The organism is Reyranella sp. GW821-FHT14A01 (genome assembly GCF_058803965.1).
Genome location: NZ_JBXAPM010000006.1, coordinates 166,057 through 279,611, shown reverse-complemented (window position 1 = coordinate 279,611; position 113,555 = coordinate 166,057). Strand labels below are relative to the sequence as shown.

The window sequence follows — 113,555 nt, the reverse complement described above, 5'->3', positions numbered from 1 at the left end:
TGCCTTGCGCTGGACCGACGTCTTCCAGGGCCATCGCGAGATGGTGACGCCGGTCTGGATCGAGGTGGCATTGCTGCTTCTCTGCCTGCTGCATCTCGCCTCTGCTTCCCTCGTGTTGAAGCTCGCCATCCGCTCGGCAGCGATGGACGAGATCAATTTCGCCCATTCGGTGGCGTTGCCGGTCCGGGTCGCCGACGGCCTGCTTCCCGGACCATGGCTGCTGACCCGGTCGATCTCGATCGACGGCGCGACGACGACCGCCCTGACGGCGCATGCCGGGGAGGTCCGGCAGGTCGAGTTGCTGCTTCCCGATGGGGTGCTCCACCTGGAGGCGCGATGCATTGCCGATACATCGGGTGCTCTTCGCCTCGACTTTCAGTGGCCCGATGCGGCGGCGCGCGACCGGCTCGACCAGGCCTTGCATGCCGGGCGATGGCATCGCGGGCTGGCGGGGCGGAGCGAAGTCGGCAGGACCTTCCTGGAATGGCTGGGTCTGCTGCGCGCTCCCGTCGAGCACATGCCGATGGCGCGGCGCCCTTGGCAGCCCGTCGTCCTGCGGGAGCGTGACGGCACGCCCTGCCTCGGCTACCTGCGCGTCCAGCCGGGCAGGGATCGAGCTGAACTGATCCATTTCGCCGGCAATCTCCCGATCCACGCAGGGATCGAAGCCTGGTCCTTCATCGAAGGAAGCATGCGCCTCGCCATGAGCGGACTGTCGACGGCGCCGATGCTGGACGAGGGCGCACTCGATCCGCTCGGCGCGATGCGAGTTGGGGTGCGCATCGAGCGGCCCGTCACGGACTCCGTCCGTCCACCGGCGATGGCGCCCGCAGCCATCGCCGCCGGGTAGGGCGCAATGTCGGTTCGAAGGAGAGCGGTGATGATGAACAGGACACTCGTCTTGGCGACGATCTGCCTTCTGGCCGGCCTGCGGCCCGCCGGCGCCGCGGACCCAGTACTCGACACCTTCGCCGGTGTCTCCGCGCAGCCCTATTCGGTCTACGGCTACGCGGGCGGCGTTGCCGCGATGAACGGCAATCTCGCGGTCGACGGGGTCCTCGCGCGACTGGCCGGCGGGGTCGGCGGCTATTCCTACCAGATCGTCCCCGGCATCCGTCAGAGCGTCAGCCAGCAACAGGCCGACGCGCTGATCGGCTACCAATTCTACGTCGATGGAGCACGTCTCTCGGCCTATGCCGGACTGGAGATGCAGAACCACGAGAATGCCGATCCCGCCGCCGTCGTCCGTGGCGCGCAGCTCGGTGCCAAGGGACAGGTCGAGATCTACGCGCCGATCGGCCAGAAGATGTTCGGTTTCGCGCTCGGCACGCTGTCGAGCAACTACACGAGCTTCTTCACCATGGCGAAGGTGGGCTATCGCATCACCGACTGGCTCTCGTTCGGCCCGGAAGGAATGGCGCAGGGCAATTCGCAATACAATCAGGCAAGCGTCGGCGGCGCGTTCGGCTTCGCCCTCGGCACGACCGAGTTCTACCTGTCCGGGGGCTATCTGTGGGACCTGCGCTCCCAGGGCGGCGGCGGTCCGAGCGGACCGGGCAGCAGTGGCCTCTACGGCCGCGCAGGATTGAGCAAGCGCTTCTGACGCCGGAGTTCGATAGCGATCTACTTGAGGCCGGCGAGGAAACTCTCGATCAGCGGTCCCCAGACGGAATTGCCGTTGCCTGCGCTCGCAAGACCATGTCCGTCGCGGCCGTTGGGCCCGACCGGACGGAAGGTCGCCTTGCCGCCGGCCTTGTCGTAGGCCTCGGCCATCCGCTTGGCGAGTGCAGGCTCGAAGAAGCTGTCGTTCTCGGCGTAGATCCAGAGCATGGGCACGCGGGCCGTCGCGCCATACTTGGTGGCTGCCTCGACAAGCGCTGACGGCATGCAGTTGCCGATACCGCCGCCGGAGAGCTTCTGGTGTCCGCCGCGGCCGCCGGCGAAATTGATCATGCCTGCCACGCCGGCCGGATTGCGGCTCGATAGCGCGACCGTCGCCCAGCCGCCGGCGGACTGGCCGACGACGATGGTGCGGTCGGCGGCGACGTAAGCCTGCGTGCGCATGAAGTCGATGGTGGCCTGGATATCGGCGGCGCCCTGCAGACCGGCGTTGAGATAGTCCGGCGCATCGCAGCGACCGTAATTCTCGGCCCAGCTGCCGGCCGTCTCGCCGTAGCCGCGACGCAACGGCAGGACGACGACATAGCCGTGCGACAGGAACCACGACGACAGTGCGGTGTAGCGCGGCCGTTCCATCTTGGGACGCTGCGAGCTGTCGGCGGGCGAGCCGTGATTGATGACGACGAGCGGCTGGCGCGTCTCCCCGGGCGGACGCATCACCGTGGCGACCAAGGTCGACCCTCCGGGGCCGGGGATTCGCACGACCTCCTCACGGCCCTGTGCCGCCAGCGGTCCGTTCCAGATAAAAAAGAGGAGAAGAAAGGCGAGTGGGCGGAAATGGATCACTCGCCTCATGTTAGCGACCGCTGCGCCGCGCCGGCTTGCCGCGTCCGCCCGAACCGGTGCGCACGCCGCGGAAGACTCGCGAATGCTGCATCTTGCCGAGATGGACGCCGACATTGGCGCTCGCGGCCTGGCCCGGCAGTTCGAGCTCGTGCGCCTCGAGGCGGCGGATCTCGTCGCGCAGGCGGCCTGCTTCCTCGAATTCGAGGTCGGCGGCCGCGGCGCGCATGCGCTTCTCGAGCTCGGCGATATGGGTGCGCAGATTGTGCCCGACGAGATGCACGTCGCCCGACACGCCGGTGTCGACCGTGTAATGGTCGCGCTCGGCGGTCGATTGCAGGATCTCGGCGATGTTGCGCTTCACCGAGGCCGGCGTGATGCCGTGCTCCTCGTTGTAGGCGGTCTGCTTGGCGCGGCGGCGGTCGGTCTCGGCCATGGCGTACTTGATCGAGTCCGTCATCTTGTCGGCATAGAGGATGACGCGGCCCTCGACGTTGCGCGCGGCGCGGCCGATCGTCTGCACCAGCGAGGTCGGCGAGCGCAGGAAGCCTTCCTTGTCGGCGTCGAGGATGGCCACGAGCGCGCATTCGGGAATGTCGAGGCCCTCGCGCAAGAGGTTGATGCCGACCAGCACGTCGAAGGCGCCGAGCCTGAGGTCGCGGATGATCTCGATGCGCTCCAGCGTGTCGATGTCGGAATGCAGGTAGCGGCAGCGGATGCCGGCCTCGTGCATGTACTCGACCAGGTCCTCGGCCATGCGCTTGGTCAGCACGGTGACCAGCACGCGCTGGCCCTTCTTCGCGCAGTCCTTGCACTCGGCGATCAGGTCGTCGACCTGCTTCTCGACGGGCCGGATCAGGACCGTCGGATCGATCAGGCCGGTCGGGCGGATCACCTGCTCGATGAAGATGCCCTGCGTGCGTTCCATCTCCCAGTCGCCGGGCGTGGCGCTGACATAGGTCGTCTGCGGGCGCAGTGCGTCCCATTCCTCGAATTTCAGCGGCCGGTTGTCGATCGCCGAGGGCAGGCGGAAACCGAACTCGGCCAGCACGCTCTTGCGATTGAAGTCGCCGCGGAACATGCCGCCGATCTGCGGCACGGTGACGTGGCTCTCGTCGCAGATCAGCAGCGAGTTCTGGGGGAAGTATTCGAACAGGGTCGGCGGCGGCTCACCCGCCTTGCGGCCGGTGAGATAGCGTGAATAGTTCTCGATGCCGGCGCAGGCCCCGGTCGTCTCCATCATCTCGATGTCGAACAGGGTGCGCTGCTCGAGCCGCTGCGCTTCGAGCAGGCGGCCGGCGCGGTTGAACTCCTCCAGCCTCTGCTTCAGGTCGGCCTTTATCTGGTCGATCGCCTTCTGCATCGTCGGCTTTGGCGTCACATAGTGGCTGTTGGCATAGACGATGATGTCGTTCAGCGAGATCGTCTTGTCGCCGGTCAGCGGATCGAACTCGGTGATCGATTCGATCTCATCGCCGAACATCTCGAAGCGCCAGGCCTTGTCCTCGTAGTGCGCCGGGAACAGGTCGATCGTGTCGCCGCGCACCCGGAAGGTGCCACGCTGGAAGGCGTTGTCGTTGCGCTTGTACTGCTGTTCGACGAAGCGGCGGAGCAGGGTGGTGCGGTCGATCTTCTGGCCCTTGTGCAGGCGGAAGGTCATCTTCTGGTAATTCTCCAGCGGACCGATGCCGTAGATGCAGGAGACCGAGGCCACGATGATCACGTCGTCGCGCTCCATCAGCGCTCGCGTCGCGGAGTGGCGCATGCGGTCGATCTGCTCGTTGATCGACGAATCCTTCTCGATGAAGGTGTCGGTGCGCGGCACATAGGCTTCGGGCTGGTAGTAGTCGTAATACGACACGAAATATTCGACGGCGTTCTCGGGGAAGAACCCCTTCATCTCGGCATAGAGCTGCGCCGCCAGCGTCTTGTTGGGCGCCATCACCAGCGCCGGCCTTCCCTGGCTGGCGATGACATTGGCCATCGTGAAGGTCTTGCCCGAGCCGGTGACGCCCAGCAGCACCTGGTCGCGCTCGCCGCCCTCGACGCCGGAGATCAGCTGCTTGATCGCCGCGGGCTGGTCGCCGGCCGGCGTATAGTCCGACACGAGCTTGAAAGGCTTCGGCGTGATGCCTTCGAGCTCCGGCCGCCGCTGGATGTACGGCATCAGGAGCGGGATGGTCGGAACCGCAAGATTCTTTGAGGGCATGACCTGCATTATATGATGCTGGGAGGACGCTCCGGCAATGCTAGCGTCCCGCCCGCGATGCCGGACCTGTTGAGCTTTCCTTTCCTTATTTCTGCCCTCGTTGCCTGCATTGCAGGCATGGTGCGCGGGTTTGCCGGTTTCGGCGCCGCCATGCTGATGACCCCGATATTCTCGGCCCTCTACGGGCCCGCGATCGGCGTCGCGCTCTGCCTGCTGCTGGAGATTGCCGTGGCGCTGCCGCTGGTGCCCCGCGTCCTGCCCCTGGTCGACTGGCGGCGCATCGGCCTGCTGTTGCTGGCGGCCACCATCGCGGTACCGCTCGGCACCCACACACTCCTCCTCGTCGAGCCCGAGCCGATGCGGTGGGCGATCTCGCTCATCGTGTTGAGCGCCGTCCTTCTGCTGGCCAGCGGCTGGCGCTTTTCGGGGCGGCCGAACGTGATGACGACGCTGGCGGCCGGTGGGACCAGCGGCTTCCTGAACGGGCTCTCGGGCATGGCGGGCCCGCCGATCGCTTTCTATTACCTCGCCGGCACCGATCCGGCGGCGCGGGTGCGGGCCAATCTCACGACCTATTTCGTGTTCGTCGACGTGGTGGCGCTGACGTCGTTTGCGTCGCGCGACCTGATCGGCTGGAACACCGGCGTGCAGGCCCTGTTTCTTGCGCCGGCCATCATGCTGGGCGGTATTTTGGGCGAGCGTCTGTTTCCGCTGGCCAGCGAGACCTTCTATCGCCGCCTCGCGCTCGCCCTGCTGGTCGGCGTCGCGATCGGCTCGTTGATGCTATAAGGCGCGATATGAGGATCTGGGATAGAATCGTGGAGGGCATGAACGGGCTCGGCATCGCCGGGCTGCTCGGCCTGTCCTCGCCGCCGGCCGACGATGGCGGCCATCCCGGCCTGCGCCAGATCGGCTTCACGATCGGCGTCATCGCACTCGGCGCCAAGATGGCGCGGGTCGATGGCGAGGTCTCGGAGGCCGAGAGGGCGGCGTTTCGCGACTTCTTCCAGGTGCCGCCGGGCGAGGAGGCGAACGTCGAACGCTTCTTCGATCTGGCCAAGCGCGATGCCGGCGGCTTCGAGACTTATGCAAGACAGGTCGCGGCGCTGTTTCCCGATGCGCCTGAAATCCTCGAGAATGTGATCGAGGGCCTGTTCAGCATCGCGCAGGCCGACGGCAAGATCGATGCGGCGGAAGCCGACTATCTCGCCAAGGTCGCGAGCATCTTCGGCTTGCCCAGTTCGCGTTTCGAACGCGCAAAGGCCGCGGCGCTGGGCGCGGTCGAGTGCGAGCCCTGCACCGTGCTGGGCATCGATCCGCTGGCGACCGACGAGCAGATCCGCGAGGCCTGGCTGCGGCAGGTCCGCGCCAACCATCCTGACAAGCTCATGGCACAGGGCCTGCCGGAAGAGGCGATCGCCGTGGCCAACCGCAAGCTCGCGCTGATCAACGACGCCTATGACCGGCTGCGCAAGCAGCGCGGCCTCGTGCCGGCCTGAGCGTGAACTTCGTCGACCTGCCGTCGCCCAATTATGCGCCGCGACCGGACGGTGCGATCGTCGACATCCTCGTGCTGCACTACACCGAGCTTCCTTTGCAGGAATCGCTCGACATCCTGCGCGACGGTGCGCGCGAACTCCGCGTCAGCTCGCACTATGTGCTGGACCTCGACGGCACAGCCTATCGCCTCGTGCCCGAGGATCGCACCGCGTGGCATGCCGGCAAATCGTGGTGGCGCGGTCGTGAGGCGTTGAACGGCACGTCGATCGGCATCGAGATCGTGAATCTGCATGGCGATCGTCACGATTATCCGGCGCCGCAGATCGAGGCGCTGATCGAGCTGTGCCACGAGATCGTCGCTCGGCATCCCGCGATCGAGCCGCGCAACGTCGTCGGCCATTCCGACATCGCGCCCCAGCGCAAGATCGATCCCGGACGTCGCTTCCCGTGGAGGGCGCTGGCGGATCGCGGAATCGGCTTGTGGCCGAAGGCCGGCACGCGGCCGCTCGACGGCGACTTCCACAAGGCGCTGCAGCGCTTCGGCTACGCGCCGCCCATCGCGGTGCCGCCGAAGGAGATCGTGAAGGCCTTCCAGCGCCATTACCGGCCGGCGCAGGTCGACGGCATGGTCGATCCCGAGACGCGATCATTGCTGGCCGGCCTGCTTGACCCGCTGGCGCGGGCGGCCTAGTCAGGCGACGGGTCAGACGGCCGGATGGCTGCACTTGGACGGGCAACCGGACGGGTGAGGAAAGTCCGGGCTCCACGGAGACACGGTGCCGGATAACGTCCGGCGGGGGCGACCCCAGGGAAAGTGCCACAGAAAACAGACCGCCTGCCTGGTTCGCCAGGACGGTAAGGGTGAAACGGTGGAGTAAGAGCCCACCGCGCGACCGGTAACGGAAGCGGCATGGCAAACCCCACCGGGAGCAAGACCAAATAGGGGTGACACGCCGGGCAACCGGCAGCGGTGTTTCCGCGTCGTCGCCCGGGTCGGTCGCGCGAGGCGTTCGGTAACGGGCGTCCCAGAGGAATGGCCATCCATCGCCGCCTGCTTTGATTTCGGCGGCGAGGACAGAACCCGGCTTACAGGCCGTCTGACCCTTTCGATTCCGCCCACCGAGTCGTGACTACAATCCCTTGCGTTTGCACGGTGCAGGCGCACAATAGATGTTGTGTCTAAGTCTTTCAGATTCCTTGTGGATTCTTATTGTTGATAATTGCATCCCGGACTTTCCCATGATATCCCATTGTATCCCGTGTAACAGACAACGCAGGGGCGTGGGGCACCTGCAGCGGGTCTAGAGGGGAGATGGGCCGTGGCATTCCGGTCCGAGATCCTGATCAAGATGGATAAGAAAGGCCGGGTTCTGTTGCCCGCGGCTTTTCGCGACGAGCTGCCCGCGGACGATCGCGGCGCGTTCGTGCTCTATCATTCCCCCACCATCGCCGGCCTCGTGAACGGCAACTCCCGCGCCGGCTTCGATGCCATGCTGGACCGCCTGCGCACCGAAGCGCTGGGCCCCAAGGGTTCGCTGAAGGTCGCCCTCGACGACGAGGCGTTCGATCCGGCGGGTTACCTGTCGGCCGGCGCCCGCACGATCTCGATGGAGCCGGACGGCCGTTTCACGATGCCGGCGGAATTCGTCCAGGCGCTCGATGCGACCGACGGCGTCATGCTGGTCGGAAAGGTCGACAAGTTCCAGCTCTGGAATCCGGCCCGTTGGCAGGCGCGCCGCGACGCCGAGCGCGAGAAGATGGCGGCGTTCGTGCGCGGCCTTGGCGGAGGCGACGCGTGAGCGGCGCTCGCCACATCCCGGTGATGGCGCGCGAGGTCGTCGATGCGCTGCAGCCGCGCGACGGCGGCCGCTATCTCGACGGCACCTTCGGCGCCGGCGGTTACACGACCGCCATGCTCGATCGCGCCGATTGCCAGGTCATCGCCATCGACCGCGATCCCGATGCCATCGCCGCAGGCCAGGCGCTGGCCGAGCGCTATGCGCCGCGCCTGCGCCTGATCGAAGGCCGCTTCGGCGACATGGCCGAGCTTTTGTCTGCCGAGGGTGTGGACGATGTTGACGGCGTGACGCTCGATCTCGGCGTCTCGTCGATGCAGTTCGACCAGGCCGATCGCGGCTTCTCCTTCCGCGCTTCCGGTCCGCTCGACATGCGCATGGAGAAGAGCGGCCACTCGGCGGCCGATCTCGTAAACGAAACAAACGAAACGGAGTTGGCCGACATCATCTGGCGCTACGGCGAGGAGCGCCGCAGCCGCCGCGTCGCGCGCAGCATCGTCGAGACACGCCGCACCAAGCGCATCGAGAGCACGGGCGAGCTGGCCGAGATCGTGCGCCGCGCGGTCGGTCCGCAGGGAAGGGACGAGAGCGATCCCGCGACGCGTACTTTCCAGGCGCTGCGCATCGCCGTGAACGACGAGCTGGGCGAACTCGAGCGTGGTCTTGCCGCCGCCGAGAAGGTGCTGGCACAGGGCGGCCGGCTGGCCGTCGTGTCGTTCCATTCGCTGGAAGACCGCGTCGTGAAGGACTTCGTCCGCGCCCGCGCCGGTCGCACGCCGGGCCCGTCGCGCCATGCGCCGCCGGGCGCCGGCTCGCGGACGGCGACGCTGCGCGACCTCACGCGCAAGCCGGTGCTGCCGTCCGACGAGGAAGTCGCGGGCAACCCGCGCGCCCGTTCGGCCCGTCTGCGTGTCGCCGAGAAGCTTGGGGCCGAAAAGCTCGGAGCTGGAGGTGGCGCATGATCCACCGCGGACTCCTGTTCTGGTCGGTTGCCGCCGTTGCCACGGCCGTGGGCCTGTTCACCGTGAAGTACAAGGTGCAGGACCTCGAGGAGCGCATCGACCGCACCAACCAGAAGATCATCGAGAGCCAGCAGGCCACGCACATCCTGCGGGTCGAATGGGCTCACCTGAACGAATCCGAGCGCATCGAAGCGCTCGCGCAGAAGCATCTCAAGCTCGAGTCGGCGTCCATCAAGCAGGTCGTCCGGCTCGATCAGCTCAAACCCGAATCTGTCCCCCCGCGGCGCGATCCACCACCTCCTTCCCCCCCACGAACGGGCAACGACGTCCCCTCGTCGACTTTGCCCGGTGGTGGTGGCCGCGTCGCAGCGGAGGCCGGCAGCCCCTCGCCGGCCTCCGCACCCCTTTCAAAGCGTACATCCGGACCCACGACGCCCCCTCGACCGGCCTCGATACAAGAGCCGGCAACAGCGGGTCCGGTTGGCGACGGCCAGAGCGCCGCTGTCTCCATCGATGACATCCTCTCGAGAAAAGAAGAGGGTTCGCGGTGAAGCTGTGGCGCAAATCTGCCTCGCCCGAACCGGCCGCCGCGGTAAACGCGGCGGCCGGCGCGCGTTACGCCTCGCCCCAGGACCGCCTGAAGGGTGATGCACAGGAGACGGCCCGCCAGCGCCTGGTGATCGCCTCGGTGATCTTCGGGATCGCCTTCACCGCGGTCGGCCTGCGCATGGGCTACGTGTCGCTGCTGCGCGACGGCGCCGAGCCGACGCAGAGGGTCGCCGCCCGCGGCGGCTCGATCCAGTCCGAACGCGCCGACATCGTCGACCGCAACGGCGCTGTCCTGGCGACGTCGGTCCCTGTCATGTCGGCCTTCGTCAATCCGCACCTGCTGATCGATCCGCAGGAAGCCGCGCGCAAGATCGTGACGGCGCTGCCGGACCTCAAGTACGACGACGTGCGCGAGAAGCTGGAAGGCGACAGGACCTTCGTCTGGATCAAGCGCGGCTTGAGCCCGCGCGAGCACGACCGCGTCAATCGCCTCGGCATCCCGGGCCTCGAGTTCCAGGCCGAGGAGCGGCGCATCTATCCGCAGGGCACGGCGGCGGCGCACATACTGGGCTATGCCAGCGTCGACAATTCCGGCCTCGCCGGCGTCGAGCGCTTCTTCGACCAGCAGCTCCAGAGCGGCGAGACCCTGCAGCTCTCGATCGACCTCCGCCTGCAGCGCATCGTCGAGCGCGAGATCGCGCGCGCCGTCCAGAAGTTCTCGGCGATCGGCGCCACCGCGATCGTCATGGACGTGACCAACGGCGAGGTCCTCGCCATGGCGTCGCTGCCGACCTACAACCCCAACAGCACCCGGACGCTGACCAACGAGGCGCTGTTCAACCGCGCAACCCTGGGCGTCTACGAGCAGGGCTCGACCTTCAAGATCTTCAACACGGCGATGGCGCTGGATTCGGGCAAGGCCTCGATGACCAGCGTCTTCGACGCGACGTCGCCGATCAAGATCGACCGCTTCACCATCAACGACGACCACGCCCAGCGCCGGCCGCTGTCGATCCCGGAGATCTTCAAGTTCTCGTCCAACATCGGTTCGGCCAAGATGGCGGTCGAGGTCATGGGACCGGAGGGCCAGCGCGCCTTCTTCGACAAGATCGGCTTCCTGAAGCCGCTCTCGACGCAGCTGCCGGAAGTCGCCGCGCCGCTGTGGCCGAAGCACTGGATGAAGATCAACACCATGACCATCGCCTTCGGTCACGGCATCTCGGTGACGCCGCTGCACCTCGCGATGGGCTCGGCGGCGATGATCAACGGCGGCATCCTCTACCAGCCCTCGCTGGTGAAGCGTAACGCCGCCAGCGACAAGGGCCGCCGCGTCATCCAGCAGAAGACCTCGGTCAACATGCGCCAGCTCCTGCGGCTGAATGCGGTCGAGGGCACGGGCAAGAATGCCAACGTCGTGGGCTACGAGGTCGGCGGCAAGACCGGCACGGCCGAGAAGCCCGGCCGCGGCGGCTACCGCCAGAAGTCGCTGATCAGCTCCTTCGTCGGCGCGTTCCCGATGAACGATCCGAAGTTCGTCATCATCGTCTCGCTCGACGAGCCGAAGGGCCTTCCCGAAACCGGCGGCTATGCGACGGCCGGCTGGGTGGCGGCGCCTTCGGTCAAGCTCATCATCGAACAGATGGTGTCGCTCTATGGCATCCTGCCGGGCGACCTGAAGGAGGGCCTGCCGCCGATCGAGATCGCCTCGACGCCGGTGCCGCCGCCGGTCGCGCCGCCGCAACTCGTGCCGGCCAGCGTGCGCCGCTCACCAGGCGATCATCGCAAGGCCCTGCCGGTCCGGCCGGCGCCCGGCCAGACGGCCTCGGCGCCCGGTCCGGGAGTACGCCGCGTTGCGTCTGAGTGAGCTCATGCGCCGGAGCGCCGACGCAACCGCGACCTCTTCCGCGCTGCCGCGCGATCCCCTTCTCGCCGGCCTGACGCTCGACTCGCGCAAGGTCCAGCCGGGTTATCTCTTCGCCGCCCTGTCGGGCAGCCATCAGGACGGCGCGAGCTTCGTGGCCGATGCCGTGAAGCGCGGTGCGGTGGCGATCCTGGCCGCGCCTGATGCCGCGCTGCCGCCGCTCGATCCCGGCATCGTCGTCTTGCGCGACGTCAATCCGCGGCGGCGCGTGGCGCTGATGGCCTCGGCTTTCGCCGGTCTGCAGCCTGCCACCATCGCCGCCGTCACCGGCACCAACGGCAAGTCCTCGACGGTGCACTTCGTGCGCCAGATCTGGGAACGGATGGGGCTCAAGGCGGCGAGCGTCGGCACCCTGGGCATCGTCTCGCCTGGTCTCGTGCGCGACGGCGGCCTCACGACGCCCGATCCGGTGCAGCTTCACGAGGACCTCGCGACCCTGGCGCGCGAGGGCGTGTCGCATCTCGCCATCGAGGCGTCGAGCCACGGCATCGACCAGCACCGGCTCGACGGGCTGCATCTCGCGGCGGCGGTCTTCACCAACCTGACGCACGAGCATCTCGACTATCACCGGTCGATGGACGCCTACTTCGCGGCCAAGGCGCGCCTGTTCGAGGGGCTGTTGCCACCGGGCGGCACGGCGGTCGTCAATGCCGACAGCAACCGGGCCGAAGCGCTTGCCGCGATCTGCCGGCAGCGCGGCATCCGCTTCTGGACCTATGGCGCGAAGGGTGCCGAGTTTCGCCTGCTTGCCGACGATCCGACGCCGACCGGACAGCACCTCGTGCTGGACGTCATGGGCGCGCGCCATGAGATCGAGCTGCCGCTGGTCGGCGGCTTCCAGGCGTCGAACGCTCTGGCTGCGCTCGGCCTCGTCGTCGCCACCGGCGGCGATCCGGCGCGTGCCGTCGAAGCGCTGGCCCATCTGACGGGCGCGCCCGGCCGGCTGCAGCTCGTGGCCCGCCATCGTTCGGGCGCTGCCGTCTATGTCGACTATGCCCACAAGCCCGAGGCGCTGGAGACGGTGCTGCGCACCTTGCGGCCCTTTGCGCGCGGCAAGCTGGTCGTCGTGTTCGGCTGCGGCGGCGATCGCGATCGCGGCAAGCGCCCGGTGATGGGCGAGATCGCGACGCGCCTGGCTGACCTGACGATCGTCACCGACGACAATCCGCGCAGCGAGGAGCCGGCCGCGATCCGTGCCGAGATCGTGCGCGGCATCGCCGATGACCGCCGCAACTGGATCGAGATCGCCAACGGCCGCCATTCCGCCATCGCCGCCGGCATGGAGGCGCTGTCGAGCGCCGACGACCTGCTGCTGATCGCCGGCAAGGGGCATGAGACCGGCCAGACGATCAAGGGCGTCACCCATCATTTCGACGATGCCGAGGAGGCACGCGCACTGGCCGGAGGCGGGGCGTGAGCGCGCTGTGGACCTCCGACGAGGTGCAGGCAGCCCTCACGGCCGCGTCGATCACCGCGCCGTTCGAGGCCGAGGGCGTGACCTTCGACAGCCGCGCCGTCGGCAAGGGCGATCTCTTCTTTGCGCTGAGCGGCGAGACGACCGACGGTCACGGCTTCGTCGCCGACGCCCTGTCGCGCGGCGCGGCAGCGGCCGTCGTGTCGCGCAACGTCGAAGGTGCCCGGGGCACGCTGGTCCGCGTTCCCGACACGATGAAGGCGCTGGTCGACCTGGGCCGCGCCGCCCGCCGGCGCAGCCCGGCGCGCATCGCCAGCGTCACCGGTTCGGTCGGCAAGACCAGCACCAAGGACGCGCTGCGCGCGATGCTGTCGGCACAGGCGCCGACCTCGGCCAGCGTGGCGAGCTACAACAACCATGTCGGCGTGCCGATCAGCCTCGCGCGCTTGCCGCGCGACGCGCGCTACGGCGTGTTCGAGATCGGCATGAACCATCCCGGCGAGATTGAGCCGCTGGCGCGCCAGGCCGAGGCACATGTCGGTATCGTCACCAATGTCGGGCCGGTCCATATCGGCCACATGGGCAGCGAGGAAGCGGTCGCCGACGAGAAGGGCTGCCTGTTCGCCGGCATGGCGGAAGGCGCAGTGGCCGTGCTCAATCGCGACAGCCACCACTATGAACGCCTCGTCGGAAAAGCCCGTCATTTCGGCGTTTCCCGCGTCGTCGGCTTCGGTCGCAGCGAGGCTGCAGACGCGCGTCTTGTCTCCTGCAACCTGCACGATTCCGGTAGTGATGTTGCAGCCTTGCTCCACGGTCGCCGGATCGAGTATCGGCTTGGCGCGGCCGGCGAACACTGGGTGCTGAACAGCATCGGCGCGCTGGCTGTTATCGAGGCGCTGGGTGCGGACGTGGTGAAGGCGGCGGCGACGCTCATCGACGTGAAGGCGTCGCCGGGCCGAGGCGCGCGCCGGATGCTGAAGTTCGGCGGCGGTACGATCGAGCTGCTGGACGAGAGCTACAACGGCAACCCGGTCTCGGTGCGGGCCATGCTGGCGGTCCTGGCGCGGACCGAGCCGCAGGCGGGCGGACGCCGGGTGCTGGCGCTGGGCGACATGCGGGAGCTGGGCGAGGGCGCGGATGCCTACCATGCGGATCTCGCCGATGCGGTGGCCGCGAGCGGTGCGGCGCAGGTCTTCCTGTGCGGCCCGCACATGCAGGCGCTGTGGCAGCGTCTGTCGCCGGCGCAGCGGGGCGTGCACCGGGCGGATTCAGCTGCGCTGGCGGGCGATGTCGCCGCCGCGCTCAAGGCAGGAGATGTGGTCGCGGTGAAGGGTTCGCTGGGTTCAAAAATGAAGATCGTCGTGGACGCCATCCTGGCGGCCAGCGGCGGCGAGGCGGGACGCTAAGATGTTCTACAATTTCCTCTATCCGCTGGCGGACCTGTTCACGCCGTTCAACATCTTCCGTTATCTGACGTTCCGCTCGATCGCGGCTTTCCTGACGGCGCTGGTGCTGAGCTTCCTGATCGGCGGCGCGCTGATCCGCTGGCTGCGCAGCAAGCAGAAGCAGGGACAGCCGATCCGCGACGACGGTCCGGCCAGTCACCTGATGACCAAGAAGGGCACGCCGACGATGGGCGGCCTGCTGATCCTCATCACCCTGTCGACCGCGACCCTGCTGTGGGCCGACCTCACCAACCGCTATGTCTGGATCGTGCTGGGCGTCACCCTGGCTTTCGGCGCGGTCGGCCTGTGGGACGACTTCCTCAAGGTCACCAAGCGCAATCCCAAGGGCGTGCCGGGCAAGGTCAAGCTGGCGCTCACGGTCGTGGCCTCCGGCATCGCGGTCTACCTGATCGCTCAGGCGTCGCCGGCGCCGCTGCGCTACCAACTCGCCGTGCCGTTCCTCAAGGACCTGCTGATCCCGCTCGGCGTCGTGGGCTTCGTCGCGTTCGGCGTGCTGGTGATCGCGGGCACCTCGAATGCCGTCAACCTGACCGACGGCCTCGACGGTCTCGCCATCGGCCCGGTCATCATGGCCTCGGCGGTGTTCGGCCTGATCGCCTACGTGGTCGGCAACACGATCCTCACCAACTACCTCTATCTCCACCACGTGCCGCGCTCGGGCGAACTGGCGGTGCTGCTGTCGGCCCTCGTCGGCGCCGGCCTCGGCTTCCTATGGTTCAACGCGCCGCCTGCCATGGTGTTCATGGGCGACACCGGCTCGCTCGCCATCGGCGGTGCGCTGGGCGCGGTTGCCGTGGTCACCAAGCACGAGATCGTGCTGTCGATCGTGGGCGGCCTGTTCGTCCTCGAGACGGTCTCGGTGATCGTGCAGGTCCTGTCCTACAAATGGACCGGCAAGCGGGTCTTCCGCATGGCGCCGCTGCACCATCATTTCGAGCAGAAGGGCTGGGCCGAGCCCACCATCGTCTTCCGCTTCTGGATCATCGCCGCCATCCTGGCGATGGCCGGCCTCGCCACCCTGAAGCTGAGGTAAGCGGATGATCGATCTCGCCGTCCTCAAGGGTTCGTCGTTCGTCGTGCTGGGGCTCGCTCGCTCCGGCCTGGCGACCGTGCGCGCCCTGCGGGCGGCCGGGATCGAGTGCGTCGCCTGGGACGACAATTCGGCGTCGCGTGACGCGGCGGCGCAACTCGGCGCCCGGATCGCCGATCCGGTGACGATCGACTGGTCGGGCATCACGGCGCTGGTGATCAGCCCGGGCATTCCCAGCACCTTGCCGGTGCCGCATCCCGTGGCGGTCGCCGCGCGCGCCGCCGGCAAGCCGATCATCTGCGATGTCGAGCTGCTGGCCCGGGCGCAGCCCGAGGCGCAGTTCGTCGCCATCACCGGCACCAACGGCAAGTCGACGACGACGGCGCTGATCGGCCATATCCTCCAGCAGGCCGGCGCGCGCTGCGAAGTCGGCGGCAATATCGGCCGCGGTGCGCTCGATCTCGAACCGCTCGGCAAAGGCGGCCTCTACGTGCTGGAGCTTTCCTCCTACCAGCTCGAGCTGCTGCAGACCTTCCGCGCCGACATCGCGGTCTGGCTCAACATCACGCCGGATCATATCGACCGGCATGGCGACATCGCGGGCTATGTGGCCGCCAAGAAGCACATCTTCGACCGCCAGCGCGCCGGCGACTGCGTCGTGATCGGCACCGAGGACGAGCCGTCGCGCGAAGTCGCGCATGAGATGGCGGCGCGGTCCGGCATCGCCTGCGTGCCGGTGGCGCTCGATCGCCCCGTCGCCAACGGCATCTCCTACCGCGCCGGCATGCTGGTCGATGCCGACGGCTACACGGTCGACTTCTCCGACGTGCTGACCCTGCCGGGTGACCACAATGCGCAGAACGCGGCCTGCGCCTGGGCCGTCTGCCGCTGGCTCGACGTGCCGCGCGAGACGATCGTCGCCGGCATGCGCACCTATCCCGGCCTGCCGCACCGCCAGGAGAGGGTCGCCGCCGTCGGCACCGTCGTCTACATCAACGACAGCAAGGCCACGAACGCCGACGCCACGGCGCGGGCGTTGTCGAGCTACGACGACATCTACTGGATCCTTGGCGGCCAGGCGAAGGAGGGTGGCGTGGCGCCGCTCGCCACCTACTTCGACCGCATCCGCCATGCCTTCCTGATCGGCGAGGCGACCGAGCTGTTCGCCGGCCAGCTCGACGGCAAGCTGCCCTACAGCCGCTGCGGCGACCTGCAGTCGGCGCTGGATGCGGCGCATGCGCTGGCGCAGCGCGAAGCCGCCGGTCCGGCCGTGGTGCTGCTGTCGCCGGCGTGCGCCTCGTGGGACCAGTGGAAGAGTTACGAGCATCGGGGGGATGCGTTCCGCGCCATGGCGCGGGCGCTGCCGGGCGCCGAGGTTTTGGGGAGGGCGGCTTGATCCAGGTTCCGCGCGACGATCGCAGTGTGATCGGTCAATGGTGGTGGACCGTCGACCGCTGGTCGCTGGGCGCGATCCTGGCGATCATGGCCTTCGGCGTCATGCTGACCCTGGCGGCATCGCCGCCGGCGGCCGAGCGCATCGGCGCCGACTCCTTCCTCTTCGCCAAGCGCCAGTTCCTGTTCCTGCCGCTGGCGCTCCTCGTCATGCTGGCGATCTCGCTCGCCTCGCCGCGGCACGTGAGGCGCCTGGCATTGCTTGTCTTCTGCGGCAGCATCCTGCTGCTGGCCGCGACCTTCGTGATCGGCATCGAAATCAAGGGCGCGCGGCGCTGGATTGCCGTGCCGGGCCTGTCGAGCGTGCAGCCGTCGGAGTTCGTGAAGCCGAGCCTCGCCGTGATCTCGGCCTGGCTGCTGGCGCAGAGCCGCACCGAACGGCGGGCGCCGGGCTATCTCCTGTCGACCGTTCTGGTCGGCGGCGTGCTGGCGCTGCTGGTGATGCAGCCCGACCTCGGCATGAGCGTCGTCGTCGCTGCCGTCTGGGGCGTCCAGCTCTTCGTCGTCGGCCTGCCGATGTGGGTCGCGGGTTTCGCCGCGATCGCCGGCGTGAGCGGCCTGGTCGGCGCCTACTTCCTCTTCAGCCACGTGCGCAGCCGCTTCGACCGCTTCCTCGATCCGTCGTCGGGCGACAACTACCAGGTCAACACCTCGCTCGAGGCCTTCATGAACGGCTCGCTGTTCGGCCGCGGGCCGGGCGAGGGCACGGTGAAGGCGCAGCTTCCCGACGCGCATACCGACTTCGTCATGGCCGTAGCCGGCGAGGAGTTCGGCCTCGTCGTCTGCCTCATGATCCTCGCTCTGTTCGCCTTCGTGACCCTGCGTTCGATGTCGCGCGCCTCGAAGGAGACCAGCCTGTTCATCACCCTGGCGGCCAGCGGTCTCGCCGTTCAGTTCGGCCTGCAGGCCGCGATCAACATGGCCTCGACCATCCAGCTCATCCCCGCCAAGGGCATGACCCTGCCGTTCATCTCCTATGGCGGCTCGTCCGCCCTGGCGATGGCGATCTGCGTCGGCATGATGCTGTCGCTGACGCGCGAGCATGCCGGCCTGAGGGAGGCTGTCTGATGGCGAATGTGCGCCCTGTGGTCTTGGCGACCGGCGGCACCGGCGGGCACGTGTTCCCCGCCGAGGCACTGGCCGGCGAGCTCGAGGCGCGTGGCGTGCCCTTCACCCTGGTGACCGATTCACGCGGCCGGCAATGGCAGGGCGCGCTGTCGCGCCGGCCGATCCACTATATCCGCTCGGCAAGCCCGACCGGTTCGCCGGCCAGGAAGGTGAAGGCGCTGTTCTCGCTGGCGCTCGGCCTGTTCGACGCCTGGCGGGCACTGGGCCGCATCGGCCCGTCGGCGGTGGTGGGCTTCGGCGGCTACGCCTCGGTGCCGACCATGATCGCCGCCCGCCTGCGCGGGCTGCCGGCGATGCTTCACGAACAGAATGCCGTGCTGGGGCGTGCCAACCGTCTCGTGCTCGGCGGCGCCGGTCGCGTCGCCACTTCGTTCGCCCAGACCCGCTATCTCGACGGCGATTCACGCGCGCAGCTCGTGGGCAATCCCGTGCGCGAGGCCGTGCGGGAGCTGCGGGACCTGCCCTATCGCGCGCCGGCCGAGGGGCGGGTGATCGATCTGCTGGTCTTCGGCGGCAGCCAGGGCGCGGCCTCGTTCGGCGAAGTCATCCCGCAGGCCGTTCTCTCGCTTCCGCAGGCGGTGCGGTCACGGCTGCGCATCGTGCAGCAGTGTCGGCCCGAAAGCATCGACCGGGTGCGCACCAGCTACGTCAAGGCGGGCGTGGTTGCCGAGATGGCGCCGTTCTTCGCCGACCTGCCGCGCCGCATGGCCGCCGCCCATCTCGTGATCGGCCGCTCCGGCGCCTCGACGGTCGCCGAGCTGGCCACCATCGGCCGGCCGTCGATCCTGGTGCCCTATCCCTACGCCGCCGACGACCACCAGACCGCCAATGCGCGTGCCTTCGAGGCGACGGGCGCCTGCATCGTGCTGCCGCATGCGTCGTTCACGGTCGATGCCCTGGCCGGCCATCTGACGGCGCTGATCGAACAGCCCGAGCGCCTGGCCGCAATGGCGGCAGCGGCGCATGCGGCCGGACGTCCCGACGCCGCCGCACGGCTGGCCGACGTCGTCGGCGACATGATCTCTCTTCCTCTCTCGCCTTCCGTTTCAGGAGTCGCCGCATGAGGGCGCTGCCGCTCGATCTCGGTCTCATCCACTTCGTCGGCATCGGCGGCATCGGCATGTCGGGCATCGCCGAGGTGCTGCACAATCTCGGCTACAAGGTGCAGGGCAGTGACGTCGCCGAGAGCGCCAATACCCGCCGCATCGCCGAGCTCGGCATGAAGGTGATGATCGGCCATCGCGCCGAGAATGTCGGCAACGCCCAGGTCCTGGTCGTGTCGAGCGCGGTCAAGAAGGACAATCCCGAGGTGCTGGCGGCCCGCACCCGCCACGTGCCGGTCGTGCGCCGCGCCGAGATGCTGGGCGAGCTGATGCGCCTCAAATGGTCGATCGCCGTCGGCGGCACGCACGGCAAGACGACCACCACCTCGCTGGTCGCCTCGATGCTCGATGCCGGCGGCCTCGATCCGACGGTCATCAACGGCGGCATCATCAACGCCTACGGCACCAACGCCCGCCTGGGCGCGGGCGACTGGATGGTCGTCGAATCCGACGAATCCGACGGCTCGTTCCTGCGCCTGCCGGCCACCATTGCCGTGGTGACCAACGTCGATCCCGAGCATCTCGACCATTACGGCACCTTCGACGCGCTGCGCGACGCCTTCGTGCGCTTCGTCGAGAACATTCCCTTCTACGGCTTCGCCGTGCTCTGCTCCGACCATCCCGAGGTCCAGGCGCTGATCCCGCGCATCGCCGATCGCCGCATCATCACCTATGGCATCGGCGCCAATGCCGACGTGCGCGCCCTCAACCTGAAGCTGGATCGCGGCGGCGCCGACTTCGACGTCATGGTCGAGAACCGCGCTACCAACGAATCGCGCATCATCACCGGCATGCGCCTGCCGATGTTCGGCCAGCACAATGTGCAGAACGCGCTGGCGGCCATCGCCGTGGCGCAGGAGATGGGCCTGCCCGACGACACGATTCGTCGCGCGCTCACGTCGTTCGGCGGCGTGAAGCGGCGGTTCACCAAGACCGGCGAGGCGCACGGCATCACGGTGATCGACGATTACGGCCATCATCCTGTCGAGATCGCCGTCACCTTGCGCGCCGCCCGCCAGGCCTATGGCGGCTCGGGCCGGGTCATCGCCGTCATGCAGCCGCATCGCTACTCGCGCCTCGGCGCGCTGCGCGCCGAGTTCGCCACCTGCTTCTCCGACGCCGATGCCGTGATCATCGCCGACGTCTATGCCGCCGGCGAGGCGCCGATCGAGGGCGTCAATCGCGACATGCTGGTGGGTCTGGTGCAGCGCGCCGGCCATCGCGACGTGGCGCCGCTCGGCGGACCGGGCGAGTTGCCGGAGATGATCTGGGACATGGCGCGCCCGGGCGACGTCGTGGTCTGCCTCGGCGCCGGCAACATCACCGCCTGGGCACATGCGCTGCCCGGCCAGATCCAGCAGCTTGCGGCCGAGAAGGCCGGCCCGCGCGCCATCGCCAACGACTCCGGCTCCCACAGCGGATCGGCGGCATGATGGCTCTCGCGACCTCGACTCCCCACCTGATCGACCGGCTGCCCCGGCCGCGCGGACGGCTGACTGCCGATGCGCCGCTCGGCCCGCAGACCTGGTTCCGCGCGGGTGGTCCGGCCGAGGTCCTGTTCCGGCCGGCCGATGTCGAGGATCTCGCTTCTTTCATGGCTGCACTTCCGTCGGACGTGCCGGTCACGGTGCTGGGCGTCGGCTCCAATATCCTGGTGCGCGACGGCGGCGTGAAGGGCGTGGTGATCCGCCTGCTGCGCGGTTTCACCGGCATTGCGGTCGAAGGACATGAGGTCGTGGCCGGTGCGGGCGCTCCCGATCTCAACGTCGCGCTGACGGCGCGCGATCATGCGCTGGCCGGTCTCGAGTTCCTGAGCGGCATTCCCGGCACGATCGGCGGCGCGCTGCGCATGAATGCCGGCGCCTATGAAGGCGACCTGGCGCAGGTCCTCGTCTCCGCCGAAGCCGTCGATCGCGCGGGCAAGGTCCATGCGGTTGCGACCGCCGCGATGGGCTTCAGCTATCGTCACAGCGAGGCGCCGGGCGACTGGATCTTCACCTCGGCGCGCCTGCGCGCGACGCCGGGGGACCAACTCGCCATCGCCCGCCGCATCGCCGAGATCGACGCCGCCCGCACCGACTCCCAGCCGCGCAGCCGGACCGGCGGCTCGACCTTCGTCAATCCGCCGGGTCACAAGGCCTGGCAGCTGGTCGACAAGGCCGGCTGCCGCGGCCTGCGAATCGGCGAGGCCCAGGTTTCCGAGAAGCACTGCAACTTCCTGATCAACCTCGGCGAGGCCACGGCGACCGACATCGAGGCGCTGGGCGAGGAAGTGCGCCGCCGCGTGCTGGAAAAGACCGGCGTGCAGCTCGAATGGGAGATCCGGCGCATCGGCGAACCGGCGGGGAGAGCAGGGCAATGAAGCGCGTTGCAGTCCTGATGGGCGGCTGGTCGCCTGAGCGTGAAGTCTCCCTGGTGAGCGGCAAGGCCTGCGCCGAGGGTTTGCGCGAAGGCGGGCACGAGGTCGTCGAGTACGACGTGAAGCGCGACCTGCGCGCGCTGGTCGATTTCCTGCGCCCCGCCAATGGTGGCGGGCCGGACGTGGTGTTCAACGCATTGCACGGCCGCTACGGCGAGGATGGCTGCATCCAGGGCGTCCTCGAGATCATGCGCGTGCCCTATACGCATTCCGGCGTGCTGGCCTCGGCCATCGCCATGGACAAGCCGATGGCGCGCCACGTCTTCACGTCCCTGGGCCTCAGAGTGGCCGACGGCAAGGTGATCGAGCGCCGCTCGCTGGCCTCGGGCGATCCGATGGCCCGGCCCTATGTCGTGAAGCCGATCGACCAGGGATCGAGCGTCGGCGTCCATATCGTGCGCGACGGCGACAATCTGGCGGCCGTCGAGGCGGCCGAGGCGGCGTTCGGCGAACGCGTGCTGGTCGAGAAGTTCGTGCCGGGCCGCGAGCTCACGGTGGCCGTGATGGACGACCATGCCGTCGCCGTCACCGAGCTGCGGCCGCGCACGCGCTTCTACGATTACGAGGCCAAGTACACCGACGGCATCACCGAGCATCTGGTGCCGGCGCCGGTGCCCGAGGATGTCTATGAACTCGCCCGCCAGTGGGCCCTGATGGCGCACGAGGCGCTGGGCTGCAACGGGCTGAGCCGGGCCGACTTCCGCTGGGACGACACGCAGCCCGGCACGTCGGGCCTGGTCATCCTCGAACTCAATACCCAGCCCGGCATGACGCCGCTGTCGCTGGCGCCGGAGCAGGCCAAGTGGGCCGGCATCTCTTGGTCCGAGCTCATGACCTGGATGGTCGAGCACGCGAGGCAGCCCTCGTGAGCGCCGCGAAGAAGACAGCCACGCCCAAGGCCGGCGCCGCGCCGCGCCGCGACTACGACCGGCGCAAGAAGCGTGGACCGGTCCGCAAGACCGGCCGTCCGTTCTGGAAGCAGCCGGTGCTGCTGGGTGCCATCGTCCTGCTGTTGGGCTGCGGCGGCGGAGGCGGCTGGTGGGCCTGGCGCGAGGGCTGGCTGGTCGAGGCGCAGAACCAGTTGGACTCGATCTCGCGCACGGTCGTGGGCGCCATCACGCCGTTCAAGCTGGCCGACGTCACCGTCGAGGGCCGCGACTATGTCGAGCGCGCCGATCTTCTGGCGGCGCTGAACGTCAGCCGCGGCGACTCGCTGCTCGGCATCGACCTGCAGGCTTCCCGCAAGCGACTCGAAGCCATCGACTGGGTCGAATGGGCGACGGTCGAGCGCCGCCTGCCGGACACGCTCTATGTCACGATGAAGGAACGCCGCGCCGTCGCGATCTGGCAAAACGGCAACGAATACACGCTGATCGATGCCAACGGCCGCACGGTGCGGGCGAGCCGCATGCCGCCCGGCGCCGAGAAGCTCCTGCTGCTGGGCGGCACCGGCGCCCCGGACCATGTCGGCGACCTGCTGCTGCTGCTCACCTATGAGCCGACGGTTGCGCAGCAGCTGCGCTCCGCCGTCTGGGTCGGGCAGCGCCGCTGGAATCTGATCCTGAACAACGGCGTCGAGATCTGGCTGCCGGAGGAGGACGCCGTCGCGGCCCTCCAGCATCTCGCCAAGCTCGATGGGCAGCACAAGCTGCTGTCGCGTGAATTCGGCGTCGTCGATCTGCGACTGCCCGATAAACTTTATCTCAGAAAGCGCAATCCAGGCGACGCGACGCCGGGGCCAGCGTAGAATCGACTAACTCGCGAGTGTACGCGTAGACGGGGGACATCGTGGCGAAGACGAGAAATGGCGTCATAGCGGCGCTCGACATCGGAACGAACAAGGTCGTTTGCTTTGTTGCCCGTGTCGACGGACAGGGGCTCCGCGTGGTCGGCATCGGCCATCAGCCCGCGCTCGGGATGCGCTCCGGCAACATCGTCGACATGGAAGCCGCCACCCGCGCCATCTCCTCCGCCGTGTCGACCGCAGAGGAAATGTGCGGCGAGCAGGTGCGCGACGTCATCGTCGGCGTGAGCGGCGGCTCGGCCGCCTCGCACAATCAGAGCCTCGAAGTCGCGATCGGCCATCACGAGATCGGCGAGCGCGACGTCCGCCGCGTCCAGCAGCACATCCAGCTCCCGGCCGAGACGGCCGACCGCGACATCATCCATTCCGCCGCCATCGGCTACACGGTCGACGGCACGCCGGTCCGCGACGCCCGCGGCATGTTCGGCGAGCGGCTGGGCGTCGATGTCCATTTGGTGACCGCGGCGAGCGGCGCGATGCGCAACCTGCAGGTCTGCGTGCGCCGCGCCCACCTCGAGATCGCCGACCGCGTGGTCGCCGCCCATGCCGCGGGCCTCAGCTCGCTGGTCTCGGACGAGCGTGACCTCGGTGTGACCCTGATCGACATGGGCGCCGGCACGACGTCGATCGCCGTCTTTTATGAAGGCCACCTGGTGCACGTCGATTCGATCCCGGTCGGCGGCGAGCATGTCACGCGCGACATCGCGCGCGGCCTGTCGACCCCGGTCGCCCATGCAGAGCGGATGAAGACGCAGATCGGCCGCGCCGTCATCAAGCCCAACGACGAGTACGACATCATCGATGTGCCGCTGATCGGCGAGGAAGATCGCACGCGGCCCAACCACATTCCGCGTTCGATCCTCGTCGGCATCATTCGTCCGCGAGTCGAGGAGACGTTCGAGCTCGTGCGCAGCCGACTCGAAGCATCTGGTGTGGATAAGTTGGCCGGCGGACGCGCTGTTTTGGTCGGCGGCGGCTGCCAACTCGATGGTGTTCCCGAAGTCGCCGCCGCGATTCTCAACAAGAAGGTGCGCACCGGTGCACCGCTCCGTCTTGCGGGACTCGCGGATTCGACAGGCGGGCCGGCATTTTCCGCAGCCGCCGGTCTTCTGTCCTTCGCGCTCCAGAATCATGCGGTGACGCAAAGCCAACCGGCGGCGAACGAAGTACCGTCGAGTCGAATCGGCCGGATTGGCAGTTGGATTAGAGAAAACTTTTAGGCAATATGTTGTGCGGGATAAGGCAGATCCCACAGGCTATAGACATAAAGACAAGAAAAAGCCGGTGGCGGTGAAGGGTCTCTAACAAAACAGGAGGTCCACGCTGTCGCTCCGAGCAGATAACCCCCTCGTTTGCGTGGAGAAAACCGAATGACAATCAACCTCAGTCTCCCTCAGACGGAGTCCGAGATTAAGCCGCGCATTACCGTCGTCGGTGTCGGTGGCGCGGGCGGAAACGCCGTCAACAACATGATCAGCGCTGCGCTGGAAGGCGTGGAGTTCATCGTTGCGAATACCGACTCGCAGGCGCTCAGCCAGTCGCTCGCCGACCGGCGCGTGCAGCTCGGCATCACCATCACCCAGGGACTTGGCGCCGGCGCACGGCCCGAGGTCGGCCGCCAGGCCGCCGAGGAAGCGCTGCCCGAGATCCTTCAGCTCCTCGACGGCGCGAACATGGTGTTCGTCACCGCCGGCATGGGCGGCGGCACCGGCACCGGTGCGGCGCCCGTCATCGCCGCCGCGGCGCGCGAGCAGGGCATCCTCACCATCGGCGTCGTGACCAAGCCGTTCCACTTCGAAGGCCGCCGCCGCATGCAGTCGGCCGAGCAGGGCATCACGGAGCTGGAGAAGGTTGTCGACACGCTGATCGTCATCCCCAACCAGAACCTGTTCAAGATCGCCAACGAGAAGACGACGTTCGCCGACGCCTTCAAGATGGCCGACGACGTGCTGCACATGGGCGTGCGCGGCGTCACCGATCTCATGGTCATGCCGGGCCTCATCAACCTCGACTTCGCCGACATCCGCACCGTCATGGGCGAGATGGGCAAGGCGATGATGGGCACGGGCGAGGCGGAAGGGCCGGACCGCAGCCGCGTCGCTGCTGAGTCGGCGATCTCCAACCCGCTGCTGGAAGATCATTCGATGAAGGGCGCCAAGGGCGTTCTCATCAACATCACCGGCGGCCTCGACATGACGCTGCACGAAGTCGACGAAGCGGCCAACCGCATCCGTGAGGAAGTGGACGGCGACGCCAACATCATCTTCGGCTCGACCTTCGATGCCACGATGGATGGCCGCATGCGCGTGTCGGTGGTCGCCACCGGCATCGCCGCCATGGCTGCCCAGCAGCCCGCGCCGAACTACCTGTCGCTCGACATGAACCGGCCGATGCAGACCGGCCAGCCGGCGCTCAGCCGCCCGGTCGCGCCACCGATGGGTCGCGTCGCCATGCCGGCCGCTGCCGTGGCCGCGCCGGCACCGGTGATGCCGGCCGCTCCCGTCGCGCCGCCGGCTCCGCCGGTCGCCGTTGCACCGCCGGCTCCAGTGTACGAAGCGCCGGTCGCTGCTGCCGCTCCGGCTGCACCGATGATGGCTTCGATGCCGACGCCTGCTCCGGCGTACGAAGCGCCGTTCGAAGAGCCCGTGATGGAAGCGCCGGTCGCCCCGGCGCCCGCACCGATCCCGGCTCCCGTCGCGGTCGCGCCGGCTCCGGCGCCCGCGCCGGCAGCCCCGCAGCGTCCGCTGGTCGACGAGAACGACTGGCGCATCAGCCGTCCCTCGACGGCCAAGGCACCCGTGCGGGCCGAACCGGTCACGCGGCCGACGGCCGCCCGCCCGGCGACCGACAATCGTGCGCCGAACCTGTTCCAGCGCATCACCGGTGCTTTCTCGGCACCGAAGCCCGCGACGACGGCAGCCGCTCCGGCCGAGCCGCCCGTCGCGCGTCCGGCGCCCGCGCCGGCCCCTGACAATGTCGTTGCGGTGGCCCCGAAGGCTCCGGTTTCGCGCCCCGCGCCGGTCCAGACCTCGATCAGCCTTGATGTCACGGAGCGTGCGAAACCCGCGCGCGATGATGACGACCTGCAAATTCCGGCATTCCTGCGGCGGCAAGCCAACTGACGCAGGAATTCTGCTCTTCACGCATCTTCCTGAGGGGCCGTCCGGCCCCTCTTTTTTTCGCTGGCACATGATATAACGCGCCGGCACGAAGTTCATTGCGGATGGGACATGTCGAAGTTGGTTGTGGGTAAGGGCCGTCGCATCGTTGCGGGGCTGGCGCTGGCCTTGGCGGCGTTCGGACTGTCCGCATGCGGCGGCTCGGACGACGACAAGTACGTCGAGCAGCCCGTCGAGCAGCTGTACAATCGCGGCCTCGATGCCCTTGGCCAACAGGAATACAAGACGGCGGCCAAGAGCTTCGAAGAGGTCGATCGCCAGCATCCCTATTCGGTGTGGGCGACCAAGGCCCAGATCATGGCGGCCTTCGCTTATTACCAGTCCAACAAGTACGACGATGCCATCATCGCGTTGGATCGCTTCATCCAGCTCCATCCCGGCCATCGCGACCTGCCCTACGCCTACTATCTGAAGGCGCTCTGCTACTACGAGCAGATCTCCGACGTCGGCCGCGACCAGCGCACCACCCAGCAGGCACTCGATGCGCTGGCCGAGGTCGTGAAGCGTTTCCCCGAATCGCCCTATGCCCGCGACGCGCGCCTCAAGGTCGAGCTCTGCATCGACCATCTTGCCGGCAAGGAGATGGCGGTCGGCCGCTACTACCAGACCAACCAGCAGTATGTCGGCGCCATCAACCGCTACCGCGTGGTGATCGAGCGCTACCAGACGACGACGCATGTGCCCGAGGCGCTGCACCGGCTGGTCGAGACCTACCTCGCGCTCGGCGTGAAGAGCGAGGCCCAGGAAGCGGCGGCCGTGCTCGGCTACAATTTCCCCGGCAGCGAATGGTATCAGGACAGTTACTTCCTGATGACCGGCGAGGGCACACGGCCGGCCGACGAGAAGCGCGGCTGGTTCTCCAGCATCTTCTGACCGTCCGGCATGCTCGCCACGCTTTCGATCCGCGACTTCGTGCTGATCGAGAAGCTCGACCTCGATTTCGCTCACGGCGGCGGCCTCGGCGCGCTGACCGGTGAGACCGGCGCCGGCAAGTCGATCCTGATCGACGCGCTGGGCCTGGCGCTGGGCGCCCGTGCCGAATCGGGCGCGGTGCGGCGCGGCGCTGCCCAGGCCTCGATTGCCGCCTCCTTCGATCTGCCGCGCGACCATCCTGCGCGATCGGTCCTCGCCGAGCAGGGTCTCGACGAAGAGGACGTCCTGACCTTGCGCCGCATGATCGGCGCCGACGGGCGTGGCCGTGCCTTCGTCAACGACCAGCCGGCCTCGGTCGCGCTGCTGCGCCGGCTCGGCGACACGCTGGTCGAGATCCAGGGGCAGATGGAACAGCACGGCCTGCTCGACACGGGAACGCACCGCGCCTCGCTCGACGCCTTCGCCGGCCTGGAGAAACAGGCGGCGGCCGTTGCCTCCACGTGGACGGCCTGGCGATCCGCCGAGCAGGCTCACGCCGACGCGCAGGCGACGGAAGAGGCAGCGCGGCGCGATGAGGACTTCCTGCGCCACGCGGTGAAGGAACTGGATGCCCTGGCGCCGAAGGCCGACGACGAGGAGACGCTGGCGAGCGAACGTCAGCTGTTGCGGGCCGGCAGTGCGCTGGGCGAAGCGGTCACCCAGGCGCTGGGCGAGCTGGAGCAGGGCCGCGGCGCCGTCGCGAGCCTCCGGACCGCGCATCGCCTGGTCGAACGCAATGCCGACAAAGCCGCGGGCCGGCTCGATGCGCCACTGGCGGCGCTCGATCGGGCGCTCAGCGAGGCGACGGAAGCACAGGCCCAGCTCGAGATGGCGCGTGACGGGCTGGAGTTCGATCCGGCGCGACTCGAGAAGATCGAGGAGCGGCTGTTTGCGTTGCGGGCGCTCGCGCGCAAGCACAATGTCGCCGTGGCCGGGCTTGCGGCGCTTTCGGAGAAGTTCTCGGCGCAGCTCGCGGCGCTCGACGATGGCGAGGCCGGGCTGAAGAAGCTCGCCGCCGCGGCGAAGGCGGCACGCGCGGCCTACGTGACCGCCGCCGAAACGCAGGCGGCCGCGCGGCGCAAGGGTGCGGCCAAGCTCGACAGGGCGGTGGCCGCCGAACTGGCGCCGCTCAAGCTGGAGCGGGCGAAGTTTGTCACCGAGGTGGCGGCCTTGCCTGAAGCCGAATGGTCGGGGGCGGGCACCGATCGCGTGCAGTTCACCGTCTCGACCAATCCCGGCGCGCCGCCGGCGCCGATTGCCAAGATCGCGTCCGGCGGCGAGCTCTCGCGCTTCCTGCTGGCACTCAAGGTCTGCCTCGCCAAGGTCGGCGACGCACCGACCATCGTGTTCGACGAGGTCGATTCGGGCATCGGCGGCGCCACTGCGGCGGCCGTCGGAGAGCGCTTGAAGCGGCTGGCCAGGGACGTGCAGGTGCTGGTCGTCACCCATTCGCCGCAGGTCGCCGCGGTCGCCGACCGCCACTGGCTGATCCGCAAGACCACGACGCGCACGGCCGCCAGCACCGACGTGCTGGCCCTGGACGCTACGGGCCGCCGCGAGGAGATCGCGCGCATGTTGTCGGGCGCCGAAGTGACCGTGGAGGCGCGCGCCGCAGCCGATCGCTTGCTGGCGACGGCAGGCTAGGAGCGCGCGATGTCCCGGGCAGCGAAGGTCGTGGCCGCACTTGCGGTCGACAAGATGACGGAGCGGCAGGCGCGGGGCGAGCACAAGCGCCTGGCCGAGGAGATCGTCCACCACGACAAGCTCTATCACGAGAAGGACGAGCCGGAGATCTCGGACGCCGAGTACGACAAGCTTCGTCAGCGGCTGAAGGCGATCGAGGCGCGCTTCCCGCAGATCGTCGACATGTTCAGCCCGACGCAGAGGGTCGCGCCGACGCCGACGACGGCCTTCGCCAAGGTGACGCATCGCCGGCCGATGCTGTCGCTCGACAACTGCTTCACCCTTGAGGAGCTGCAGGAGTTCCTCGACCGCGTGCGCCGCGGCCTGGAGCGTGAGACCAACATCGGGCCCGAGGACGAGATCGCTTTCAGCTGCGAGGCCAAGATCGACGGTCTGTCGATCAGCCTGCGCTACGAGGATGGCGAGTTCGTGCAGGGCGCGACGCGCGGCGACGGCACCACGGGCGAGGACGTGACGGCCAACCTGCGCACGGTGAAGGACATCCCGCACGCGCTGAAGGCGCACGGCAAGGACGGGTTCCCGAAGTCGATCGACGTGCGCGGCGAGGTCTATATGGAGCGCGAGGCGTTCCAGGAGATGAACCGGCGCCAGGAAGAGGCGGGCGAGAAGACCTTCGCCAACCCGCGCAACGCCGCGGCGGGCTCGCTGCGCCAGCTCGACGCGAGCATCACCGCGACGCGCCCCCTGCGCTTCTTCGCCTATGCCTGGGGCGAGGCCGAGCCGCGCTCCTGGAAGACGCACAGCGAATACCTGAAGCTGCTCAAGGCGTGGGGCTTCAAGACCAATCCCCTGACCGAGCTCTGCCGCACGCCGGACGAGGTGCGCGCCTTCTACGAGAAGATCGCCGTCGAGCGTCCGTCGCTGCCCTATGACATCGACGGCGTCGTCTACAAGGTCGACCGCATCGACTGGCAGGAACGCCTGGGCTTCGTGAGCCGTGCGCCGCGCTGGGCGACGGCGCACAAGTTCCCGGCCGAACAGGCGCGGACGCGATTGAATGCGATCAACATCCAGGTCGGCCGCACCGGCGCGTTGACACCGGTGGCCGATCTCGAGCCGGTAAACGTGGGCGGTGTCATGGTGGCGCGTGCAACCTTGCACAATGCCGACGAGATCGAGCGGCTCGACGTGCGGGTCGGCGACATGGTGACGATCCAGCGCGCCGGCGACGTGATCCCGCAGGTGCTGGGCTTCGTGCCCGAGGAGCGGCCGAAGAATGCCAGGAAGTATCACTTCCCCACGCATTGCCCCTGTCCGCTCGAGACCGAGGTGAAGGCCGAGGAGGGCGGCGTGGTGCGGCGCTGCTCCGGCGGCCTCGAATGCCCGTTCCAGCAGGTCGAGCGCCTGCGCTACTTCGTGTCGCGCAACTGCTTCGACATCGAGGGGCTGGGCGGCACGCACATCGAGAACTTCTTCAACGACGGGCTGCTCAAGGTGCCGGGCGATATCTTCCGGCTGCCCAAGCACGAAGCCGACATCAAGAAGCGCGAGGGCTGGGGCGACCTGTCGGTGCGAAACCTCATCGCCGCCATCGAGGCGCGCCGCACCATCTCGCTCGACCGCTTCATCAACGCCATCGGCATCCCGCTGATCGGCGAGGCCACGGCCAAGATCCTGGCGCAGGAATACGGCGATGCCGATGCCTGGCTGGGCGAGATGCTGGCCGCCGCAAAGGAGCGCGAGACGCATCCCGATGCGGCGAAGAAGGAGAAGGCCTCCGAGACGGTCGGGCCGAGCTACGGCCGGCTCTGCAACATCGAGCAGATCGGCGTCACCACGGCGGACGCGATGTGCGCCTTCTTCGGCGAAGGCCACAATGTCGAAATCATCCGCGACCTGCTGAAGCAGCTCGAGGTCCAGCGGGTCGAGCGCCGCGTCGTCGCCGCCGATGCCAGGCTCAAGGACAAGATCGTGGTGTTCACCGGCGAGCTGTCCACGATGACCCGCGACGCCGCCAAGGCGCGCGCCGAGGAACTGGGCGCCAAGGTCACCGACTCCGTATCGAAGAAGACCAGCCTCGTCGTGGTGGGCGAGAATGCCGGCTCGAAGGCCCGCAAGGCCGCCGAACTCGGCGTGCAGACGATGACGGAAGAAGAGTGGGTGAAGCTCAGCGAGTAGCTTCCACCGTTTGCCTCGTCAAATCGCCCGCGTTGCCTCAGCGAGCCACGCACGGGTCTCATCGTCCACGTTGGGACCGACCGTCTCGCGCACCCGGCGGTGATAGTCGTTGAGCCACTGACGCTCGGTCTCGGTCAGCAGGCCCGTCTCAATGCAGGCGAGGTGGATCGGCGCCAGAGTCAGCGTCTCGAATTCGAGGTAGCGGCGGTCGGCGCCCGCGATCTCGACCTCCTTCACGGCGACGAGATTCTCGATGCGGATGCCGTAGGCCCCGGTCTTGTAGTAGCCGGGCTCGTTGCTGACGATCATGCCCGGCTGCAGCGCGACCGAGTTCGGCATCTTGGAGATGCGATGCGGGCCCTCGTGCACCGACAGGTAGGCGCCGACGCCGTGCCCGGTCCCGTGATCGTAGTCGAGGCCGACCTGCCACAGCGCGTAACGCGCCAGCACGTCGAGCTGCGAGCCGGTCGTGCCCACCGGGAAGCGGGCGCTGGCCAGCGCGATGTGTCCTTTGAGGACGCGCGTGAAGCGGTCGCGCATTTCCGGCGAGGGCGTGCCGACGGCCACGGTGCGGGTGATGTCGGTGGTGCCGTCGCGATACTGGCCGCCGGAATCCACGAGATAGAGGCTGCCGGGCTCGAGCGTGCGCTCGGTCGCCTCGGAAGCGCGGTAATGCACGATGGCGCCGTTGGCGCCGGCGCCGGAGATGGTGTCGAAGCTCAGGTCGCGCAGCTTGCCGGTTTCCTCGCGCAACGCCTGCAGGCGGTCCGACACCTCGATCTCGCGTAAGCTTCCAGTGCTTGATTTGTGGTCGAGCCACTGCAGGAAGCGGCTGACGGCGGCGCCGTCGCGGCGATGCGCGACGCGGATGCCTTCGAGCTCGACCGCGTTCTTGCAGGCCTTGGGCAGCGAGATGGGATCGGCGTCGCGCACCAGCGTCGCGCCGGCGCCTTGCAGCCGCGTCGCGGCCCAGTAGGGCGCGGTCGAGGTCTCGACCAGAACGCGCTTGCCGATCTTGCCCAGCATGTCGAGCGCGCTGCCCAGCTCCTCGGGCGGCGCCAGGGTCACGGCATTGCCCAGCCACGACACGGTGCGGTCGGGGATCTTGCGGCGGTCCATGTAGAGGTCGACATGGCCGTCGGCATGGATCAGCGCGAAGCCCAGCGCGAACGGCGTGCGCGGGACGTCGCCGCCGCGCACGTTCAGCAGCCAGGCAATCGAATCCGGCGCGGTGATCAGGGCGACGTCGGCGTTCTTCGAGGCGAGCGTCTCGGCAATGCGGGCGCGCTTGCTCTCGCTGGTCTCACCGGCGAATTCGACGGGGTGCGGCAGCACGGGCGCGAGCGGCGCCGGCGGCCGGCCGTGCCACACGCTATCGACGGGATTGGACTCGACCGGCACGAAGCTGCCGCCGGCCCGCTGGCAGGCGCGGGCGAAGCGATCGTATCCGTCGGCTGTCTGCAGCCAGGGATCGAAGCCCAGCTTGCCGCCCTTGGGCAGGTTGTCGGCGATCCATTGCTCGGCCGATTGCTCGGGAATCTGGTGCGGCTCGAAGGCCTTGATGTCGACCTGGTCGCGGACGGCCAACGTATAGCGGCCGTCGATGAAGATCGCCGCGCGGTCGGCCAGCACGATGGCCAGGCCCGCCGAGCCGCTGAAGCCGGTGAGCCAACCCAGCCGCTGCGAGCGCCGCGGCACATATTCGCCCTGATGCTCGTCCGCACGGGGCACGACGAAACCGTCGAGGCCGCGCCGCTTCAGCTCGGCCCGGAGGTCGGCGAGGCGCGCGGCCGGGGCGGGGCTGGCCTCCAGCCCATCGTCGGCGCCGGCCAGCTCCGCCCGCCACGCAGACAGCGCCCGGGTCATCTCGGCGTCGGAATCGGGGTCGATCAGCTCGACCCATTCCGGCCCGGACAGACTTTCCGGGGCGGCGGCGACGCCGCGCATCAGGGAATCGAGCGCGGCCGGGTCGGCGCTGCGACCGCGCTTGCGGAGAAGGGCGAGGACGTCGTCGGGCGGGGAACTCATGTCTCTCAAACCCTACGCGCGGCACTGGGTTCAGGCAAACTGAGCAATTTTTGTTCTCTCGCAGGTGCGAAATGCCAAAATATGATGCGTCATGCGCTCGGTGCATAGCGACTGTTCAGGGTCTGCACTTATCCTTGTAAACCAACGCTCTATATTCCTCGGGTGCGGTGCAGCAAAAACTATCGCGCCGCACAAAAGAAGGAGACTATCATGATGACCCAGCCGATTCGGACCTTTAAGGATCTGACCAGCGAAACTGCGCCGGCAGGGGGAAACGCGAATTCCAAGTTCGGCTTCACCGTTGACGATCGCCGCCTGATCGAGCTCCGCGCCCGCTATGCGCGTGCCGAGATGCTGGCGAACGCATTGGGCGACGCGATCCTGTGGATCGGCCGCCTATATGATCGCGCCGTCGGCGGGATCAAGGCCGACCTGAAGCTGCGCGCCGCCGAGGCCCAGCTGCACCGCATGAGCGACCGCGAACTGTCGGACCTCGGCCTGTGCCGGGCCGACATCACCTTCGCGATCCGCGAGGCCGCTGAAGGCGTCACCCCGCAGTTCGCGGGTGCCGGCGAGCGGGTTCCCGCGGCCAACCAGAACCTGCGCCGCGCGGCGTAGCCGATTGTTGAGTAGCGTAGCGTAAGCGTACGAGGGCCGGCGAGAGCCGGCCCTTTCGTTTTGTGGTCTCAGTTCCGGCGCAGGACCAGGCTGCGCCACCAGGCGCCGCCCGTCTCGAGGTCGATGCGGCGCTCGAAGACGAAGCCGCGGCGGCCATAGGCGGCAAGGATGTTGGCCGCCTGTTCGACCAGCAGGCCGCTCAGCAGCACGCGGCCGCCGGGGTGGACCGACGCGCCGAAAACCTCGGCGAGATCGAGCAGCGGCCCGGCCAGGATGTTGGCCACGATCAGGTCGTAGGGCGCACGGCTCGACAGTTCGTCGGCCTGCAGGCCTGAGGACACGAAGAAGGAGCAAAGTTCGGGCACGCCGTTCAGCCCGGCATTCTCGCGCGCGACCTCGACGGCCTCGGCATCGTTGTCGCCGCCGATCACCGGCCGCTTCCAGAGCTTGGCCATCGCGATGGCGAGGATGCCGCTGCCGCAGCCAACATCGACGGCGTTGACCGTCTCCGCCGGATCGAGGGTCGCCAGCATCTCCAGGCAGCCGCGCGTCGTGGCGTGCGTGCCGGTGCCGAAGGCCAGGCCGGCGTCGATGCGCAGCGGCAGCAGGCCCTCGGGCCGCCCTTCGGGGACGTGCGACGGATGCACCCAGAAAGGCCCGACCGCGAAGGGCCGGAAGGAGCGCTGGTTCTCGGCCACCCAGTCGATGTCGGGCAGCTCTTCCCAGCGCCAGTCCGGCACGGCGAGGCCGAGTGCCTCGGCCGCGGCGTCGATTGCCGTCTCGACCAGCGCCTCGTCCCCTTCGCCGAAAATGTCGATGCGCCACGGCCCGTCGCGCGAGACCTCGCAGCTCGCGACGATGAAGCCTTCCTCGCCCAGCCGTTCTTCCAGCAGGATTTCCCAGTCGGCGCGCTGCACCGCCGGGGCGACGAAGCCTGCCTTGCGTACCTTATTCATGCGGGAAGGAAGAGCATGCGCTGGGGTGGCAAGTCCACGCCCACATGGTCGCCGACGCTGCGCAATTCGCTGCCGGACTGGAACGGCGTCTCGATCAGGATTTCGCTTTCGCCGATGCGCACGCCGTAGCGCACGGTCGCGCCCAGGAATTCGCGGTGAGTCACCGGACCACGTAGGGGCGCACTTTCCGGCGCCGACAGGGCGGCATGCTGGGGCCGAAACACCAGGCGTTTACCGGAAGGAATGGGCACGCCGGCCCGCTCGTCGAGGATGTTCGCGGAGCCCAGGAAGTTCGCGACGAAAAGATTGGCGGGGTTTTCATAGAGCTCCATCGGCGTGCCGACCTGCTGGACCCGGCCGGCATCCATCACGGCGATGCGGTCGCAGATCGTGTTGGCCTCTTCCTGGTCATGGGTCACGAAGATCGTCGTGAGGCCGAGCCGCTGCTGCAGAGACCTCAGCTCGCGGCGCACGCTCACGCGCATCTTGGCGTCGAGATTGGACAGCGGCTCGTCGAGCAGCAGCACCTTGGGTTCGATGGCGATGGTGCGCGCCACGGCCACACGCTGCTGCTGTCCGCCCGAGAGCTGGGCGGGCCGCCGCTCGGCGTAGGCGACGAGACCCACAAGTTCGAGCGCCTGCGCAACGCGCCGGTCGATCTCGGCGCGCGGCAGGCGACGCTCTTCCAGGCCAAAGGCGACGTTCTTCGCTACGGTCATGTGCGGCCACAGCGCGTAGCTCTGGAACACCATGCCGACGTCGCGCTTCCACGGCGGCAATGGTGCTACGTCCTGGCCGTCGAGCAACACCTTGCCGGTCTGTGCCTGCGCGAAGCCCGCGATCAGCCGAAGAAGGGTGGTCTTGCCGCAGCCCGAGGGACCGAGGAAGGCGAAGAACTCGCCGGGGCGGATCGAGAGGGCGACATCCTTCAGCACATGCGTCGCGCCATAGGAAAGGTTCACGCCCGTGATCTCGATGCCCACGGCCTTTTGCGCCTGCGACATGGTCGTCTCCGTCATATATCGAGGCCCCGGGCGCGTTGCGAGCGGTCGACCGCTAGCTGCGACAGCCACATGCAGATCGCCACGATCAGCACGGCGATCACGCCCAGCGCCGCGCCGGCGCCGCGTCCGGCCGGGGTCTGCATCAGCACGTAGAGTCCATAGGCCAGCGGCGCGTCGGAGTTGGACTGCACGAGGATCAGCACGGCCGACAGCTCGACCGCGGCCGTCGCGAAGCTGGTGACGAAGCCGGCGAGCAGTCCACCGGTCATCAGCGGGATGACGACCCGCCGCACCGTGCGGGCCTTGGTGGCGCCGAGGTTTTCCGCGGCCTCCTCCAGTGAGACCGAGATCTGTTGCAAGGCGGCGTAGGCGGCGCGCAGCGCGTAGGGCAGGCGGCGGATGGCGATGGCCAGCACGATGACGATCCAGAGGGTCGCCAGCGGCGTGCCGTCGGGCAGGCTGACACCGTAGAAGGCGCGCAGATAGCCGATGCCCAGCACCACGCCGGGCACCGCGAGGGCGGTGCTGGCGGCCCAGTCGAGCCATTGGCGTCCCGGCAGGCGCGTGCGCAGGACGAGATAGGCGATGGCGCCGCCGATCACGACGTCGATGGCCGCCGCGAGGCCGGAATAGAGCAGCGTGTTCTTGATGTAGACCGAGCTGTCGCCCAGCACGCGCGTGTAATGGGCCAGCGTGTAGCCGTCGGGCAGGGGGCTGTAGGACCAGACGGTGGCGAAGGAGAGCAGTACGAGCCCGACATGTGGCGCCAGCACGAGAAAGAGGATCAGGATCACGACGCCATAGGCCAGCACCTGCTCGCGCGGCCGCAGCTTGCGCCGGGCGAGGCCGCCGCCGCCGCGCTGGGTCGTGGCGTAGTCCTTGCCCTTCATGACCAGGGCCGTCGCCCACATGGTCGCCACGGCGACGAGGATCAGCACGACGGAGATCACGTAGCCCATCGGATCGTCGATGCCGATCGAGGTGATGCGCAGATAGGCCTGCGGCGCCAGCATCTCCTTCACGTTGAGCAGCAGCGGCGTCGCCACGTCGTCGAACACCTTCACGAAGACCAGGCTGGCACCGGCGATGTAGCCGGGCAATGCCAGCGGCAAGGCGATGCGGCGGAACAGGCGTAGCCCGTGCGAGCCCAGGTTCTGCGCCGCTTCTTCCATGCTGCGGTCGATGTTGCGCAGCGCCGCCGACAGGTTGACCAGGATGAAGGGGAAATAGTGGATGGACTGCAGGAAGATGACGCCGTTCAGCCCTTCCATGAAGCCGATCTTGAAGTCGAACCATTCGTCGAGCAGCAGGTTCACCGAGCCGTTGCGCCCGAACAGGAGCTGCATCGCCACCGCGCCGACAAAGGGCGGCATGATCAGCGGCAGGAAGCCCAGGGTCTGCACCAGCATGGCGCCGCGGAATTCGAAGCGCGTCGTGAGATAGGCCAGCGGCAGAGCCAGGGCCGATGCCCACACGACCGTCATTCCCGAGACGTAGACCGAGTTCCAGAACGAACGCACGAACAGCTCGGTGCGCCCGAAGTCGAGGAAGTTGACGAGCGTGAGTCCGCCGCCGCCTTTCTCGGTGAAGGCGACGTAGACCACGGTCGCCACCGGCACGAGCAGGAAGATGCCGAGGAAGAGCGCAATGGCGAGGGCGAGCGCGACCTGGCCCGGAGAGCGCGTTCCCGCGAGGGCCATCAATGCTTACCTGTCTTCAATGGAAGCACAGTGAGAGTCCAATAAACGGTGTCATCCCGAGCGAAGCGAGGGACTTTTCCTCAAGCAGGACAAAGGTCCCTCGCTTCGCTCGGGATGACAACGTTTCTGTAAATCGCAAAGCGACTCGCCGGAAGCAGGTACGATCAGCGCGTCAGCTTCAGCGCCTCATCGGCCTTGGCCTTGGCGGCGGCGTACTTCTCCTTGGCGAAGGCGGCCCATTGCTGCTCCAGCTCGGCCTGGCGCGCCGACTTTTCCTTGGCCCCGGTGAACGCCGCCTTGATCTCGGGCGAGGCGGCCTGGGCCTCGGTGATCGGCATGGCGGCGATCAGGTCGCGGGCTTCCTTGGCGAGCGCGCGGGCCTGGGCATTGTCCTTCTGCTTCAGCGCCGCATCGACCTCGTGCAGCGTCTTGGTCACCGCCTTCAGCGGCTCGAGCTGGAAGGTGATGAGCTGGTCGAACAGCGTGTCGACGGCGGCGGTGCGGCTCTCCGACAGCTCGGCGTTGAAGGTCAGGAGTCCCTGGAGGTTCTTGTCCTTGAACGGGTTGGGATAGTCGGCCGGCGCTTTGGCATAGGTCTCGGGGCGCACCGGCAGGCGGCGGATCGTCGGTTCCAGCAGCACTTCCTGGCCGGTGGGCGAGAGCAGGAACTCGATAAAGGCCTCGGCGCCGGCCTTGTTCGGGGCGTTGGCGACGACACCCACATTGGCCGGCACCAGCGTCGTCACCGACGGATAGACGAACTTCACCGGGAAGCCAGCGCCCTGCGAGGAGAAGGCGAAGAAGTCGATCACGATGCCGTAGCCGACCTGGCCCGAGTTCACCGCTTCCGGCACGCCGAACGAACGATCGGTCACGGTGCGCAGGTTGCCGGCGATGTCCTTGGTCGTGCGCCAGCCTTTGTCCCAGCCCTCGCCCTGCAGGATCGTCTCGATCGTGAGATGCGTCGTGCCCGAGCGCGACGGCGCCGAGATCGACACATGGTCGAAGTAGGGCGCCTGCGCGAGGTCCTGCCATTCCTTCGGCGCCGGCAGCTTGTTGGCCTTCACGTAGCGCTCGTTCCACATGATGCCGTAGCCCGAGGCGGCGAAACCCGAATAGAAGCCGTCCTTGTCGTTCACCGGATAGGAGCCGACCTTCTCGGCGATGCCGGCGGCCTTGGGCTTGTAGGCGGACAGCAGCTTCTTGCCCTTCAGCACCTCGAAGGCGTCGGGGGCGGAGGCCCAGAACAGGTCGACCTGGTTGTTGCCCTTGGTCTCCTCGATGAACTTCACGCCGGCATTGGTGTTGCGGTTCTGCACTTCCAGCGTGGCGCCCGGCACGGCCTTCTCGAAGGCCTTCTTGATCGGGTCGGTGACATCCTTGGAAAACGAGGTGACCACCGTCACCTTGCCGGTCTGCGCAAAGCCGGCGCCGGAAACGAGCACGAGACCCAGGGCCGAACCGAGGGCAAGGGCAGAGCGGCGGAACATGGCGTTTCTCTCCTGTGATTCTTTCTCAGGCTGCTTCGATGAAACTGTCGAGCACCTTCTTGGGGCCGGCCTTCTCGAATTCGATATCGAGCTTGTTGCCGTCGACGGCGACGATGCGGCCGTAGCCAAATTTCTGGTGGAAGACGCGCTGGCCGATGCTGAGGTCGACCCGGTCGCCCTCGGTGGCGCGACGATCGTCGGCGGTCTCGTCGCGATAGCGACCGCGCCGGCCAGGGACACCCAGGCTCTCATATTCGAAGCCGCTGGCCTGGTCGCGCAGGCCGCCATGGTGACCGGCGGAGTAAGTCGCATAGAGGCCGGCATCGCTGCTCTCGGCGAGCTGGGCCTGGGGCAGTTCGCGCAGGAAGCGCGACGGGATGGCGGCCTGCCACTGGTTGAAGACGCGGCGGTTGGCGGCGAAGGAGACATAGGCCCGCTTGCGCGCCCGCGTCAGGCCGACATAGGCCAGCCGGCGCTCTTCCTCGAGGCCGGCCAGGCCCTTGTCGTCGAGCGCGCGCTGGTTGGGGAACAGGCCTTCCTCCCAGCCCGGCAGGAAGACCGTGTCGAACTCCAGCCCCTTAGCGGCGTGCAGGGTCATCACGCTCACCATGTCCGTGTCGTCGCGCGACGCCATGTCGGTGAGCAGCGCGACATGCTCCATGAAGGCGGGCAGCGAATCGAATTCCTGCAGCGCGTTCACGAGTTCCTTCAGGTTCTCGATCCGGCCCTCGGCTTCAGGCGAGCGGTCCAGGCGCAGCATGTCGGAGTAGCCCGACTCGTCGAGGATGGTTTCGACCACCTCGACATGGCTCATGCCGTCGAGCATGGCGCGCCAGCGCTCGAAGTTGCGGATCAGGTCGCCCAGCGCCTTGCGCGGCCGCGCCTTCAGCTCGTCGGTCTCGAGCGCCCGCCGCGTCGCCTCGAACAGAGAGATCTTCTGCGTCCGCTGGATCAGCCGCAGCGTGCGCAGCGCCGATTCACCCAGGCCGCGGCGCGGCGTGTTGTAGATGCGCTCGAAGGCGAGATCGTCGTCGTGCTGGATGGTGACGCGGCAATAGGCCAGCGCGTCGCGAATCTCCTGGCGCTCGTAGAAGCGCGGCCCGCCGATCACGCGATAGGGCAGGCCCATCGTAATGAAGCGTTCCTCGAACTCGCGGGTCTGGAAGCCGGCACGCACCAGGATGGCGATCTGCGCCAGCCGGTGCTTGTCGCGCTGCAGCGCCTCGATCTCCTCGCCGATGGTGCGCGCTTCCTCGTCGCCGTCCCACACGCCGCGCAGCGAGATGCGCTCGCCTTCCTTGGCGTCGGTCCACAGCGTCTTGCCGAGGCGGCCTTCGTTATGGGCGATGAGATGCGAGGCGGCGGCCAGGATGTGCGGCGTCGAACGGTAGTTGCGCTCCAGCCGCACGATGGTGGCGTTGGCGAAATCCTTCTCGAAGCGCAGGATGTTGCCGACCTCGGCGCCGCGCCAGCCGTAGATCGACTGGTCGTCGTCGCCGACGCAGCAGACATTCTCCGTGCCCTGTGCCAGCAGCCGCAGCCAGAGATACTGGGCGACATTGGTGTCCTGGTATTCGTCGACCAGGATGTGGCGGAAGCGGCGATGATAGATCGCCAGGATGTCGGGATGCTTCTGCCACAGGGTGACGCAATGCATCACCAGGTCGCCGAAATCGACGGCGTTCACCTCGGCGAGGCGCTCCTGGTACTGGCGGTAGATGTCGGCCGCCCGGCCGCCCGCGAATTCCCCCGCCTCGTCGCCTGAGACTTTCTCGGGCGTCAGCGCGCGGTCCTTCCAGCGCTGGATGATCCCGGACAGGATCCGCGCCGGCCACTTCTTGTCGTCGATCCCCTCCGCCTGCAGGAGCTGCTTGATCAGCCGCGTCTGGTCGTCGGTGTCGAGGATGGTGAAATTGCTCTTCAGCCCGATCAGCTCGGCATGGCGGCGCAGGACGCGCACGCCGATGGCGTGGAAGGTCCCGAGCCACATCCCGTCCGCGGCGCCGCCGATCAGGCTCGCCACGCGGTCGAGCATTTCGCGGGCCGCCTTGTTGGTGAAGGTGACGGCCAGGATCTGCGACGTCCGGGCCTGGCCGGTGATCAGAAGGTGGGCGATGCGGGTGGTCAGCACGCGGGTCTTGCCCGTGCCGGCGCCGGCCAGCACCAGCAAAGGCCCGCCGGCATGCGTTACGGCCTGCCGCTGCTCGTCGTTCAGCCCGTCGAGATGGGCCAGGGACGCAACGGCGCGCCGCGCCGGCATGGGATCGGCCGGGACGGGGTCATCGGTGATTTCGAACGGATCGGCGGGGGGCGCCATGAACCGTCATATAGCAATCGGGGCGGCGGACGCCTATCTTTGAGACTGTGGACGCGCTTGGTGCGCGCGGAGGTAAAGCGGATGGCCCGAGGGTTGAACGGTTCCGCAAACGGCGCTGGCCATTGGCCGCCGCCCGGCGAAGAGGGCGTGATCGCCCGGACTCCCGGTGGTGGTTCGAACCTGCCGCCGTTGGTCGCGGCGGCGTTGCCGGCCGTGGTCGGCGTCAGGACGACGATCCCGGAGACCCGCCGTTCGGCCCAGACTTTGGGCACGGAGCGTGAAGGTCACGGCATCCTGGTCGACGAGGAGGGACTGGTCCTCACCATCGGCTATCTCATCATGGAAGCCGACACGGTCACCATCACCGACATCGATGGCAACGAACTGGCCGCGCGCATCGTCGGCTACGACTATGAAAGCGGCTTCGGCCTGGTGCGGACCGAGGTGCCGATCCCGCAGAAGCCGATGCGCTTCGGCGATTCCGATACCCTGTCCTTGCGCGGCGAGGCCTATGTCGCGGGCCTGGGCGGCGAGAAGGCGGCGCTGAAGGTCAAGGTCGCCGGCCGGCGCGAATTCGCCGGCTACTGGGAGTACCTGCTCGACAATGCCATTTTCACCGTGCCGGCCTATCCGCTGTGGGGCGGCTCGGCACTGATCGGCCTGGAGGGTGAGTTGCTGGGTGTCGGCTCGCTGCTGGTGCAGGAGGCGCTGGGTCCCGGGTCGCCGGCATTTCCCGGCAACATGTACGTGCCGATCAACCGGCTGAAGCCGATCTTCGAGGAGCTGGTGACCACCGGCCGCCTGTCGACCCCGCCGCGCCCGTGGCTCGGCCTCTACACGGTCGAGCATATGGGCCAGCTCGTGGTCGGCGGCATTTCCGACGGCGGACCGGCCGACCGCGCCGGCCTGCAGCGCGGCGACATCCTGCACATGTTGAACGGCGAGGTTCTCGACGATGTCGGCGACTTCTATCGCAAGCTCTGGGCGATCGGCCCGGCGGGCTCGGTGGTGAAGCTCAAGATGGAACGCGACAACGACACGTTCGAGGTCACGGTCCGCACCGGCGACCGCGGCGGCTATCACAAATACGGAACCGACTGATCGCCGCTGTAACAGGGACCTGTGAATAGCCCGCTTTGACTTCCCGCCTGCCCGCTGCATAGGTTCACGGCAACCAGAAACGGGGGATGACGATGGCCAAGGCGTTCGCTTCGCAGGCGGATATGACGGACAAGAAGATCACCTTCAGCCGTCTCTCGGAGCACGCCTACGCCTTCACGGCGGAAGGCGATCCCAATACCGGCATTGTGGTCGGCGACGACGCGGTGATGGTGATCGACGCCCAGGCGACGCCGAAGATGGCGGAGCAGGTGATCGAGCGCATCCGCACCGTCACCGACAAGCCAATCAAATACGTAGTGCTGTCGCATTATCACGCCGTCCGCGTGCTGGGGGCCAGTGGCTACAGCCCCGAACACATCATCTGCAGCGAGGCGACGCGCGACATGATCGTCGAACGCGGCGCGCAGGACTACAAATCCGAGCTTCAGCGCTTCCCGCGCCTGTTCCAGGCGGCGGAGACCGTTCCCGGCCTGACCTGGCCCACCATCACCTTCAACGACCGCATGACCCTGTGGCTGGGCAAGCTGCAGGTCGACATCATCCATGCCGGCCGCGGCCACACCAAAGGCGACACGATCGTCTGGCTGCCCGAGGAGCGGACCTTGTTCAGCGGCGATCTCGTCGAATACGGCGCCACGCCCTATTGCGGCGATGCGCACTACAAGGATTGGCCGGAGACCCTGCAGAAGCTGCGCGACCTCAAGGCCGAGGCGCTGGTGCCCGGCCGCGGCGACGCGCTGATCGGCGAGGGGCCCGTCGAGGAAGGCATCGCCGGAACGCAGGCCTTCCTGAGCGATCTCTACAAGGTTGTGGAGAAGAGTGCCGAGAGCGGCGACTCGCTGAAGCAGGCCTACGACAAGGCGATGGCCGCGCTGCAGCCGCGCTACGGCAACTGGGTGATCTTCGAACATTGCATGCCGTTCGACGTGTCGCGCGCCTACGACGAGGCCAAGGGCCTCGACCATCCGCGCATCTGGACCGCCGAACGCGACATCGAGATGTGGGCGGCGCTCGAAAAGGCCGAGTGACGATGCTCGCCTTGGAGCGCGCCACTCCAGTGGCGCATCATGAGCGCCACTGGAGTGGCGCGCTCCCATGAGCTCTTACACTTACCGCCACTACCCCTACGTCAAACCGCCTGAACTCGACGGCAGAAGCGCGCACCGGCCGGTCGTGATCGTCGGCGCCGGCATGGCAGGGCCGACTCTCGCACTGGCGTTGGCACAGCGTGGCGTGCCGTCGGTCGTGCTCGACGAGGACGACACGGTGAGCCTCGGCAGCCGCTCGATCTGCCAGGCCAAGCACAGTCTCGAGACCTGGGACCGTTTCGGCATCGCGGCCCGCATGGTCGAGAAGGGGATCACCTGGGAACAGGGCGAACTCTATCTCCACGACAGGCCGGTCTTCCGCTTCAACCTGCAGCCCGAGCCTGGCCACAAGTTTCCGGCCTTCGTGAATTTGCAGCAGTATTACGTGGAGGAGTATCTCTACGAACGCTGCCTCGCCGAGCCCCTGGTCGAGCTGCGTTTCCGCAACAAGGTGGTTGCCGTTGCGCCCGGCGACGAAGGCGTAACGGTCAAGGTCAAGACGCCGGACGGCTGCTACTTACTCGATGCCGACTGGCTGGTCGCCTGCGACGGCGTGCGCAGCACGGTGCGGCACCTGATGGACTTGCCCTATCCGGGAGAGGTCTTCCATGACCGCTTCCTGATCGCCGACATCAGGCTTTTGAGCGAGCTGCCGAAGGAACGGCGCTTCTGGTTCTATCCGCCGTTCCATCCGACCAACTCCGTCCTGCTGCACCGCCAGGCCGACAATGTGCTGCGGGTCGATTTCCAGCTCGGTCCCGATGCCGATCCGGAAGAGGAGAAGAAGCCCGAGAACATCGACCGGCGCCTCCGCCAGATGTTCGGTCCTGAAGCGCACTGGGAGCATGAATGGACCAGCGTCTACACCTTCACCTGCCGCATGATGGAGCGCTTCGTCCACGGGCGGGTGATCTTTGCCGGAGACGCCGCGCACGTGGTCTCGCCGTTCGGTGCCCGCGGCGGCAACGGCGCGATCGCCGATGTCGATAACCTCGCTTGGAAGCTGGCGATGATCCTTCACAAGACGGCGCCCGCTTCGCTGCTCGACAGTTATTGCAGCGAGCGCCGCGCGGCGGCGCGCGAGAACATCCTGAACTCGACGCGCAGCACGGACTTCATCACGCCGAAGTTCCCGGCCTCGCGCGCCTTCCGTGATGCCACGCTCGCGCTGGCGCGAGACTTTCCCTTCGCCCGCGCGCTGATCAACAGCGGCCGCCTGTCGGTGCCGACCGGACAGGCCGGCTCGCCGCTCGATACGGCCGACGCCGATACCGATTGGACACGCGGACCGGCACCGGGCCGGGCGATGCTCGATGCGCCGATGGGAGAGGGATGGCTCATCGATCGGCTGGGAGCGGACTTCACAGTGCTGACCTTTGCCGATCGCGAGGCGCCATTGACGGATCTCCCGCCCGGCGCGAGCGGCGTCTGCATTGCAGGCGACGGGCTGGCGCGCCAGCGCTACGATGCGAGGCCCGGGACGACCTATCTCGTTCGTCCCGACCGCTACATCGCCGCCCGCTGGCGCCGCTTCGACAGCGCCGCGATCGCGTCGGCGATCCGGCGGGCGACCGGAAACGGCTGAGGAGACCGAAATGGCCGACACGCCGACTGGCGCGCTGCGCCGCACGTTGAACCTTGCGCGCCCCGACGACGTTTACAACGCGATCGTCGACGCGCACCGGGATCTTACCGACGAGCAATGCCGCGCCTTCGATGCGCGGTTGATCCTGCTGCTGGCCAACCATGTCGGCGACGAGGCGGTGCTGCGCGAGGCACTGACCGCCGTCCGCGACACGATGGAGGAGACATGAAGGATACGCTCACCGGCCGCCTGGCCCTGGTCACCGGCGCAGGCCGCGGCAACGGCGCCGCCATTGCGCGCGGCCTCGCCGCGGCCGGCGCGCGCGTGATCGTCACCGACATCGATCTCGACGCGGCGCGCATCATCGCCGACAGCATCGTCAAGGCGGGCGGCGAGGCGCGTGGCCATGCGCTCGATGTCACCGACGCCGAGAGCTGCAGCAAGCTCGCCCAGGACATTTCCCTGCTGGTCGGTCCGATCAGCATCCTCGTGAACAATGCCGGCATCTTTTTGCGCGGCGGCCTGACCGAACCGGACGGACGGGCGCGCTGGGAGCGCACGATGGAGGTGAACGTCCAGGGGCCGTTCAACGTCACCATGGCCTTCGTCGAGCAGCTGAAGCACACGAAGGGCAGCATCGTGAACATCGCCTCGATCAACTCGTTCGTGGCGCCGGCCGGCAGCGGCGTCTATCCGGTGTCGAAGGGTGCGATCGCCCAGTTCACGCGCGCATTGGCCAGCGAGCTGGCGCCGGATGGCGTGCGGGTCAACGCGCTGGCGCCCGGCATCATCGCCACGGCGATGACCGAGGTGACGCGCGCCGATCCGAAGAAGCTGGAGGGTTTCCTGGCCCATGTGCCGATGAAGCGGGTCGGCCAGCCGGAAGAGCTGGCTGGGCCTGTCGTATTCCTGTGTTCGGAGGCGGCGAGTTACATCACTGGCGCCATCCTGCCGGTCGATGGAGGGTATCTTGGCGTCTGATTTGGATAAGCTCGTGGTGCGGCCGGCGACGGTCGAGGATGTCGATACGCTGCACCGCTTCTCGGTCGATCTCGCGACCTACGAGGACGAGCCCGATGCCGTCGGCTCGATGCCGCAGACGCTTGCGCGCGACGGGTTCGGCGAGAACCCGCAATTCGCCGCACTGATCGCCGAACGCGGGGCCAAGCCCGTGGGCTTCATCCTCTACACGTTCAACTATTCCGTCTGGACCGCGGCGCGCGGCATCTTCATCGAGGATATCTGGGTCGTTCCCGAGGAACGCCGCGGCGGCGTCGCCCGCGCCCTGATGCAGGGCCTCGCGCAGGAATGCGTGGCCAGGGGCTACAAGCGTATCGACCTCAACGTGCTCGACTGGAATCCGGCGCGCGGCTTCTACGAGCGCCTGGGCTATCGCTGGATCCGCAACTGGCTGCCTTACCGCCTGAGCGGCGAGGCGCTGGCCGCGCTCGCTAGCTCTTCTTCGAAAGACTGATGACGCGGCCGGCCTTGGCCGGCTTGGGCAGGACCTTGTGGGTCTCCCAGATCGCATCGAGGCGCTCGGTCACCGGCACAGGCCAGGGGCCGGAACGCCGCGTCTCGTAGTTGATGTTCATGACGATGGTCTCGTTGGTCGCCGCCAGGTAATCCTGCTCGGCGTGATACATCTCGTGGAAGAGATGGACCTTCTTGGCATCGCGGCCGAGGAGCTGCGTCGTGAAGCGCAGCGGCGCGCCCTCGCGGACCTCGCGGTCGTAGGTGACATGGGTCTCGAGCACGAAGGTCATGCCGAGCTTGCCGTCGACGTAGCGGCGGCCCAGCCCCATGTTGCGCATGAAGGCGCCCGAGGCCTGGTCGAAGGCCGTGACGTAGAAGGCCACGTTCATATGGCCGTTCCAGTCGACCCACTCCGGAACCACCGTGGAACGGTGGGTATCGAGCGGGGCGCGCGTGATGAGTTCGGGAAGTTCGTACGGCAGGGACTGAAGCATGGACGCTGTTACTTCTTCTTGATTCCGATGAGGCGACCGGCCTGGCTGGGCCGGGGGAGGGCGGCGTGGGCCGCAGCGAGCTGCTCGATACGCGCCATGGCGAAGTCCGGCCAGGGGGCGGAACGCCGCGAGGCATAGTCGATGTTCATCAGCATCAGCTCGTTGGTCGCGGCGAGATAGCCCTCCGCCGCGTGGTACATCATGTGGATGTAGTGGATGCGCTTGGCGTCGTGGTCGAGGATCTGCGTGGTGATGCGCAGCCCGTCGCCTTCCTTGACCTCGCGGTCGTAGGTCACGTGCGCCTCGAGCACGAAGGTCATGCCGATCTTGTCGCGCGTATATTCGTAGCCGCAGCCGAATTGCTGGCAGAGCGTGTCCGTCGCCTTGTCGAAGGCCACGACGTAGTAGCCGACGTTCATGTGGCCGTTCCAGTCGATCCAGTCGGACAGCACGGTGGCGGGATGGCGATCGAGCGGCGCCGCGAGGTCGAGATCGATCATGGGGTACGGAGCTAATTTCATGCGAGCGACCGTAGCGAAGGGGCCTGAGGCACCGCAAGTTCTGCGCAGCATCGTTGCGAGGAGCGAACATGGCGAAGAAGACGAAGGCGGTCGTGCTGGGCGTGGGCGCCGAGCGCGGCCTGGGCGCGGCGGCGAGCCGGCGCTTTGCGAGAGAGGGTTATCACGTGCTCGTGGCCGGCCGGACCGGTCCCAAGATCGACAAGGTGGTCGAGGGCATTCGCAGCGCGGGCGGCTCGGCGACGGCGGTGATCGTCGACGGCACGAAGGATGACGAGGTGATCGCGCTGTTCGACAGGGCGATGGCCGATGATGCCGACGGTGCACCGGCCGATCTGCTTGTCTTCAACATGGGCAACAACGCCGCCGTCGATTTCCGCGAGATGACGGCGCAGCATTTCGAAGACTCCTGGCGGGTCGGCTGCTTCGCCGGCTTCCTGTTCGGCCGTGAAGCCATGCGCCGCCTGGTGCCATTGGGACGCGGCACGGTGATCTTCACCGGCGCCTCGGGCTCGCTGCGCGGCCGGCCGCGCTTCGCTGCTTTCAACGCGACCAAGGGCGGGTTGCGCCTGATGGTCCAGTCGATCGCGCGCGAATTCGGCCCGCAGGGCATCCATGTCGCGCACGCCATCATCGACGGCGGCATCGAGGGCGAGCGCCTCCTCTCGCGCATGCCCGACCGCGTCGAGAAGGCGGGACCCGACGGCCTGCTGAACATCGACGCCATCGCCGACAGCTACTGGCACCTGCACACCCAGCACCGCAGCGCCTGGACCCACGAGATCGACCTGCGGCCGTACAAGGAGCCGTTCTGACGATCAGGGAATGGCGAGCAACTCCGCCGTCACGAGGTCGGGCGCCGAGATGATGCAGTTGTGACCGGCCTCGATCGAGCGGTAGCGGACATGCGGCATGGCCTGCACCTTCTCGTGCATGCCGGCCGAAACCGGATAGCGCGGCTTGGTGCAGGCGACGTAGGTCATCGGGCGGCCGTTGCCTGCGGGATTGTGGAGCGTGATCGGCTTGGTGTAGCAGGCGACCGGGTGCGGCGTGAGATGGCGGTGCGTCCACGCCGCCAGCACCGGATCGTCGATGATCAGGCTCGTGACCGGTGCGAAGGGCAGAACCTCAGTGTCGTTCACGACTTTCATCAGCTTCTTCCGCTTGGCGACGATCTCCGGCGGGATGCGGCCGAAGATCGACTGGCCGTCGGTCGCGATGCCGCCGTCGATGATGACGAGATGGCCGATCCGCTCGGGGATCCGGTCGGTGACCAGGGTCGCGATCAGGCTGCCGAAACTGTGGCCGACCAGCACGATGTCGCGCAGGTCCTCCTTCTCCAAGGTGGCGATCGTCTCGGCCAGGAACAGGTCGTTGTCGAGCTCGGGCGACAGTTCGGCCGCGCGCTCGCCGACGCCGCGAAAGGGCAGGGCCCGGGCGTCATGGCCGGCAGCCCTCAGCCGCTCGACGACGAATTGCCAGGACCACGCGCCCATCCAGGCGCCGGGAAGACAGACATAGGTACGGGATTTACTCATTAACGTGCGCGTTTCTCGGGGTCATCGGCATGATAACGTGCCGCAAACAAGCGGAGGATGCCATGGCCACCAATCGTCGCGTGCTGCTGAAGTCGCGCCCGCAGGGCGAGCCGACGCCTGCCAATTTCGACATCGTCGACCAGGCGATCCCCGAGCCCAAGGACGGCGAGTATCTCTCGCGCACGATCTGGATGTCGCTCGATCCCTACATGCGCGGCCGCATGGCGGAGGCCAAGGGCTACGCCTCCAACGTCAATCTCGGCGATGCGATGGTCGGCGGCACGGTGGGCCAGGTCGTGAAGTCGAAGAATCTGCGCTTCAAGGAAGGCGACTATGTCGTCGAGTATGCCGGCTGGCAGAGCTATGCCGTCTCGACCGGCGACATGTCGATGAAGCTCGATCCCGATGCCGCCCCGCTCTCGACCGCACTCTCGGTGCTGGGCATGCCGGGCATGACGGCGTGGTGGGGCCTGATGGAGATCGGCAAGCCCAAGGCGGGGGAGACGGTCGTCGTGTCGGCCGCCTCGGGCGCCGTCGGCTCGGTGGTCGGCCAGCTCGCCAAGCTCAGGGGCTGCCGCGCGGTCGGTATCGCCGGCGGCAAGGACAAGTGCGACTACGTCGTGAACGAGCTGGGCTTCGATGCCTGCGTCGACTATCGCGCGGCCGGCGGTAACCTGTTCAAGGAACTGCGCGCGGCCGCGCCCAAGGGAATCGACGTCTATTTCGAGAATGTCGGCGGCGCGGTGCAGGCGGCCGTCGTGCCCCAGCTCAACGACTTCGCGCGCGTGCCCCTCTGCGGGCTGATCTCGCAATACAACGAGATGCAGATGAGCCCGGGTCCCGACTGGCGCCTGCTGCTGATCAAGCGCGCCACGGTGACGGGCTTCATCGTGTCGGACCACTTCGGCCAGATGGCCGACTTCTGGAAGGAAGTGCCGGCCGCGGTGAAGGCCGGCAAGATCAAGTACCGCGAGGATATCGTGAAGGGCATCGAGAACGCGCCCGAAGCCTTCATCGGTCTCCTGAAGGGCCGGAACTTCGGCAAGCTGCTGGTGCAGGTCGCCGAGGATCCGACGCGGAAGTAGCCGCGCTCTACGCGGCGGGCCGGTTCTTCAGGGCCAGGCCCATCGTCACCCAGCCCGACCCGATGAAGATCAGGTCGATGCCGAGGAAGATGCCCAGCACGAAGAAGCTGGAAGCCGGCCACTGGGCGATGATCATGGCGCCCAGCAGCAGGGTCACGAGGCCCGAGACGACGACCCAGCCCCAGGGCTTGCCGGCCGACTTCATGCTGAAGGCGATGAAGATGCGTAGCGCGCCGCCGAACACCAGGGCGCCGCCCAGCATAAGGGTGAGGATGGTGGCGGCCGCGAAGGGGTTCATGAGGGCGATGATGCCGGCGCCGACATAGAGCAGGCCGAGCAGCATCCAGACCGCGAACTTGCCCCAGCCCTTGACGCTGAACGCCGCCGCGATCTCGGCGACACCGCCCATGATCATCATGATGCCGATGATCATCACGGCGGAGGCGGTGGCGGCGACCGCACTGCCCAGCGCGATGAAGCCCGCGATCAGGAACACGACGCCCAGCGCCACGATCCATCCCCACTTGGCGCGCAGGACCTTCATGCCTTCCGCGAGATTCGGGGGCAGGGGGGTGTTGGCCGACATGGACATGACGTGCTCCTTCAGAGCGGAATGGACGCTGTCAGGATACACCCGGCCGTTGGCACTGTCGCCGCTTGTATGGGACACTTCACCGTCACACGAATGCAGGAAGACATGACCGAACCGAAGAAAGAGCCGGCGCCGCCGCGTCCCGCCACCACCGTGCTGCTGCTGCGCCCGTCACAGCCGGGCGATGCTGCCTCGCCGCTCGAAGTGTTCATGGTCGTGCGTCATCACCAGATCGATTCCTTCTCCGGCGCGCTGGTCTTTCCCGGCGGCAAGCTGGAAGACGCCGATGGCGACAAGGCGTTGCGCGCCCGTTGCGGCGGCGCCGACAAGATCGACGATGCCGAACTCAAGTTCCGCGTCGCCGGCGTGCGCGAAGCCTTCGAGGAATGCGGCGTGCTGCTGGCCCGCAAGCGCGGCGAGCGCGCGCTGATCGCGGCGGCCGACCTCAAGGCGATCGAAACCAAGTGGCGCGCCAAGCTCGCCAAGGACGAGGCGAGCATCGTCGACATGGTCGAGGCCGAGGATCTCGAGATCGCGACCGACCTGATGACGCCCTACGCGCACTGGATCACGCCGACCTTCGTGCCCAAGCGCTTCGACACCTGGTTCTTCCTGGCCGAGGCGCCCGAGGACCAGATCGCCCTGCACGACGGATCGGAGTCGACCGACTCGGTGTGGATCGGCGCGCAGGAAGCGATCGACGAGGCGACGGCAGGAAAGCGCACGCTGGTCCACGCGACGACGAAGAACCTAGAACTGCTGGCCGAGGGCAAGACGGTGGCCGGCGCGATCTCGGCCGCGACGGCGCGCAAGATCGTCACCGTGCAGCCCTGGGTCGAGGTGAAGGACGGCAAGAAGTTCCTGCACATCCCCGAAGGCGCCGGTTATCGCAATCTCGTCCGCGAGATGCCGCCGGCGGGTGGCGTTCCGCAGACCGGAAGGTGATTTCGCCGACGCGGCTGCCATGAAGAAAAGCGGCTCGCCCGGCCCGGGCGACCGCGCTAAGAGCGAAGCCATAAACGCTCGTTCATGAACCGGCTCAGGCCGGACCAGGTGGAGGAAGAAGAACGATGGTCGGAATCGTGGCCTATGGCGCTTATGTGCCGCGCCTTCGTCTCAACCGTCAGGCCGTCTATGACGCCAACAAGTGGTTTGCCGCCGGCCTGCGCGGCCTCGCCAAGGGCGAGCGCTCGATGGCCAACTGGGACGAGGACTCGATCACCATGGCGGTCGAGGCATCGCGCGACTGCCTGACCAGCCACAAGGCCGAGGACGTCCGCAACATCTACTTCGCTTCGACGACGCACCCGTTCAAGGACCGCCAGAATGCCGGCGTCATCGGCACCGCACTGAACGTCGAGCAGAACCTGTCGGCCACCGACATCGGCGGCTCGCTGAAGGCAGGTACTTCGGCGCTGATCGCCGGCCTCAACGCTTCGAAGGAAGGCGCGCCGACGCTGGTCGCCGCCGCCGACAAGCGCATGGCCCGCGTCGCATCGTCCGCAGAACTCAACTACGGCGACGGCGCCGCGGCGCTGCTGTGCGGCACCGAGAACGTGATCGCCAAGCTGGTCGGCCATCATTCCGTGTCGATGGATTTCGTCGATCACTTCCGCGGCGACGAGTCGGACTTCGACTATGGCTGGGAAGAGCGCTGGATCCGCGACGAGGGCTATTCGAAGATCGTGCCGCCGGCGATCAAGGCGGCGTTTGCCGCGGCCAAGCTGAAGGGCAGCGACATCACGCACTTCATCATGCCGAGCCCGATGCCGGCGGTACCGAAGCAGATGGCCAAGATGGTGGGCATCGGCGAGGGCGCGGTGCGCGACCTGCTGGGCGCCAACCTCGGCGACACCGGTGCGGCCCACGCGCTGGTCATGCTGGTCGATGCGCTCGAGACCGCCAAGGCCGGCGACAAGATCATGGTCGTGGCGTTCGGCCAGGGCGTCGACATCCTGGTGTTCGAGGTCACGGCCGAGAAGGACAAGCTTCCCGCGCGCAAAGGCCTGTCGGGCTGGATGGCGCGCCGGAAGGAAGAGAAGAACTACATGAAGTTCCTCGCCTTCAACGAGATGCTGCCGATCGACAAGGGCATGCGCGCGGAGTTCGACAAGAAGACCGCGCTGTCGGTCCTGTGGCGCAAGCGCGACATGCTCTACGGGCTGGTCGGCGGCAAGTGCACGGTCTGCGGCACGGTGCAGTTCCCGCGCAGCCAGGTCTGCGTCAATCCCAACTGCCACGCGATGGACAGCCAGGATCCCTACGCAATGGCCGGCCTCGAATGCTCGGTGATGTCGTTCACCGCCGACTCGCTGGTCTACTCGCCGGATCCGCCGGGCTATTACGGCATGATCACCTTCGCCGAGGGCGGCCGCTTCATGGCCGACTTCACCGACAGCGACAAGGACCAGGTCAAGGTCGGCGCCAAGATGCGCATGGTCTTCCGGATGCGTGACAACGACACCATGCGCGGCGGCTTCAAGCGCTACTTCTGGAAGGCCGCGCCGGCGTAGATCGCGTTTCGTCTTTTCAAGCGTTCCACTTTCAACTTCCACCACCAAGGAGACCTGCAATGGCTCGTGGTATCAAGGACAAGGTCGCTATTCTCGGCATGGGCTGCTCGAAGTTCGGCGAACGCTGGGACAGCGGCGCCGAAGAGCTGATGCTCGAAGCCTACCGGGAATGCCTGAAGGACGCCGGCATCGACCAGAACCAGCTGCAGGCGGCGTGGTTCTCGACCGCCATCGATGAGGTTCATGTCGGCAAGTCCGGCATCCCGCTGTCGACGACGCTGCGCCTGCCCAACATCCCCGTCACGCACGTCGAGAACATGTGCGCTTCGGGCACCGAGGCTTTCCGCGGCGCCTGCTATGCCGTGGCCTCCGGTGCGGCCGATTTCGCGCTGGCCGTCGGCGTCGAGAAGCTCAAGGATACCGGCTATGGCGGTCTGCCGGGCGGCCGTGGCGGCCCGCTGCAGGTCCTGTGGAACGCGAGCGGCACGGCGCCGGGCAACTTCGCCCAGCTCGCCACCGCCTATATGACCGCGCACGGCGTGTCGGGCGAGGACCTCAAGAAGGCGATCGGCCACGTTTCGTGGAAGAGCCACCAGAACGGCGCCAAGAACCCGAAGGCCCATCTCCAGAAGGCCGTCGAGATGGAGACCATCCTCAACGCGCCGATGATCGCCTCGCCGCTCGGCCTGTTCGACTGCTGCGGCGTGTCGGACGGCGCGGCCGCGGCCATCGTGACGACGCCCGAGATCGCCAAGGCACTCGGCAAGAAGGACATCGTCAGCGTCAAGGCGCTGCAACTCTCGGTCTCGAACGGCTCGGAGTCGGGCCACAATTCGTGGGACGGCAGCTACTTCCACACGACGCGCATCGCTTCCAAGAAGGCCTACGAGGAAGCCGGCATCAAGAGCCCGCGCGACGAAGTGTCGATGTTCGAGGTCCATGACTGCTTCTCGGTCACCGAGCTGGTGACCATGGAAGACCTGCACATCTCCGAGACCGGCAAGGGCTGGAAGGACGTGCTCGACGGCTTCTACGACGCTGACGGCAAGATCCCCTGCCAGATCGACGGCGGCCTCAAGTGCTTCGGCCATCCGATCGGCGCCTCGGGCCTGCGCATGCTCTACGAGATGTACCTGCAGCTGCAGGGCCGGGCCGGCGCTCGCCAGCTCAAGGACCCGCGCATCGGCATGACGCACAATCTCGGCGGCGCGCCGCGCGAGAACATCTCGAGCGTCGCCATCGTCGGCCGCTACGAGTAACGCGCACATTGTCATCCCGAGGCGCAGCCGAGGGACCTTTCGCTCAAGGTAAAGGTCCCTCGCGACGCTCGGGATGACAGCAAGTGCTTGGCGCCCTCTCCGTGCAAGGCGAGGGCGTTTTTGTTTTGGCGTCAGAGGAGGAGATGTTCATGGAGCTCGACAAGAAGCTCATCGGCCACGAGTTCAAGCCGTTCACCGCCACCGTCGAGGCCGGCAAGATCAAGCTGTTCTGCAAGGCCATCGGCGAGGAAGACCCGATCTACAGCGACGAGGCCGCGGCCAAGGCGGCGGGCTACCCCGGCATCACCGCGCCGCTCACCTTCCTGCGCGCGCTGCAGGCCGACGATCCCAACAAGGGCGGCCTGCTGCGCCTGCTCAACGTCGATATCGGCCTGATCCTGCACGGCGAGCAGCACTTCGAGTATTACGCGCCGGTCGTGGTCGGCGACGTCGTCACCTGCCAGGAGAAGGTCGTCGACATCTACGACAAGAAGGGCGGTGCGCTCTGGTTCGTCGTCCAGGAAATGGAGATGAAGGACAGAGCGGGCAAGCTGCTGGCCAAGGGCCGCGGCGTCACCGTCGTGCGCAACCCCGACGCGGCGAAGAAGTAAGGGAGGCAATCATGGCAACCGCTACCGCTCCGAAATTTGCCGACGTGAAGGTCGGCGACGAACTGAAGCCGCTGGTGCTGCCGCCGATCAGCCGCCACCAGCTCGCCCTCTATTGCGGCGGCTCGGGCGACCACAACCCGATCCACGTCGATCTCGACTTCGCCAAGAAGTTCGGTTTCAAGGACGTGTTCGCCCACGGCATGCTGTCGATGGCCTTCCTCGGCCGCCTCGTCACCACCTGGGTGCCGCAGAAGCAGGTCCGCGGCCTCGGCACGCGCTTCACCTCGATCACCTGGGTCGGCGACGTCATCACCGTCAGCGGCAAGGTCACGGGCAAGCGCGAGAAGGACGGCGAGACGCTGGTCGACCTCGAGGTCAAGTGCACCAACCAGAACGGCCAGGACACGCTGCAGGGCAATGCCACGGTCGCGCTGAATTAGCGTCGAGAATCAGGAGACAGACATGGGTCAGATGGACGGCAAGGTGGCGATCGTCACCGGTTCGGGACGCGGCATCGGCAAGGAGATCGCGCTGCGCCTGGTGCGCGACGGCGCCAGCGTGGTGATCAACGACATCGACGACGCGCCGGCCGATGAGACCGTTGCCGAGATCATCAAGATGGGCGGCAAGGCGGTGGCCTGCAACGGCGACGTCGCCAAGCCCGACTTCGGCGACCGCATCGTCAAGACGGCGGTCGACGCCTTCGGCGACTGCCATGTCGTCGTGAACAACGCCGGCTACACCTGGGACTCGGTCATCCAGAAGATGAGCGACGAGCAGTGGTACGCCATCCTCGACGTCCATCTGACGGCGCCATTCCGCGTCCTGCGCGCCTTCCAGCAACACTTCCGCGAGGCCGTCGAGAAGGAGCGCAGCCAGGGAAAGAGGATCGTCCGTAAGGTCGTGAACATTTCCTCGACCTCGGGCGTCAACGGCAATGCCGGCCAGTCGAACTACTCGGCGGGCAAGGCCGGCATCGTCGGCCTGACCAAGACGCTGGCCAAGGAGTTCGGCCGCTACGACGTCACGGTGAACGCCGTGGCCTTCGGCTACATCCAGACGCGCCTCACCAAGCCGCTCGCCCAGGGCGAGTCCGGCGAGATCGAAGTGCAGGGCCGCACGGTCAAGATCGGCGTCCAGGGCGGCCGCCTCGCGGCGCTGAACCAGATGATTCCGCTCGGCCGTGGCGGCCTGCCCGAAGAGGCGGCCGGCTCGGTCTACCTGTTCTGCAGCCCCGACAGCGACTATGTCAGCGGCCAGTGCCTGGTCGTGAACGGCGGCCTGTAACAGTCAACCGGTAAAAAAACGATTGCAGGGTGGCCTGTTGGCCACCCTTTTTCGTTGTATACGCTTCCCGGGTTAGGATGGTGGGATGGCGTTGGGATCTCTTGAGATCGGTATCGTAGGTTGCGGTGTTGCCGGACAGGCGGTTGCGAGTTTCCTCGCCGATGCCGGGCATCGTGTTACTGTATTGGAACGCTTCGAGCAGCCGCATCCCGTGGGGGCCGGCCTGCTGCTGCAGCCCACCGGTCTGTCCGTCCTGCGGGCGCTTGGCCTCGAGCAGGACGCGCTGGCGGCCGGCGCCCGGATCGACGGTGTGCTCGGCGAAAACCAATGGGGAGTCCGGATCCTCGAACTGGCCTACAGCGACCTGCACAAGGCAGCTTTCGGCCTCGGCATCCGCCGTTCGGCCCTGTTCGACCTGCTGAATCGCCGCCTGCTTGCATCGGGAGCCCGTCTGATCGCCGGCGTGGAGATCACCGGGGTCGAGCGTGAGGGCGCCCGGGCGGTCGCGGTGGATGGCAGGGGAGGCCGGCATGGTCCGTTCGACCTGCTGGTCGTTGCGGACGGCGCCCATTCGACGCTGCGGGACCGCCTGATGCCCGGTGCGCGCGCGCCGATCTATCCCTGGGGCTGCCTCTGGGCGACCGTTCCCGACTCCCTGGGATTCGGTGCGGGCGCACTCCTGCGGCAGCGCTTCGCCGATGCCACGGTGATGATGGGCCTTCTCCCTGTCGCGCCCGATACGGTGACGATGTTCTGGAGCCTGCCGACGCCCGCCCTTTCGCTCGACCGGCCGATCGATCTGGAGGCCCTGCGGCAGGAGGCGATGATCCTGTGGCCGGAAGCCGCGCCCACGATCGAGCGCGCCGTCAAAGCCGGCGACTTCGCGCGCGCGACCTACCGGCACGTGGCCTTGCCGCGCTGGAACGAGGGCCCGGTCCTGTTCATGGGCGATGCCGCGCACGGCACCAGTCCGCAGCTCGGGCAGGGCGCCAATCTCGGCCTGCTCGACGCCCATGCGCTCGGCCGCAGCCTCGCCGAGGCAAGCGACCTCGCCCAGGCGATGGAACTCTTTGCGCGCCGGCGCGGCCCGCCCAGCCGCTTCTACCGAACCGCCAGCAACCTGCTGACGCCGTTCTTCCAGTCCGACAGCATACCGCTCGCCATCCTGCGCGACCTCGCCCTTCGCCAAGCCTGCCAGACGCCGATCGTCCGGCCGATGCTGACAGGCGTGCTCGCGGGCCTGCGTCGCGGCTGGCTGTCGGCCGAGCAACTCGACGCCGACGGTCGGTATCCGCTCTAGCTTCGCCGATCCAAAAGATCGAGCAGTTCGATCATTCATGGGTCCGATGGACATTGCACCATCGGACCCATGAACCTTCACGCTGTTACATGCCGCCCGATACCACGATGGTCTCGCCGGTGATCCAGCGGGCATCGTCGGAAGCCAGAAATACCGCCACGGGGGCGATGTCATCCGGGCGGCCGAAGCGGCCCAATGGCGTCATGCCGATCATGTTTGCCTGGAATTCGTTGCCGATGAGGTCGGCGGCGTGTGTTCCAGGCGTTTCGACGCCGCCGGGATTGATCGAATTCACCCGGATGTTGCGGGGCCCGAGTTCCTTCGAGAGCGTCCGGGTGATGGCGTCGACCGCACCCTTCGTGGCCGTGTAGATCGATGCACCGGCCGGCGTTTGGCGGCTTGCGACCGAGCCGATGTTGACGATGCTGCCGCCCTCCGGACCGAACTGCTTCGCGGCGGCCTTCGTCGCCAGGAGAAGTCCGAGCACGTTGGTGTCGAAGTGGCGACGGTACTCGTCCTCGTCGACTTCCTCGATCGTGCCGAATTTGTAGACGCCGGCATTGTTGACGAGAATGTGGACCTTTCCGTAGGCATCCGCGGTCGCAGAGAACAGGCGCTCGACATCCTCGGCTCTGGCGACGTTGCCCTGGACGACGATGGCTTTCCCGCCCTCGGCTGTGATGGTGCTGGCGGTTTTCTCGGCGCCCGAGCGATCGCTCGCGTAGTTCACCACCACCGAAGCGCCTTCCGCCGCGAGCTGGCGGGCGATCTCGCCGCCGATGCCTTTCGATGCGCCGGTCTTTGCGGCCGATCCTTCGGTGTCTTTGCGTCAGCTCTGATGGTCATGGCTATTGTCCTTCAATGTCGGTGGCTTGTGTTTCACGCGGCCGCCTGGGCGTGATGGATCTGCGCAAGGGCCGCCTCGTCCTTCAGTGCTTTCTGGGCGGCGGGACGCGCCTGGACGCGTGCCACGTAAGCCATCAGGTTCTTGAGGTGGTCGATTTTCACGCCGGAGCGTTCGTGCCACATGGTGGCCCAGATGTAGGCGTCGGCTACGGTGAAGGTCTCTCCGGCGATGTATGTGCGGCCGTCGGCCAGCTGCCGATCGAGCTCGGCATAGGCCTTCACAAGCTTGTTGCGAGTCCACTCGGCACCTTCCTCGCTGAGCAGCTTGCGCATCAGGGGGATGTGCTTCTGCGCGATTTCAGTCGCGATAAAGACAAGCAGCTGATCGTACTTCGCCCGCTCGAGCGTCCCGGCCGCCGGGATCAGTCCGGCCTTGGGGTGCTGGTCGGCCATGTACGATGTGACGACGATCGTTTCGGTCAGACGGTCCCGGGTTTCGTTGTCGAGTTCCAGAACGGGCACGTAGCCCAGCGGGTTCACGCGCTCGAACGGCTGGCCGTTAGAGGTGGTCTTGCCGATGACATCGAAATGGACCAGTTCGGGGGAGAGGCCGAGTTCATTGGCGACGAGTTGGGCGGCCAGGGAGCAGGTGGCGCGGGCGATATAGAGCTTCATGGTTTGTCCTCTGTTGTGTGACAAACCCAAGGTAATAATGGATGGTGGGGCGATAAACGCCGCTATCAGAACAACACTGTATCTTCTCATGATACAGTTTCTGGATGCTTACGGGCCGCCCTGCGCCTCAGTCGCTTCCTGGAGACTCACGACCTCCTTGCGAAGACGTTCGAGGTCTTCGTCCTTGATGCCGCGCATCTGCAGGCTCTCGCAGGTTCGGAACAGATAGTCCGCGGAACTGCCGAGCGCCCCGGATGCGGTTGCCAGGCGATGGACGATCTTGTCGCGTGCAAGACCGCCATCGTAACGCTCGCAGGCCGGATCGATCGTGAAGGCAATGCCGCTGGCGAAGCGATGGCCGTGCTCGTCCATGAGATCGAGCCAGCGCGGCACATAGGCTGTCGTCAGCATCTCGCGTTTCCAGATCACCGTGAGCTCGGTCTCGATCTCTTCGGCAATCCGAAAGGCGATGCCATCACAATACCCTCCTTCGTCCAGCCCGAGGACGAGGCCGGGATTGCCGGTCGTCCCGCGCCCCGCGGGCGTCGCAAGGCAGAACGCGCGGTGCCAGCCCGTGACGCGCGCCACGCGACTCTCGGCAAACCGAATCATCGGATTCCAGATCAGGGATCCATAGGCGAACAACCACACGTCCCCCCGTGGCTTCGCGGCGAGAGTTCGAGTGAGTGAGGCCCGGCGTTCGACCTCCGAGAGAATGCGCATGTCCGGAGCGTCGCGCAGAACCATGGCATCGATCGCCCCGGATTCGATCCGATCTCTTGTCAGGCTGTTCATCGTCACGACGCCCTCCATGGCTCTCGAGCCATCGGTATGATCCGCCGGGCATCGGCGATAAACGGCCAGAGGCGATACTGTTTGTCTCTGGGCGGGACTCAATCGCTTCCGATACCGGTTCGGCTCGATACCGCCGATCGCAGAAGCGAGCTGTCGGCACTGCTGTGGTCTAGAGGGGACGTCGGAGGAACTCCGCGACTGCGTCGAGCACCACACGCGTCTTGGCCTGCATGCGACGTCCCGCAGGAATCAACGCATGGATCGGTGGTCCTTCGACATTGGCTTGCGGCAGGACGGGCTCGAGTTCGCCGGCTTCGACGTGCGGAGCCGCGACGCGGTCGAATATCTGTGCGATGCCCATCCCGGCAATCGCCGCGTCAACGAATGCACGACCGTCGCTGGTGATGACGCTGGCAGGCGGCATCGTGTCGAAGACGCGTGATCCATCGGTCAATGTCCACGGTCTCGTCTTGCCTGAGCCTGCGCGAAAGATAATCGCCTTGTGCCCCTGCAAATCACCGATCGACGCGATCGGTGCATATCGCGCGAGATAGCCCGGGGACGCATAAAGCCCGAGGCGCATGTCGCAGAGCTTGCGCACGGTCATTTCGCCTTCCGAAGGCAAGACGCCGGCGCGCACGACGATGTCCCAGCCATCCTTCACGGGATCCGATTGCCGATCGCTGAGGTTCAACTCGACGGTGACCTTGGGATGCTGCTCGTGAATGCGCTGGAACGTCGGCAGCAATAGCCGTCCGAAGCCGATCGGAATGTCGAGGCGCACGCGACCCACAGGCTCGTCGCGCCGCGCGGACAAGGTGAGTTCGGCTTCGTTCAATCGATCCAGCGCCGTCCGCGCGGCTTCGAGATAGATCTCACCATCCTCCGTCAGTCGAACCGCACGCGTCGTGCGTTGGAAAAGGCGCGTGCCAAGCCGGCCTTCCAGGCGCCGCACGGCTTTGCCGACATTGGACTTGCTGCTTCCGAGCCTTTCCGCGGCGCGCGTGAAGCTGCCGTTTGCCGCGACCTCGACGAAGGCCGCGATATCCTGAATGGGCAGGTCGGATGCGGGCATCTGTATTCCTATGAGAGACAAATAGTTCTGATGAACGATATTGGCGATAGCGCAGCGCCAAAAGATGACATCCGCAGGCCTGCTCAGATGGGCGCCTTCTAAGGAGAGCGCATAAGTCATTGATATAATTAATTTATATCGAGAAAATTACTATATCTCTAAAAGATACAAACAGTCTCGTTTGGCAAGGTTTATCGCATGATTGCGGCGCTCCATAAGCCCCCGGTCATTCGCTCGCTTCCGGGCCAAAGGATGCTGATCATGAAGAGCACAGGATTTTTGGTGGGCATTTCCGCCGTCGGCGGAATCGCGCTGATGGTCGCCGCGTGCATGCCCGAGACGGCCAACGCGCCCGCCATTCCCACCGTCTCGGCCAGTACACCGACGATCAAGGAAGTGACCGGATGGGACATCTATACAGGCCGCCTTGAAGCCGTTGACGTCGTTGAGGTTCGCTCGCGCGTCAACGGCTACATCGAGCGTGTCGCCTTCCGCGATGGCGACTACGTACAGCAGGGCGACCTGCTGTTCGTGGTCGATGCGCGGCCCTACCAGGCTGCAGCCAAGCAGGCCGAGGGCCAGCTTGCGCAGGCACAGGCCCAGCTTGCGCTGGCCAGCAAGGAACTGCAGCGCGCCCAGTCATTGATCACGAGCAAGGTGATTGCGGCCAGCGTGCTGGAGCAACGTATCGAAAGCCAGGCTGCGGCTGAAGCTGCGGTCAGCGTCGCATCCGCCGTGCTGGCTCGTGCCAGGCTCGATCTGGAGTTCACGCAGGTGCGCGCGCCGATCGGTGGCCGTATCAGCCGCAAGCTGATCGGCGAGGGCAATCTGGTGGCAGGCGGTGACGCCAACGCCACCATGCTCACGACGATCGTCTCGCTCGATTTGATCGACGTTTACTTCGATATCGATGAGCAGAGTTTTCTGCGATACGGGCGCGCCGCGAAGGACGACGGCGAGCAAGCCGTCGTTCGACCCGGCAACGAAGTGGGAATCACCCTCCCTGGCGACATAGGCCCAAGTTTCTTCGGCCGGCTGAATTTCTCGGAGAATCGCCTCGATGTCTCGACGGGCACGCTGAGACTGCGCGCGCGGATTCCCAATCCGGACCACGTCCTGAAGCCGGGCCAGTTCGTACGCGTCTCGCTGGCTGCCGAGCCTTCTCATCGGGCCATTCTGGTGCCGGCGGCAGCCGTGACCAGCGATGCTTCCCATCAGGTTCTCTACATCGTCGGACCGGACGACCGCGTCACGACCCGCCCGGTCGAACTCGGCCGCATCTTTGGAGCGACGCGCGAAGTCACTCGCGGCCTCGACGGCACCGAACGGGTCGTCGTCTCGGGACTGCAGCGTGTCCAGGCGGGCACTAGGGTCGCCGTCCGACTGGAAGAAGCCAAGTCGGAGCGTTCGGTTTCGAAGGAGGATGGACAATGAGTTTGGGCGAGCTTTCCGTAAAGGAACCGATCTTCGCGATCGTACTGTCGATCGTGACGATCATCGTCGGCGGCATTGCCTACCTGACGCTTCCCGTGACGGAGTATCCGGACATCGTGCCGCCGACGGTGGTCGTCGCGACGACCTATCCGGGTGCTTCGGCCCAGACGGTGGCCGACACCATCGCCACGCCGATCGAACAGGAAGTCAACGGCGTCGAGGACATGCTGTACATGTACAGCCAGGCCACGTCGGACGGCGGACTGAACCTGACCGTCACGTTCAAGCAGGGCACGAACCTCGATAAGGCCCAGATGCTGGTCCAGAACCGCGTGGCGCTGGCGTTGCCGCGCCTGCCGCAACCGGTTCAGCGTAACGGTATCTCGGTGAAGAAGTCTTCGCCCACGATCCTGAGCGGGGTATTCCTGTTCTCGCCGGACGGGAGCTACGACCAGCTCTACGTCTCGAACTTCGCGCTGCGCTCCGTGGTCGATGTGCTCAAGCGCATCGACGGCGTCGGCGATATTCAGCTCTTCGGCGTTCGCGAGTATGCGATGCGTATCTGGCTCGATCCCGATCGAGCGGCGTCTTTCGGAATTACGCCTTCGGATGTTGCGAGGGCCGTCAATGCCCAGAGTACGCAAGTGGCAGGCGGCGTGGTCGCCGAGCCGCCCGTGACGAATCGGGCATTCCAGTCGACGCTGGTTTTCGAGGGTCGCCTGAAGAAGCCGGAGGAGTTCGGCGACATCATCATCAAGTCCGTCGAGGAAGGGCGCCTTGTCCGTCTCAAGGACATCGCCAGGATTGAACTCGGCGCGCTGACCTATTCCACGGGTGGTTATTTGGGCGACAAGCCGGCGGTGGCGCTCGCCATGCTGCAAAGGCCAGGCGCAAACGCATTGACGACCCAGGCGCAGATCGCCAGGACCATGGCGGAACTCGCAAAGGACTTCCCGAAGGGCATCCAATACGAGATTGGCTACAACCCCACCGGCTTCATTGCCGACAGCATCGACGAATTGGTGAAGACCATCTACGAGGCGATGGTGCTGGTCGTGTTGGTCGTGGTCGTCTTCCTGCAGGGCTGGCGTCCATCGATTATCCCGATCCTGGCGATTCCAGTCTCCCTGGTCGGCACGATGGCGGTGATGGCTGCGTTGGGCTTCTCCATCAACAACCTCAGCCTGTTCGGCCTGGTCCTGGCTGTGGGCGTAGTGGTGGATGACGCCATCGTCGTGGTCGAAAACGTCGAGCGCCATCTGTCGGAGGGCAAAAGTGCACGGGAAGCGACACTCGCCACCTTGCGAGAGGTCGGGGGTGCGCTTGTCGCCATTGCGCTGGTATTGGCGTCCGTTTTCGTTCCGACGGCATTCATCCCCGGCCTATCCGGCCAGTTCTTCCGCCAGTTTGGCGTCACGATTGCCGTCGCCACGCTCATCTCGCTCCTCAACTCGTTCACATTGTCGCCGGCTCTGGCGTCGATGATGCTCAAGCGGCACGGACACGATGATCGCGCCAAGAGTAACGCATTGAAGCGGTTCGGCTCGCGTGCCGCGGCGAGCTTCAACGGCAACTTCGACAAACTGTCCAGGATGTACGGCAGATTGGTCATTCGGCTGGTGCGCCATGCCAGGTCGATGCTCGCAATCTACGTCGTGATGCTCGGCGCCACGGGCTATCTGCTGATCGAAAGTCCGAAGGGCTACATTCCCACGCAGGATCGCGGTTACATCATCGCGATCCCGCAGCTTCCGGCCGGTTCTTCACTCGAGCGCACGACGGAAATCGCACAGGAAGTCGGTCGAATAGCGCTGGGGATTCCCGGAGTGTCGCATTTGCCGACCTTTGCCGGATATTCCGGCGCAACGCAGACCATTTCGTCGAGCGCAGCGGCAGCCTATGTCGTGCTCAAGCCCTTCGAAGAGCGGATGAGACACGGTCAGACCGCCGCCTGGATCCAGGCGGAGTTGATCAAGCGAGTCGCCCATATCGACGGGGCCAACATTCTGGTGGTACAGCCGCCGCCGGTCTCTGGAATCGGAAGCGCCGGCGGCTTCTCGATGCGCCTGGAGGATCGGGCCGGCCTCGGCATGGCTGCGCTGGCCAAGGCGACCAACGATCTCGTTGCGGCGGCCAATGCCACGCCGGGCCTCGCGGGTGTCTACACCACGTTCTCTGTCGACACGCCGCAGATCAAAGTCGCTCTCGACCGTGAGCGGGCCGAGATGCTGGGTGTCCGAAGCGAGGACATAAACGCGGCTATCGAGGCCTACTTCGGCTCGAGTTACATCAACGACTTCAATATGTTCGGCCGCACTTACCGCGTCACCGCTCAAGCGGACTTGCCCTTCCGCCGCAATGAGGATGACCTGGCCCGTATCAAGATCCGCAATGCCAGGGGGGACATGGTGCCACTCGGCAATGTTGCGACGCTGGTCAGCTCGTTCGGTGCGGATCGCGTGCCGCGCTACAATCTCTATTCCGCGACCGAGATCAATGGCGACACGCTGCCGGGCGTGGGGGCGGCCTACGGTATCTCCAGGATGGAAGAGCTTGCCCGGCAGATCCTGCCGGCCGGCATCGGCTTCGAATGGACGGATCTCAGCTACCAGCAGGTAACGACCGGCAATACCGGCCTGTTGATCTTTCCGCTTTGCGTTCTGTTCGTTTATCTGGTGCTGGCCGCACAGTATGCGAGCTGGAGTCTCCCCATCTCGATCCTGTTGATCGTGCCAATGTGCCTTCTGGCCGGTTCGGCCGGTGTCCGCCTGCTGGGTGGCGACATCAACATCCTGACCCAGATCGGCTTCATCGTTCTGGTTGGTCTCGCGGCCAAGAATGCGATTCTGATTGTCGAAGTTGCCCGTCAATTCGAACGTGACGGCAAAGACATGGTGCAGGCCGTGGTCAGGGCCTCGCGTCTGCGCCTTCGGCCCATTCTGATGACCTCCTTCGCCTTCATCCTGGGCGTCGTACCTCTCGCGGTATCGGCCGGGCCCGGCGCTGAAATGCGGCAGGCAATGGGCATTGCAGTGTTCTCCGGCATGTTGGGCGTCACGCTCTTTGGCCTGGTCTTCACGCCGGTGTTCTACGTCGCAGTGCGGAGTCTGGCTGGAGACAAGAGGCGGCATCGCAACGCCGGGCATGCTGGCGAGGCTGTGCCCGCCTAGGTCGGCCGCGACAGGGCGGCCCACCGGCCTGGCGTGACGCCGAAGCGGGCCGCGAAATGCCGCGTGAGATGGCTCTGGTCGGCGAAGCCCGCGGCGGCTGCGGCCTCCGACAGGGCGATACCGTCGACGATCATCGACTGCGCCTGCATCAGGCGCTGGCCGACCTGGAAACGGTGCGGCGAGGTGCCGAAGGCGGAGCGGAAGTGCCGGGCCAGGGCGAAGCGGTCGAGCCCGCTCACGCATTCCAGCTCGTCGGAGCCGACGGTGCGATGCGACTCCGCCACCAGGAAATCGCGGGCGCGGGTCACGGCGCGGAGAGCGACGCTGCCGCGCCGCCGGCGGAGGCCGCCGTCGCCGCGCCGCGCCAGCAGGTCGGCGAGGCGGCCGATCGTGGCGTCGATCGCCAGCGGCTCAAGCGGCTGCGGGAAATCCACGAAGGCTTCCTCGATCACGCGCGCCGTCGCTTCGTCATGGGCGACCGCATCGGCGACGTAGGGCGGACCGGCGCCGTCGAGCGCCTGCGAGACCGAAGCCGGATCGAGATAGAGCATGCGATAGGCGAAGTCGCCGCCTTCGCCGGCATGGCCGTCATGGGCCTCGTCGGGATGCAGGACCAGCACCTGCTGCGCCCGGCTGGCCCGCAGGCTGCCGCGATAGTGGAACTGCTGCACGCCGTAGAGGGTGAGGCCGATCCCGTAGGTCTCGTGCCGGTGCAAATCGTAGGCGTGGCCGCCGAAGCGCGCTTCCAGCCGTTGCAGGCCGGAGGTCGGTCGGTCGAGGCGGATCTGGTCGGCGTTCATGCACGAATGTTCAAGACGATCGTTACAGCATGCCCCATATGGGCGGCATGATCTACGAAACCAAGACAGCCCTCGTGCTGCGCAAGGACCTGGCTGCCTGGCAGATGGCCAACGTTGCGGCCTTCCTGGCCGGCGGCCTTGCCGGCACCCATGCGCACCTGATGGGCGAACCCTATCGCGACGGTGGCGGCCGAGCTTACACGGCGCTGATCCGCGAGCCGGTGTTCGTCTACGGCGCCACGCTGGAGGAGCTGCAGCGAACCCACCAACGCGCCCTGTCACGCGAGCTGGTACCCGCGATCTACATCGAGCCGATGTTCACCACGACCAACGATGCCGACAACCGCGCCGCCGTGGCCGCGGCGCCGGTCGATGCGATGAATTTCGTCGGCATCGGCGTGCACGGACCGCGCAAGACCATCGATAAGGTCGTGAACAGCCTGAAGTTCCTGTCCTAAGCCGGGCGTCGCGCCGGCATCAGGATCAGCGCCGCCGCGGTGAGGTTGAAGCCCATGCAGACCGCCAGCGGAAAGCCGTATCCTCCCGATACGTCGCGCAGCACGCCGAGCAGGCCCGGACCGAAGGCGTAGAGGGTCTGCATGACCGCCGTGGAAAGGGCGACGATGGCGGGGAAGCGATCGGGCGTGAATTCGCGCTGCACGATCATCGGCGACAGGGTGATGATGTTGCCGACGGCGAGGCCATAGGCGGCACACGCGCCGTAAACGGCGAGCGGCGTCTCGACAAATTCCAGCACGGCGATGGCGCCGGCCTGCACCAGGAAGCACACCGCCGAGGCGCGGCGCGGTTCGAACCGGTCGATGACCAGGCCCAGCACGATGCGGCCGACCAGCGCCGTCACGGCATTGATGCCGACGGCAAGGGCGGGATCGATGGCCGAGCCGCTGGCGGCCGCACGGGAGGTCACCAGCGGCACGAGATGGGTGAGGAAGCCGACCTGGGACGTCAGCACGATGGCGAAGGGCGCGGCGATGCTCCAGAAATGCCATTCGCGCAGCGGCGCCAGCCGATTGGGCCGCACCGTCGTCGGTTTGGGCGACAGCGGCCCCCGGCGCACGAACAGCGCGACGGTGCCGGCCGCCAGCACGATGCCCGCTCCGACCAGTAGCCGCTCCGCCGTGGCGAAGCCCATGTCGGGGATCGCGGCGAGCAGGAGGGGCGAGACGACGAGACCGGCCACGGTGGCGCCGCTCAGCGCGAGGTTCAGTGCGAGGCCGCGTTTGCGGTCGAACCATTGTCCGACCGTGGCGGCGATCGGCGCCACGCTGGTGGCATTCCAGCCTGGCGCCATGACGATGTAGAGCACCACCAGTTGCCAGGGCTCGGTGACCGACGGCAGCAGCATCAAGGCCGCGGCCGTGGTCGACAGGCCCACCAGGAACACGGTGCGCGGGCCGAAGCGGCCGATCGCTTCGGCGATGCGCGGCAGCAGCAGGGCGCCCAGCAGGTAGTGTGCCGTGACGACCGACGAGATGAAGCCCGTCGACCAGCCGTGCGCCCGCTGCAGTTCGACGAGGTAGATGCCGTGCGCGTAGAAGCCGAAGCCCCAGGCGAACACCGCTGTTACGAAGCAGGCGAAGACGACGCGCCAGGCGGCCGGCGACGTGTCGGCGGCCGGAGTCAGGGACATGGTGGACGCGCGATCAGGAGCGGCTGACGTGGGCCGAAACGCAGCGCCAGCCCTCCGGCCTGAGCTGCCAGTCGTCGGTGTACCAGCCGCCGCCCGGGCTGCCGTCAGGTTTGGTGTAGCTGGTGCGGGCGTGGATGATCGCGAAATCGCCCAGCAGGCGGATCTTCACGTCGTGCTCGCGGAGGTTCTTCACCGCCGAGCCGCGGCCGATCTGCGCAAGGAACGCCGCGCGCTCGATCAGCGTGCCGTCAGGGTTGGTGTTGTGGAAATCCTCCGACAGGTGCCCGTCGAACCATGCCACGTCGGCCTCGCCGACCGATCGCACATAGTGGTGGTTGAGCTCCTGCAGCGTCGCGAGATGCCGCGCCTTGTCGTCCGTCACGATGCGTCCTCCGTCTGGCTGGCCGCGTTCACAGGCGCGGCGCGTATTTGGTGAGCTGCTCCAGCGACGAGCTCCAGCCTTCCTCGTGGCTCTGGCAGAACTCGGGCGAATGGAAGTCGGACTGGGTGAAGGCGACCTCGGTGCCGTCATCGTGATCCGTGAAGGTCACGGTGACGAGAGTGGTGGGTGTGAGCGAGCCGTCGCGGCGTACCCAGGCATGGGTGAAGACGAGGCGCTCGGGCTCGGCGATCTCGCGATAGGTGCCGACTTCCGTCTGGATGGCGCCGGTCTCGTCCGACCGGATCCGCATGCGCCAGGCGCCGCCCTCGCGCAGGTCCAGCGCGCAGGACAGGATGTGGAAGCCGCGCGGCGCCCACCACATCTTCATGCGCTCGGGCTCGATGAAGGCGCGGAAGACCAGCGCCCGCGGCGCTTCCAGCACGCGGTTCAGCGTGAATGCGCGGCGCGCCGGAAAGGTCGATTCACTTGCTCTTGCGGGCATGGGTCCGTTTCCTCTTTCTGGGGGCAGGTGCGGCCGCATGGGCTTCCTGCAGATAGGCTTCCAGCCGGTCGAGGCGCTGCTCCCAGAAGCGGCGATACGTGGCCACCCAGTCGGAGACTTCGTGCAGCGGCTCGGCGGCGAGGCGGCAGGGGCGTCGTTGCGCGTCGCGGCCCCGCTCGATGAGGCCGGCGCGCTCCAGCACCTTGAGATGCTTGGAGATCGCCGGCAACGACATGTCGAAGGGCTCGGCCAGCTCGCCGACCGAGGTCTCGCCCAGGGTCAGGCGCGCCAGGATGGCCCGGCGCGTCGGATCGGCGAGGGCCGAGAAGGTGGCGGTGAGACGATCGCTGGCAGGGGACATGGCCGCTCTTCATTATTAACCGTCGGGTAAAATAGAAGCGGCGGGTCTGCCCGCTGTCAAGCGAGCCGTCACGACAGGAAGAGACGCGCCCCGATCGGCAGCGTGCGGGCCTTGTCCAGGCCCTCCATGGTCGTGCGGTAACCGAGTTCGATCGCCGCATCGAAGCTCGTCCAGTCGAGCAGGTCGATATGGGTCATCGGCGGCACGATCAGCAGCTCGGCGGCATTCCGGTCCTGGGCGGCGCGCGCCGTGCTGGCGACCAGCGCCGAGCGCAGCAGGATGCGCACGATCGACGGGATGGGCAGCGTCTCGTTGCGTTTCCAGACGAGGCGACGAAAGAACTGCCAGGGCGACCAGGGTTCCATGACGCCTTCACCGGCGGCCAATGCACCGCCGGTGTCGATGTCGACGCCGATCGTGGTTCCGCGGCCCAGGCGCTGCATGGCGCGCACCGGGAAATTGTCGATGACGCCGCCATCGACATGGACCTCGCCCGCCTCGTTGAAGGGCGGCATGACGCCCGGGATCGACACCGAGGCGCGCAGCCAGCGCCACAGGCGCCCGACCGTATGGATGTCGGCGTTGGACGTCGTGAGGTTGGCGGTCATGCAATAGAAGGGGAGGATCAGGTCCTCGATGTCCTTCTCGCCGAACGCCGCGCGCAGGAGGCGCGTGACCCGGCGGCCCGCGAACAGCGAGATCAGCGGCAGCGTGTAGTCGCTCAGCGGATTGTTGTCGACGAAGGCCCGGCGAAAGCGGGCATCGAGCTCCTCGTCGTTCCAGCGCGACGCGACTCCGGCCGCCACGATGGCGCCCATGCTGGTACCGCCCACCAGGTCGATCGGGATGCCGCTTTTGCGCAGCGCCTTGACGACGCCGATATGGGTGAAGGCCCGTGCCCCGCCGCCGGCCATGACGACGCCGACGGCGTGTCCGGTGAGCAGCCGGGCCAGCCGGTCGATGTCGGAATGGATGTCGAGCCGGACGTGATGATGGGTACCGTAGAGGCCGCCCGCCAGCATGGGCGCCGTCGAGCCCGGCTTGGGATCGTGCCCCTCGTGCAGCAGCACGAGTTCGCGGCGGCGATGGAACACCGCGCCGCTCTGCGCCGTCTCGATCTCGAACGGCAGCTTGGTCGGATGGTCGTTGTCGGCGTTGCGGACGACGACGAGACAGTCGGCCTGGCGCAGGCAGAGTTCGGTCCATGGCGTCAGCGTCGGATCGGCACGATAGAGCACGAACGACGATTCCATCTCGCAGCGCGCGAACCATTCCGGTTCCTGGTCGACCGATTCGTGCCCCAGCATCTGGACCTGGTTGCCGATGCGGCCGAGCGCGTCGGCCAGCATCACGGCGAAGCGCGCCGAGGGAACGTCGGGACCGCTCGGCAGGACGGCGAAGGTCCGCGGCTGGCGCCGCCGCTTGGCCGAGTCGGCCGCGTTGCGCGCCACGACGCTGCGCATCAGCGCCGGCAGGACCTCGGGATGGTGCGAGGTCAGCGCGTTGAAGCTGGTCTGGGCCAGCCGCCAGACTTCGCTGTCGCGCAGCGCCGCCACGCTGCGCGTGCGCTTGCCCTGCGACAGCAGAGACATCTCGCCGACGAGATTGCCCGGCGGGACCTCGGCGATCAGCACCGGTTCGCTGGCGTCGCCTGCATCCTGATGGCGAAAGACGCCGAGGCAGCCGCTGGCCACGACATAGACGGCGTCGGCCGGTTCGCCCTGGCGGAACAAGGGCGCGCCGCCGGGCAGCACCATCAAGGTCAACTGACGTTCGACCGCCTCGAGGTCGCCGGGTTCGAGGTCGGCGAACAGCGGAGTCTGCTGCAGCACCTTCTGCAGACGCAACCGGGCGGTATCCTCGCTCGGCACCGCGAGGCTCATCCCCCAGTCATCCCCTTGAGGGCCCAGCCGATCGTCTGGTCGGCTCTCGTCCACACCATCTCGCGCCATTTGTCGCCGGCGGGAAAGAAGCGCTCCTTGATGTCGGCCTTCAGGGCGCGGCTCTGCGCCGAACCGAGTTCGCCACGATGATGCAGCCAGTTGTCGCCGCGCAGGGCTGTCAGCACTTCGGGCACGGTGTAGGTGCCGTATTCCAGCGCGACCGACGTCACCTCGGCGTCGGGCAGCTCCTGCGGGAAGGCGTCGGTCATGACGCCGACCACCACGGCCGAGGTCGAGGTGCCGCCTTCGGGGGAGGTCATCTCGTCGCCGTACCAGGCCTTGGCGCGGGCGAACGACTTGGCGGCCGGCGACACCGCGCAGATCAGCTCGCCATGGCCAAACGGGCCGAGGCCTGTATGGAAGTCGATGATGCCGACGCGCCTTGCCTGCGACAGCTCCTCGCGGGCAAGGGCGCGGACGGTGCGGTTGCTCCAGGTGGGCGCATTGCCGCCGAAGAAGATCCCGTCGGGATGCGTGTACTGGCCGCCGCTGAGCGCACCCTGCAGGCCGAAGGCGCCATGCTTCTGGGCGTAGGCCGCGAACACGCGATCGGTCTCGGCCTTGCTCGCCTCGTCCCAGGTTTGCGGCAGAACGGCATCTGCAATGGCGCGATAGCCCTCGTTATCCGGATAGCCCTTGTCGTGGTCGACGAAGTTGCGATTGAGGTCGACATTGTCCTCGGTGACCCGGCGCGTCCATGCGAAGCCATAAGGGTTGAGGGCATGGATCAGCAGCGCGCCGGTATTGGCCGGCAGCTTCGAAGGCCCGCCCGAGCGCATCCAGGCGATCTCGGCGCCCGAGCCGCAATGGCCCTCGACGCCGTGCGTACCGGCGATCAGCACCAGCATGTTCTCCGCATCGGCCGCGCCGAAGCGCGCCGTGTCGAGATAGAGCATCTCCCCGTTGGGACCGCGCGCCTTCGGGTTCAGCCAGGACCGCAGGGCACCACCCGCTTCGGCTGCGGCACCGCAGAACTTGGCGCGCGCCTCGGCATAGGTCTCGGAGAAGCACTCGGACGCTGAAAACATTCATTTCCTCCCGCCGACATCGTAGCCGGTTTGCCCAATTCTCTCACCTCCTCCGTCTTACGGGGGAGGCCGGGAGGGGGAAAGCAATGCGATGAATCGGAGTTGGAAGGAGATCAGCCCTGTGGCTTTCCCCCTCCGCCCTTCGGGCACCTCCCCCGTTTGACGGGGGAGGAAAGCTCGATCCTTTAGCTATCGTATTGCAACAGCGTTTCGACCGGCGGCTTCAGCTTCTTTCGGCCTTCGAGGAAGGTGAGCTCGATGATGACCGCCGTTGCCGGCACGATGGCGCCGACGGATTCCAGAAGATGCACGGCGGCGCCCATGGTGCCGCCGGTCGCCAGCAGATCGTCGACCAGCACGACCCTCGCGCCCTTGTGCACCGCATCCTGCTGAATCTCGATCGTGTCGGTCCCGTACTCCAGCGCGTAGGTGTGGCGCACCGTCGTGCCGGGCAGCTTGCCCTGCTTGCGCATCATCACGAAGCCGGTGCCGAGCGCGAGCGCGAGCGGCGCGGCCAGCAGGAAGCCGCGCGATTCGATTCCCGCCAGCATGTCGGGCTTGTGCGGCCGGATCAGATCGGCCAGCCGCTCGATGGCGACATGCCAGGCCTTGGCGTGCGCCAGCAACGTCGAGATGTCGTAGAAGAGGATGCCCGGCTTGGGGAAGTCGGGGATCGAGCGGATGTGCTTCTTGAGGTCGATATCCTTGGACAATTCCGTCTCCTGAACTCAGCTATAGGCCGGCGGCGGCACGAAGCCGCGATATTCCTTCTCCAGCAGCTTGGCGAACTGGATGCACTCGTAGTCGCCATACTGGCGACCGATGATCTGCACGCCGATCGGCAGGCCTTCCTTGCTCTGGCCGATCGGGGCGGCCGTCGAGGGCAGCCAGGTGACGCCCGAGTAGCCCGCCCAGAAGATCTGGTCGACCACCGGCACCTGCTTGTTGTTCACGACGATCGTGCGCTTGTGGCGCAGGCCCGCCTGGTCGTGCGGGAAGGCCGCGGTCACGGCGACCGGGCAGAGCATCAGGTCGTAATCCTGGAAGAACGCGTCCCAGGCGTGCCGCATCTTGTGGCGCTTCTCGTTCAGTCGCAGCCAGGTGCGATGGGGCAGGGCATTGCCGCGCTGCATCTGGGCGAAGTAGCTCATGTCGTCGGCCGGCAGGCTGGCCGCATCCTTGACGGCCTGCTCGTAGACGGCATCGCTCATGCGGCCCGACGTCGCCGCGCGCAGCAGGCGGATGTAGACGTCGCTCAGCTCGTTCGTGTCGATCTCGGGCCGCGCCTTGTCGCTCACCTTGACCTTGTTCCTGGCGAGGAACGAGGCGAGCTTGGAGATCTGCTCCTGCACCGAATCGTCGACCTCGGCATTGGGGTCGGTCAGCAGCACGGCGACCTTGAAGTCGCGCAGCTTGGTCTTCCTCGAACGCGGCAAGGTGAGCGTCCAGCCGCGACCGTCGATCGAGTCGGGACCGGCCATCGCCGTGAGCGCAATCTCGAGATCCTCCGCGCCGCGCGCCAGCGGACCCACCACGCCGATATCGCCATAGGCCACGGCGCCCGCGAGCGCATGGCCCTTGGGCGAGACCACGCCCCAGCTCGGCTTGTGACCCCAGACACCGCAATAATGGGCGGGATTGCGGATCGAGGCGCCGATGTCGCTGCCGGCCTCGATGCCGGTGAGGCCGGCGGCCAGCGCCGCGCCCGAGCCGCCCGAGGAGCCGCCCGGCGTGCGGCTCAGGTCCCATGGATTGTTGGTCGAGCCGTAGACCTCATTGTAGCTCTGCCAGTCGGCGAGGTTCAGCGGCACGTTGGTCTTGCCGAACAGGGTGACGCCGGCATCCGTCATGCGTTGTGCAACGAGCGAGTTCTGGGCCGCGACCGTGTCCTTGAACGCCGGATCGCCCCAGGTCGTGGCGAAGCCCGTGACGTCGAAGGATTCCTTGATGGTCATCGGCACGCCGTGCAGCGGCCCCAGCTTCCTGCCCGCCCTGACCGCACGGTCCGCCGCCTTGGCGCGCTTGCGGGCACCCTCGATGTCGGTGGCAATGATGGCGTTGAGTTCGGGATTATAGGCCTCGACCCGCTTCAGGTAGAGGTCGAGCAATTCGAGGCAGCCGATCTTCTTCTTCCGGACCGCAGCGGCGAGCTGCTTGGCGGTCTGGAACGGGAGCGCGAGGGACATGGGAGGGGTTCCGCAACGGGGATGGACGGGGCCTAAGCCCGTACCATATTGTCCGGCCCGCCGTGAAGAAACTCCCCGCCCAAACGATGCACTTCGCCATGCCGTTGGCGCTGACTTTCGTGATGACGTTCATCGTCTCCGGCATCGCCACGATCCGGGCGATCGGATTCGAATCGGGCATGACCGCCCGCTGGATGGAATCGTGGATGGCGTCCTGGATGGTCGCCTTTCCGACCATGCTCTTCCTGATGCCGCTGATGCGGCGCCTGCTGTTGCGATTGATCGAGGCCCGGTAGCGTTCAACGCGGCCGTGGTCGAGCCCGCGCCGTGGGTTCGGCAACGAGCGGATCGTCCGGCCAGTAGTGGCGCGGATAGCGGCCCTTCAGTTCGGATTTCACGGCCTTGTAACCGTTGGCCCAGAAGCTCGCGAGATCGCGCGTCACCTGTACCGGCCGCCGCGCCGGCGAGAGCAGGTGGATGGTGAGCGGCACCTTTCCGCCGGCAATGCGCGGCGTCTCGGTGAGGCCGAACATCTCCTGCAGGCGGACGGAGAGCGTCGGCTCGTCCGGATTGGCATAGTCGATCGCGACCCTCGATCCGCTCGGCACCTCGACATGCGTCGGCACCAGCCGCTCGACCTCGCGCTGCTTCTCCCACGGCACCAGCGCCTTGAGCGCCGCCGCGAGATCGATGCGCGCGAGATGATCGCGACGCGACACGCCGTCGAGATAGGGGCCCAGCCACGCCGCCAGTGACGAGAGCAAGGCTGCGTCCGAAAGATCGGGCCAATCCTCGCCGGCATGGCGGCGCAAGAAGCCGATGCGCTCGCGCCAGCGCACGAGATCGTCGCTCCAGGGCAGCGCGCCGAGGCCGAGCTGGCGCACGCCGTCGAGCATGGCGGCCTGCATCTTGTCGGCGTCCGGCTTGGTGAGCGGCTTGTCTTCCAGCGCAAGGGCACCGAGCCGGCGACGGCGCCGCGCCAGCACCGCCCCGTCGCGCGCGCTCCATTGCACGAGCTGCTCGTCGACGATTCGATCGGCGTAGAGTTCCTCGATCTCGGCGGCCGTGATCGGCGCGGCGAGGAAGATGCGCGACTCCTGGGCCGATCCATCGAGATCGGCGACGACGAGGAATTCCTCGTTCGCCATCGGGTCGCCTTCGGGCAAGGCCGCGCCGCGCCCGCCCGACAGCAGATAGCGCCCGCCCGTGCCGGCGCGGCGGCGGCCGATGCGGTCGGGATAGGCGAGCGCCAGCAACGGGCCCGTCATCGCAATGTCGGGCCTCTCCTCGCCGGCGTTGCGCGGCATCAGGCGGCGTGCCGATTCCTGGATCAGGCGCAACGTGCCGTCGCGTCGGCCGCTCAGGGCGATGTCGACCCGGTGCCGGAGATCGGCATCGCGCTGGCCGGGCGGCAGGCGCAGGAAGTCGCGTTCGCCCAGGATCGCGGCCAGCAGGGCGGCGACCTTGCCTTGCCCCAGCTCACGGCCCTTGAGCACCAGATGCGCGATGCGCGGATGCTGGCCAAGACGAACCATCGCGCGTCCGTGCGATGTGATCGCGCCACTGGCGTCGATCGCGCCGAGATCGGCCAGCAGGGCGCGGGCCGTCGCGAGCGAGGCGGCGGGTGGCGGCGTGAGCCAGGGCAGCGTCGCGGCATCGCTGGTGCCCCAGGCGGCCAGCTCCAACGCCAGCGGTGCGAGATCGGCGTCGAGGATTTCCGGCGGCGTGAAGGGCAGCAGGCCGCGCTGCGATTCCTCCGGCCACAGCCGATAGCAGATGCCGGGTTCGAGACGGCCGGCACGGCCGCGCCGCTGGTCGGCCGAGGCCTGGCTGACGCGCACGGTCTCGAGCCGCGTCATGCCCGAGCGCGGCGAGAATTTCGGCACGCGCATCTGGCCGCTGTCGATCACGATGCGCACGCCCTCGATGGTGAGGCTGGTCTCGGCGATCGACGTCGCCAGCACGACCTTGCGGCGGCCGGACGGCGAGGGGGAGATGGCGCGATCCTGGTCGGCCGGGGAGAGGTCGCCATAGAGCGGCGCAACGTCGATGTTGGCACCGACTCCCTGCAAGCGTTCCTCGACCCGACGGATCTCGCCGACGCCCGGCAGGAACACGAGTGCGCTGCCGGTCTCTTCGCTGAGCGCGCGGCGTACGGCGGCGGCAACATTGTCCTCGAGGCGGCCCGCCGGTTCGCGGTCGAGATAGCGTGTGTCGACGGGGAACATGCGGCCGGCACTTTCGATCACGGATGCGCCGCCCAGTCTCGCCGAGACCGGGCCGGGATCGAGCGTCGCCGACATGGCCACGACCCGAAGGTCTTCGCGCAGCGCGGTCTGCGCCTCGCGCACCAGCGCAAAGGAAAGATCGGTCTCCAGCCCACGCTCGTGCAATTCGTCGAAGATCACGCAGCCCACCGCGTCGAGCGACGGATCTTCCTGCAGCAGGCGCAGGAACAATCCGTCGGTCACGACCTCGATGCGGGTCCTGGGTCCGACCTTGCTGTCGAGGCGCACGCGATAGCCGACCGTCTCGCCGACCGCTTCGCCCAGGGTCGCCGCCATGCGCCGGGCGGCGGCGCGCGCGGCCAGTCTTCGCGGCTCCTGCATGATGATCTTGCGGCCGCTGAGCCACGGCGCGTCGAGCAGGGCCAGCGGCACGCGCGTGGTCTTGCCGGCGCCCGGTGGGGCCACCAGCACGGCGGCAGTGCCGGCCACCAGCGCGGTCTTGAGGCGCGGCAGCGCCTCGTCGACGGGAAGCTGCTCCATCGGTCCCTGTGTCACGGCCGATCCTGTGTCACAGCGTTGGCGGATGGACGGGAAGAAGGGGCGGGTTCACTCTGGGGTTCTTACGCTTGAGGTCGTACAATGGCTATTGTCGTCGAGGCCCTGGATCATATCGTCGTCAACGTGCGCGACGTAGAGGTCGCCGCCGCCTGGTACGAGCGCGTGCTGGGCATGGTGCGCAAGGTCACAGAACCGGCGCCCGGCCGGTTCGTCACCTCGGTGCATTTCGGCCGCCAGAAGATCAACCTCCGGCCCGAGACCGCCACACAGAAGCAATGGTTCACGGGCAAGACGGTGGCGCCGGGCAGCGACGATCTCTGCTTTCTTACCTCGTCGACGCCGCAGGCGGTGGCCGATCATTTCCGGAGCTGTGGCGTGGAGATCGAAGAGGGACCGAGCGAAAAGAGGGGCGCGATGGGCACGATCGTCTCGGTCTATTGCCGCGATCCCGACGGCAACCTGATCGAGGTGTCCTCGTACAAATAGGCGGAACGTGACCGCGCCGTTCGAAACCTTCGCTCATTCGCTGCGACTGCAGCCTCCGTTGCGCGCGGCGATCACGGCGGCGTACCGCCGGCCGGAGCCCGACTGCGTGCCGCCGCTGCTCGATCTCGCGACCCTGACGCCGGCGGCGACGGCCAAGGCGCGCGCGCTGGCGCAGCGTCTGGTCGAGGCGTTGCGCGCCAAGGTGCCGTCGGGTGGTGTCGAGGGGCTGATCCACGAATATGCGCTGTCCAGCCAGGAGGGCGTGGCGCTGATGTGTCTCGCCGAGGCGCTGCTGCGCATTCCCGACGACGAGACGCGCGATGCGCTGATCCGCGACAAGATCGGTGGCAGCGACTGGCGCGCCCATCTCGGGCAAAGCCCGTCGCTGTTCGTGAATGCCGCGACCTGGGGCCTGATGCTGACGGGCCGGCTGACCGCGACCAGCAGCGAGAAGAGCCTGTCGGCGGCGCTGACGCGACTAGTGGCAAAAGGCGGCGAGCCGCTGATCCGCGGCGGCGTGAACATCGCGATGCGCCTGATGGGCGAGCAGTTCGTCTCCGGCCAGACGATCGAGGAGGCGCTGGCCAACGGTCGTCGCTTCGAGGCCGAGGGCTTTCGCTATTCCTACGACATGCTGGGCGAGGCGGCGATCACTGCCCAACAGGCCGAGCATTATCGCCTGGCCTATGAACGGGCGATCCACGCCATCGGCAAGGCGTCGGCGGGACGTGGCATCTACGAGGGTGCGGGCATCTCGCTGAAACTCTCGGCGCTGCATCCGCGCTACAGCCGTGCCCAGGCTGAACGAGTTCATGACGAGCTCTATCCGCGCCTGCGCGACCTCGCCGTGCTGGCGCGCCACTACGACATTGGCGTGAACATCGATGCCGAGGAGGCGGACCGGCTGGAGATCTCGCTCGACCTGCTGGAGCGGCTTTGCTTCGATCCCGCGCTCGAAGGCTGGAACGGCATCGGCTTCGTTGTGCAGGCCTACAAGAAGCGCGCGGCCTTCGTGATCGACCATCTGATCGATCTCGGTCGTCGCAGCCGCCACAGGCTTATGATCCGTCTGGTGAAGGGCGCCTATTGGGACAGCGAGATCAAGCGGGCCCAGGTCGACGGGCTGGAGGACTTCCCGGTCTTCACGCGCAAGATCCACACCGACGTCTCCTACCTGGCCTGTGCGCGCAAGCTGCTGGCTGCACCCGATGCGGCGTTCCCGCAGTTCGCCACGCACAATGCGCTGACCCTGGCGACGGTCCATGCGATGGCGGGCGAGAACTTCTATGCCGGCCAGTACGAATTCCAGTGCCTGCACGGCATGGGTGAGCCGCTGTACGAGGAGGTGGTCGGCCGGGACAAGCTCAACCGGCCGTGCCGCATCTATGCGCCGGTCGGCACGCACGAAACCTTGCTCGCTTATCTGGTGCGACGCCTGCTGGAAAATGGCGCGAACACGTCTTTCGTGAACCAGATTGCCGATCCGGACGTGACGACCGACAGCCTGCTGGCCGATCCGGTCGAGCGTGCGCGGGCTCTCTCGCCGGTCGGCGCACCGCATCCGCTCATCAAATTGCCGCGCGACCTGTTTGGACCGACGCGCGCCAATTCGAGGGGCCTCGATCTGGTCAACGAAGGCGTGCTCGCCACGCTGGCGCGGGAGCTGGTCGCCGGCGCTTCTACTCTTCTGCAGGCGACGCCGGTGCTGGCCGAGGGGCCACGTGACGGCACCGTGCGCGAGATACGCAATCCCGCGGATAGGGACGATCTGGTTGGTACTGTCGTCGAGGCCACGCCGGAACTGGTCGACAAAGCCTGCGCCAAGGCCGAGCCCTGGTCGGCTGCGCCCGCCGAACGTGCCGCGACCCTGCGCCGGGCAGCCGATCTAATGGAAGCGCGCCTAGAGAAGCTGGTGGGGCCGATCGTGCGCGAGGCCGGCAAGACGTTTGGCAATGCCGTGGGCGAGGTGCGCGAGGCGGTCGATTTCCTGCGCTACTACGCGGGCTGCGTCGAAGGGTTCGACAACGAGACGCACCGGCCGCTCGGCGTCGTCGCCTGCATCAGCCCATGGAACTTCCCGCTGTCGATCTTCACGGGACAGGTTGCGGGCGCGCTGGCGGCCGGCAACGCCGTGATCGCCAAGCCGGCCGAGGAGACGCCGCTGATCGCGGCCCTTGCCGTCGCTATCCTGCACGAAGCCGGCGTACCAACCGCGGCGCTGCAGCTCACGCCGGGCGACGGCGAGGTCGGCAAGCGGCTGGTCGCCGACGCGACGATCGCGGGTGTCGTCTTCACCGGCTCGACCGAGGCCGCGCAATCGATCAACCGCACCCTGGCGCGCCGTCTCGGCGCCGACGGAAGGCCGGTGCCGCTGATCGCGGAGACGGGCGGCCAGAACGCGATGGTGGCTGATTCCTCGGCGCTGCGGGAGCAACTGGTGATCGACGTGCTGGCCTCGGCCTTCGATTCGGCTGGCCAGCGCTGCTCGGCCCTACGTGTCCTCTGCCTGCAGGATGACATCGCCGAGAAGGTTGTCCCCATGCTGGAGGGGGCGATGGCGGAGTTGGCCGTCGGCGTGCCCGACCGTCTCTCCGTCGATGTCGGTCCTGTCATCTCGACGGAGGCGCAGAAGCGCCTGCTCGATCATATCGACCGCATGCGTGCGGCCGGCCATCGCGTCCACCAGGTGCCGCTTCCTGCCGAAGCGGCACAGGGAACCTTCGTGCCGCCGACGCTGATCGAGATCGATGCCATTTCCGACCTGCCGGGCGAGGTGTTCGGGCCGGTGTTGCATGTCCTGCGTTACGAGCGAGAGGACATGGAGAAGGTCATCTGCGCCGTGAACGCCACCGGCTTCGGCCTGACCTTCGGCGTGCACAGCCGCATCGACGAGACGATCGATCGGGCGACAGTGGCGAGCGCCGCCGGCAATCAATACGTCAACCGCAACATGATCGGCGCCGTCGTCGGTGTGCAGCCCTTCGGTGGCCATGGCCTGTCGGGCACGGGACCGAAGGCGGGCGGCCCGCTTTACGTTCATCGCCTTCTGTCACATCGGCCATCCATCGACGTGGCCCAAGGCGAACTCGCCGGCCCGGTCGGCGAGCACAACAGCTACGCGCTTCGTCCCAAGGGGGCGATCCTCTGCGTCGCGGCGGATCCAGCCGAGCTGAAGGCGCAGCACGAGCTTGTGCGGGCTACCGGCAATCGTATTGCCGCGGGCGAAGCCGAGGACATCGCCGCCGTGCTTTTCGCCGGCAGGGCGGAAGAGCTGGTGGCGTTCACTCGTCGCATGGCTGAACGGCCGGGTCGTATCGTCCCCGTCCACGTCGCGCCCTATCCGCGCGAGTTCCTGTTCGACGAGGTCTCACTCAGCGTCAACACCGCCGCCGCGGGCGGCAACGCCAGCCTGATGGCGATCGGGTAGAATGCTCCGTCGTCTCGACCGGAGCGCGCAGCGCGGAGTGGAGAGACCTTTCCTCTACGATTTGCCGGCTTTTGGTTGAGCGAAGGTCTCTCCACTCCGCACCTTCGGTGCTCCGGTCGAGACGACGGGATTTTAGTTTGTCGAAGTCATCCTGCTCGCTCCGACCCTACGCCCCGGCGACATCGCCAAGTCGTACAAACGAAATAAACGAAATAAACGAATCAAATGAAACGAAAACCCCCGGGAGCGATTTCCGGGGTTTTGGTGGCCTGGACTCTAGGATTCAAGGGAGCGCGCCACTCCAGTGGCGCGCTCCAATGATGTTAGAGCAGGAACGTGTTCGTGCGGTCGAGGAAGTCGTGCATGTGCACGATCATCTGGTCTTCCTCGAGCAGGCAGACGCCATAGGCCGGCGGCTCGTGGCTGCCGGCGATGCGGCCCTCGATGACGAAGTCGAGCGCCACCTGGTGGCTGGTGGCGCGCAGGGTCGAGATCGGGATGCCGCGCCAGGCGCCGGCGATCGGCCGGTGGAGATGGCCGAAGAACAGGTGACGGATGTTGGTCCGGCCCTCGATCGCCTTGATGAAATGCTGCGGGTCGAGCAGCGAGATGTCGTCCATGCGCTTCAGCCGCACCTTGAAGGGCGGGTGATGGATGAAGATCATCACCGACCTGTCGCCCAGCCGGTCGAGCGTCGCCTTCAGCCAGGCGCCGCGCGTCTCGCAGAAGGTGCCCCACGGTTTGCCGGGCTCGTTGGTGTCGAGGCAGATCGCGGTCACGCCTTCGCCCATGTCGAACGTGTACTGGACGAAGCCGTTCTCGTCGAAGCGCGCCTGCGGGAAGGTCGTGCGGAAGTTTTCGCGGTCGTCGTGATTGCCGACCAGCAGGTGATAGGGGATCACCAGTTTGTCGAACTCGCGCTTCAGGGCCGCATAGGCCTCCATCTCGCCCTTGTGGGCAAGGTCGCCGGTGACGATGGCGAAGGCCGCGTCCGCGTGGTTGCGGTTCACGTCGGCGACGCAGAGCGCCAGCCGGTCGATCGGGTTCAGGCCGTAGAGCAGGTTGCCCGGCGGCACGAAATGGGTGTCGGTGATGTGGATGAACTTCTGCACGGCATCACTCTGCCATGAAAAAGCGGAGGAAGGCATCTTGCTCCGCTTTCGCATGTTCACCTTCAGCGTATCACTTCGGCAGCAGCGCCTGCGTGTCGGTCGTCATCTTCTTCAGCGCTTCGTCGGGCTTGGCGCTGCCGTTCACGACGGTCTGCAGATGGTCCTTGATCACGTCGGTGATCTTGAGGCCGTTCTCGCCGGGGAAAGCGTACCAGGCGGTCATGCTGGGGAGCTGGCCGATGGCGACGCGATGGTTCGGGTTCTGGGCATAGAAGTCGCCCAGCATCGCCGGGTCCTTGGCCGGCAGCGCGTTGGCCGGGAAGTAGCCGGTGCCCTTGACCATGATGGTGGCGCCGACCGGGCCGGTGGCGAACTTGATGTATTCCCAGGCGGCCTTCTGCTTGGCCGGGTCCTTCGACAGCATCATGGCGACGTTGCCGCCGGCCGGCAGGCGCGAGTCGGCGCCGGCGCCCAGCGGGAAGGTGGCGGTGCGCAGCGGGAACACTCCCTGCGCCTGCTTGGTGACGCCGCCCAGGCGCGAGGTCGAATGCGCCCAGATGCCGAGGCGGCCCGAGACGAAGTCCTGCAGCGCGGTCGCCTGGCTGACGTCGCGCATCGTGCCGTCGGTGATCATGAGGCGCAGCGTCTCGATCGCCTTCTGGCCCGCCGGCTGGTCGAAGGCCACCTTCTTCTCGTCCGCCGTCAGCATCGTGCCGCCGTTGGAGAAGACGAGGGCCTGCCACATCCAGTTGCCGGTGATGTCCCAGTCGAAATGGAAGCCGGCGATCTTGTTGGCCGGGTCGTTGATCTTCTTGGCGAGCGCGAAGATGCCTTCCCAGGTCTTGGGGAAGTTGTCGGGATCGCCACCGGCCTTCTTCACCAGGTCGGCGTTGAAATAGATGATCGGCGTCGAGAGCGAGAAGCCCATGCCGTACTGCTTGCCCTTCACCTGGCCCAGGGTCAGCAGCGCGCCGTCGTAACCGGCCTTGGCCCAGTCCTTCTCGGCGGCGATGAACGGATCGAGCGGCTGGGCGATGCCGCGATCGGCCAGGATGCGCTGGCGGTTGAGGCCCTGGAACGTCACGTCCGGCAGCTGGCCGGTGACGGCGTTGCGCAGCACCTGCTGCGTGGCGTCCTCGTATTCCTTGGTCGGCTGCGTGAACTTCACCTTGATGTTCGGGTGCGCCGCCATGAACTGCTTGGCGACCTCCTCCTGCACCTCCTTGAAGATGTCGGGGATCGCATACTGGACGGTGATTTCGGTCTGTGCGGCCGCGGGGCCCGCAACGAACAGGGCGGCAAGTGCCGCAAAGCCCAAGAATTTGCGCATTAGTGTCTCCCTTCCCTGGATGTGCACTAAGTCACACAATGGTGTTGCCGTTTTCTTTCATCCCTTCATGCCGCTGAGCGTAACTCCCTCGATGAAGCGGCGCTGCGCGGCGAGGAACAGCAGGACCAGCGGCGCGGTGATCACCACCGTGCCGGCCATCAGCGGGCCGAAGTCGCTGCCGGCCTCCTCGTTCCTGAAGAAGAGCGTACCGAGCGGCGGCGTAGCGAGGTCGCCGGTCTGGATGACGATCAGCGGCCAGAAGAAATCGTTCCAGTGCGAGACGATGGAGATCACGCCGAAGGCCAGCATGGCGGGCATGGCGAGCGGTAGCATGATGCGCCACAGGATCTCGAACTCGCCCAGCCCGTCGATCCGGGCGGCATGCATCAGGTCGTCGGGCACGGTCTTGAAGAACTGACGCATCAGGAAGATCCCGAAGGCGGAGAAGACGAACGGGAGGATGAGGGCGGCGTAGCTGTCGAGCAGGCCGACCTCGTAGAGCATGACGTAGCGCGGGATGGCCGGCGCCTGGGCGGGGATCATGAGGCCGATCAGCACCATGGTGAAGAGGATGTCGCGGCCCCGGAAGCGCAGCTTGGCCAGCGCGTAGGCGGCGGGCAGCGAGACCAGGAGCTGCAGCAGGAAGATGCCGCCGGTCACGATCACGCCGTTCAGCAGGTAGCGCAGCAGCGGCACCTTGGTGAAGGCCTTGCCGTAATTCTCCGCCGCGGCCCAGTTGTTGGGCAACAGGCTGAGCTTGGTCGAGAAAATCTCGTTGGGCGGCTTCAGCGACGTCGAGACCATCCAGACGAACGGCGCCAGCATGATCACCAGCCCCGCGATCAGCAGGAGATGGCGCAGCACGTGGCCCAGGAGCGAGCTGCCCGGTTTCATCCGTAATGTGTCCGCTTCTCGCCGGCCTTCACCTGCAGCAGCGTCAGCGCCAGCACGACGACCAGGAACACCACCGTGATGGCCGCGCCATAGCCGGTGCGGAAGAAATTGAAGGCCTCGGTGTACATCGTATAGAGCAGCACCTCGGTCGACTTGTTCGGCCCGCCCTTGGTCAGCACCTCGACCGTGTCGAACACCTGGAAGGAACGGATGCCCGAGACGACGGTGACGAACAGGGTGGCCGGTCCCAGCATCGGCCAGGTGACGCAGCGGAAGCGCTCCCAGGCCGAGGCGGCGCCGTCGATCTCGGCGGCCTCGTAGAGATCGGCGGGGATCGACTTCAGCCCGGCCATGAACAGCACCATGTTGAGGCCCGCCGATTGCCAGATGCCGATGCCGGCCAGCGTGAGCAGCGCGCGGCTCGGGTTCTTCAGCCAGTCGCCGCCGTGGATGCCGAGCTGTTCGAGGACGACATTGATCAGGCCGACGCTGGGATGCAGCAGGAATTCCCAGACCACGGCCATGGCGATCAGCGTCGAGGTCACCGGCAGGAAGTAGGCGGCGCGATAGAAGGCCCGCCCGAAGGTGGCGCCCTCGATCAGCAGCGCCAGGCCAAGCCCCAGGAACACCGAGCCGGGCACGACCACGAGGCAGTAGACGGCGGTGTTGCCGAACGACTTCCAGAAGACGCGGTCGGCGAAGAGCTGCTGGTAGTTTCCAATGCCGATGAAGTTCATCGTCGGCGCGCCGAGCTGCCAGTCGGTGAGCGACAGGACGAACACCGCGAGCGTCGGGCCTGCCAGCAGCACGACGAACATCAACCAGGCCGGCGACACCAGCGCGAGCGCGGCGCGGCGCTCGGCGGGCGTGGCGTCGTTTGCGGCCGGCGCCGTCACCGGACGCGCCGTCCCTGGGCGTCGAACTTCAGCACGCGATGCGGCATCGGCTTCAGCCCGACCGCCTCGCCGCGCTGCGGATCGCGTTCGGAATGCGAATCGAGGCGGGCGATCAGCGGCGTGCCCTGGCCGCGCACCTCGACATGGACCAGGCTTTCGGAGCCCATATGCTCGATCAGGCGGACATGGCCCGCGATCGCGCCGGCCTCATAGGGAGCCACGAGCTGCACGGCTTCCGGCCGCACGGCATGGAAGCCGCCCTCCACCGGGATGACGTTGATCTTGGGGCTGCCGACAAACTCGGCGACCGCCAGGGTTTCGGGATCGTCGTAGAGCTGGCGCGGCGGCGCCACCTGCTCGAGCTTGCCCGCCAGCATCACGGCGACGCGATCGGACATGGTCATGGCCTCGGCCTGGTCGTGCGTCACGTAGATCATCGTGGCGCCGAGACGGCGCTGCAACTCGGTGAGCTCGGACCGCATCTGCACGCGCAGCTTGGCGTCGAGGTTGGAGAGCGGCTCGTCGAGCAGGAAGGCCGCGGGATGGCGGACCATGGCGCGGCCCAGCGCCACGCGCTGCTTCTGGCCGCCCGAGAGCTGGCCGGGCTTGCGGCCGAGGAGCGCGCCGATATCGAGGGCCTGGGCCGCATCCGCCACATCCCGCGCGATGGTCTTTCGGGCAGCGGCGGTGCCGGGCAGCAGCGATCCCAGCCAAGGCAGGCGCTGCCAGACGTTCATGCGGCGCATGGAAAGTGGCAGGCCGATATTCTCGGCCACGGTCATGTGCGGGTAGAGCGCGTAGCTCTGGAACACCATGGCGATGTCGCGGTCGCGTGCCGGCAGTTCGTCGACCCGCCGGCCGCCGATCACGATGGCGCCCGCATCGTTGCGCTCCAGTCCCGCCACGATGCGCAAAAGGGTCGACTTGCCACAGCCCGACGGCCCGAGAAGCGTCAGGAACTCGCCGTCGGCAATGTCGAGTGAAACATCTTTCAGGACCTCGACGGCGCCGAAACTCTTCCGGACCCCCTCGATGGAAATCGTCGCCACGCGACCGTCGCTCCCACAGATTTGGAGTGGCCTAGCCGACTTCTATTACAGTCTGTGTGCGCCGACGCGGCCGGCGCCGGCCGCCGGCTAGTACAGGCCGTATTTCTTCGGCGGGCCCGGATGGTTGACGCAGAGCATCTCCGGCGAAACCTCCGGCCCCAGCTTGATGCGCTCTTCCTCGCACTTGTCGTAGGTGAACGGACCGCCGAACACCTTGGGGCCGCCGCCGACGATGATGTAGGATTTTTCGAGGTACCAGCCCGGACCGGTATAGGCTTGGCTGGCGCCGGGACCAGTGCACGCGCCGAGGCTTGCGGCCAGCAGGGGAGCCGCCAGCAGGGTCGTCCAGCGACCGATCGAACGTTCGGACATCAGCTCAGCCTCTCCCCCGGGCAATGAACGCTGCCCGCCGCGGCCGGCAAAGTAGGCCATGGACGCGCTGTCTTCAATGCATCGCGGGATACGGCCGGCAATCCCGTCGAATTCAAATGAGTAGAGTAACTTCCTCAGGTCGGCTATTGCGACGCGACGGGGGCTTTCGCCGGAGCCCGCGACCGGTCTAATAATGCGCCGATAAACCAAAGCATCCGGGGGGATGCTGGGGCCAGCTCGCGCGCCAGCAGGATAGAGTCATGGGATTGCCTGAGAAGCAGGGACTGTACGACCCACGCAACGAACACGATTCGTGCGGCGTCGGCTTCGTGGCCGATATCAAGGGCCGGAAAACGCACACTATCGTGCGCCAGGGCCTGCAGATCCTGGTCAACCTCGACCATCGCGGCGCCGTCGGCGCCGATCCGCTGATGGGCGACGGCGCCGGCGCCATGATCCAGATTCCGGACGCGCTGCTGCGCGACTGGGCGCGCAAGGAAGGCGTCGACCTGCCGGAGCCCGGCCATTATGCGGTGGCGATGTGCTTCCTCCCACCGGATGAGAAGGCAAGATCTTTTGCAATCAAGCGATTCGAGCATTTCGTTAAAGTCGAAAAGCAGAAGCTGATCGGCTGGCGCGACGTGCCGACCGACCTCACGGGTCTCGGCAAGGCCGTCATCGATTCCATGCCGGTCATCCGCATGGCGATCGTCGGGCGCGGCCCCAAGCTCGCCGACCAGGATGCGTTCGAGCGCAAGGTGCTGGCGATCCGCAAGCAGACCCAGAATCCTCTGGCGGAGCTTGAGAAGAAGCACAAATTGCCTGGTCTTTCAGACCTTTACATGCCGTCCTTCTCGACGCGCACTGTGGTCTACAAGGGTCTGCTGCTCGCACACCAGGTTGAGAGTTTCTATGAGGATTTGAGAAATCCTCTTTGTGAATCAGCGCTTTGCCTGGTTCATCAGAGATTCTCCACGAACACGTTCCCCTCATGGAAACTGGCGCATCCCTACCGCTTCATCGCCCATAACGGCGAGATCAACACGGTGCGCGGCAACGTCAACTGGATGTACGCGCGCCGGCGCACGATGGAATCCGACCTGATCGGTGCCGACCTCGACAAGATGTGGCCGATCATCCCGCACGGTCAGTCGGATACGGCCTGCCTCGACAACGCGCTCGAACTGCTGGTCGCCGGCGGCTATTCGCTGAGCCACGCCATGATGATGCTGATTCCGGAGGCGTGGGCCGGCAATCCGCTGATGGATGGCTGCCGCAAGGCTTTCTACGAATATCACGCGGCCCTGATGGAGCCGTGGGACGGCCCGGCGTCGATCGCCTTTACCGATGGCCGCCAGATCGGCGCCACGCTCGACCGCAACGGCCTCCGCCCGGCGCGCTTCCTGATCACCGAGGACGATCTCGTCGTGATGTCGTCGGAATCCGGCGTGCTGCCGATCCCCGACGAGAAGATCGTGCGCAAGTGGCGCCTGCAGCCCGGCAAGATGCTGCTGATCGACCTGGAAGAGGGCCGCATCGTCGAGGACGAGGAACTGAAGCGGACCCTGGCCGAGGCCGAGCCCTACGAGGAGTGGCTGAAGGAGGCGCAGCACAAGCTCGAGGAACTCTCCGAGATCCCCGACGCGCCGTCGCCGGTGGCGTCGAACGATCCCTCGACCCTGCTCGATCGCCAGCAGGCCTTCGGCTACACCCAGGAGGACATCCAGTTCTTCCTCGAGCCGATGGCCAGCGTGGCCGACGACCCGATCGGCTCGATGGGCACCGACACGCCGATCGCCGTACTCTCGAAGAAGCCGAAGCTGCTCTACAACTACTTCAAGCAGAACTTCGCGCAGGTCACCAACCCGCCGATCGACCCGATCCGCGAGGAGCTGGTGATGTCGCTGGTCTCGATGATCGGCCCGCGCCCCAACCTGCTCGGCCGTCATGCCGGCATGCACAAGCGCCTCGAAGTGGCGCAGCCGGTGCTGACCAATGCCGAGCTGGAGAAGATCCGTTCGATCGCCGACCTGCTCGACGGCTCGTTCCGCACCGCCACCATCGACACGACCTGGCTGGCCTCCGAGGGCGCGGCGGGGCTCGAGAAGGCGCTGGATCGCGTCTGCGCCGAGGCCACCGACTGCGTGCTGGCCGACCGCAACATCCTGATCCTGTCGGACCGCGCGATGTCGGCGGAGCGGGTGCCGATCCCCGCGCTGCTGGCGACGGCCGCCGTGCACCACAGCCTGATCCGCCGCGGCCTGCGCACCCAGACCGGCCTCGTGGTCGAAACCGGAGAGGCGCGCGAGGTGCATCATTTCTGCTGCCTCGCGGGCTATGGCGCCGAGGCGGTGAACCCGTATCTCGCCTTCGAGACCCTGGAGACGCTGCGCGTTCAGAACGGCCTGCCGCTGAAGCCCTACGAGGTTCAGAAGAACTTCATCAAGGCGATCGGCAAGGGCCTGCTGAAGGTCATGTCCAAGATGGGCATTTCGACCTACCAGTCCTATTGCGGCGCGCAGATCTTCGACGCGGTCGGTCTCCACTCGGGCTTCGTCGAGAAGTACTTCACCGGCACCGCCACCACGATCGAGGGTGCGGGCTGGCAGGAGATCGCCGAGGAGACGGTGCGCCGCCATCGCAACGCCTATGGCGACAATCCGGTCTACCGCACCATGCTCGACGTCGGCGGCGACTACGCCTTCCGCCTGCGCGGCGAGGAGCATGCCTGGACGCCCGAGAGCGTGTCGCGCCTGCAGCATGCGGTGCGCGGCCAGTCGTCGGACGACTACAAGGCCTTCGCGACCTCGATCAACGAGCAGAGCGAGCGGCTGCTGACCATCCGCGGCCTGATGCAGTTCAAGTGGTCGGACACGCCGGTTCCCGTTGAGGAGGTCGAGCCGGCCGCCAGCATCGTGAAGCGCTTCGCCACCGGCGCCATGAGCTTCGGCTCGATCAGCCGCGAGGCGCATACCACCCTCGCCATCGCCATGAACCGGATCGGCGGCAAGTCGAACACCGGCGAGGGCGGCGAGGAGGCGGATCGCTTCAAGCCGCTGCCGAACGGCGATTCGATGCGTTCGGCCATCAAGCAGGTCGCGTCGGGCCGCTTCGGCGTCACCGCCGAGTACCTGGTCAATGCCGACGACATCCAGATCAAGATGGCCCAGGGCGCCAAGCCCGGCGAGGGCGGCCAGCTGCCCGGCCACAAGGTCGACGAGAACATCGCCCGCGTCCGCCGCTCGACGGCCGGCGTCGGCCTGATCTCGCCGCCGCCGCATCACGACATCTATTCGATCGAGGATCTGGCGCAGCTCATCCACGACCTCAAGAACGTGAATACGGCCGCGCGTGTCTCGGTGAAGCTCGTCTCCGAGGTCGGTGTCGGCACCGTCGCCGCGGGCGTCAGCAAGGCGCGCGCCGACCATGTCACGATCTCGGGCTACGAGGGCGGCACCGGCGCCTCGCCGCTCACCTCGCTCACCCATGCCGGCTCGCCGTGGGAGATCGGCCTCGCCGAGACGCAGCAGACCCTGGTGCTGAACGGGCTTCGCGGCCGCATCGCCGTGCAGGTCGATGGCGGCCTGCGCACTGGCCGCGACGTCGCCATCGGCGCGCTGCTGGGCGCCGACGAGTTCGGTTTCGCGACCGCGCCGCTGATCGCCGCCGGCTGCATCATGATGCGCAAGTGCCACCTCAACACCTGCCCGGTGGGTGTGGCGACGCAGGATCCGGTGCTGCGCAAGCGCTTCACCGGCCAGCCCGAGCACGTGATCAACTTCTTCTTCTTCGTGGCCGAGGAACTGCGCGAGATCATGGCGCGGCTGGGCTTCCGCACGCTGAACGAGATGATCGGCCGGGTCGACCTCCTCGACATGCGCAAGGCCATCGACCACTGGAAGGCGGGCGGCGTGGATCTCTCGAAGCTCCTCCACCAGGCCCCGGCCCGTGAGGGCGTGGCGATCTGGAACATCGAGCGGCAGGATCACGGTCTCGACAAGGCGCTGGACCACAAGCTCATCGAGGCGGCGCGTCCGGCCCTCGACAGCGGCCAGCCGGTGCAGATCGACCTGCCGGTGACGAACGTGAACCGCACTGTCGGCGCGATGCTGTCGGGCGAGGTGGCCAAGCGCACCGGCCATGCCGGACTGCCCGAGGACACGATTTCCGTGCGCCTCACCGGCACGGCCGGCCAGAGCTTCGGCGCCTTCCTCGCGCGCGGTATCTCGCTCGAACTGTCGGGCGACGGCAACGACTATGTCGGCAAGGGCCTGTCGGGCGGCCGCGTGGTCGTGCGCCAGGCCCCGGGCTGCACGCGCGATCCGCTGAAGAACATCATCGTCGGCAACACGGTGCTCTACGGCGCCATCGGCGGCGAGGCCTACTTCGAGGGCGTCGCGGGCGAGCGCTTCGCCGTGCGCAACTCGGGCGCGGTTTGCGTCGTCGAGGGTACCGGCGATCACGGTTGCGAGTACATGACCGGCGGCGTCGTGGTCGTGCTGGGCGACACCGGCCGCAACTTCGCAGCCGGTATGTCCGGCGGCGTCGCCTACGTCTACGACCCCAGGGCGCGCTTCAAGGAACTGTGCAATCCCGCGATGGTCGACCTCGAAACGGTCGGGCCGGCGTCGGATGACGGCGACGAGACGGGACGGCCGCGCCAGCGGGCGGTCGATGTCGAGGACAATGGCATGGGCGACGTGCTGGCTTTCGATGCCGAACGCCTGCGCATCCTGGTCGAACGCCATCATCTCCATACCGGCAGTGCGCAGGCACGGGCGCTGCTGGAGGATTGGGACAATGCGTTGCAGAGCTTCGTGAAGGTGATGCCGCGCGACTACAAGCGGGCGCTGTTGCAGGCGCGCGAGCGGGCGGCGGCGAAGGCCGTCGCGGCGGAGTGACGGCCCCCGGCCGTCATCCCGAGCCCTTGCGAGGGATCTGCAAAGTCATGAGCCGGAGTTACTAAGATGGGTCTCGCCACAGGCTTCCTCGAGATCGAGCGCAAGGACCGGTCGTACGAAAAGGTCGAGCAGCGCCTCAGGAACTACAAGGAATTCGTCCTGCCGATGCCGCCGGCCGAGGTCTCGCGGCAAGGCGCGCGCTGCATGGATTGCGGCATCCCGTATTGTCACAACGGATGCCCGGTCAATAACATCATCCCGCAGTGGAACGAGCTCGTGCGCCGCGACCGCTGGAAGGATGCGCTCGAGGTCCTGCACTCGACCAACAACTTCCCGGAGTTCACCGGCCGCATCTGCCCCGCGCCCTGCGAGGCCTCGTGCACGCTGAACATCGACGACAACTCGGTGACCATCAAGTCGATCGAATGCGCGATCGTCGATCGCGGCTGGCAGGAGGGCTGGATCCTGCCGCTCGTGCCGGCGCGGAAGACCGGCAAGCGCGTCGCCGTCGTCGGCTCCGGCCCGGCCGGGCTTTCCTGCGCCCAGCAACTCGCGCGTGCCGGCCATTCGGTGACCCTGTTCGAGAAGGCCGACCGGATCGGCGGCCTGCTGCGCTACGGCATTCCCGACTTCAAGATGGAGAAGCACCATATCGACCGGCGCATGCGCCAGATGGAAGCCGAGGGCGTCGAGTTCCGGACCGGCGTCGAGGTCGGTGCGACACTGTCGATCAAGTCGCTGCTCGAAGGTTATGATGCCGTGGCCCTGACGGGCGGTGCCGAACTGCCGCGCGATCTCGAAGTGCCGGGCCGCGAGCTGAACGGCATCCATTTCGCCATGGATTTCCTGACGCAGCAGAACAAGCGCAACGCCGGCGACGACGAATCGCGCGCAGCACCGCGCGGCACGCTCACGGCCAAGGGCAAGCATGTCATCGTGATCGGCGGCGGCGATACCGGCTCCGACTGCGTCGGTACGTCGAACCGCCATGGCGCCGCGTCGGTGACGCAGCTCGAGGTCATGCCGCAGCCGCCGGTGCGCGAGAACAAGGCGCTGACCTGGCCGGACTGGCCGCTGAAGATGCGCACCTCGTCGAGCCACGAGGAAGGCGCGGCGCGCGATTTCGCGGTCCTGACCAAGCGGGCGCTGGGCAGCAACGGCAAGGTCGAGGCGCTGGAATGCGTGCGCGTCGAATGGGTGAAGGGTGCCGACGGCCGCATGGGCATGCAGGAGGTCGCGGGCAGCACCTTCGAGCTCAAGGCGGACCTGGTGCTGCTGGCCATGGGCTTCCTGGGACCGCGCCGGCCCGGCCTCGTCGAGCAGGCGGGGGTCGCGCTCGATCCGCGCGGCAACGTCGCGGCGAACGTGAAGGACTACCAGACCTCGGTTCCGAAACTGTTCGCCGCGGGCGACATGCGCCGTGGCCAGTCGCTGGTCGTCTGGGCGATCCGCGAGGGCCGTCAGTGCGCTCGCTCGATTGACGAAAGCCTGATGGGGAATTCCACCCTGCCGCGTTGATATGCGGAACGGGTGTAGTTCGCTTACGAACGATTTGTCCTAGAATTCCCCTGATGAAGCTTCTGCTGATTCAGGGTGCGAACATGGAGTATCTGGGCCGGCGCCAGCCCGAACTCTACGGCACGACCACGGCCAAGGAACTCGACGCCGCCATCCGTCGCCGGGCCAAGGCGCTCGATGTGTCGATCGACATCGTCTACACGAACACCGAAGGCGAGGCCGTCTCGGCCATCTACAAGGCCGACCGCGCCAAGGTCGACGGGCTGATGTTCAATCCCGCAGGCTTTCTTCACGCCGGCCACGCGCTGCGGGACTGCCTGCGGTCGATTTCCATGCCGGCGATCGAAATCCACATGACGAATATCGAGAAGCGCGGCTTCGGCTCCGTGACCGCCGAGGCGGCGGTCGGCATGATCGCGGGCTTCGGCGTCGATTCCTACCTGCTGGCCCTCGAGGCCATGGTGGCGCGGCTGCGGCCGGTCTCGGCCTGACGGGCGGCTTCCGCTTCATAGGCACTTATGTGCCCGGCGTCCTGGCGGTCGGCTCGATTGGCCGGCGCCCGCAGCGTGTCGAGATAGGGCGGTGCATTAGGCCGTAGCGAGTCGACCGCGCCGAGCAGGAGATGCAGCGCCGGAAAGCCACCGATGTTTACGACTGCATTGCCGACGGCGCGCTTCAAAGGGTTGCGCGGTCGTGGGGTGAGATAGAGCCTGGTGCCGCCCCATTGCCGGAAGGCCGCCCGGAGTTGCGGCATGTTGGCTTGGCCGGCGGGCAGGTTGGACAGTCTGATCTGGCAGTCCATCAAGCCGTCGCGCAGCACCTGGGCGCAGGCGCGATGTTCTGGATGATCGCGCAGCAGCGCCGCCCATTTCAGCCAGTAGCGTGCCGACCACAGGAGCTGGGCGGTATCGTCCCCGGCGGAGGTCAGCCGGGGCGCCGCGTGCATGCGGATGTAATACATGCCGACTTCGCGTCCCCGCACATGCAGGCCGGAGAGGATCGCCCGTCCGCAGAGATCGAAATCCTCGTAGAAGCTCAGGGTTTCGTCCCACTTCTCGGTATCGAACAGGCGCCGCGGCCACAGGATCGTGGTGTGGGTGATGGTGCGCAGGCCGTTCGGATCGAGGAACTGGACCAGCGTGTCGGTGTCGGAGCGTTCCGCCGCCGTCCAGACAAGAGGACCCAGCACGACCTCGTCGTCCACGATCGCGAAGTCGCGCGACCGACCGGCGACGAGCGAGTTGGGTGGCGCCTCCAGGGTGGCGGCCAACAGGTCGGCGAGATGCGACGGATGCATCAGGTCGTCGTCATCGTGGAAGAAAATCCAGTCGCCGGTCGCCGCGGCGATGCCGGAATTGCGCGCAGCACTCGGTCCGCGCGGAAACCGGTGGCGCACGACCTTCACGCCCGGAAATTCGTTCGCGAGCATGGCAAGCGTACCGTCGGTCGAGGCGTCATCGACGACGACGATTTCCTTGTCCCAAAGCGTCTGCGCCTGCACGCCCACGAGAGCGCGCCGCAGCAGCGACGCGCGATTGCGCGTCGGCATGACGATGCTGACCCTGTTACCCACGACAGTCCCCAAACCCATGGCTACAATACCATGACGGTTTGGAGTTAAACGAGTGAATGTGGCTACCAGATGCCCGTCAGAAGGGTTGTCGGTGCATAATCCCTGAAAATCGAGAAATAGGGGAACGCGGAACGGGTGCGCCAGGCCCGCTCGACGCGGACGCGCCACAAGCGCTCGGTTCCGGCCGGGCCGATGTCACCGGGATTCCAGTCGATGGTCACGGTGCCCTGGAGCTGCAGCACATCTCCGTTGTTGAAATTCACGAACAGCAGACCGGCCCGCGGATCGCCCAGCAGGTTGCCCAGGGTGTTGAAGAACCGGTTGCCGTGGAAGTCGGGGATGACCAGCGTATCGCCGTGCACGCCGACGAATCCCGGCCGGCCGCCGCGATGGGACATGTCGAACCCGCCGTCGGCACCCAGTTCGGCCCGCGCCCGGCTGGCGACGAAGAACGTGTCGGCCGACTCAATGATGTCGCGTGCGGCTTCGTCCAGCCTGCCCAAATTCTCGACAGGCCCGGCCGCCGCATCACGCGGCATGCTCCGGCGGGTCTGGATGTACTGCGGACAATTGCCGAAGCTCTGGCTGACATGCACCGTGAGCCCGCTGTCGCGAGCGACGATCGTGCCGTTGGCGCGATTGCGGCGGCGCGTCGAGAGATCGATACCGAGCAGGCCGATCTCGCTGCCGCCTGCAAAGCCCGCGGCCGCGGGATCGCCGTCACGCGGCAGGGCGTCGATGCGCAGCGTCATCGGGTCGGGCGAGGTAACGAACCCGGGCGCGCCGGTCAGCACCGAGGCCATCGGCCAGCCCTGTGCATCCGGCGTTGCGGTGAACAGGTAAGGCAGCAGGGGAAAGAAGGCGCGGTGCTGCTCCGGCAGGAAGGGGCGGATCGGCGCCCGTCCCATCCGGTACCCGGCCAGCGCCTGCGCGGCCTGCTCGTCGGTGTTGAACGGCAGGAAACCCATTGTGTCGGCGGTCATCACACGCCCTCCTGTTTCTCGGGAAACTGGATCTTCGGGTCGTACCAGGGCGCCGCGTCCGATCGCCAGATATGGACCTGCGGCCGGTCGCGGACCTCGGTGTCGACGCAGCCCAGCCGTAGCAGCACGACCGGCTGCGCGACGCGTTCGGCCATCACATGCGAGCCGCACTGGCTGCAGAAGCGTCGGAACTTGCCGGGGGAGGATTCGATCGCGCCCAGAACCTCCTCGCCGCGCAGCCAGCGGAATTTCTCCCGCGGCACAGCCGTGACCGACGAGAAGGCCGTGCCGTGCGTCTTGCGGCAGGTGTGGCAATGGCAGTGCACGATCCGCTCGAGGGGCGCATCGACCTCGTAGGCGACGGCACCGCAAAGGCAGCTTCCGTTCAGCATTCCTGGATCCTCCTGTGGCAACAAGATAGGTCCGGGTAATTGCGTCGTTAACTGCACGAATGATAAATTCATTATTCCATAAATTGGAATAGAAGCATGGACCGTCTGGACGAGTTCGCGATCTTCGTGCGCATCGTGGAGGAAGGGAGCCTCGTGCGCGCGGCGCAGCGCCTGCGCCGCTCGGCGCCGGCCGTGACGCGCGCCCTGGCCGCCCTGGAGGACCGCATCGGCGTGCGCCTGATCGATCGCACGACGCGGCGGCTCGCGCCGACCGAGGCGGGCCGAGCCCTCTACGAGCGGGCACGCGCCGTCGTTGCCGACTACGAGGCGGCCGCGGCGGGCGCGCGCGAGGCACCGGTGCGCGGCCTGTTGCGTATCGCCGCGCCGGTGCAATTCGGGCGGCGTCACGTCGCGCCTCTCGCAACGCGCTTTCTGGACAGTCACGACGGCGTCGAGATCGAGCTCATGCTGAACGACCGCAACGTCGACCTGATCGAAGAGGGGATCGATATGGCCGTACGCATCGGCGCACTCGCCGATTCCAGTCTCGTCGCCCGGCCGGTCGGGCATGTGCGGCGGCAATGGGTGGCGAGTCCCGCCTATCTCGCCCGCCGCGGCACGCCGAAAACGCCGGCCGATCTCGCGACGCACGAGACGCTGCTGGGAACGTCGCGTGGCGCGCTGGAATGGAGCTTCGCCGGCCGTCGCCGCGGAGCGCCGCTGCATCTCGCGGGCCGGTTCCGCGTCGACGATATCGAGACCCGACTGAGGGTGGCGCGCGAGGGCCGCGGCATCGCGCAGTTCCTGTCGTATCAGGTGGCCGAGGATCTTGCGGCCGGACGCCTCGTGCGCCTGTTGCGCACCTTCGAGCCGGCGCCGCTGCCGGTGCAGCTTCTCACCAAGGGCCGCGCCCATCGCGCGCCGAAGATCGACGCCTTCCTCGACTTCGCGGCCCAGAAATTGTCGGCCCTGCCCATACTCCGACCGGATTGACACATCGTGTGCAATTGCCCTAGCCCTTAACCTTCAAGTTAAGGAAACAGGGAGCGCCGGATGTCGTATGTCGATGGCTTCGTCCTCATCGTGCCGAAGAAGAAGATTGCCGCCTATACGAAGATGGCCCGCGTTGCCGGCAAGGTCTGGCGCGAGCATGGAGCGCTCGACTATCGCGAATGCGTCGGCGACGATCTCAAGGTGAAATTCGGCATGCCCTTCACCAAGCTGGTCAAGACCAAGCCCAGCGAGACGATCGTCTTCTCCTACATCGTCTACAGGTCGCGGGCGCATCGCGACCGGGTCAACGCCAAGGTGATGGCCGATCCGCGCCTGCAGAAGATGCCGCCCGACATGCCGTTCGACCCGAAGCGCATGGCCTATGGCGGTTTCAAGACCATCGTCGCAGCATAGCTGCTGCAAATTTGCGAATCGTTCGCAATTGGGATAAAAGGGAGAGAGATGGCCGGAAACTATCGCTATTCCCTCCTGCAGAGTTTTGCCGAGCACCGTCATGCGCTGACGCGCTTCCTGACGCGCCGTCTCGGCAATTCGGCGCTGGCGGAGGATTTCGCGCATGCGACCTGGATGCGCGTCGCCCACGGTCCGGGCAGAGGGGTCGTCGGCGATCCGCGTCGCTACCTGTTCCATATCGCCGCCGACCTGGCGGTCGACCACCAGCAGCGGGCGGCGAAAGAGACGGCGCCCGCCGGCGTCTCCCCCTTGCCGGAAAACGTCGTGCTCTATCGCAGCGAGTTCGCGCGGCTGGTCCGCGTGATCGAGGATCTGCCGGCGCGCTGCCGCGAGGTCTTCCTGCTCTGCCGGTTCGAGGGCCTGTCGCACGCCGACGCCGCCGACAGGTTGGGAATCAGCCGGAATAGCGTCGTCGGCCATATGGTGGATGCGATGACGGAGATCGAGCGCGAGATGGACTTCTCGCGGTAGGATCGCGCGTCGGGCGTCGCTGCCCCGGAGCATCATGCGGAAAAAACGTCAGGATCCGCTGGTTGAAGAAGCACTGCACTGGCTCGTCGTCCTGAAGGACAGCAATGCGAGCGAGGCCGATCGCCAGGCCTTCGACGAGTGGCTGAAGCATGATCCCAGCCACGAGGATGCCTGGCGTCGTGCGCAGCTTGTATGGATGCGCCTCGACAGGATCGGTCCGGCCTTCAGGAACCGGGCACCGTCAGCCGTACCGGGGCGGCCGCGTCTCGTCGAACCGCCGTCGATGCATCCCCCGATATCGGCGCCGTTGCCCGGGCGGCCAGGTCTTCGTCGCCGGCGCTTGCTCTATGCCACGGCCGGCGTTGCGGTTGTCGCCGCACCCGCGATCGCCCTGCTGACACGACCCGGCCTGTTCGCGGATCACGCCACCGCGGTGGGGGAACGCCGCAAGATATCCCTCGATGACGGCTCGAAGGTCGAGTTGGCCGGCTCTACGTCCCTGTCGGTCGACTTTGCCGCCGACCAGCGCCGGATCGTGCTGCATCGAGGCGAAGCCTTCTTCAATGCCATGGCCGATCCGGCACGCCCCTTCGTGGTCGACGCCGCAACGGGCCGAACGCGGGCCTCCGGCGCGGCCTTCGACATCAAGATCAGCCCTCCTCTTGTCGCGGTGGCCGTCATGTCCCACTCCGTCTTCGTGTCGGCGAACGGCGTGGAACCGGTGACCGTCAACGAAGGCCAGCGCGTGCGTTACGGTCCGAATCTGACCGGTCCCGTACGCGACGCGAACCTCGACCAGGTCGACGCTTGGCGCCGCGACCGACTGGTCTTCCAGGACACGCCGCTCGGCGAGGTGATCGCGGATCTCGAGCGTTACCGCGGCGGCCGCATCCTCTTGATGGATTCGGCCTTGCGCCGACTGGCGGTGACCGCCGCATTCGATGTCGGCGAGGCCGACGCAGCCATCGACGCGATCGCCCGCTCGCTGCCGATCCGGGTAACCCGCTTCACCAACCTGCTGATGGTGCTCTCGCCCAGGGGCTGAGGCGCCGGCGGCTATTTCACCGCGACGAGGCGAATGCCGCCAAGATCGCGCCGAAGGATCAGTTCGACGAACCGGATATAGGATTCGTGGAAGGCGTCATGGCCCATCGGCGTGCCGGCCTGGCGCGCTTCCTCGCGCAGGCGCTGGTACATCGCCAGCCGTTGCTCGAGGATCGGCCCCCATGCCTCGGTGAGGTCAGTCGCCGACTGCACGCGGAAGCCGGCCTCTCGCGCAATGTCGACGTACGACGACAGGCTTTCCAGCGGCTGGATGGCCATGCCGTCCCACATCAGCTTCGCATCGCTGGCCGAGAGCGGCGTGTTGGCGATCCAGTCGGTCATGGCGAGCCGGCCGCCCTTGCGCAGGACACGGAAAGCCTCCGCCAGCGCCTTGGCGTGACCGGGCACGTGGCAGAACGCCTCCTGGCTCACCACGGCGTCCATGGTCTCGTCGGCCAGTGGCGCGTCCATCACGTTGCCTTGCTGGACCCGGGCAGTGTCCTGGAGGCCGACCAGCGCAATCAGTTCCTGCGCCGCCGCGACGCGGGACGGGGTCAGTTCGATACCGGTGACGTCGGCGCCGTAGCGGTGAGCGAGATAGCGCACGGTGCCGCCGAGCCCCGCACAGAAATCCGCGACTTGGTGCCGCGTCCGATCGAGGCCGCTTCCGCCAGTGCATCGGTGGCGGCGATGCCGCCGTAATGATCCTGGTCGTGCGGCCAGAGTTCTTCCGGTGTGACGCCGTCCAGGTGGCCGCGGCTCGCGCGCAGCTTCGCCTTGATGATCTCGCCCGACATCGGATGGCGGTCATAGAAATAGATCGCCTGGGCGGTCGCGTCGGTCATGGGCTCCCCCGTCGGGGCGCCCCGACTTTTCATGGTTTGTTGGGGAGCATCTTGCGGATCGCGCCGGACCCGTCAAACAATCTCAGTCGGGCGTGACCCCGAACCGGCGTTGCCAGAAATCGCGCGAGCGGCGCTCACCCACGTCGCAGCCAAGCTCGTACTCGGGGCGCACGAAGCGGGTGTAGTCGTCGTCGGCTTTCACCTGGCGGCGGCCGCTGCCACCACTTCCCGATTGCGCAAGCTGCAGGCCGTCGCGCGGCGCACCGAGCTCGCCGATGTCGAAGTCGTTCAGTGGACCGATGTCGGCCACCTCCTGCAGGAGCTTCTTGCGGACCGCACGGGGGAAGTCCTCGAAGCTGCGTGCCACCTCGACGAAGGAGCGCGGCCCGCCGGTCACGCAGTGCAGGTAGTATTTGTCGAGGTCGTCCTCGGCCGGGAAGCCGAACGGGTTGGGCCGCCCGTTCATGATCGGCAGGCCGTTGATGATGATACGCTCCTTCAGCGCGTCGTGGCGGACATCGGTCACCAGCCCGCCGTCGTTGTTCGATCCGTCGCCCGAGATGTCGAGTACCTTGCGGTCGGCGTCGTAGGGGCTGCCTTTGTACATCGGGATGGCGTAGCGGATGGCGCCGCTGATCGAGGTGCGGCGCGAGATGGTGATCGGTGCGTCTTCGAGACGCTTGGCGAAGGCCGAGATCGCGGCCTCGGAATCGAGCAGGGTCCAGTCGACCAGCAACTTCTGGATCCAGGCGTCGGACCATTCGAAGTAGGCGACGGCGATGCGGCCGTGATTGCCGCCCAGGATGGCCTTGACGATGACCGGGTCGCTGAAGGCCTCGACATAGCCCTGGCGCTGCAGCTTGGCCTCGTCGGGGTCGATGCTGCCCGAGATGTCGATCGCCAGCACCAGCGCGAGGTCGACTTCCTTGCGCTCCTGGGCTGCCGCCGGCAGCGCGAGGAGGAGAAGGGCGATCAGACCAACCAGTCGGGCCACGGCGACCTCCGCGTTTGTTACGCTTCAGAGGCAAGAACCATACCGCTCATCGAGAGCCCGTGTCACCGCGCACTGGACGGCGAGTGGCGGCGGTCGCTAGCCTCTGCGAAAGACGAAGCGGAGGATGCTCATGGATCTGGCGCTCAGCAGGGAAGACGAAGCCTTCCGCAGTGAGGTTCGTCGTTTCCTCGACGAGAACCTGACCGAAGACCTGCGCGAGGCCGGGCGCAAGACAGGCGGCGTTTTCGCCGACTTTGCAGCCGGACTGCGCTGGCACAAGATTCTGGCCCGCCGGGGCTGGTCGGCGCCGACCTGGCCCACGGAACATGGCGGCACCGGCTGGAGCGCGACTGAGCGCTACATCTTCAGTCGCGAATGCATCGCAGCCGACGCGCCGCGCATCTTCTCGATGGGCCTGCGCATGGTCGGGCCGGTGATCATGAAGTTCGGCACGCCCGAGCAAAAGGCCAAGTACCTGCCGCGCATCGTGGCCGGCGACATCACCTTCTGTCAGGGCTATTCCGAGCCGGGCTCGGGCTCCGATCTCGCCAGCCTCAAGACCAGGGCCGAGCGCGACGGCGACGATTACGTGATCAACGGCACCAAGATCTGGACGACCGGTGCGCATGTCGCCGATCACATGTTCTGCCTGGTGCGGACCTCGACCGAGGGCAAGCCGCAGGACGGCATCTCCTTCGTGCTGATCGATTCGATGAAGGCACCGGGCCTCAGCGTCGCGCCGATTGTGACCCTGGCCGGCGACCACGAGGTCAACCAGGTGTTCCTCGACAATGTTCGCACGCCGGTCGCCAACCGCATCGGGCCGGAGAATGCCGGCTGGACGGTCGCGAAGTATCTGCTCGAGTTCGAGCGCGGCGGCGATGCCTATACGCCCAACCTCCATGCCCGGCTCGACGATGTGAAGCGCATCGCCCGCGAGGAGGCGGCCGACGGGTCGGGCCGGCTGATCGCCGAGCGTGGCTTCATCGAGCGGCTGGCGGAGGCCGAGATGGAGATCCAGGCGCTGGAGATGATCGAGATGCAGGTCCTCTCCGACCTGAGTCGCGGCCGCAATCCCGGTGCCGTGTCCTCGGCGATGAAGATCAGGGGCAGCGAGACCCTGCAGAAGCTCGACCATCTCGGCGTCGAGGCGCTGGCCTGGTACGCTGCACCCTTCGAGCCCGAGGCGCGTGAGATCGGCCACAACGAGCCGACCGTGACGCCGGACTGGGGCATCAGCGCCATGCCGCTCTATCTCAACAACCGCGCCTCGACGATCTATGCCGGCTCGAACGAGATCCAGCGCAACATCATCGCCAAGGCGGTGCTAGGGCTCTGACTTGTCATGAGGGACTTGTAAGCTCGCAATTCACTTCACATCTGTAGGGCTATGACCGATCCGTATTCCGTCCTGGGCGTGCCGAGGACCGCCTCCGAGGACGATATCCGCAAGGCGTTCCGCAAGCTCGCCAAGAAGCACCACCCCGACCTCAATCCCGGCGACAAGGCGGCTGAAGCCAAGTTCAAGGAGATCAGCCAGGCCAACGACATCCTGTCCGACGCGGAGAAGCGCCGTCGCTTCGATGCGGGCGAGATCGATGCCACCGGCCAGGAAGTCCCGCCGCGCGGCTTCTATCGCGACCAGGCGGGCGGCTATGGCGGCAAGTACGACCATGCCGCCGGCCACGAATCCTTCGTCGACATGGGCGGCATCTTCTCCGAGATGTTCGGCGAACGCCGTGGCTTTCGCGGCGGCGGAGGAACGGGCTCCGGCTTCGGAGGCTTCGACATGGGCGGCATGCCGGTCACCTACAGCCTGCGCGTACCCTTCCTCGTGGCGGCGCGTGGCGGCAAGCAGCGGGTCAACCTGCCCGATGGCAAGACGCTCGACATCGACGTGCCCGAGGGCACGTCCGACGGCCAGACCCTGCGCCTCAAGGGGCAGGGCATGCCGGGCTCACAAGGTGGGCCTGCCGGCGATGCCTATGTCGAGATTCATGTCGATCCACACGCCTTCTTCCAGCCGCGCGACAACGACATCCATGTCGACCTGCCGGTGACCGTCACGGAGGCGGCGCTGGGCGGCAAGGTGAAGGTGCCGACGGTGGGTGGCGCGGTGATGCTGAACGTGCCGGCGGGCTCCAATACCGGCACGTCGCTGCGGCTCAAGGGCCGTGGCCTGCTCGACCGCAAGTCGGGCCAGCGCGGCGACCAGTACGTGAAGCTGAGGGTCGTGCTGCCCGAGACTCCGGACGACAAGCTGAAGGAGTTCCTCGCGAATTGGGAAGCGGGTCGCGCCTACGATCCGCGCAAGGAGATGGAGCAGTTCACATGACGACGCTGGACGAGCTGCTGCGCCAGCACGGGCGCCTCACGTCGGTCCATGTCGAGCGCTGGGTATCGCGCGGCCTGCTGCGGCCGGCCGGCAGCGGCGACAGCTGGAGCTTCGAACAGATCGACGTGGCCCGCGCCCGCCTGCTGGGCGAGCTGGTCGACGAGCTGGGCTTCGACGATGAATCCGTCGAGACGGTGGTCGACCTTGTCGACCAGGTCCATACCTTGCGCCGACAGCTCGACCTGCTGGGCCACGCCATCGCCGAGCAGCCCGCTGCGACGCGCGAGGCGATCGCGGTGGCCCTCGACCGCCTGTCGCGGCGTTAGCCTCAGCTGGCGGTCCGGCCGAGGGCGCGCGTGGCGGCGAGGTGGCGGGCAATTGCGCCGGGCTTGGCGGCGCCGAGGCCACCCACGATCGTGTCGCGCACCGGCGCGTAGCCCACGAAGCCCAGGATGTTGCGTTTCAGGTTCTTGACCGCGTGGGCGCGAAAGTACCAGCGGTACAGGATTTCCGGCATGCCCATGGTGACGATGATCCGGGCGCTCCGCCCGCCGAGATGCTTCTGCGGGAAGCCGTTGGGGCGATAAGCGAAAGCGAAGCCCGGCCGCAGCGTCTGCTCGAAGAAACCCTTGAGCAGGGCCGGCATGTCGCCCAGCCACAGAGGGAAGACGACCATCAGGTGATCGGCACGCCGGATCGCCTCCTGCGCCGCCTTGATGTCGGGCGGTGCCGTGTCGGCCTCGAACTCGGCCTGGGAGCGGAGCAGGTCGAAACGGAGCGCACCGATGTCCAGCCGTTCGATCGTATGGCCGGCCGACGCGGCACCGTCGGCATAGGCGTCGGCGAGGGCGCCGCAGAGGCCCTTGCGAGCAGTGTCGGGATGGCCGTTCAGGATCAGGATGCGCGAGCCCATGGGCTACGCTCGCATGGGCCCGCCATCCCTTCCTTGATGTGGATCAGGGACGATCGCTCATTCCGGCTCGACGCCGGCGCGCTTCACGGCGTCGCCCCAGGCGGCGCAACCGGTCCTCATGATCTCGCCCATCTCGGCGGGAGTCGTGCCGGTGGCGATCAGGCCCATGTCGAGCAGCCTCTCCTTGCCTTCGGGCGTCTGCACCAGCTTGCGGATCTCCGCGCTCATGCGCTCGACGATCTCCTTGGGCGTGCCGGTCGGCGCCATGATGCCGTTCCAGCCGGTCAGGTTGATCTTGTAGCCGGCCTCTTCGAAGGTCGGCACGTTGGGCAGGCGGGGCCAGCGCTGCGCCGAGGTGACCGCCAGCGGCGTCAGCTTGCCGCCGTTGATCGCACCGCCGCTGGCCGCGAGATCCTGGATGGTCATCGGGATATGCCCGGCCACGACGTCCTGCACGGCGGGGCCGGCGCCCTTGTAGGGGACGTGAGTCATGTCGAGCTTCTCGGCCTGGTTCAGCATCTCGCCCCAGATGTGCGAGGAGGAGCCGTTGCCGAACGACGCGAAGTTCACCTTGCCCTTGCGCTCCTTGGCCCAGTCGACGAATTCCTTGACCGTTTTCAGGTTGAGGGAGGGCGGCACGACCATGGCGAGCGGCGCCAGCCCGTGCTGCGTCACCGGCATGAAGTCCTTGAAGCCGTCATAGGGGATCTTCTTGTAGACGTACGGGTTGATGCACATCATCGACGAGTTCACGTAGACGAACGTGTAGCCATCGCCCGGCAGGTTCTTGACGATCTCCATGCCGACCATGCCGTTGGCGCCGGGCTTGTTGTCGACGATGATCTGCTGGCCCAGCACGCCGGAAAGCTTCTCGGCGAAGTAGCGCGACGCGACATCGGTCTGGCCGCCGGGCGGATAGGGTGCCACCAGCCTGATCGGCTTGTTGGGCCAACCGGCCTGCGCGAACGCATTTGGCGCAACCAGCAGCATCGCACCGGCAAGTGCGGCGGCAATTTTATTGATCATTTCTTCCTCCCTATTGGGAAGGAAGCTAGCCGACCTTTCTGTGCGCTGTCACGGCCTGCAGCGCCGTCCAGACCTTGGCGGAGGTGAGCGGCATGTCGATGTGGCGCACACCCAGCGGTCGCAGCGCATCGAGCACGGCATTGGCCAGCGCCGCCGGCGCGCCGTTGGTCGGCAGCTCGCCGACGCCCTTGAAGCCCAGCGAATTGTTGGGCGAGGGCGTGACGATCGTCTCCACCTGCAGCGGCGGCAGGTTGTCGGCGCGCGGCAGGGCATAGTCCATCAACGTGCCGCTCAGCAGCTGGCCCGTCTCCTCGTCGTAGATCGCTTCTTCCATCAGCGCGTTGCCGAGCCCGTGCACGATGCCGCCATGCATCTGGCCGGCGAGCAGGCGCGGATTCACCACGGGGCCGCAATCGGCGACCGCCAGGAAACGCTCGATATGCGTCGTGCCGGTCTCGGGATCGACCTCGACCTCGCAGACCATGACGCCGGTCGGGAAGGACTCGATCTTGTCGGCGAAGACGGCGTCGCCGTCGAACGGCTTCCAAGCCGCCAATTCGAACAGGCCGATTCGCCGATCGGTGCCCACGACCTCGAAGGCGCCGTCGCGATAGGCGATGTCCGCCGGCGACGCCTCGAGCCGTTCGGCGGCGAGGTCGCGGCCGCGCTGGATCACCACGTCGGCCGCGCGCTTCAGGGTCGTGCCGCTGATGATGGTCGAGGAGGAGCCGCCGGTGCCGCCGCCGCGCGGGATGCTGCGCGTGTCGCCCTGGCGGATCTCGATGCGCTCGACCGGCACGTCGAGCGCGGCCGACAGGATCTGCGCGAACACCGTCTCGTGGCCCTGGCCCTGGCTCTGCGTGCCGACGCGCGCGACCAGACGATTGGCCTCGACGTTCACGACGACATGCTCGTCGGCGATGCCGCCGGTGCCGTGGAGGTGACAGGAGAAACCCACCCCGCGCCGCTTGCCGGCGGCCTCGCTTGCGGTACGTCGGGCCGCGAAGCCTGCCTCATCGGCGACGGTGAGCGCCGTGTCGAACAGCTTCGTGCAGTCGGCGGCGTCGTAGGTGTAACCGCTCGCCGCCGCATAGGGCATCTCGTCGGCGCGCAGCAGGTTGAAGCGGCGCAGCTCGATCGGCGTGCGGCCGGTCTCGTGCGCGGCCAGATCGACGAGCCGCTCCAGCAGGAACAGCGCCTCGGGCTTGCCGGCACCGCGGATCGCGTCGACCGGCACGGTGTTGCTGAAGACGCAGTCGAAGTCGATGCGGATCGCGGGAATGCGGTAGAGGCCTGAGATGACCTTGGCGAGGCCAGTCGTCGGGATGGTCGGCGCGAACATCGAAACGTAGGCGCCGTAGTTGGCTTGCGCCTTCACGCGCAGACCGATGAAACGGCCGTCGGAATCGAGCGCGAGGTCGGCCGTGGCGACGAGATCGCGCGCGTGGCTGTCGGCCAGGGAAAGTTCGGCGCGTTCGCAGCTCCAGCGCAGGCCGCGGCCGAGCTTGCGCGTGGCCCAGGCGATCAGCGTCGATTCGGCATAGATGGGATATTTCGGTCCGAAGCCGCCGCCGACATCCTCGGTGACCAGCCGCAGCTTTTCCTTCGGAAGGTCGAGTACGCGCTCGCACATCAGTCGGTGCGGGACCTGCACGCCTTGCGAGGAGAAGGTGACGGTGACCACATTCTCCGCGGCGTCGTAGGTCGACCAGGCGGCCCGCGTCTCCAGGTAATGCACGATCTGGCGCGGCGAGCGGATGGAGAGCGTCGAGACATGGGCGGCGCGCGCGAAGGCGGCATCGGTCGCCGCACCATCGCCCTTGCCCCAGCGGCACATCAGGTTGCCCGGGACGTCGTCGTGCACCAGCGGCGCATCGGGCGCGAGAGCCTGTGCGGCCGTCACGACGGCGGGCAACTCTTCGTACTCGACATGAAGCAGTTCGGCGGCATCGCGCGCCTGATCGATCGTGTCGGCCACGATCATGGCCACGATGTCTCCCACATGCCGAACCTTGCCGACCGGCATGGGAAGATGCGATGGCTCGCGGTGGCGGTTGCCGGCATCGTCCTTGATCTCGCTGATGGCCGGCAGGTGGCCGACCTTGTCCGCGACGAGATCCTGCGCCGTATAGATCGCCTTCACGCCAGGCGAGGCGAAGGCGGCTTCCGTGTCGATGCCCACGATACGGGCATGCGCATGCGGCGAGCGCACGAAGAGCACGCAGAGCGCATCGGTTGGCGCCGTATTGTCGGCATAGCGCCCGCGGCCAGTCAGGAACCGCTGGTCTTCGCGACGCGTGATCGAATGACCGAGCTTGAGCGGGGCGTTCATCGGGCCGAAAGGTGCCGAACCGTGCAGGTTGTTGTAATCTTTGCCACCAAAAGCTCTCAGTCGTTCTGTATCGAGCTTTATACACCGGTTCCGGCAACCAGCATCGACATGAAATCTAGGCTTTGGATCAAGTCTGCTTTGGCAATGGCGCTCGCGATGCCCTGCGGTGCTTCTGTGGCGCAGGCGCAGTCGCCCGCTGACCGGACGATGCTTGGCCGGGCGATCGAGCTGGTCGATGCACATCTCGACAAGGCGCAGCGCGAAGCAAATGCGGATCTCAAGCGACGGCTTCAGGTCGAGGGTTACCTGGCGTTGCTCTCGTTGCCGTCGACCCATCGCCAATACGAAGCCGCCGACAGGCTGAGGTCGATCGACGAGGCGTTGGTGGAGAAGCCGCTGTCGGCCGACCGCGAGGTCATCGAGGCCGGATTGAATACGGCGAAGGCCTTGGCGGAGGAGCGTGACGACCCGCAGCGCATCTTTCTGATCGACCGGCAGTATGCCGGCCTGTCGTCCGGCGAGGGCGTGAACCAGCAGTATTTCTGGCAGCTCATGCGGGCGAACGACGCCGATGCGATGACCTGGTTCTTCCAGTCGATGCAGCCGGGCGTCAGCGAGGCCGCGGGTGTCGTCAATCGCAGCGTGGGCATCGGTCTGTTGTGCCAGCACGATCGCAGGTCCCTTGCCCGGCAGGTCGCGATCCGTCTCACCGAACCCGAACTCGATCATGCGATTGGGCCGCGCCTCGCCGACCTCGGCGCCACGGCAGAGGCCGAGCAGCGGGCGAATCGGACGATGACGCAGACCACGCGTCGTGCACCGGCCGGGCCGGAGATCCTGATCCGCATGGCCGTCGTGGCGAGCCGTCGCGGCGATGGCGGCGAGGTCGAGCGTCTCGTGCGCAAGGTGATCGAAGCGGTCGAGCCGCGCCAGTTCTCTCCCGAACGCCGCGTGTCGACGGACTACGGCGACTGCGACTGGACACTCGACCGCGGCTTCGCGCGGCGCTGGCAGGCGCGCAGCGTCTACTGGCAGTCTGCTTTCAAGCTGACGGCGGAACCGGCCGGCACGACGCTCGGACGACCCTATCTCGTGGCTCTCGCGGAAGCGGTTGCCGGGGCGAGCGCCGGCGCGCGCTCCGTCGAGCTGATCGACCAGTTGATCGCCGTCTTCGAAAAGAGCGTTCGCGAGAACGGGATCGATCTGACGAACGCCGCGATCCTGGCGGCCGAGACGCAGACCGATCTCGCGCGGCGCAACAACGGTCCGATGCTTGCCTGGTACTGGGCGAGGCAATCGTTGATCCTTGCCAGGATGGCGGCCGGCGGAGAGATCGACGAAACGGCGGCGAAGGCGCTGAGCCTCGACTGGGCCATGGGCTTCCTGGCCAGCTATCCAAGGTCGGGCCTTGCCCCGCGCCTGGCCGATCTTGCCGAGCCCGATCGCCAGGCCCTGGAGCGGATGAGCCCGAAGCTCCTGGCGCAGCTTCAGCTCGTGGCGCTGGTGATGGAAGGCAAAGGCGCCGACGCCCATGCGCTCATCGACCACGACCCCTCGGCGATCGAGTTCGACGGCGGGCGCATCGTTCCTCTGATCGAGGCTCAGGAGAATGCCGGCCTGAAGCCGCAGGCCGCTGCCGCGCTCTCGGCCTATCTCGATGTGTTCCCCGGCAAGGACCTCCCCGCGCTGCGGCTCCTGCTGCTGCAGGGGCAGGTCGACAAGGCGAAGGCGATGCTGCGCGCGTTCGTGGCCGGCGGCGCGGGGGCGTTCGGCGTCTCCGACATCTTCGTCGGCGTCATGCTGCTGCGTGAACTCGGCGACGAGACGGATGTCGCGACGCTCGTGGGCCTGCGCCAGGGAACGGATGCGCAGGAAGCGAGCCGGCGCCTGATCGAGGTCGCGGACGCGCTGGCCTGGGATGGCAAGGCCAGCGAGATCGACGCGGCATTCCGCCCGCTTCCGCGCGAGCTGGCGCAACTGCCGGCGAAGGACGCCGCCTGCCTGCGCGACACGTTGCAGGGCCTGCAGGCCGTCGCGCTGGCGCGGCGGGGCGATCTCGAAGCGGGTATCCGCCTGGTCGCCGATCGCAGCCTCGAGCAACGCCAGTTCTGCTGGGCCGGCCGCGGCTACGACAGCAAGCCGATCTTCGACGTTCGTTTCCTGGTGCAGGAATGGGTACGGCGCGGTCATGCGGCGCCGTAACGCGCGCCGCAGCCTCAGGTCATGGGTGTGGGCGAGATGGGCACTCGTTGTTGCAACGCTCGCCCTGGCGATAGGCAAGCCATCCGACGGCGAAGCGCAACATTATGGCGGTCGAACCACGTTGCCTCGCGCGACGGAACTGGTTGACGCCTACATCGAGCGCGCGGGACGGGAGAAAGACCCGGATCTGCGGCAAAGAATGCTGATCGAGGGATATACCGCTCTGCTGTCTCTTCCGATCGAGCGTGACTTGCGGGACACGGCGAAACGACTGCGCACGATATCCGACGGGCTGGGATACTACGGCAAGGATCGCCGGCTTCTGGAAGAATGGCAATGGGAAGCCATGAAGCTCTTCGAGCGGTACCTGGAGCCGGATCGTGTGTACCAACTCCTCGGCATCATCATGTACGATGCTCACTCTTTCGAGAGGGAGAGACGAGACTACGAATTCAAACGCCTGGTCGATGCCGATAACCGCGAGGCCTTGATCGGTTTCCTGTCGCGCGATGGGGACGGGAACAGTGTCGGTCGCATCAAGGATCTCTGCCGGGAGAACAGGTACGATCTGGCAGGATTTGCCGCGTTGGAATGGACGGATCCGGAGTGGGCCGACTCAATGGCGGACATTCTGGGGCAGCTCGGGCTGACCCGGCAGGCCGAAACCTTGGCGCGGGAGAGTTTGGCGGCTGGCGGTCGACAGAAGAGGGGCGGGATCGAAATGCTCACCAGGCTCGCCGCGACGGAGAGCCGCCGCGGCGATACGGCAAGCGTGCAGCGCCTGGCTCGTGCCGTGCTCGACGATCCGGACGCACGGTTTGCGGCCAAGGCACTCGCTCCTGATGTGAGTCGAGGGCCCTGCGACTCCAAGCTATGGAATGAATGGCCGGAGTGGCGGCAGCGAAGTATCGGGAAGGCTTCGTCGATCGGGTCGCGGGACGAGCCGCCGCGGATTTCCATTTTGTCGATCGGTGCATATTTGGGGGAGGCGCTTGCAGGAGCAGAAAACGATCCAGGCTCGATCGAGCTGATCGATCGGCTGATCGCCCTTCAGGACCGCGACAACGCGGAGAACGCAGTCGACCCGGTCAACCTGGCGCTCCTGTATAGATTGCCGGAGGGCATGACCGACGACGAACGCATGAACCTCTTGATCGAATACGCCGACCACCACCGCGTATATCGGGAATCAAAGGAAGCGTTGTTGCTGTCACGCTTCGTCCTCGGGGGCGCGCTGGACGACACATTGGCCAAGGTCGTTACGGCTGACGCGGTGAAGCAGTCTCTTTGGAATTATCCGCATAGCCCAATCGCGCAGCGTATACTGTCGCTGTCCGATCCGGAGAGAGAACGGATCCGGCGCGTTTCCCCGAACCTCGAGCCGATGCTGCGCTTCAACGCGCTGGTCTGGGAAGGGCGGGGACGCGAGGCCCGCATCTTGTCGGCCGAGCATCCGGGCGTGTACCTGCAGTTCCACGGTGATCGGGCGCTGCTGCGGCTGGTGGGGGTGCTGCTGAACGCGGAGATGAAACACCAGGCTGCTGCGATGCTCGACGCCTATCTCGAGATCGAGCCGGAGCCCGACACCATCGCGGTCCACTTTCTATTGATGCAGGGGCGTCGCGACCGGGCGAAGACCATGCTGCACCGGTTCCTTTCGGAGGGAAGGGAAGTCTTCGTGAGTGTCATGTTGTTGCGCGAGCTCGAACCGAGCATCGGTGTTTCCCGGCTCGAAATCTCCCCTCAGTGGGGCGAGGCCTACAAGAGAATCGAGAACTGGCTGTCGGTCATGGATGCTTTGGCGTGGCGCGGCTCGAGCGACGAGATCGAACTCTGGCGGCGAAATCCACCCACCGAGTTCACATTGCTGGACGAGGGTCAGCGAGCGTGTGTCCAGGACACGGCGGCGGGCCTGGAAGCGGTCGCGCTGGCGCGGCGCGGCGACCTGGAGGCTGGATTGAAACTGGTCGTCGACCGCGACCTCAAGCAGAGAGGGTACTGCCTGGTGCGCACGGAACGAGATGGCCGATGGCGCTTCGACTATGCCGAAACGCCCTTTTTCGATCTGCGCTACCTGGTTCAGGAATGGGTAGCGCGCGGACACGCCGCGAACTAGCGAGGCCGGCTAGGCGGCCAGCGCGTCGCTGATCACCTTCAGGGCGCTGTCGATATCGGCCTTGTTCACATCGAGATGGGTGACGGCGCGGATGCGGTTGCCGGCGGCCGTGCCCATGCCGACGCCACGCTCCTTGCACGCCTCGACCAGGCGCAGCGGCGTCCAGCCGGGCTTGGTCACCTCGAAGAAGACCAGGTTGGTCTCCATGCGCGGCACGTCGATCTTCAGGCCCTTGATGTTGGCAATGCCTTCGGAGAGGTGGCGCGCATTGTCGTGATCCTCGGCCAGGCGGTCCCAGTTGTGTTCGAGGGCATAGAGCGCGGCGGCGGCGATGATGCCGGACTGGCGCATCGAGCCGCCCAGCATCTGCTTCTGGCGCCAGGCCTCATGGATGAACTCCTTCGACCCCGCCAGGCTGGCGCCGACCGGGGCGCCCAGGCCCTTGGTGTAGTCGAGCCACAGCGTGTCGACACAGGCGGCGTAGTCGCTTGCCTTGGTGCCGGACTGCACGACCGCATTGGCGAGACGCGCGCCGTCCATGTGCAGGCTGAGGCCGGCCTCGCGCGCCACCTTGGTCACGCCCTGCATGGTGGCGAGCGGCCACACCGTGCCGCAGCCGCCGTTCGACGTATTCTCGATCGACACGAGGCGCGAGCGCGGGGCGTTGCGGCTGTTGGGATCGCGATGGCTTCCTTGACCTGCTCGCCGGTGAAGACCCCGTAGGGGCTGTCGAGCATGCGGATCATGACGCCGGCATTGGCGGCGGTGCCACCCGACTCGGCGTTGATGATATGGGCCGTGCGATCGGCGATCACCTCGTCGCCCAGCCGGCAATGCACGCGGATGGCGATCTGGTTCCCCATCGTGCCGCTCGGCAGGAACACCGCGTCTTCCTTGCCGAGAATCTCGCACACGCGGTCGCGCAGGCGGTTGACCGTGGGGTCTTCCATCTTCTGCTCGTCGCCGACGTCGGCATCGGCCATGGCCTTCCGCATGCCGGGGGAGGGCTTGGTCTTGGTGTCGCTGTAAAGGTCGATGAAACGGTTTTGCATGGCGTGTTCTGATCTCCTGCGCCACCATAGCGGCAATCACCAGAGGGAGGAAACATGAGCCAATTTGCGGCCGAGCCCACAGATTCGGTCATGCCGGAGGAACTGCTCTACAGCGTCGATGGGGCGATCGCGACCGTTACGCTGAATGCACCGCAGCGCATGAACACGATTTCCGGCCCGATGCTGAAGCAGCTCACCGACGCGCTGGTGAAGGCGAACGAGGACCGCGCCGTCCGCGTGGTGATCCTCACCGGCACGGGCCGCGCCTTCTGCGCCGGCCTGAACCTCGAGGCGCAGAACAAGGGCACCGACAATCTGAGCGTCGGCTCGGGTGCCACGCCGACCAACATCGACCTGCGCAACACGCCGCCACCGGTTCTCCATTCGATGGACAAGCCGGTGATCTGCGCCCTCAACGGCTCCGCCGCCGGCTACGGCCTCGACCTGGCGCTGGGCGCCGACATCAGGGTCATGGCTCAGT

General features: G+C 66.9%; 100 protein-coding genes, 1 other RNA gene and 2 pseudogenes (2 of these 103 only partly in view). 60 read left to right on the top strand and 43 right to left on the bottom strand.

The window, feature by feature from the left end:
* Together AC1ROX_RS12640 and bcsS are read left to right on the top strand one after the other, a co-directional pair.
* Window positions 1-850, top strand: the 3' end of a protein-coding gene (locus AC1ROX_RS12640; protein WP_493125971.1) for a glycosyltransferase family 2 protein. Its footprint begins 1,394 nt before the window's first position; 850 of the gene's 2,244 nt are visible here — the last part of the coding sequence; its start codon lies off the left edge, out of view; its stop codon occupies window positions 848-850.
* A 30-nt stretch (window positions 851-880) separates the two neighbouring features.
* Window positions 881-1,603: a cellulose biosynthesis protein BcsS gene (bcsS, locus tag AC1ROX_RS12635; RefSeq protein ID WP_493125969.1), complete on the top strand. Its 723-nt coding sequence runs from the start codon at window positions 881-883 to the stop codon at window positions 1,601-1,603.
* Between the two features lie 20 nt (window positions 1,604-1,623).
* Here the strand turns inward: bcsS and AC1ROX_RS12630 are convergent, their stop codons facing one another.
* Together AC1ROX_RS12630 and uvrB are read right to left on the bottom strand one after the other, a co-directional pair.
* Complete coding sequence (locus AC1ROX_RS12630; RefSeq protein ID WP_493125967.1) at window positions 1,624-2,382, bottom strand: alpha/beta hydrolase family protein; 759 nt, start codon at window positions 2,380-2,382, stop codon at window positions 1,624-1,626.
* Between the two features lie 94 nt (window positions 2,383-2,476).
* A pseudogene (gene uvrB, locus AC1ROX_RS12625) lies at window positions 2,477-4,933 on the bottom strand (excinuclease ABC subunit UvrB); the annotation flags it as partial.
* On the opposite strand from uvrB, the gene AC1ROX_RS12620 reads away from it, so the two are divergent.
* From AC1ROX_RS12620 to ligA, 23 genes are all read left to right on the top strand, one after another.
* The gene (locus AC1ROX_RS12620; RefSeq protein ID WP_493125965.1) at window positions 4,823-5,461 is read left to right on the top strand and encodes a sulfite exporter TauE/SafE family protein; all 639 of its coding nucleotides are present in this window, start codon (window positions 4,823-4,825) and stop codon (window positions 5,459-5,461) included. The pseudogene uvrB and the gene AC1ROX_RS12620 overlap by 111 nt on opposite strands.
* Window positions 5,462-5,499: 38 nt before the next feature.
* Entirely contained in the window at window positions 5,500-6,171 is a 672-nt protein-coding gene (locus tag AC1ROX_RS12615) for a TerB family tellurite resistance protein (protein ID WP_493126153.1), read from the top strand.
* Window positions 6,172-6,173: 2 nt separating this feature from the next.
* On the top strand, window positions 6,174-6,863 hold the full coding sequence (locus AC1ROX_RS12610) for an N-acetylmuramoyl-L-alanine amidase (protein WP_493125963.1): 690 nt from the start codon (window positions 6,174-6,176) through the stop codon (window positions 6,861-6,863).
* Window positions 6,864-6,875: 12 nt separating this feature from the next.
* An RNA gene (gene rnpB / locus AC1ROX_RS12605) (RNase P RNA component class A) lies at window positions 6,876-7,277 on the top strand.
* Between the two features lie 214 nt (window positions 7,278-7,491).
* Window positions 7,492-7,971, top strand: coding sequence for a division/cell wall cluster transcriptional repressor MraZ (locus tag AC1ROX_RS12600; protein WP_493125961.1), 480 nt, complete (start codon window positions 7,492-7,494; stop codon window positions 7,969-7,971).
* A complete protein-coding gene (gene rsmH / locus AC1ROX_RS12595) occupies window positions 7,968-8,930 on the top strand; it encodes a 16S rRNA (cytosine(1402)-N(4))-methyltransferase RsmH (protein ID WP_493125959.1) in 963 nt (320 codons plus the stop codon). The genes AC1ROX_RS12600 and rsmH overlap by 4 nt, the downstream gene beginning before the upstream one ends.
* Window positions 8,927-9,481 (top strand): cell division protein FtsL, encoded by a 555-nt coding sequence (ftsL, locus tag AC1ROX_RS12590; RefSeq protein ID WP_493125957.1) that lies wholly within the window; start codon window positions 8,927-8,929, stop codon window positions 9,479-9,481. The genes rsmH and ftsL overlap by 4 nt, the downstream gene beginning before the upstream one ends.
* The gene (locus tag AC1ROX_RS12585) at window positions 9,478-11,343 is read left to right on the top strand and encodes a peptidoglycan D,D-transpeptidase FtsI family protein (protein ID WP_493125955.1); all 1,866 of its coding nucleotides are present in this window, start codon (window positions 9,478-9,480) and stop codon (window positions 11,341-11,343) included. Before ftsL ends, AC1ROX_RS12585 begins: the two co-directional genes overlap by 4 nt.
* Before the next feature lie 4 nt (window positions 11,344-11,347).
* Window positions 11,348-12,817, top strand: a complete 1,470-nt coding sequence (locus AC1ROX_RS12580) for a UDP-N-acetylmuramoyl-L-alanyl-D-glutamate--2,6-diaminopimelate ligase (RefSeq protein WP_493125953.1) — start codon at window positions 11,348-11,350, stop codon at window positions 12,815-12,817.
* Window positions 12,814-14,220: a UDP-N-acetylmuramoyl-tripeptide--D-alanyl-D-alanine ligase gene (locus AC1ROX_RS12575; protein ID WP_493125951.1), complete on the top strand. Its 1,407-nt coding sequence runs from the start codon at window positions 12,814-12,816 to the stop codon at window positions 14,218-14,220. Before AC1ROX_RS12580 ends, AC1ROX_RS12575 begins: the two co-directional genes overlap by 4 nt.
* Window position 14,221: 1 nt before the next feature.
* The gene (gene mraY / locus AC1ROX_RS12570; protein ID WP_493125949.1) at window positions 14,222-15,313 is read left to right on the top strand and encodes a phospho-N-acetylmuramoyl-pentapeptide-transferase; all 1,092 of its coding nucleotides are present in this window, start codon (window positions 14,222-14,224) and stop codon (window positions 15,311-15,313) included.
* 4 nt (window positions 15,314-15,317) lie between these two features.
* Entirely contained in the window at window positions 15,318-16,706 is a 1,389-nt protein-coding gene (gene murD / locus AC1ROX_RS12565) for a UDP-N-acetylmuramoyl-L-alanine--D-glutamate ligase (RefSeq protein ID WP_493125947.1), read from the top strand.
* Entirely contained in the window at window positions 16,703-17,830 is a 1,128-nt protein-coding gene (locus AC1ROX_RS12560) for an FtsW/RodA/SpoVE family cell cycle protein (protein ID WP_493125945.1), read from the top strand. Before murD ends, AC1ROX_RS12560 begins: the two co-directional genes overlap by 4 nt.
* The gene (gene murG / locus AC1ROX_RS12555; RefSeq protein WP_493125943.1) at window positions 17,830-18,954 is read left to right on the top strand and encodes an undecaprenyldiphospho-muramoylpentapeptide beta-N-acetylglucosaminyltransferase; all 1,125 of its coding nucleotides are present in this window, start codon (window positions 17,830-17,832) and stop codon (window positions 18,952-18,954) included. Before AC1ROX_RS12560 ends, murG begins: the two co-directional genes overlap by 1 nt.
* A complete protein-coding gene (murC, locus tag AC1ROX_RS12550) occupies window positions 18,951-20,426 on the top strand; it encodes a UDP-N-acetylmuramate--L-alanine ligase (RefSeq protein ID WP_493125941.1) in 1,476 nt (491 codons plus the stop codon). Before murG ends, murC begins: the two co-directional genes overlap by 4 nt.
* The gene (gene murB / locus AC1ROX_RS12545; protein ID WP_493126151.1) at window positions 20,426-21,355 is read left to right on the top strand and encodes a UDP-N-acetylmuramate dehydrogenase; all 930 of its coding nucleotides are present in this window, start codon (window positions 20,426-20,428) and stop codon (window positions 21,353-21,355) included. The genes murC and murB overlap by 1 nt, the downstream gene beginning before the upstream one ends.
* Window positions 21,352-22,281, top strand: a complete 930-nt coding sequence (locus AC1ROX_RS12540) for a D-alanine--D-alanine ligase (protein WP_493125939.1) — start codon at window positions 21,352-21,354, stop codon at window positions 22,279-22,281. The genes murB and AC1ROX_RS12540 overlap by 4 nt, the downstream gene beginning before the upstream one ends.
* The gene (locus tag AC1ROX_RS12535; RefSeq protein WP_493125937.1) at window positions 22,278-23,159 is read left to right on the top strand and encodes a cell division protein FtsQ/DivIB; all 882 of its coding nucleotides are present in this window, start codon (window positions 22,278-22,280) and stop codon (window positions 23,157-23,159) included. Before AC1ROX_RS12540 ends, AC1ROX_RS12535 begins: the two co-directional genes overlap by 4 nt.
* A gap of 41 nt (window positions 23,160-23,200) precedes the next feature.
* Complete coding sequence (ftsA, locus tag AC1ROX_RS12530) at window positions 23,201-24,436, top strand: cell division protein FtsA (protein ID WP_493125935.1); 1,236 nt, start codon at window positions 23,201-23,203, stop codon at window positions 24,434-24,436.
* A gap of 150 nt (window positions 24,437-24,586) precedes the next feature.
* The gene (gene ftsZ, locus AC1ROX_RS12525; RefSeq protein ID WP_493125933.1) at window positions 24,587-26,338 is read left to right on the top strand and encodes a cell division protein FtsZ; all 1,752 of its coding nucleotides are present in this window, start codon (window positions 24,587-24,589) and stop codon (window positions 26,336-26,338) included.
* 108 nt (window positions 26,339-26,446) lie between these two features.
* Window positions 26,447-27,268 carry an outer membrane protein assembly factor BamD gene (locus AC1ROX_RS12520; protein ID WP_493125931.1) on the top strand — a complete coding sequence of 274 codons (822 nt, stop codon included), beginning with the start codon at window positions 26,447-26,449 and terminating at the stop codon, window positions 27,266-27,268.
* A 9-nt stretch (window positions 27,269-27,277) separates the two neighbouring features.
* The gene (recN, locus tag AC1ROX_RS12515) at window positions 27,278-28,951 is read left to right on the top strand and encodes a DNA repair protein RecN (RefSeq protein WP_493125929.1); all 1,674 of its coding nucleotides are present in this window, start codon (window positions 27,278-27,280) and stop codon (window positions 28,949-28,951) included.
* 9 nt (window positions 28,952-28,960) lie between these two features.
* Complete coding sequence (ligA, locus tag AC1ROX_RS12510; protein ID WP_493125927.1) at window positions 28,961-31,129, top strand: NAD-dependent DNA ligase LigA; 2,169 nt, start codon at window positions 28,961-28,963, stop codon at window positions 31,127-31,129.
* 18 nt (window positions 31,130-31,147) lie between these two features.
* Here ligA and AC1ROX_RS12505 read toward each other — a convergent pair whose 3' ends face one another.
* Window positions 31,148-33,157, bottom strand: coding sequence for an aminopeptidase P family protein (locus AC1ROX_RS12505; protein WP_493125925.1), 2,010 nt, complete (start codon window positions 33,155-33,157; stop codon window positions 31,148-31,150).
* A gap of 210 nt (window positions 33,158-33,367) precedes the next feature.
* Between AC1ROX_RS12505 and AC1ROX_RS12500 the strand changes: the two genes are divergently transcribed.
* Window positions 33,368-33,775, top strand: coding sequence for a YjiS-like domain-containing protein (locus AC1ROX_RS12500; protein ID WP_493125923.1), 408 nt, complete (start codon window positions 33,368-33,370; stop codon window positions 33,773-33,775).
* A gap of 68 nt (window positions 33,776-33,843) precedes the next feature.
* On the opposite strand, the gene AC1ROX_RS12495 is transcribed toward AC1ROX_RS12500, so the two are convergent.
* The 5 genes from AC1ROX_RS12495 to AC1ROX_RS12475 all read right to left on the bottom strand — a co-directional run bounded on the left by AC1ROX_RS12495 (window position 33,844) and on the right by AC1ROX_RS12475 (window position 41,242).
* On the bottom strand, window positions 33,844-34,731 hold the full coding sequence (locus tag AC1ROX_RS12495) for a 50S ribosomal protein L11 methyltransferase (RefSeq protein WP_493125921.1): 888 nt from the start codon (window positions 34,729-34,731) through the stop codon (window positions 33,844-33,846).
* Entirely contained in the window at window positions 34,728-35,750 is a 1,023-nt protein-coding gene (locus tag AC1ROX_RS12490; protein ID WP_493125919.1) for an ABC transporter ATP-binding protein, read from the bottom strand. Before AC1ROX_RS12490 ends, AC1ROX_RS12495 begins: the two co-directional genes overlap by 4 nt.
* Complete coding sequence (locus tag AC1ROX_RS12485; RefSeq protein ID WP_493125917.1) at window positions 35,747-37,435, bottom strand: ABC transporter permease; 1,689 nt, start codon at window positions 37,433-37,435, stop codon at window positions 35,747-35,749. Before AC1ROX_RS12485 ends, AC1ROX_RS12490 begins: the two co-directional genes overlap by 4 nt.
* Before the next feature lie 164 nt (window positions 37,436-37,599).
* The gene (locus tag AC1ROX_RS12480; protein ID WP_493125915.1) at window positions 37,600-38,925 is read right to left on the bottom strand and encodes an ABC transporter substrate-binding protein; all 1,326 of its coding nucleotides are present in this window, start codon (window positions 38,923-38,925) and stop codon (window positions 37,600-37,602) included.
* A 25-nt stretch (window positions 38,926-38,950) separates the two neighbouring features.
* Window positions 38,951-41,242 (bottom strand): ATP-dependent helicase, encoded by a 2,292-nt coding sequence (locus AC1ROX_RS12475; RefSeq protein WP_493125913.1) that lies wholly within the window; start codon window positions 41,240-41,242, stop codon window positions 38,951-38,953.
* Window positions 41,243-41,335: 93 nt separating this feature from the next.
* On the opposite strand from AC1ROX_RS12475, the gene AC1ROX_RS12470 reads away from it, so the two are divergent.
* From AC1ROX_RS12470 to AC1ROX_RS12445, 6 genes are all read left to right on the top strand, one after another.
* Complete coding sequence (locus AC1ROX_RS12470; RefSeq protein WP_493125911.1) at window positions 41,336-42,343, top strand: S1C family serine protease; 1,008 nt, start codon at window positions 41,336-41,338, stop codon at window positions 42,341-42,343.
* A 92-nt stretch (window positions 42,344-42,435) separates the two neighbouring features.
* The gene (locus AC1ROX_RS12465) at window positions 42,436-43,392 is read left to right on the top strand and encodes an MBL fold metallo-hydrolase (RefSeq protein WP_493125909.1); all 957 of its coding nucleotides are present in this window, start codon (window positions 42,436-42,438) and stop codon (window positions 43,390-43,392) included.
* A 67-nt stretch (window positions 43,393-43,459) separates the two neighbouring features.
* Entirely contained in the window at window positions 43,460-45,037 is a 1,578-nt protein-coding gene (locus AC1ROX_RS12460; protein ID WP_493125907.1) for an FAD-dependent oxidoreductase, read from the top strand.
* Between the two features lie 10 nt (window positions 45,038-45,047).
* Window positions 45,048-45,266 (top strand): DUF2783 domain-containing protein, encoded by a 219-nt coding sequence (locus AC1ROX_RS12455; protein ID WP_493125905.1) that lies wholly within the window; start codon window positions 45,048-45,050, stop codon window positions 45,264-45,266.
* Window positions 45,263-46,018 carry an SDR family NAD(P)-dependent oxidoreductase gene (locus tag AC1ROX_RS12450; RefSeq protein WP_493125903.1) on the top strand — a complete coding sequence of 252 codons (756 nt, stop codon included), beginning with the start codon at window positions 45,263-45,265 and terminating at the stop codon, window positions 46,016-46,018. Before AC1ROX_RS12455 ends, AC1ROX_RS12450 begins: the two co-directional genes overlap by 4 nt.
* The gene (locus tag AC1ROX_RS12445) at window positions 46,008-46,511 is read left to right on the top strand and encodes a GNAT family N-acetyltransferase (protein WP_493125901.1); all 504 of its coding nucleotides are present in this window, start codon (window positions 46,008-46,010) and stop codon (window positions 46,509-46,511) included. Before AC1ROX_RS12450 ends, AC1ROX_RS12445 begins: the two co-directional genes overlap by 11 nt.
* On the opposite strand, the gene AC1ROX_RS12440 is transcribed toward AC1ROX_RS12445, so the two are convergent.
* Together AC1ROX_RS12440 and AC1ROX_RS12435 are read right to left on the bottom strand one after the other, a co-directional pair.
* Window positions 46,489-47,007 (bottom strand): thioesterase family protein, encoded by a 519-nt coding sequence (locus AC1ROX_RS12440; RefSeq protein WP_493125899.1) that lies wholly within the window; start codon window positions 47,005-47,007, stop codon window positions 46,489-46,491. The two genes, AC1ROX_RS12445 and AC1ROX_RS12440, sit on opposite strands and share 23 nt — an antisense overlap.
* Before the next feature lie 8 nt (window positions 47,008-47,015).
* Window positions 47,016-47,528, bottom strand: coding sequence for a thioesterase family protein (locus AC1ROX_RS12435; RefSeq protein ID WP_493125897.1), 513 nt, complete (start codon window positions 47,526-47,528; stop codon window positions 47,016-47,018).
* A gap of 68 nt (window positions 47,529-47,596) precedes the next feature.
* Between AC1ROX_RS12435 and AC1ROX_RS12430 the strand changes: the two genes are divergently transcribed.
* On the top strand, window positions 47,597-48,340 hold the full coding sequence (locus AC1ROX_RS12430; RefSeq protein WP_493125895.1) for an SDR family NAD(P)-dependent oxidoreductase: 744 nt from the start codon (window positions 47,597-47,599) through the stop codon (window positions 48,338-48,340).
* Between the two features lie 3 nt (window positions 48,341-48,343).
* Here the strand turns inward: AC1ROX_RS12430 and AC1ROX_RS12425 are convergent, their stop codons facing one another.
* Window positions 48,344-49,063, bottom strand: a complete 720-nt coding sequence (locus AC1ROX_RS12425) for an alpha/beta fold hydrolase (protein WP_493125893.1) — start codon at window positions 49,061-49,063, stop codon at window positions 48,344-48,346.
* Window positions 49,064-49,125: 62 nt separating this feature from the next.
* Here AC1ROX_RS12425 and curA point away from each other — a divergent pair, with 62 nt between their 5' ends.
* On the top strand, window positions 49,126-50,148 hold the full coding sequence (curA, locus tag AC1ROX_RS12420) for an NADPH-dependent curcumin/dihydrocurcumin reductase (RefSeq protein WP_493125891.1): 1,023 nt from the start codon (window positions 49,126-49,128) through the stop codon (window positions 50,146-50,148).
* Between the two features lie 7 nt (window positions 50,149-50,155).
* On the opposite strand, the gene AC1ROX_RS12415 is transcribed toward curA, so the two are convergent.
* Window positions 50,156-50,734 (bottom strand): HdeD family acid-resistance protein, encoded by a 579-nt coding sequence (locus tag AC1ROX_RS12415; RefSeq protein ID WP_493125889.1) that lies wholly within the window; start codon window positions 50,732-50,734, stop codon window positions 50,156-50,158.
* A 111-nt stretch (window positions 50,735-50,845) separates the two neighbouring features.
* On the opposite strand from AC1ROX_RS12415, the gene AC1ROX_RS12410 reads away from it, so the two are divergent.
* The 7 genes from AC1ROX_RS12410 to AC1ROX_RS12380 all read left to right on the top strand — a co-directional run bounded on the left by AC1ROX_RS12410 (window position 50,846) and on the right by AC1ROX_RS12380 (window position 57,710).
* Entirely contained in the window at window positions 50,846-51,685 is an 840-nt protein-coding gene (locus AC1ROX_RS12410) for an NUDIX hydrolase (protein WP_493125887.1), read from the top strand.
* Window positions 51,686-51,810: 125 nt separating this feature from the next.
* Window positions 51,811-53,253 (top strand): hydroxymethylglutaryl-CoA synthase family protein, encoded by a 1,443-nt coding sequence (locus AC1ROX_RS12405; RefSeq protein WP_493125885.1) that lies wholly within the window; start codon window positions 51,811-51,813, stop codon window positions 53,251-53,253.
* 59 nt (window positions 53,254-53,312) lie between these two features.
* Window positions 53,313-54,512, top strand: a complete 1,200-nt coding sequence (locus tag AC1ROX_RS12400) for an acetyl-CoA acetyltransferase (RefSeq protein ID WP_493112400.1) — start codon at window positions 53,313-53,315, stop codon at window positions 54,510-54,512.
* A 149-nt stretch (window positions 54,513-54,661) separates the two neighbouring features.
* Window positions 54,662-55,123, top strand: a complete 462-nt coding sequence (locus AC1ROX_RS12395) for a MaoC family dehydratase N-terminal domain-containing protein (protein ID WP_493125883.1) — start codon at window positions 54,662-54,664, stop codon at window positions 55,121-55,123.
* An 11-nt stretch (window positions 55,124-55,134) separates the two neighbouring features.
* Complete coding sequence (locus tag AC1ROX_RS12390) at window positions 55,135-55,563, top strand: MaoC family dehydratase (RefSeq protein WP_493125881.1); 429 nt, start codon at window positions 55,135-55,137, stop codon at window positions 55,561-55,563.
* 22 nt (window positions 55,564-55,585) lie between these two features.
* Window positions 55,586-56,410 carry an SDR family NAD(P)-dependent oxidoreductase gene (locus tag AC1ROX_RS12385; protein WP_493125879.1) on the top strand — a complete coding sequence of 275 codons (825 nt, stop codon included), beginning with the start codon at window positions 55,586-55,588 and terminating at the stop codon, window positions 56,408-56,410.
* 85 nt (window positions 56,411-56,495) lie between these two features.
* Window positions 56,496-57,710, top strand: coding sequence for an FAD-dependent oxidoreductase (locus AC1ROX_RS12380; RefSeq protein ID WP_493125877.1), 1,215 nt, complete (start codon window positions 56,496-56,498; stop codon window positions 57,708-57,710).
* Window positions 57,711-57,795: 85 nt separating this feature from the next.
* Here the strand turns inward: AC1ROX_RS12380 and AC1ROX_RS12375 are convergent.
* From AC1ROX_RS12375 to AC1ROX_RS12360, 4 genes and pseudogenes are all read right to left on the bottom strand, one after another.
* Window positions 57,796-58,518 (bottom strand): annotated as a pseudogene (locus AC1ROX_RS12375) (SDR family NAD(P)-dependent oxidoreductase); the annotation flags it as partial.
* Between the two features lie 71 nt (window positions 58,519-58,589).
* Window positions 58,590-59,231, bottom strand: a complete 642-nt coding sequence (locus AC1ROX_RS12370) for a glutathione S-transferase family protein (RefSeq protein ID WP_493125876.1) — start codon at window positions 59,229-59,231, stop codon at window positions 58,590-58,592.
* 108 nt (window positions 59,232-59,339) lie between these two features.
* Entirely contained in the window at window positions 59,340-60,026 is a 687-nt protein-coding gene (locus AC1ROX_RS12365; RefSeq protein WP_493126149.1) for a gamma-glutamylcyclotransferase, read from the bottom strand.
* A 169-nt stretch (window positions 60,027-60,195) separates the two neighbouring features.
* A complete protein-coding gene (locus tag AC1ROX_RS12360; protein ID WP_493125874.1) occupies window positions 60,196-61,101 on the bottom strand; it encodes a LysR family transcriptional regulator in 906 nt (301 codons plus the stop codon).
* 261 nt (window positions 61,102-61,362) lie between these two features.
* Here AC1ROX_RS12360 and AC1ROX_RS12355 point away from each other — a divergent pair, with 261 nt between their 5' ends.
* A complete protein-coding gene (locus tag AC1ROX_RS12355; protein ID WP_493125872.1) occupies window positions 61,363-62,535 on the top strand; it encodes an efflux RND transporter periplasmic adaptor subunit in 1,173 nt (390 codons plus the stop codon).
* Complete coding sequence (locus AC1ROX_RS12350; RefSeq protein ID WP_493125870.1) at window positions 62,532-65,705, top strand: efflux RND transporter permease subunit; 3,174 nt, start codon at window positions 62,532-62,534, stop codon at window positions 65,703-65,705. Before AC1ROX_RS12355 ends, AC1ROX_RS12350 begins: the two co-directional genes overlap by 4 nt.
* Here AC1ROX_RS12350 and AC1ROX_RS12345 read toward each other — a convergent pair.
* Complete coding sequence (locus AC1ROX_RS12345) at window positions 65,702-66,505, bottom strand: AraC family transcriptional regulator (protein WP_493125868.1); 804 nt, start codon at window positions 66,503-66,505, stop codon at window positions 65,702-65,704. The two genes, AC1ROX_RS12350 and AC1ROX_RS12345, sit on opposite strands and share 4 nt — an antisense overlap.
* 29 nt (window positions 66,506-66,534) lie before the next feature.
* On the opposite strand from AC1ROX_RS12345, the gene AC1ROX_RS12340 reads away from it, so the two are divergent.
* Complete coding sequence (locus AC1ROX_RS12340) at window positions 66,535-66,963, top strand: DUF2000 family protein (protein ID WP_493125866.1); 429 nt, start codon at window positions 66,535-66,537, stop codon at window positions 66,961-66,963.
* On the opposite strand, the gene AC1ROX_RS12335 is transcribed toward AC1ROX_RS12340, so the two are convergent.
* The 8 genes from AC1ROX_RS12335 to AC1ROX_RS12300 form a co-directional block, all read right to left on the bottom strand.
* On the bottom strand, window positions 66,960-68,156 hold the full coding sequence (locus AC1ROX_RS12335) for an MFS transporter (protein ID WP_493125864.1): 1,197 nt from the start codon (window positions 68,154-68,156) through the stop codon (window positions 66,960-66,962). The two genes, AC1ROX_RS12340 and AC1ROX_RS12335, sit on opposite strands and share 4 nt — an antisense overlap.
* Window positions 68,157-68,169: 13 nt before the next feature.
* The gene (locus AC1ROX_RS12330) at window positions 68,170-68,538 is read right to left on the bottom strand and encodes a nuclear transport factor 2 family protein (RefSeq protein WP_493125862.1); all 369 of its coding nucleotides are present in this window, start codon (window positions 68,536-68,538) and stop codon (window positions 68,170-68,172) included.
* A gap of 28 nt (window positions 68,539-68,566) precedes the next feature.
* Window positions 68,567-69,040 carry an SRPBCC family protein gene (locus tag AC1ROX_RS12325; protein ID WP_493125860.1) on the bottom strand — a complete coding sequence of 158 codons (474 nt, stop codon included), beginning with the start codon at window positions 69,038-69,040 and terminating at the stop codon, window positions 68,567-68,569.
* On the bottom strand, window positions 69,021-69,401 hold the full coding sequence (locus AC1ROX_RS12320; RefSeq protein ID WP_493125858.1) for an ArsR/SmtB family transcription factor: 381 nt from the start codon (window positions 69,399-69,401) through the stop codon (window positions 69,021-69,023). The genes AC1ROX_RS12325 and AC1ROX_RS12320 overlap by 20 nt, the downstream gene beginning before the upstream one ends.
* A 68-nt stretch (window positions 69,402-69,469) precedes the next feature.
* A complete protein-coding gene (locus tag AC1ROX_RS12315) occupies window positions 69,470-71,284 on the bottom strand; it encodes a patatin-like phospholipase family protein (protein WP_493125856.1) in 1,815 nt (604 codons plus the stop codon).
* Window positions 71,281-72,372, bottom strand: a complete 1,092-nt coding sequence (locus AC1ROX_RS12310; protein WP_493125854.1) for a M14 family metallopeptidase — start codon at window positions 72,370-72,372, stop codon at window positions 71,281-71,283. Before AC1ROX_RS12310 ends, AC1ROX_RS12315 begins: the two co-directional genes overlap by 4 nt.
* A 185-nt stretch (window positions 72,373-72,557) precedes the next feature.
* On the bottom strand, window positions 72,558-73,085 hold the full coding sequence (locus tag AC1ROX_RS12305; protein WP_493125852.1) for an adenine phosphoribosyltransferase: 528 nt from the start codon (window positions 73,083-73,085) through the stop codon (window positions 72,558-72,560).
* 15 nt (window positions 73,086-73,100) lie between these two features.
* The gene (locus AC1ROX_RS12300) at window positions 73,101-74,558 is read right to left on the bottom strand and encodes an amidase (RefSeq protein ID WP_493125850.1); all 1,458 of its coding nucleotides are present in this window, start codon (window positions 74,556-74,558) and stop codon (window positions 73,101-73,103) included.
* Between the two features lie 98 nt (window positions 74,559-74,656).
* Between AC1ROX_RS12300 and AC1ROX_RS12295 the strand changes: the two genes are divergently transcribed.
* Window positions 74,657-74,854, top strand: a complete 198-nt coding sequence (locus AC1ROX_RS12295) for a DUF2798 domain-containing protein (RefSeq protein ID WP_493125848.1) — start codon at window positions 74,657-74,659, stop codon at window positions 74,852-74,854.
* A gap of 3 nt (window positions 74,855-74,857) precedes the next feature.
* Here AC1ROX_RS12295 and hrpB read toward each other — a convergent pair whose 3' ends face one another.
* The gene (gene hrpB, locus AC1ROX_RS12290; RefSeq protein WP_493125846.1) at window positions 74,858-77,341 is read right to left on the bottom strand and encodes an ATP-dependent helicase HrpB; all 2,484 of its coding nucleotides are present in this window, start codon (window positions 77,339-77,341) and stop codon (window positions 74,858-74,860) included.
* A gap of 84 nt (window positions 77,342-77,425) precedes the next feature.
* Here hrpB and AC1ROX_RS12285 point away from each other — a divergent pair, with 84 nt between their 5' ends.
* Window positions 77,426-77,830, top strand: coding sequence for a VOC family protein (locus tag AC1ROX_RS12285; RefSeq protein WP_493125844.1), 405 nt, complete (start codon window positions 77,426-77,428; stop codon window positions 77,828-77,830).
* Window positions 77,831-77,837: 7 nt separating this feature from the next.
* Window positions 77,838-81,257: a trifunctional transcriptional regulator/proline dehydrogenase/L-glutamate gamma-semialdehyde dehydrogenase gene (gene putA / locus AC1ROX_RS12280; protein ID WP_493125842.1), complete on the top strand. Its 3,420-nt coding sequence runs from the start codon at window positions 77,838-77,840 to the stop codon at window positions 81,255-81,257.
* Between the two features lie 323 nt (window positions 81,258-81,580).
* Here the strand turns inward: putA and AC1ROX_RS12275 are convergent, their stop codons facing one another.
* The 6 genes from AC1ROX_RS12275 to AC1ROX_RS12250 all read right to left on the bottom strand — a co-directional run bounded on the left by AC1ROX_RS12275 (window position 81,581) and on the right by AC1ROX_RS12250 (window position 86,910).
* Window positions 81,581-82,369: a phosphodiesterase gene (locus tag AC1ROX_RS12275; RefSeq protein ID WP_493125840.1), complete on the bottom strand. Its 789-nt coding sequence runs from the start codon at window positions 82,367-82,369 to the stop codon at window positions 81,581-81,583.
* Window positions 82,370-82,439: 70 nt separating this feature from the next.
* On the bottom strand, window positions 82,440-83,699 hold the full coding sequence (locus AC1ROX_RS12270) for an ABC transporter substrate-binding protein (RefSeq protein WP_493125838.1): 1,260 nt from the start codon (window positions 83,697-83,699) through the stop codon (window positions 82,440-82,442).
* A 57-nt stretch (window positions 83,700-83,756) separates the two neighbouring features.
* The gene (locus AC1ROX_RS12265) at window positions 83,757-84,593 is read right to left on the bottom strand and encodes a carbohydrate ABC transporter permease (protein ID WP_493125836.1); all 837 of its coding nucleotides are present in this window, start codon (window positions 84,591-84,593) and stop codon (window positions 83,757-83,759) included.
* Window positions 84,590-85,489 carry a carbohydrate ABC transporter permease gene (locus AC1ROX_RS12260; protein WP_493125834.1) on the bottom strand — a complete coding sequence of 300 codons (900 nt, stop codon included), beginning with the start codon at window positions 85,487-85,489 and terminating at the stop codon, window positions 84,590-84,592. Before AC1ROX_RS12260 ends, AC1ROX_RS12265 begins: the two co-directional genes overlap by 4 nt.
* Entirely contained in the window at window positions 85,486-86,538 is a 1,053-nt protein-coding gene (locus AC1ROX_RS12255; protein WP_493125832.1) for an ABC transporter ATP-binding protein, read from the bottom strand. The genes AC1ROX_RS12260 and AC1ROX_RS12255 overlap by 4 nt, the downstream gene beginning before the upstream one ends.
* 87 nt (window positions 86,539-86,625) lie before the next feature.
* Window positions 86,626-86,910, bottom strand: coding sequence for a hypothetical protein (locus AC1ROX_RS12250; RefSeq protein ID WP_493125830.1), 285 nt, complete (start codon window positions 86,908-86,910; stop codon window positions 86,626-86,628).
* Between the two features lie 260 nt (window positions 86,911-87,170).
* Here AC1ROX_RS12250 and gltB point away from each other — a divergent pair, with 260 nt between their 5' ends.
* The 3 genes from gltB to AC1ROX_RS12235 all read left to right on the top strand — a co-directional run bounded on the left by gltB (window position 87,171) and on the right by AC1ROX_RS12235 (window position 93,820).
* Complete coding sequence (gltB, locus tag AC1ROX_RS12245) at window positions 87,171-91,811, top strand: glutamate synthase large subunit (protein ID WP_493125828.1); 4,641 nt, start codon at window positions 87,171-87,173, stop codon at window positions 91,809-91,811.
* Between the two features lie 66 nt (window positions 91,812-91,877).
* Window positions 91,878-93,329, top strand: coding sequence for a glutamate synthase subunit beta (locus tag AC1ROX_RS12240; protein ID WP_493125826.1), 1,452 nt, complete (start codon window positions 91,878-91,880; stop codon window positions 93,327-93,329).
* 53 nt (window positions 93,330-93,382) lie between these two features.
* Window positions 93,383-93,820: a type II 3-dehydroquinate dehydratase gene (locus tag AC1ROX_RS12235; protein WP_493125824.1), complete on the top strand. Its 438-nt coding sequence runs from the start codon at window positions 93,383-93,385 to the stop codon at window positions 93,818-93,820.
* On the opposite strand, the gene AC1ROX_RS12230 is transcribed toward AC1ROX_RS12235, so the two are convergent.
* The 3 genes from AC1ROX_RS12230 to AC1ROX_RS12220 form a co-directional block, all read right to left on the bottom strand.
* Window positions 93,766-94,902 (bottom strand): glycosyltransferase family 2 protein, encoded by a 1,137-nt coding sequence (locus AC1ROX_RS12230; RefSeq protein ID WP_493125822.1) that lies wholly within the window; start codon window positions 94,900-94,902, stop codon window positions 93,766-93,768. The two genes, AC1ROX_RS12235 and AC1ROX_RS12230, sit on opposite strands and share 55 nt — an antisense overlap.
* A gap of 62 nt (window positions 94,903-94,964) precedes the next feature.
* On the bottom strand, window positions 94,965-95,885 hold the full coding sequence (locus AC1ROX_RS12225) for a pyridoxamine 5'-phosphate oxidase family protein (RefSeq protein WP_493125820.1): 921 nt from the start codon (window positions 95,883-95,885) through the stop codon (window positions 94,965-94,967).
* Window positions 95,885-96,277, bottom strand: a complete 393-nt coding sequence (locus tag AC1ROX_RS12220; protein WP_493125818.1) for a GFA family protein — start codon at window positions 96,275-96,277, stop codon at window positions 95,885-95,887. The genes AC1ROX_RS12225 and AC1ROX_RS12220 overlap by 1 nt, the downstream gene beginning before the upstream one ends.
* Before the next feature lie 96 nt (window positions 96,278-96,373).
* Between AC1ROX_RS12220 and AC1ROX_RS12215 the strand changes: the two genes are divergently transcribed.
* From AC1ROX_RS12215 to AC1ROX_RS12200, 4 genes are read left to right on the top strand one after another with little or no spacing between them, the layout of a single operon-like run.
* Window positions 96,374-97,270 carry a LysR family transcriptional regulator gene (locus AC1ROX_RS12215; protein WP_493125816.1) on the top strand — a complete coding sequence of 299 codons (897 nt, stop codon included), beginning with the start codon at window positions 96,374-96,376 and terminating at the stop codon, window positions 97,268-97,270.
* A gap of 60 nt (window positions 97,271-97,330) precedes the next feature.
* Window positions 97,331-97,684: a DUF1428 domain-containing protein gene (locus tag AC1ROX_RS12210; RefSeq protein WP_493125814.1), complete on the top strand. Its 354-nt coding sequence runs from the start codon at window positions 97,331-97,333 to the stop codon at window positions 97,682-97,684.
* A gap of 48 nt (window positions 97,685-97,732) precedes the next feature.
* Window positions 97,733-98,215 carry an RNA polymerase sigma factor gene (locus tag AC1ROX_RS12205; RefSeq protein ID WP_493125812.1) on the top strand — a complete coding sequence of 161 codons (483 nt, stop codon included), beginning with the start codon at window positions 97,733-97,735 and terminating at the stop codon, window positions 98,213-98,215.
* A 34-nt stretch (window positions 98,216-98,249) separates the two neighbouring features.
* Window positions 98,250-99,260, top strand: a complete 1,011-nt coding sequence (locus AC1ROX_RS12200; protein WP_493125810.1) for a FecR family protein — start codon at window positions 98,250-98,252, stop codon at window positions 99,258-99,260.
* 11 nt (window positions 99,261-99,271) lie between these two features.
* Here AC1ROX_RS12200 and AC1ROX_RS12195 read toward each other — a convergent pair whose 3' ends face one another.
* The 3 genes from AC1ROX_RS12195 to AC1ROX_RS12185 all read right to left on the bottom strand — a co-directional run bounded on the left by AC1ROX_RS12195 (window position 99,272) and on the right by AC1ROX_RS12185 (window position 101,098).
* Window positions 99,272-99,865 (bottom strand): class I SAM-dependent methyltransferase, encoded by a 594-nt coding sequence (locus AC1ROX_RS12195; protein WP_493125808.1) that lies wholly within the window; start codon window positions 99,863-99,865, stop codon window positions 99,272-99,274.
* A complete protein-coding gene (locus tag AC1ROX_RS12190; RefSeq protein WP_493125806.1) occupies window positions 99,814-100,104 on the bottom strand; it encodes a hypothetical protein in 291 nt (96 codons plus the stop codon). The genes AC1ROX_RS12195 and AC1ROX_RS12190 overlap by 52 nt, the downstream gene beginning before the upstream one ends.
* 82 nt (window positions 100,105-100,186) lie before the next feature.
* Window positions 100,187-101,098 (bottom strand): DUF1194 domain-containing protein, encoded by a 912-nt coding sequence (locus AC1ROX_RS12185; RefSeq protein ID WP_493125804.1) that lies wholly within the window; start codon window positions 101,096-101,098, stop codon window positions 100,187-100,189.
* A gap of 130 nt (window positions 101,099-101,228) precedes the next feature.
* On the opposite strand from AC1ROX_RS12185, the gene AC1ROX_RS12180 reads away from it, so the two are divergent.
* Genes AC1ROX_RS12180 through AC1ROX_RS12170 form a run of 3 tightly spaced genes read left to right on the top strand, consistent with a single transcriptional unit; the run spans window position 101,229 to window position 103,759 of the window.
* Window positions 101,229-102,437 (top strand): acyl-CoA dehydrogenase family protein, encoded by a 1,209-nt coding sequence (locus AC1ROX_RS12180; RefSeq protein WP_493125802.1) that lies wholly within the window; start codon window positions 101,229-101,231, stop codon window positions 102,435-102,437.
* Between the two features lie 51 nt (window positions 102,438-102,488).
* Entirely contained in the window at window positions 102,489-103,433 is a 945-nt protein-coding gene (locus AC1ROX_RS12175; RefSeq protein ID WP_493125800.1) for a DnaJ C-terminal domain-containing protein, read from the top strand.
* Window positions 103,430-103,759, top strand: a complete 330-nt coding sequence (locus AC1ROX_RS12170) for a chaperone modulator CbpM (protein ID WP_493125798.1) — start codon at window positions 103,430-103,432, stop codon at window positions 103,757-103,759. The genes AC1ROX_RS12175 and AC1ROX_RS12170 overlap by 4 nt, the downstream gene beginning before the upstream one ends.
* A gap of 2 nt (window positions 103,760-103,761) precedes the next feature.
* On the opposite strand, the gene AC1ROX_RS12165 is transcribed toward AC1ROX_RS12170, so the two are convergent.
* From AC1ROX_RS12165 to AC1ROX_RS12155, 3 genes are read right to left on the bottom strand one after another with little or no spacing between them, the layout of a single operon-like run.
* Window positions 103,762-104,346 carry an NAD(P)H-dependent oxidoreductase gene (locus tag AC1ROX_RS12165; protein ID WP_493125796.1) on the bottom strand — a complete coding sequence of 195 codons (585 nt, stop codon included), beginning with the start codon at window positions 104,344-104,346 and terminating at the stop codon, window positions 103,762-103,764.
* A gap of 57 nt (window positions 104,347-104,403) precedes the next feature.
* Complete coding sequence (locus AC1ROX_RS12160) at window positions 104,404-105,372, bottom strand: Bug family tripartite tricarboxylate transporter substrate binding protein (protein ID WP_493125794.1); 969 nt, start codon at window positions 105,370-105,372, stop codon at window positions 104,404-104,406.
* A 25-nt stretch (window positions 105,373-105,397) separates the two neighbouring features.
* Window positions 105,398-107,704, bottom strand: coding sequence for a xanthine dehydrogenase family protein molybdopterin-binding subunit (locus tag AC1ROX_RS12155; RefSeq protein ID WP_493125792.1), 2,307 nt, complete (start codon window positions 107,702-107,704; stop codon window positions 105,398-105,400).
* Window positions 107,705-107,812: 108 nt separating this feature from the next.
* Between AC1ROX_RS12155 and AC1ROX_RS12150 the strand changes: the two genes are divergently transcribed.
* The gene (locus tag AC1ROX_RS12150; protein ID WP_493125790.1) at window positions 107,813-109,906 is read left to right on the top strand and encodes a hypothetical protein; all 2,094 of its coding nucleotides are present in this window, start codon (window positions 107,813-107,815) and stop codon (window positions 109,904-109,906) included.
* Complete coding sequence (locus tag AC1ROX_RS12145) at window positions 109,893-112,022, top strand: hypothetical protein (protein ID WP_493125788.1); 2,130 nt, start codon at window positions 109,893-109,895, stop codon at window positions 112,020-112,022. Before AC1ROX_RS12150 ends, AC1ROX_RS12145 begins: the two co-directional genes overlap by 14 nt.
* A 9-nt stretch (window positions 112,023-112,031) precedes the next feature.
* Here the strand turns inward: AC1ROX_RS12145 and AC1ROX_RS12140 are convergent, their stop codons facing one another.
* Both AC1ROX_RS12140 and AC1ROX_RS12135 read right to left on the bottom strand, forming a co-directional pair.
* Window positions 112,032-112,667, bottom strand: coding sequence for a threonine aldolase family protein (locus AC1ROX_RS12140; RefSeq protein WP_493125786.1), 636 nt, complete (start codon window positions 112,665-112,667; stop codon window positions 112,032-112,034).
* Window positions 112,598-113,074 (bottom strand): threonine aldolase family protein, encoded by a 477-nt coding sequence (locus AC1ROX_RS12135; protein ID WP_493125784.1) that lies wholly within the window; start codon window positions 113,072-113,074, stop codon window positions 112,598-112,600. The genes AC1ROX_RS12140 and AC1ROX_RS12135 overlap by 70 nt, the downstream gene beginning before the upstream one ends.
* 54 nt (window positions 113,075-113,128) lie before the next feature.
* Here AC1ROX_RS12135 and AC1ROX_RS12130 point away from each other — a divergent pair, with 54 nt between their 5' ends.
* A protein-coding gene (locus AC1ROX_RS12130; protein ID WP_493125782.1) for an enoyl-CoA hydratase/isomerase family protein crosses the window boundary here: on the top strand, window positions 113,129-113,555 show its 5' portion. Its footprint extends 404 nt past the window's final position; the window shows 427 of its 831 coding nt (coding positions 1-427); it begins with the start codon at window positions 113,129-113,131; its stop codon lies beyond the right edge, outside the window.

Excerpts from the sequence above, each read along its gene's own strand:
- AC1ROX_RS12480 (WP_493125915.1), bottom strand. The coding sequence starts at position 38,925 with ATGTTCCGCCGCTCTGCCCTTGCCCTCGGTTCGGCCCTGGGTCTCGTG.
- AC1ROX_RS12215 (WP_493125816.1), top strand. The coding sequence starts at position 96,374 with ATGGACCGTCTGGACGAGTTCGCGATCTTCGTGCGCATCGTGGAGGAA.
- AC1ROX_RS12505 (WP_493125925.1), bottom strand. The coding sequence starts at position 33,157 with ATGAGTTCCCCGCCCGACGACGTCCTCGCCCTTCTCCGCAAGCGCGGT.
- AC1ROX_RS12415 (WP_493125889.1), bottom strand. The coding sequence starts at position 50,734 with ATGTCGGCCAACACCCCCCTGCCCCCGAATCTCGCGGAAGGCATGAAG.
- AC1ROX_RS12350 (WP_493125870.1), top strand. The coding sequence starts at position 62,532 with ATGAGTTTGGGCGAGCTTTCCGTAAAGGAACCGATCTTCGCGATCGTA.
- AC1ROX_RS12485 (WP_493125917.1), bottom strand. The coding sequence starts at position 37,435 with ATGGCCCTCGCGGGAACGCGCTCTCCGGGCCAGGTCGCGCTCGCCCTC.
- AC1ROX_RS12360 (WP_493125874.1), bottom strand. The coding sequence starts at position 61,101 with ATGCCCGCATCCGACCTGCCCATTCAGGATATCGCGGCCTTCGTCGAG.
- AC1ROX_RS12250 (WP_493125830.1), bottom strand. The coding sequence starts at position 86,910 with ATGTCCGAACGTTCGATCGGTCGCTGGACGACCCTGCTGGCGGCTCCC.
- AC1ROX_RS12170 (WP_493125798.1), top strand. The coding sequence starts at position 103,430 with ATGACGACGCTGGACGAGCTGCTGCGCCAGCACGGGCGCCTCACGTCG.
- bcsS (WP_493125969.1), top strand. The coding sequence starts at position 881 with ATGATGAACAGGACACTCGTCTTGGCGACGATCTGCCTTCTGGCCGGC.
- AC1ROX_RS12320 (WP_493125858.1), bottom strand. The coding sequence starts at position 69,401 with ATGTCCCCTGCCAGCGATCGTCTCACCGCCACCTTCTCGGCCCTCGCC.
- AC1ROX_RS12300 (WP_493125850.1), bottom strand. The coding sequence starts at position 74,558 with ATGTCCCTCGCGCTCCCGTTCCAGACCGCCAAGCAGCTCGCCGCTGCG.
- AC1ROX_RS12390 (WP_493125881.1), top strand. The coding sequence starts at position 55,135 with ATGGCAACCGCTACCGCTCCGAAATTTGCCGACGTGAAGGTCGGCGAC.
- AC1ROX_RS12495 (WP_493125921.1), bottom strand. The coding sequence starts at position 34,731 with ATGAATAAGGTACGCAAGGCAGGCTTCGTCGCCCCGGCGGTGCAGCGC.
- AC1ROX_RS12220 (WP_493125818.1), bottom strand. The coding sequence starts at position 96,277 with ATGCTGAACGGAAGCTGCCTTTGCGGTGCCGTCGCCTACGAGGTCGAT.
- AC1ROX_RS12325 (WP_493125860.1), bottom strand. The coding sequence starts at position 69,040 with ATGCCCGCAAGAGCAAGTGAATCGACCTTTCCGGCGCGCCGCGCATTC.
- AC1ROX_RS12205 (WP_493125812.1), top strand. The coding sequence starts at position 97,733 with ATGGCCGGAAACTATCGCTATTCCCTCCTGCAGAGTTTTGCCGAGCAC.
- AC1ROX_RS12440 (WP_493125899.1), bottom strand. The coding sequence starts at position 47,007 with ATGCTTCAGTCCCTGCCGTACGAACTTCCCGAACTCATCACGCGCGCC.
- AC1ROX_RS12455 (WP_493125905.1), top strand. The coding sequence starts at position 45,048 with ATGGCCGACACGCCGACTGGCGCGCTGCGCCGCACGTTGAACCTTGCG.
- AC1ROX_RS12365 (WP_493126149.1), bottom strand. The coding sequence starts at position 60,026 with ATGAACAGCCTGACAAGAGATCGGATCGAATCCGGGGCGATCGATGCC.
- AC1ROX_RS12620 (WP_493125965.1), top strand. The coding sequence starts at position 4,823 with ATGCTGATGACCCCGATATTCTCGGCCCTCTACGGGCCCGCGATCGGC.
- AC1ROX_RS12430 (WP_493125895.1), top strand. The coding sequence starts at position 47,597 with ATGGCGAAGAAGACGAAGGCGGTCGTGCTGGGCGTGGGCGCCGAGCGC.
- murD (WP_493125947.1), top strand. The coding sequence starts at position 15,318 with ATGATCGATCTCGCCGTCCTCAAGGGTTCGTCGTTCGTCGTGCTGGGG.
- ftsZ (WP_493125933.1), top strand. The coding sequence starts at position 24,587 with ATGACAATCAACCTCAGTCTCCCTCAGACGGAGTCCGAGATTAAGCCG.
- AC1ROX_RS12265 (WP_493125836.1), bottom strand. The coding sequence starts at position 84,593 with ATGAAACCGGGCAGCTCGCTCCTGGGCCACGTGCTGCGCCATCTCCTG.
- AC1ROX_RS12615 (WP_493126153.1), top strand. The coding sequence starts at position 5,500 with ATGAACGGGCTCGGCATCGCCGGGCTGCTCGGCCTGTCCTCGCCGCCG.
- AC1ROX_RS12150 (WP_493125790.1), top strand. The coding sequence starts at position 107,813 with ATGAAATCTAGGCTTTGGATCAAGTCTGCTTTGGCAATGGCGCTCGCG.
- AC1ROX_RS12200 (WP_493125810.1), top strand. The coding sequence starts at position 98,250 with ATGCGGAAAAAACGTCAGGATCCGCTGGTTGAAGAAGCACTGCACTGG.
- mraY (WP_493125949.1), top strand. The coding sequence starts at position 14,222 with ATGTTCTACAATTTCCTCTATCCGCTGGCGGACCTGTTCACGCCGTTC.
- AC1ROX_RS12180 (WP_493125802.1), top strand. The coding sequence starts at position 101,229 with ATGGATCTGGCGCTCAGCAGGGAAGACGAAGCCTTCCGCAGTGAGGTT.
- AC1ROX_RS12165 (WP_493125796.1), bottom strand. The coding sequence starts at position 104,346 with ATGGGCTCGCGCATCCTGATCCTGAACGGCCATCCCGACACTGCTCGC.
- AC1ROX_RS12465 (WP_493125909.1), top strand. The coding sequence starts at position 42,436 with ATGGCCAAGGCGTTCGCTTCGCAGGCGGATATGACGGACAAGAAGATC.
- AC1ROX_RS12395 (WP_493125883.1), top strand. The coding sequence starts at position 54,662 with ATGGAGCTCGACAAGAAGCTCATCGGCCACGAGTTCAAGCCGTTCACC.
- AC1ROX_RS12135 (WP_493125784.1), bottom strand. The coding sequence starts at position 113,074 with ATGCAAAACCGTTTCATCGACCTTTACAGCGACACCAAGACCAAGCCC.
- AC1ROX_RS12520 (WP_493125931.1), top strand. The coding sequence starts at position 26,447 with ATGTCGAAGTTGGTTGTGGGTAAGGGCCGTCGCATCGTTGCGGGGCTG.
- ftsL (WP_493125957.1), top strand. The coding sequence starts at position 8,927 with ATGATCCACCGCGGACTCCTGTTCTGGTCGGTTGCCGCCGTTGCCACG.
- AC1ROX_RS12475 (WP_493125913.1), bottom strand. The coding sequence starts at position 41,242 with ATGGCGCCCCCCGCCGATCCGTTCGAAATCACCGATGACCCCGTCCCG.
- AC1ROX_RS12540 (WP_493125939.1), top strand. The coding sequence starts at position 21,352 with ATGAAGCGCGTTGCAGTCCTGATGGGCGGCTGGTCGCCTGAGCGTGAA.
- gltB (WP_493125828.1), top strand. The coding sequence starts at position 87,171 with ATGGGATTGCCTGAGAAGCAGGGACTGTACGACCCACGCAACGAACAC.
- AC1ROX_RS12435 (WP_493125897.1), bottom strand. The coding sequence starts at position 47,528 with ATGAAATTAGCTCCGTACCCCATGATCGATCTCGACCTCGCGGCGCCG.
- AC1ROX_RS12190 (WP_493125806.1), bottom strand. The coding sequence starts at position 100,104 with ATGACCGACGCGACCGCCCAGGCGATCTATTTCTATGACCGCCATCCG.
- AC1ROX_RS12310 (WP_493125854.1), bottom strand. The coding sequence starts at position 72,372 with ATGTTTTCAGCGTCCGAGTGCTTCTCCGAGACCTATGCCGAGGCGCGC.
- AC1ROX_RS12175 (WP_493125800.1), top strand. The coding sequence starts at position 102,489 with ATGACCGATCCGTATTCCGTCCTGGGCGTGCCGAGGACCGCCTCCGAG.
- AC1ROX_RS12270 (WP_493125838.1), bottom strand. The coding sequence starts at position 83,699 with ATGCGCAAATTCTTGGGCTTTGCGGCACTTGCCGCCCTGTTCGTTGCG.
- recN (WP_493125929.1), top strand. The coding sequence starts at position 27,278 with ATGCTCGCCACGCTTTCGATCCGCGACTTCGTGCTGATCGAGAAGCTC.
- murB (WP_493126151.1), top strand. The coding sequence starts at position 20,426 with ATGGCTCTCGCGACCTCGACTCCCCACCTGATCGACCGGCTGCCCCGG.
- AC1ROX_RS12240 (WP_493125826.1), top strand. The coding sequence starts at position 91,878 with ATGGGTCTCGCCACAGGCTTCCTCGAGATCGAGCGCAAGGACCGGTCG.
- AC1ROX_RS12295 (WP_493125848.1), top strand. The coding sequence starts at position 74,657 with ATGCCGTTGGCGCTGACTTTCGTGATGACGTTCATCGTCTCCGGCATC.
- AC1ROX_RS12340 (WP_493125866.1), top strand. The coding sequence starts at position 66,535 with ATGCCCCATATGGGCGGCATGATCTACGAAACCAAGACAGCCCTCGTG.
- AC1ROX_RS12345 (WP_493125868.1), bottom strand. The coding sequence starts at position 66,505 with ATGAACGCCGACCAGATCCGCCTCGACCGACCGACCTCCGGCCTGCAA.
- AC1ROX_RS12335 (WP_493125864.1), bottom strand. The coding sequence starts at position 68,156 with ATGTCCCTGACTCCGGCCGCCGACACGTCGCCGGCCGCCTGGCGCGTC.
- ligA (WP_493125927.1), top strand. The coding sequence starts at position 28,961 with ATGTCCCGGGCAGCGAAGGTCGTGGCCGCACTTGCGGTCGACAAGATG.
- AC1ROX_RS12210 (WP_493125814.1), top strand. The coding sequence starts at position 97,331 with ATGTCGTATGTCGATGGCTTCGTCCTCATCGTGCCGAAGAAGAAGATT.
- AC1ROX_RS12500 (WP_493125923.1), top strand. The coding sequence starts at position 33,368 with ATGATGACCCAGCCGATTCGGACCTTTAAGGATCTGACCAGCGAAACT.
- AC1ROX_RS12405 (WP_493125885.1), top strand. The coding sequence starts at position 51,811 with ATGGTCGGAATCGTGGCCTATGGCGCTTATGTGCCGCGCCTTCGTCTC.
- AC1ROX_RS12225 (WP_493125820.1), bottom strand. The coding sequence starts at position 95,885 with ATGACCGCCGACACAATGGGTTTCCTGCCGTTCAACACCGACGAGCAG.
- murC (WP_493125941.1), top strand. The coding sequence starts at position 18,951 with ATGAGGGCGCTGCCGCTCGATCTCGGTCTCATCCACTTCGTCGGCATC.
- AC1ROX_RS12385 (WP_493125879.1), top strand. The coding sequence starts at position 55,586 with ATGGGTCAGATGGACGGCAAGGTGGCGATCGTCACCGGTTCGGGACGC.
- AC1ROX_RS12285 (WP_493125844.1), top strand. The coding sequence starts at position 77,426 with ATGGCTATTGTCGTCGAGGCCCTGGATCATATCGTCGTCAACGTGCGC.
- AC1ROX_RS12315 (WP_493125856.1), bottom strand. The coding sequence starts at position 71,284 with ATGAGCCTCGCGGTGCCGAGCGAGGATACCGCCCGGTTGCGTCTGCAG.
- AC1ROX_RS12490 (WP_493125919.1), bottom strand. The coding sequence starts at position 35,750 with ATGACGGAGACGACCATGTCGCAGGCGCAAAAGGCCGTGGGCATCGAG.
- AC1ROX_RS12145 (WP_493125788.1), top strand. The coding sequence starts at position 109,893 with ATGCGGCGCCGTAACGCGCGCCGCAGCCTCAGGTCATGGGTGTGGGCG.
- AC1ROX_RS12155 (WP_493125792.1), bottom strand. The coding sequence starts at position 107,704 with ATGAACGCCCCGCTCAAGCTCGGTCATTCGATCACGCGTCGCGAAGAC.
- curA (WP_493125891.1), top strand. The coding sequence starts at position 49,126 with ATGGCCACCAATCGTCGCGTGCTGCTGAAGTCGCGCCCGCAGGGCGAG.
- AC1ROX_RS12380 (WP_493125877.1), top strand. The coding sequence starts at position 56,496 with ATGGCGTTGGGATCTCTTGAGATCGGTATCGTAGGTTGCGGTGTTGCC.
- AC1ROX_RS12410 (WP_493125887.1), top strand. The coding sequence starts at position 50,846 with ATGACCGAACCGAAGAAAGAGCCGGCGCCGCCGCGTCCCGCCACCACC.
- AC1ROX_RS12160 (WP_493125794.1), bottom strand. The coding sequence starts at position 105,372 with ATGATCAATAAAATTGCCGCCGCACTTGCCGGTGCGATGCTGCTGGTT.
- AC1ROX_RS12450 (WP_493125903.1), top strand. The coding sequence starts at position 45,263 with ATGAAGGATACGCTCACCGGCCGCCTGGCCCTGGTCACCGGCGCAGGC.
- AC1ROX_RS12235 (WP_493125824.1), top strand. The coding sequence starts at position 93,383 with ATGAAGCTTCTGCTGATTCAGGGTGCGAACATGGAGTATCTGGGCCGG.
- AC1ROX_RS12580 (WP_493125953.1), top strand. The coding sequence starts at position 11,348 with ATGCGCCGGAGCGCCGACGCAACCGCGACCTCTTCCGCGCTGCCGCGC.
- AC1ROX_RS12425 (WP_493125893.1), bottom strand. The coding sequence starts at position 49,063 with ATGAGTAAATCCCGTACCTATGTCTGTCTTCCCGGCGCCTGGATGGGC.
- AC1ROX_RS12460 (WP_493125907.1), top strand. The coding sequence starts at position 43,460 with ATGAGCTCTTACACTTACCGCCACTACCCCTACGTCAAACCGCCTGAA.
- murG (WP_493125943.1), top strand. The coding sequence starts at position 17,830 with ATGGCGAATGTGCGCCCTGTGGTCTTGGCGACCGGCGGCACCGGCGGG.
- AC1ROX_RS12400 (WP_493112400.1), top strand. The coding sequence starts at position 53,313 with ATGGCTCGTGGTATCAAGGACAAGGTCGCTATTCTCGGCATGGGCTGC.
- AC1ROX_RS12370 (WP_493125876.1), bottom strand. The coding sequence starts at position 59,231 with ATGAAGCTCTATATCGCCCGCGCCACCTGCTCCCTGGCCGCCCAACTC.
- AC1ROX_RS12355 (WP_493125872.1), top strand. The coding sequence starts at position 61,363 with ATGAAGAGCACAGGATTTTTGGTGGGCATTTCCGCCGTCGGCGGAATC.